This is a genomic window from Alteromonas sp. 009811495 (assembly GCF_028865455.1).
Classification (GTDB): Bacteria; Pseudomonadota; Gammaproteobacteria; order Enterobacterales; family Alteromonadaceae; genus Alteromonas.
In genome coordinates this window covers 3344009-3459351 of sequence record NZ_CP113972.1, presented here as the reverse complement: position 1 = coordinate 3459351, position 115343 = coordinate 3344009, and the positions used below count along the sequence as shown (strand labels likewise).

Genomic DNA, 115343 nt, shown 5'->3' with positions numbered 1-115343 from the left:
AAAGACAGATAACTTAACGCCAGCAATAATAGATAATGCTTGCCATGTTGCCCATTTAGTAAACCACTCAGGCAATGATGCCGAAAAGACGGTTACCGAAGTGGCTGAAAATACCTTAATCGCATCTGGCTTTTTGGAATCTGTTCCGCAATACCAAGGTGACATACCGTTTGATATGAGCCTGCTCAATATCAAAGGCCCCAAGTCGCGAATTCGCGACATCGAGAATGCGATTAAATGCGATGCGCCTATTCGTGTATTGCTCACCGGACCACCCGGTACAGGTAAAACCGCATTGGCTCATCATCTTGCCGACATGCACGACAAGTCTATTATCCGTGTTTCAGCATCGGATGTGCTTAGCAAATATGTTGGTGAAAGCGAGCAACAGGTATCTGAGCTGTTTTATCGTGCCCATCGCGAACAGGCAATCTTGTTGTTGGATGAGGTCGATAGTCTGTTAGCAAGCAGGCAGCAATTGACTGCCCAGCACGATGTACAACTGGTCAATGAATTACTGACGCAACTCGAGTGCAATACACAGCCCGTGTTTGCTGCGACCAACTATGCAGCCAAGCTGGACCGTGCGGTGCTCAGACGCTTTGATATCAAGCTTGAATGCACGTACTTATCAGTTAAACAGTTGCACAAGCTTTACAAGCAAACGCTTGGCATACGCGCTCTCACGCAGTCTGAGGCCTCTACACTCAGTCAACTTAAGCATATTACGCCAGGTGATTTGGCTATAGTTGCCAGACACATGCGTTTTAACCCCAAGACGGATCACCGCAAGCAAGCACTCTCACTGCTTGTTGAGGAAAACCGTCGCAAACAACCTAAAACCCCAATCGGCTTCATAGCCAACTAAACCAACCTAGAAGGTATACAACATGACTACATCAGTATTGAGTTCGCTCAAGGTTATCGCTCGTCCTAAAATCGAGCCAAAGCCACCAGTTCTTGGCAAACGTCTCAAGCTTATCGAAAAGCTGGAACAGCAAAAAGAAATGGCTGTCTGCATGATTGAGAACCGCCGTTTCGAAGCCTTTCGGGATAAGAAGGTCAAAAATCCCGAAACAGGCGAAGTGACCGTTCAACGTCGACCTACCACCGTTAGACCTTGGTACTACGACAGCGACCACCATTACTATCTGGAAGTCAAAGTGAACAACAAGCCTATCGATATACAAAAAGGCAAACCTGCTATCGATGTTGGTGAGAAGGTCAAACTGCCTGAGGTAATCGACACCATCATCAAAGCGACAGAGGCCGGAGAGCTGGATGAGTTCCTACTTAAACCTGCTGTGCCGAAGAAGGCTAAGCAATAAAGAGCAGAAAGCGGATAACAAAACGAGCCTTATCCGCTTCCACTCATCAAGCAAGTAAGACATTACCGCAAAGATAGCTGCGTGGCTTATCTGCATACCCATAAATTAGTGTTCTTCAAACAAATCTAGCGCCGAAAAGCGCACATCACATCCATTCTAAGTATTCGAGGTATTTTATGCGTATTCATTACGATGGACTGGCTTTGCCTGTCTCAACCAAATTAGTTCACCAGCTCCAAAACCTGCTAAATCAAAATCAAATAAAAAGTGAGTCCGTCACTTTAAACTTTCGAGATCCAACCTATTCTGCCAAGAGAGGAGGGTTTCACCCTGTCGAGATAAGGCTCGAACAACACGATAACATGTGGCACTTCTGCTACATCACCGATTTTGCCTATATCGGTAGTGGACCTTATGCGGAGCTGACAAAAGAGCTAGATTTTGATTTTCAATCAGGTGTCTTTCAAAACTTATTCGGTGTCTTTCCTATCGAACAGGCAACAGACATGTATCAGATATGGGAAGGCAATTTTTTGTATTACTACCTTGAGTTGGAGGCTTTCACGGTAAGTATTTCTGAGTAACGTCACTGCATTTTTAAAAACTGTAAATCCATAACAGGCGCAATAGTGCGCCTTGTTAAAAAGGAGAATACAGATAATGCCTCACGAATATAAAGGCCCATATTATGTTCTTGCCGTTGGCGCTCAGCCGGGTATTTACTCAAGTTATGAAGCCGCTTTTAAATACTTAGATGGTTACTCAAAAAATGACATCAAAAAGTATGACACGCTGGCGAAAGCTAAATCCGCATTCAGGAAAAGAACTCGCAATGACTACGATCCTAACAAGGAATTAACTTGGTCGTATTCGCGACCAATCAGACGACTTTAGTAATTGAACTAAAATCAAGACAACGCATAGACAAGGAGGTCTTTGCTTGTTTGTCTTTTATCCAAAGTCTATCTTTTCAATTTCAGATATGAGTTCCGACACCACGTCTTTATCTAAAGCATTGGCCCGTAGTGGTCCCAACCGATACCAGTTTTTATCATAGCGATAAAAATATTCGCCACCTTGCACATGAAAAGTAGGTGAGCCGTATGGTGCGCCTAGTTCATTTTCTTGGTATTCATAAAAGCCTTTGTCATATACCGGAACCCCTTCAATACTATCAAACGGTAACTTGAGTTCTTTAAAATATGTACCGAGATGTTCTTGGATAACAATGTCTCCAACCACAATAAATTTGGCTTTAATATGGTCATCTTTGACTGAATGGTGAACATATATTGTCGCCGTTATGTCGTCAGACTTCTCTTCAAAATGTCTTAAAGCATCTGCGACCCACTCATGATGTTGAAGCTGAGCATGTTTACTTTGGATATCCGAAACCTCGTCTTCAGAATAAGCAGCATAACGATACCGGATAGTAAAAGAGGAACTCCTGAAGTTCTGCAAATTTAAATTATCGACTGTATCCATACTCCATCCTCTAGGCTTTTTAATTAAGATTTCAATATTTATTAAGTCTATACCATCTAATAACATGATGTATCTCCTTTACAACCGTCTCAAAATAAACCACACTGAACTAAAGTATAGAAAAGTACACAGGGACGATGCTCGACTCCATTAGCTTTGCTCAAAAACAACGCCTTGCCTACATCGACTTTTGCCTGTTATTCAAAGGTGCGATTTATCGTCAGGACTTAATTAATCGTTTTCAGGTCGGCTTGTCGGCAGGTTCACGCGATTTCGGAATTTACAAAGAGCTTGCGCCCGATAACCTGTCTTACGATTCACGAGAAAAACGATACTTCCAGACGCCTCAGTTCAAGCCTGTTTTTGAACACGATGCAAGACGCACCTTAACTAAACTCGCCAACGATATCTCCGACGGGTTTGATGCAATAGGCGATATTCATTTCCCAGTAGAAGCACCGTCTAGTCTGAATGTACCGGACATCTTTATCGTTGCGCGCCTTGTTCAGGCCATTCTTAATAACAAGTCGGTTAGCGTTATCTACACGTCACTTTCTAGCGGTTCGAATGCTAGAGAACTCGTACCTCACTCCATAGTCGACAATGGCCTACGCTGGCACGTTCGTGCCTATGACCGTAAGAGTCAAAGTTTTCGAGACTTTGTATTAACGCGCATTAGCAAAGTAACAATAAAAGACACGCCTAATGAAGATGAAAGCGCCCAAGCAGATACCGAATGGCAGCGCCTAATTCCACTTCAGCTTGTGCCGCATCCCAAGAATGTTGAACATCCTACTGCGATAGAAATGGATTACGGCATGGAAAACAAACAACTGCTTATAGAGGTGCGAGCAGCAATGGCAGGCTATCTGTTGAGGCGGTGGAACGTGGACTGTACCGAGCGAGGCACACTAAAAGGAGCGGAATACCAACTTTGGCTACAGAATCGCTTTACCTTAAACAATGTGCAGAATTTAGCTATTGCGCCGGGGTATGAAGCTAAAGATAACGGAAGCGGGGGTGGTAATTGATCCTCCATTGCACCAAGAAGCTTTATGCCAAACTGCCTGAGAAGGTGAAAGCCACAGAACAACCTGCGACTGCCATAGGCATTCAGGCACAGTGGCTAAACTGGCATGCAAACCTCATCACTATTCAGCGAAGACAATGTGTTATCGCAGTGCATGACGCGACCCGCTTCACATTGTTCATTCCATACCTAACCAAGAAAGACTTTGCAAACCTCGATTGGCATTTTAACGACGTGTTTATTAACACCTTGTTGAAAAGTGATATGCCGCCTGAGTTCGTAAATGCCGCTGCGACGAACTACCAACCACTTACGTTCGATACAAACTGCAATCGCTCGGTTCAAGGTACGATGAATCAGGTCGCTCAGGAAATTGATTATGGGTTGTACTACAAGAGCACGGCGGTAGCAGATATCAGCCCGTACCGATACAGCGCAGATTTAAGCCATAGGCCTTGTGGCGTGAGAGGTCAGAAAGATTACATTTGGCCAGATAGAGAAATGGCCCAGCTTCTAAATAACTTAACGCAACAGTCATCGAATAAAGAATTAAAGCCCAACTAATAAAGTTGCAGGAAAGATGTAGCAAGGAATAAGAGACAATGGTTGAACAACATAAAAAAGCATTAGAAAAACAGCTCTGGAATATTGCCAACGCGCTTCGGGGCAATATGAGCGCCGATGAGTTTCGTGACTACATACTTGGTTTTATTTTCTATAAGTACTTATCTGAACGAATGGACATCTATGCCGATGAACTTCTTAAAGAGGATGGCATTAAATTTGATGAAATCGACGAGAATTCACAACAGGGTAAAGAGTATCTGGATGCCATTCACGAAGAAGCGATCGATCACTTAGGCTATTTCCTAAAGCCCAGTGAGCTTTTCCACGTGCTGGCTGAAAAAGGTAAAAATGGTGAATTCATTTTAGAGCAGCTTACTGAAGTGCTAAATCATATTGAGCAAAGCACTATGGGTACGGCGGCTGAGGATGATTTCAACGGCCTATTTGACGATCTCGACTTAACCTCAAACAAGCTAGGTAAAACAGAAAAAGCCAAAAATGAGCTGATCTCTAAGATACTGGTGCATCTCGATGATATCGACTTTCTGCATCATGAAACGGAAATTGATGTATTGGGCGATGCTTATGAATATCTGATTGGTCAGTTTGCATCAGGTGCAGGTAAAAAAGCGGGTGAGTTTTATACTCCGCCTATGGTGTCTAAACTATTGGCGAAGCTGGTGACCCAAGGTAAAGACAAGCTTCGGAGTGTTTACGATCCTACCTGTGGTTCAGGCTCTTTGCTTTTGCGAGTCGCAAAAGAAGTGAAAGACGTTGGTCACTTTTACGGACAGGAGCAAAACCCCAGTACCTATAACCTGGCTAGAATGAACATGATTTTGCACGGTGTGCACTATCGTCGATTTGATATTCAACAGGACGATACACTCGAGCAACCACATCACTTAGAACATAAGTTCGAAGCCGTAGTCGCTAACCCACCATTTTCAGCAAAATGGAGTGCTTCACAAGGTTTCTTAACCGATGAACGTTTTCAGGACTACGGTAAGCTTGCACCTTCATCAAAGGCCGACTTTGCTTTTGTACAGCATATGATCCATCAGTTAGATGATAACGGCACAATGGCAGTGGTATTGCCTCACGGTGTGCTCTTCCGAGGAGCCGCAGAAGGCCATATTCGTAAACATCTGATCAAAGAAAAGAATTATCTGGATGCGGTGATAGGCCTACCGGCAAACATCTTTTATGGCACATCCATTCCAACTTGTATTCTGGTGCTCAAAAAGAATCGTAAGCATAGAGACAACATCTTATTTATCGATGCAAGTCAGAGCTTTGGTAAGGCTACTAATCAGAACTACCTCCGAGATGAAGATTTAGAAACAATAATGGAAGCGGTCAACCGCCGTGAATTCAAAGATAAGTTTGCTTATGTTGCACCAGTAGATGAAATAGATGAAGAGCATGATTTCAACCTTAACATTCCAAGGTATGTCGATACTTTTGAAGCAGAAGTAGAAATTGATTTGGACGATGTACTCAGAAAACTGACGATTAATGCCTCAGAGCTTGAAGAGATACAATTAGAAATCAATTCATTTTCGGATGCGCTGGGTATAAAAGCATGCTGAAAAACAATAAACAGGAAGAAAAGCGTGCCCCAAAAATAATGTTCAATTCTATGAATTGTTTTTGGCAAGAAAAGTCGTTAGGGGCTCTTGCTACATTCAAATCCGGTAATACACCATCTAAGTCAATCGATAGTTACTGGAATGGGGACATACCATGGATTAGTGCGTCTTCAATGCATACAGATGCATTGTTCGATTCTGATTATCATATTTCAAAAGAAGCTGTTTTAAATGGCGCAAAAATGGCTCGGCCAAACAGCCTGCTGCTGCTTGTGAGAGGCAGTATGCTTTTCAATCGGGTACCTCTTGGGAAAGCAGTGACTGAGGTTGCTTTTAATCAGGACGTAAAGGCTATTAATAGTATCTCTGAAGTATCTAATGACTTCTTGTTTTATTGGCTGAAATCAAAGGAGCATTTTCTTCTTCATATGGTAACTGGCACCGGTATTGGTGCTGGAAAGCTTGATACCGATGCGTTGAAAGGACTCAGCGTATTTTACCCAGACACACAACAGCAACAAGCGATAGTTGAATTCCTTTCCGCAGTAGACAAGAAAATCAGCCTATTAAAGGAAAAGCATGCCTTGCTTGAGCAATACAAAAAAGGCGTGATGCAAAAGCTTTTCAAGCAGAAAATTCGTTTTAAAGATGATAGTGGAAACGAGTTTCCCGATTGGCAGAGTCGCAGGTTTGAAGAGGTTTTTGTAAGAATAACCCGCAAAAATAAAGAAGATAACCAAAATGTACTTACTATCTCTGCTCAAATGGGTTTGGTTAATCAAGAAAAGTACTTCAATAAATCAGTGTCGGCTAAAGACTTAACTGGTTACTACCTACTTGAGAGTGGTGACTTTGCTTACAATAAAAGTTATTCGAAAGGTTATCCGATGGGAGCAATTAAGCGCCTAAATAACTACGATAAAGGCGTTGTATCAACCCTGTATATTTGTTTCAGAGTTGTTGGAGAGCAAGAGCCATTGTTTTGGGAACAATTCTTTGAAGCTGGGCAACTCAATAGAGAGATAAATAAAATAGCTCAGGAGGGTGCCAGAAATCACGGACTGTTAAATGTGAGCGTTACTGAATTTTTCAGTGATATTGAAGTGCCTGTACCGTCTAGAGCAGAACAAAGAAAAATTGCTGATTTTCTCCGCGCTCTAGACCAGAAGCTTGATGCAGTAAAAGAGCAAGTAGAGCTCACTCAAACCTTTAAGAAGGGTTTGTTACAACAGATGTTCGTTTAGGATGACGGTGTACAAGGAGTAAATGTGGCCTATCAGTCGGAACAAGAATTAGAAAATAAGCTCGTTGCACAACTTGCGAAGCAAGGTTTTGAGCGTGTACAAATCACGGATACAAAATCATTAAGAGCAAACTTGAAAGCGCAGCTTTCCAAGCTTAACGGTTTTGATATCAGCGATACTGAGCTAAAGCAAATTCGCAATGCCTTAGTGAAAGGTAACGTGTTCGATAAGGCCAAGATTCTTCGTGACCGACTGCAAATCAATAAGGACGATGGCACCACTGGTTATATCCGTTTTCTGGATGAAGATGTTAAGCAAAATCACTTTCAGGTTACTCAGCAAGTTACCGTAGAAGGTCGTTACAAGAACCGATATGACGTAACTATACTGGTTAATGGCCTGCCTTTGGTGCAAATCGAACTTAAGCGCCGTGGACTCGAACTAAAAGAAGCTTTCAATCAGATAAACCGTTATCAGCGTCATTCTTATTGGGCAGAAGATGGCCTGTTTCAGTACGTGCAAGTATTCGTTATATCCAACGGAGCGAACACCAAGTATTACGCTAACAACCGTAAACAAAGTTTCAAGCAAACGTTCTTCTGGGCAGATGAGTTAAATACTAAACGTTACAGTGATCTGGCTGATTTCGCGCAGGTGTTTTTAACGCCCAATCATCTCACCGCCATGATCACGAAATACGTGGTATTAAATGAGACTGACCGTATTCTCATGGTGATGCGGCCGTACCAGATATATGCAACTGAAGCGATTATCGAACGCGTTGCCGAACGCCAGGCTTTAGTTGCAAGTGCACAATCAACCGATAAGATGAATGGGTATATCTGGCATACTACGGGCTCGGGTAAAACCTTAACCTCATTTAAAACGGCCCAGTTGCTTACAGGCGACAGTCAAGTTCACAAAGTAGTGTTTGTCGTTGACCGCAAGGATCTCGACTACCAAACCAGCAAAGAGTTTAATGGTTTTTCGAAAGGGTGTGTGGATAGTACGGACAATACAAAGTTACTTGTAGATCAGTTTACCGATGCGCCGGTTGCGGCTAACAAAATCAATGAGCAACGCAATACAAAGTTGATTGTTACCACCATTCAAAAGCTTAACAACGCCATTAGCCACAAGCGTTACTCTAAACGAATGGAGCCGGTTAAAGATAAAAATATTGTGTTTATTTTTGACGAGTGTCACCGAAGCCAGTTTGGTGATACCCACCAAAAAATCAGCCAGTTCTTCACAAAGCATCAAATGTTTGGTTTCACTGGTACGCCGATTTTTGTTGAAAACGCTGTTTCAAAATCGTCTCGCAAATACACAACAACGGACTTGTTTCATAAGCCACTGCACAAATACACCATTGTCGATGCGATTAAAGATGAGAATGTACTTAAGTTTAACGTTGAGTATGTCGGCAGGTACAAGAAGAAAGACAGTGCAAACGAGATAGACATTGAAGTTGAAGGTATCGACACCAAAGAGTTGATGGAATCAGAGATTCGGCTAGAAAAAATTGTCGATTACATCATTGCTCAACATAACCGTAAGACTCATAGCAGAGAATTTACGGCGATGTTTTGCGTATCAAGCGTTCCTGCGTTGATAAAGTACTACGAACTGTTTGCCAAAAAGAAAGCGGAAGGAAAACATAACTTACGAGTGGCGACCATCTTTTCTTATGCAGCCAATGAAGAAGATCCCGATGCCGATGGACTAGACGATAACGACTTGGATAAGGTGGCGGAACCTCAAGCTGTATATAGTCACAGCCGCGATAAATTAGAGCAGTTTATCGGTGATTATAACGAAATGTTCAGTTGCAGTTACACCACTAAAGACAGCGAGTCTTTCTATAACTACTACAACGATATTTCAAAGAAGGTTCGCCAGCGTAAGGTAGACATACTGTTGGTAGTAAACATGTTCCTTACAGGCTTTGACAGCAAAACCTTGAACACGCTGTTTGTCGATAAGAATCTCAAATATCATGGTTTGATACAGGCATATTCTCGCACCAACCGAATTCTCAACGAGCAGAAGTCACAAGGTAATATTGTGTGCTTCCGCAACCTCAAAAAGCGCACAGATGAAGCTCTGGCTCTGTTTTCAAATAAAGACGCTAAAGACACTGTCATAATGCCGCCGTATGACGAGTTTGTGAAGCTCTTCAACAAAGCCTTTGGCAATCTTTTAGCAATCGCCCCAGATCCTGAAAGTGTCGACAGTTTGGAAGATGAAAATCAGGAACTGGAATACATAAAAGCGTTTCGCGAGTTAATGCGCTTGAAGAACATTATGGAAAGCTTTGCAGATTTTAGTTATGACGACGTGCGAATAGGTGAGCAAGAGTTCGAAGACTATAAGAGTAAGTACCTCGACTTACACGACAAAGTGAAGACGAATAATGCCAAAGAGAAGGTGTCTGTTCTGGAAGAGGTCGACTTTGAACTCGAACTCTTGGCGATGGATGAGATAAACGTTGCCTACATACTTAAACTCCTTAGTAAGTTAAAAGAAACCGAGTCGGAGGAAGAATACCAGTATCAGTACAAGGCACTGATGCAAGCGGTGAATGGTGATCCTAACCTAAGAAGTAAACAGGAGCTCATCGATAAATTTATTAAAGAGAACCTACCTAATGTTAAGTCTGCCGAAGAAGTAGACGACGCATTTGCAGCGTATTGGGAAGTCGAGAAAGAAAAGGCTACAAAGCAAATTGCAGAAGAAGAGCAACTCGTTCCAGAACGCATGAAAGATATTGTCGAACGAATGATTTACAACAACCAAGAACCGTTACGTGAAGAAGTGGCAGGACTCATGGAGAAACCACCAAGCATTCTTCAGCGCAAGAAAGTCATACCGCGCCTTACAGAAAAGCTGAAAGACTTTGTGAATACGTTCTATGGTGGCGTCTAGTCGATGAAAAATTGGTCAACGGAACCCAGTTCAGGGAATACTTATGTCATCTGAAATAAAGCGATTGAAAAAACGTTCAGAAACTAAGAAAGAGCTAGAAAGACTCGTCGAAAGAGCTGAACATGTTTTCCTGATACATTACTCCTGCGAGTCTTTCTATGATATCAAGGACGGCAGGACTCCTCGTGTCACTTCAATAGCCTTAAGAAATCTAAAGACAGCTCAAACTGAGAGCTTTTCTATTCACAAAATAGCGGAACGTCGAGGCATAGAAATTGCGGATATCCCGACGCAATATGACCAGCTAGAAAAGGAGATGCTGGCAGATTTTTATGAATATCTTAAATATCGCCAAACCTTTAACTTTATTCACTGGAACATGCGTGACGGTAATTATGGCTTTTCTGCCATTGAACATCGATTTCAGGTTTTGGGCGGCGAGCCTTTTGTCGTGCCCGATGACAAGAAGTTTGATTTGGCAAGAGCTTTGGTGGGGTTATATGGTCGTCAATATGTTGGGCATGGTGAAGCAGGTCGATTTCATGAGCTAATAAAGCTCAATCATATGACAGACACTGGTGCCTTGACCGGTAAAGAAGAAGCCGCTGCTTTTGATAATGGTGAGTACGTTAAGCTACACCAGTCAACGCTAAGGAAGGTTGATTGTATCTCAAATATTGTAGAACGATTAGCAGATGGCTCTCTCGAAACTAATGCTTCATGGATGGATAAATACGGCGCTCATCCAAAAGCAATAATCGAATACATAAAGGAACATTGGATCTGGTCCTTGTTTGTTATGCTGGCAGTAATATCGGGGGTGATAGCCAGAGTGCTTGGGGTTTTTTAAATGCAAATTAAAGAGAGTGATTTACGAGATTACATTTACGATAGGCACCGAACAGATCTGTATAAATGTATCTCTCCAGTTAAGAAATCATTCTATGAAAATTCTTTGGCGGGAAATGTTCAAAAGAAAGTTGAAGAAAGAATATTTGCGATGATTTCTTCACTGAAGGAATTGGAGATACAGGCGAGAGAACTTAGGCTAAATAAAAAAAATGCTTTCCCAATTAGAGTCGACTTATTTGGATTATACGAATCAGGAGGAATAGCGATAATTGAACTTAAGGTAGGTAGAAATGCAGAAAGGCAAAGCTTTACAGAGCTCTTGGCCTACACTAGTTACTTTTCTTATCTGTTTCCTGACCTCAATAAAGAACTGATTGATTGCATCTTGATAGCTCCGATGCAAAGTAGGACTATACGAGATGCTTACGCACAAGAGGTGATTTTTCATCAAAGAAATATTCTTGTGTTAATTCCTGATTTCGACGGAAATAACCTTACTTTAACTCCTTACCTTCCAGAACAGCATTACTATGAATTTTATACCAATGATTTGTTCATAGATGAGAACATGCTTTCAGTGGCTATTGAATTTCCCATAATTGACGGATGGATAGATAATGATTTAGACAACGGAGGTGACCTCCCCAGGTACACGATTGACGCACTTAACGCCATATCTTCACATATTGCGCAGCGGTTGGAGACGAAAGGTTACCACGCATTAGTTTATGCCACACAGAAATGGGGAGAACTCTCTAAGGTTTTTCCCAACCCCAACGCAATATACGTAGCAGTTCTCGATCCGCTGGCTGAAAACATTTACGAAACGCAAGTCAGGGATGCTTTAGTACATGAACTTACGTCTCAAATGGCAGGAAGCAATTTAGATTTCTGGGTTCAAAACTTGAGTACAAAATTTACAGACAACCTTTTACGAGAGGTAAGAGAAGCTTTCAATGAAGCGACTCAGAACAGTGTTGGCCTTAGTTTCAATGCCCGGTTGTCCATGCCTCTATGGCATGTGGTAAAACATCAGTTTACTGATTCAGTAACGGTGCACCTGCTAAAAAGTTATCTCACAGGCTTCTTAAACGAAATGTACCAAATAGCGTTGAGTGAAAAATATGCTTCAAATAATGAAGAAGAAGTTGAATTACCGGGGATGGCCTATGAAGCGAATAGCTTTCCACTTTTCATATGGAGCATACTAGCCCAGATTGGAAATGAGTAACTAGAAATCACGCACAAAAAAACCGACTCAAAGGTCGGTTTAATGTGTGCAAAGAATAGATGGATGGTACCAGAGGCCGGACTTGAACCGGCACACCCTCGCGGGCGGCGGATTTTGAATCCGCTGCGTCTACCAATTCCGCCACTCTGGCTTTGGTATCCATGCCTTGCAAAGCACAACTTCCGTCGCGATTCTTTGCAAATCTTTGCAAGCTATCTTTGGCTTGTTATAGTCAAAAGGCGCTTTACCTTTCAATGACTTGCCATATCGTGATTGTTAGACGCGATTAGTTTTGAATCCGCTGCGTCTACCAATTCCGCCACTCTGGCTTCGATAGATGTGCTATCAATGTGGGATGCATTATAGCGATGTCGTTAAAGGGTACAAGCTTTTTTTACCCAAAAAGGGCAGTATTCATGCTGACTGAATAATTCTTAATCACCTGATTCACTTATGATTGCTTGTAGATTAACGCTAATGTGGCAAACTACGCGTCAATGAAGTTATAAAACGGGTTATTCATGGCCAGAGACAGAAAAAAGAAAGCAGCACGTGCTGTTCAAGCCAATGACAACGAAGTTCAAACGCAAAATACTGAGCAAATGGAGCGGGCAGGGTTTGTGCGTCGCCTGTTGGCAATGATTTACGATACGCTAGTGGCAACTGCCGTGGGGATGTGCGCTGCCATGGTGATGATCGTAACGCTGGTGGTTATGCTGAAAAATGGTGCGCTTGACCTGCAAGGTTATGCTGAGCCCGCTGATCTTATTCAAGCGTCATTTGGCTATAAACTGCTTATTCAAACATGGGTAGGCGTGTGGATAGTGGGCTTTTTCTTGTGGTTCTGGCGCCGAGGCGGTCAAACCCTAGGCATGCGAGCATGGCGTTTGCGAATTTATAGCACGGTTGAAGAGCCAATGACGTGGCCGCGCTTGTTCATACGCTTAATAGCATCGTTGGGCGGTTTGGGTACATTGCTTGTTTTATTCGATTTTAAAAACAAACAATCACTGCAAGACCGTCTTGCGAAGACCGAGGTGTTAAAGCTCACCAAAGAAGCCAACGACCACAAAAGTTGGTAAATAGCGTAAGGCGCGAATCAGCGCCTTAACATTATTCCTGCGATAGCAGCAAAAAGTAAGCTAGGGAGTAAGGCACCTAAGAAAGGCGGAAGTTGATACACCAAGCTTACCGGCCCAAATACTTCGTTTAGAATAAAGAATCCAAAACCTGTTAGTACGCCCATGATCACGCGTGCACCCATAGTAACACTTCGCAATGGGCCAAAGATAAATGACAACGCCATTAACAGCATAACGCCAACCGATATGGGCTGAAAAATCTTCCGCCAAAGCGCCAATTCGTAACGAGCAGGGTCTTGCTGGTTATTCTCAAGGTAGTTTACGTAATCTAATAAGCCAGTTATCGACAATGCCTCTGGCTTAACTGCAACTATACCCAACTTATCTGGAGTGAGTGTGGAGTTCCAACGCATACTCTCGCTGGCCTCAAGCGTTACTTGAGTATCGCTGAATTGCGTTACCTCGACATCGCTTAGCCACCAACCATCGCCATCGAACTCACTGTTTTTGGCATAGGTAATACTTTGCAGTGATAAATCATCATTAAAATTAAAGATACTAATATCTTTTAACGAGTCTTGGCTAAGCACCTGACCTATGCTTACAAATCGCTCGCCATCCTTAGCCCACACTAATTTGTCAGATGAAAATAAGCTACCGCCAGAAATGGCCTCGGTACGAATTTGCTTGGCTTTGGTTTCACTGTAAGGAGTAACCCATTCGCCCACAGCCATTACCAGTAATATCATGACCAATGTCGATTTCATGGCAGAATTAATGATATTCCAGCGGCTGAGTCCCGCCGCTTGCATCACTACTAACTCGCTGTTGCTCGCCAGCACGCCCATACCAATCAGGCCGCCAAGCAAGGTTGCCATCGGGAAAAACTGTTCTAAGTCGCGTGGTAAACTCAGTAAAACATAGAGAAAAGCAACCATCATGTCATAGTCACCTTCGCCTATTTTTCTTAGCTGCTCAACAAACTTAATCAGTGCACTTAAACCGATAAGGACACTTAGCGTGACCGTTATTGTGCCTAATAGTGTGCGCGCAATATAGAGATCGAGGATCTTAAACATTTACTTTTTCCCCAATATCCACGCACGAAATTGCGTGCCGGTTTTTCTATCTCGAGCAATCAAGGTAATACCAATTATCAGCATGATTGTGTGCACCCACCAAAGCCCCAATTGAGGTGGCATTTTGCCATCTTCGAGTACGCGTCTACTTGCAAGTAATAACAAGAAATACCCTAAGTACAACAGTATTGCGGGGAACATTTTACCAAAGCGTCCCTGACGAGGATCTACCGCACTCAGCGGTACCGCGATTAGGACCAAAAATGGAATAGATAATGGAATGGCAATACGCCATTGAAGCTCAGCACGTGCCTCAATACTGTCGTCTTCCCATAGTTCTGATGTGGGTAATACGCTCACTTTTTTACGGGTTTCATCAGCGGGTTTATCTGCAATCTGAATTTGGTATTCATCAAACTCAACTTTGCGATAAGCCTTTTCAGATTGATTGCCTTCATACTGCACACCTTGTTTAAGTACAAGGTTTCGCGTGCCGTCTGGGTTGTTGGCTACTTCGCCCGTTTGTGCATACACTACCCGCACTTCGCCATCATTACCTTCGGTCTGATTTTGCGACAAGAATACGCGAAGTAACTGGTCTTGATTGTCACTATTGCTATCAACGTCGTGAACAAAAATAACGGCTTTTTCATTGCCAGTTTGCTGGAATCGTCCAGGCATAAGCGCAGAAATTCCTGCCTCACTGCGAGCTTTCTCGCGTAATTGGTATTCATTTTCCGCCGCCAGTGGTGCGAAATATAACGTAATAGCCCCCGTGACTATCATTATCAGCACAGATAAAAACAACATAACCCGCGTGACGTACCATTCGCTGATACCACAGGCACGCATGACGGTCATTTCACTGTCTACATACAATCGGCCATGGGCCAACATAATGCCCAAGTACGCACTAATGGGTAACACGAGTGATGAGAGTATTGGGGCATATAAACCTAAAAAGCCTAAAACAAGGCCTGCAGGGATATCACCGTCAGAAGCGTCGCCTAAAACGCGCACAAACCTCAAGGTGACAAAAATTGCCATTAAGATGAAGAAAATCGCTAACTGAGATTTCAGCGTTTCCTTAAGTAAATAGCGGAATATCAGCATCTCAGTCCTTCCGGAAAATTAGGAATTTTAGTGAAAGAATGCACAATTTTGTTTAAACTTACCGTTTTTACAAGTTTTGCCTGCAATCATAAACCGTTTGCATGGTGTTTTGACGCAAAAATAGCCTATATTTCATAGGGCGTTTTGCGTGATTTGCAGCGTACTAAATAGTTATGCTGTGTATTAAAACATAAAGCAGCGCGAAACGTTACGTGATTTTAGTCATCGTGCAAACCATAAACGACGAAAAGCGAGGTGATATCGTGGAGTTTAGTGTAAAAAGTGGCAGTCCAGAAAAACAACGCAGTGCATGTATTGTTGTGGGTGTCTTTGAGCCGCGCCGCCTAACGGCAGTGGCTGAACAGCTAGACGAAATCAGTGAAGGTTACATCAGCAACTTGCTACGCCGCGGCGATTTAGAAGGCAAGGCAGGTCAAATGTTGCTTTTACACAATGTGCCAAATGTACTGAGCGAGCGAGTCCTTCTTGTCGGTTGTGGTAAAGAGCGTGAACTAGACGAGCGCCAGTACAAAAACATCATTGCCAAAACGATTCAAACGCTGAACGAAACGGGTTCAATGGAAGCAGTGTGCTTCTTAACTGAATTACACGTTAAAGGCCGCGACACGTATTGGAAAGTGCGCCAAGCAGTAGAAGCGACTGAAGATACGCTGTATACCTTCATGCAGCTTAAAACTAAAAAAGGCGAGCCTCGTCGTCCTCTGCGTAAAATCGTATTTAATGTACCTACTCGCCGTGAACTAACGGTAGGAGAGCGTGCTGTTGAGCACGGTCTTGCAGTATCTCGCGGCGCTAAAGTAACCAAAGATGTGGCTAACATGCCGCCAAATATCTGTAATCCAGAATATCTGTGGCAACAAGCACAAGAATTGGCAAGCCAATACGACAGTGTTACTGCGGAAGTGGTTGATGAAACCCAAATGGCTGAGCTAGGCATGCAGGCCTATCTTGCGGTTGGTCGTGGTTCTGACAACGAAAGCATGATGAGTATTATGCACCATCGTGGTGGCCCTGCTGATCAGGCGCCTATCGTGCTTGTAGGTAAAGGTCTTACGTTCGATTCAGGTGGTATTTCAATTAAGCCTGGCGAAGCGATGGATGAAATGAAATACGACATGGGTGGTGCAGCAGGGGTACTAGGTACCATGCATACCATTGCGGCGCTGAATTTGCCGATTAACGTTATTGGTGTACTTGCTGGCTGTGAAAACATGCCAGACGGCAAATCGTATCGTCCGGGCGATATTTTAACGACAATGTCGGGCCAAACGGTTGAAGTGTTAAACACGGATGCCGAAGGTCGTTTAGTGCTTTGTGATGCGCTAACTTACGTTGAGCGTTTTGAGCCAGAGTTGGTAATCGATGTAGCTACCCTTACGGGGGCGGCCATTATCGCGCTTGGTCACCATGCAACAGCGGTAATGAGCACACACAACCCGCTAGCACACGAACTACTTAATGCATCTGAGCAAAGTTCAGATCGCGCGTGGCGTCTACCGCTATGGGACGATTATCAAGAGCAGCTTGAAAGTCCGTTTGCGGACATGACAAATCTAGGCGGTCGTCCTGCTGGTTCAATTACCGCTGGCTGTTTCTTGTCGCGCTTCACTAAAAAATACAACTGGGCGCACCTTGATATTGCCGGTACAGCATGGCGCAGTGGTAAGAACAAAGGCGCAACGGGTCGTCCAGTGCCTATGCTGTCTCAGTTCTTAATGAACCGCGCAGACATCAAGTTAGAGGACTAATTATTCATGCCACAGGTTATTTTTTATCAACTTACCAGTAGCGACAATGGTGTGGCAGGCCGCGCCAGTGAAGTGATTGCATCGGCATACGCTAATAAACAAAAGATTAGCGTATTGTGCGACACTCAGGCGCAGGCTGAGCAGGTTGATGAATTGTTGTGGCAGCTACCGTCAGATCGTTTTGTTCCTCACAACCTTCACGGTGAAGGTCCACAAACGGGTACGCCGGTAGAAATTTGTTGGCAACCGCAACAGGTAGCCAGGCGACAAATGGTGGTAAACGTGGGCTCTGGCATGGTGCCTTCGCCCAACCAACATCGCCAAATTATTGATTTTGTACCCGTGGATGAAAACGCTAAGCAAGCGGCACGGGTAAGATATAAAAACTATCAGCAAGCTGGTTGCAATATGCAGTTTAAATCTGCATAAGTTTTTCGCATCTAGCTTCAATTTGAGAGTAAGTAATGGATAAAACCTTTGAACCGCAGTCCATCGAGCAGCAATGCTATAAGTCATGGGAAGATGCGGGTTTATTTAAAGCTTCAGGCAGTGGCGACCCATATTGTATTTTGCTTCCGCCACCCAACGTAACGGGTAGCCTTCATATGGGCCATGGTTTCCAACAAACCATTATGGATGCCCTTACTCGTTACCACCGCATGAAAGGTGACAACACGCTTTGGCAGGTGGGTACAGACCACGCGGGTATCGCAACACAAATGGTCGTTGAGCGTCAGCTTAACGCACAGGGTAAGACTCGCCACGATTTAGGTCGCGAAGACTTCATTAAAAAAGTGTGGGAATGGAAAGAGCACAGCGGCGGTACTATTACCGGCCAAATGCGTCGTTTGGGTACGTCACCTGACTGGTCGCGCGAAGTGTTTACCATGGACGAAGACCTGTCTAAAGCTGTGACAGAAGTATTCGTGAAATTGCACGAAGAAGGCCTTATTTATCGCGGTAAGCGATTGGTAAACTGGGACCCAGTGCTTCACACTGCAGTATCAGACCTAGAAGTACTGAACGAAGAAGAAGACGGCCACATGTGGCACATGCGCTATCCGCTAGCGGATGGCAGCGGTGAGCTAGTAGTAGCGACTACCCGCCCTGAGACTATGCTAGGTGATACAGCGGTTGCAGTGCACCCAGATGACGAGCGCTATCAAGACTTTATCGGCAAAGAAATTAAGCTGCCTATTACTGGTCGTTTAATTCCTGTGATTGCCGATGACTATGTTGACCAAGAATTTGGTACAGGCTGCGTTAAAATTACGCCAGCTCATGACTTCAACGACTACGATATGGGTAAGCGTCACAACCTACCTATGATCAATATTCTTACCGACGATGCGAAAATTAACGATGATGCGCCAGAAGCATACCGTGGTTTAGATCGCTTCGACGCGCGTAAGCAAATTGTTGCAGACCTAGAAGCACAAGGTTCACTGGTTAAGATTGAACCACATAAGCTAAAAGTGCCGCGCGGTGACAGAACCGGTGCCGTCATTGAGCCATACCTAACTGACCAATGGTATGTTGCCGTTGAGTCTCTTGCAAAGCCTGCTATTGAAGCAGTAGAAAGTGGCGAAATTCGCTTTGTGCCAGAGAACTGGAACAAAACGTATTACCAGTGGATGCACAATATTCAAGATTGGTGTATTTCACGTCAGCTGTGGTGGGGACACCGTATCCCTGCGTGGTACGACGAAAATGGTAATGTTTTTGTTGGCCGCACTGAAGAAGAAGTGCGTGAAAAGCATGGACTTGGTAGTGATGTTTCCCTTTCACAAGATGACGACGTTCTTGATACTTGGTTCTCAAGTGCGCTTTGGCCATTCGCAACCATGGGCTGGCCTGAAGAAACACCAGATCTTGAAACGTTTGTTCCGTCTTCAGTATTGGTAACGGGTTTTGACATTATCTTCTTCTGGGTTGCCAGAATGATCATGATGACCAAGAAATTTACTGGCAAGATCCCGTTTAAAGACATTTATATTACCGGCCTTATCCGCGATGAGAACGGCGACAAAATGTCAAAGTCGAAGGGCAACGTGCTTGACCCAATTGATTTGATCGACGGGATTGATATCGAGTCGCTCGTGACTAAGCGCACCGCGGGTATGATGCAGCCGCAGCTTGCTGAAAAAATTGCTAAGCGTACTCGCAAGCAATTTCCTGATGGTATTCAAGCTTACGGTACTGACGCATTACGCTTTACCTTTGCAGCGATGGCGTCAACCAGCCGCGATATCAATTTTGATATGGCCCGTGTTGAAGGCTACCGTAACTTCTGTAACAAAATTTGGAACGCATCGCGTTTTGTATTAATGAACACAGAAGAGCACGATACAGGTCGTGACGGCGGCGAGATGGTGCTTAGTATGGCCGATCGCTGGATTTGGGCGAAGTTCCAACAAACGCTGGTTGAGTTTGAAAAGGCCCTTGAAGACTACCGTTTCGACATTGCTGCGCAAACCGTTTACGAGTTCACCTGGAACCAGTTCTGTGACTGGTATCTAGAGCTGACTAAACCTGTGCTTAACAATGACGCTAGCACAGAAGCTGAAAAGCGCGGTACGCGTCATACGCTTATTAACGTACTTGAAAGCCTGCTTCGCTTGTTGCACCCGCTAATGCCATTTATTACCGATACTATTTGGCAGCGCGTTGTTCCACTAAGTGCGCTTAAAGTAGAAGAAGGCGCTAGCATTATGGTTCAGGCATTCCCTGAAGTTGATGCTGCGAAGCAAGACGATAAAGTGCTTGCCGACATTGAGTGGGTGAAGAAGTTTATCGTAGGTATTCGTAATATCCGCGGTGAAATGGATATCTCTCCAAACAAACCACTTAATGCGCTACTTAAGAACGTAAGCGATGAAGATGCACGCCGTCTTGATGCCGCTAAAGCGTTCCTTGATAAGCTTTCTAAACTTGAAACCGTAACCGTATTGAAAGACGGTGAAGAAGCGCCAGCAAGTGCAGCAGCGCTTGTGGGTGAGATGGAAATTCTTATCCCAATGGCGGGGCTTATCGACAAAGACGCAGAGCTTGCTCGTATTACCAAGGCCATGGAGAAAATCGAGAAAGACGTATCTCGCACTCGCGGTAAATTGGGTAACGAAAAGTTCGTAAGCAATGCACCAGAAGCCGTTATCGAAAAAGAGCGTGCTAAGTTGGACGAGGGCGAAAAAGCACTTGCGAAACTTAAAGAGCAGTTCGAGACAATTCAGGCACTGTAACGTTTAGCAACTATGCTATTTGAGAAAAGGGCTGTCTTATAGACAGCCCTTTCTTTATGTCATTGCCCTGATTTTAATACAATCCACACGTTACGCTCGGTGTTGGCCACTTTGTTTCGTCAAGTAACGCATTAAAAGTGCTACCAGAGACTTTTGTTTTATAGGTTTGGTCAGGTAGTCGTCCATACCTGCTTCTATTGCGCTCTGTTTATCTTCTTTCATTGCGTTAGCTGACAGGCCAATGATAGGGATATGTTTGTACCCTTTTTCTCTTAATGAGATGGTGGCTTCGTAACCATCCATCACGGGCATTTGAACATCCATGAGAATAAGGTCGTACTCCGGGGAGTTTTCGACTTTTCGGACCGCCTGTTTACCGTCTTCAGCAATATCAAACGTAAGCCCCAGGTTAGTTAGCATTTCTCCTGTGACCAATTGGTTGATGTTGTTGTCTTCGACAAGTAAAACATGGCCTTCAAGACTAACTGCTTGGTTGTCATCCTCAAAATCCATCGCGGCTTCATCGTCATTGTTAATCATTTGATTAACGAAGCGCTCGAACTGTGCCGGTGTGAATGGGTGCATAATAAATGGCCCTTTCCACAATGAGGCGTATTTTGACTGCAACGCACTGCCAGCACTTTCCATGATCAAGCCAATGGATTTCCCTTGTTCCAGTAGCTGATTTAACCACGCAATATTGAGCCTGAATACACTAAACTCTGGAATGTCGACGAGGATGTGAGAGGGTAATGATTCAGCCTGCTTAGCCTCTTCAACTGACATTATCGCGCTGCTATTTACATTAATTTGTTTGCAATAACTGCGGGGCAAAAGCTTTTCTTTGGTGATATAAACGCAATCGCTCGGTAACTCGGGCACGCGCTCTAATACACCACTTTGATTCTTAAATGCTTTAAGTGGTAATGAAACCTCGAACATGCTGCCTTTGCCCAGTACAGAAGTGGCGTGCAGCTGGCCGTGCATAAGTTCAGTAAGTTGACTTACAATAGCTAAACCTAAACCCGTACCCCCGTACTTCCGGTTGGTAGAGCCGTCGGCTTGTGTAAAAGGGTTAAAAATTCTGGCAAGCTGCGATTTACTCATTCCTATACCAGAATCAGTAATACGCATTGTCAGTGACAAGACGTTACCGCTCGCATTTAGTTCACCGTCAAACTCAATATCAATTCTTCCTTGCTCGGTGAACTTAACGGCATTATTACCAATATTCATAATGATTTGAGCAATACGTAACGGGTCGCCTATCACTTGGGGTGGAATTTTGGGGTTAACAGTAAAATGAACAGACAAGTTCTTTTCTTTCGCTCGAAGTGCGATTACAGCAATAAGATTGTCAAACAAAGAATGAAGAGAAAAGCTCACTTCTTCTATTTTTAGTTTGCCCGCCTCTATCTTCGAAAAGTCGAGAATGTCGTTAATAACACTCAACAATATTTGCCCTGAGTACGCGGCTTTATCAAGGTAGCCTTTAACTGTTGGGTTTAAATCCTGTTGTTGTGCTAGTTCTATCAAGCCTATGATCCCATTCATCGGCGTGCGAATTTCATGGCTCATATTGGCAAGAAAGATACTTTTAGAGGCCGTAGCTTGTTCAGCCTTAATTTTTGAGTCAGTTAGCGCTTTATTAAGATTCTCAAGCTGGGCATTCATATTTTGTGTGTCTTCCAGCAGCTTTTCCGTTTGGCGATTTTTATCACTGAACACCAACGCTGCCCTAGCCAGTTTCCCAATTTCATCTTTACGTGTGCTGCCGGGAATATGAGAGATTTGTATGCCGCGCGAAAGTTTGTTGAATACTTCGGTAATGGAGCGAATGGGACCCAAAATGCGAAGCGTAGAGAATAGTGCAGCAATCAATGCCAATAAAATGGCAAAAAGGGAAAATAGCTCACCATTTTGCTGCGTGTTTTTGGCAAGCGCGTACGTACGTTTGGTTATAATTTCTGAGTCAGACGTTACTTTGCTTGCTAGCTCTCCACTTAAATACAAAAATTCGTTGGCAGACCCTGCCATTACGACATTGACTAAAAATAGATTGCCTTGGGTTATTTGAGTGAGCTTGAAAAAGTCGGCCTTTGCTTTTTCCGTCAGTCTGACAATGCGGCCTTGAACTGCTTCGTCGTTTGACAATGGTAAAGATTGAAAAGCATTAATGGCATCGTTAAAGTGCTTAGTATAGTTAATGTCAGGTTTAGACAAATACTTAAGCATGGCGTTTTCCGCACGCAAAAGTAGTGACAGCGCACTGTCAATCGACGCTTCGTTCAATGCACCTTTATCTAATGCATCTTGAAGTGTTCGCTCTAGCGTTGTGATATCAGACAGCGTGCCATAGGCGACTAAATTATCGCGTTCTGAACGTGCATCAACCACTTGGTTAAAATTCTCTTGATACGCCGTAAGGTGCTCACGCATACGCGTTAAAATGTAATCGTCAGCGGCCCGCACATCAGGTGAGTCGGCTTTGGCTAACTGGTCGAGCTTGGAGTTTATCGTAACCATCAATCTGCCAAAACGAGTGATGGCTGACTGACTGGCATTTTCTTTAAAAATGAGCACGTTGCGTTGTAAGTCTACGACATCGCGTTCAAGCTCTTTTACTAACCCCACATCTATAACTGCTTTGGCAGCCGAAGACACGCCACTATTGAGAATGGCTTGGTTTTCTCTGGCAATAAACCCCTGCGCCAAAATGAGTGCCACAAGAGCGACTAAAACGGCAATCAGTTGTATTCGAATTGATGATAACATGATGGTAGTGAGGTCCTATCTCATGAGCACAAAGACAAGAAAGGGCTATGACGTAATAAACTCATACCACTTTTGCAGGCTATATTCGTAAGTCGGCATAACTGTATTCCATACTGCCACGTTGCTAAACCGTTCTTCGTAGCTACCGCCATTCCTCTGCGCTCCTTTTTCGACACTTATCATGCCATCGGTACCTTTTAGTGGCGCCGTCGCCACTTGCCCCTTGTACCAGTAATTCCACTCTGCCTCAGATAGATATTCTGCAGACCGCTGTGGGTTCGATATGTAATAGCCTTGGCGGGCAATAAATGCACCGGGCCACCCCGACAACCACCAATTCATGTATTCATAAGCAACATCTTTGCTTCTTCCGTGGGTTGCAGATGACAAGCACATTACCCCATGCCAGCCGCGATAGCCTTCCTTGGGGGCGGCGAACGTCACTGGGATATCTTGACCATTTAGCGCAGATACCGCAGGTGAAAACATACTCTCAATCGCAACTCTGCCGCTTTTCATGAATTGTACAGATTCGGGAACTGAAGTCCAAAAACCGCTAAAGTGATTTAACTGTGTGAGTTCTATTAGTACGCTGAAAAGACTGTCTAGTTCAACTTCGGTCATTGCACCAATATCATCAAATTGAACAAAGCCTTTCGCTTGGGCGGCGAGTGCTAAGTCAAAAAGGCCAATGGTGGGGTCATTAACAATCGCTACTTTACCGGAATAACGACTATCCAGTAGCCACCCCCAGCTTTCGGCTTCACCTTGAAGTTCTTGGGGTAACAAGCGCCTGTCGTAACCAAAGGAGTCTACATTGTGTACGTAAGGCAAAAAGCTGATAGTATCAGTATGACGTTCACCTAGCGTTCCGTTGCCTTGCACATTGATAATTTTGTGTGGTGCGTCGCCTGCTCCCATTCTTGCGTTTGCAGTGAGCTTGCCCGTTTTCGACAGATCATTAATCTCTTCCCAATACGCAATTCGCTTTTTCTCAATAGGCTGAATTGCTTTTGCACGCCATAATACGTTAATGCTGTTTGACCACTGTTCGTAGAGATCAAACGATGTTGGGTTCATTGATGCTTTTTGAAGTACAGCCGCACTGCCGCCGGGTTCAAAAACAATGTTTATTCCCAAGTCTTGCATGGCACGTTGCCGAAGCTCTTCCTGTAATGTGACATGTGTGCCTAACACCCTAAGTGTCGGTTTTGCTTGACCAATGGCAAAGGGAGTAACTCCAGCAGTAATACCCAGAGCTGCGCCGCCTTTGAGAAGCGTGCGACGGGCAGGGGAGTGAGGCGTATTGGGTTTTATCTTATGCGGCATTGACGCAATTCCATGACCATTATGCAATACATAATATTCTGGCATCTATTTCAGAGAGTTACCAAAATAATAGTCGTGGCGTGAAATTGCGTCAATCAACAACATCTAGAGCCTCATGCGGCTTTACTCGTCGCTAATTTGGAATAACCAAACCACGCAACTCGTTCATTGCCTGATACTCGCTTGGAATGAACAAAAAGTGTACCGCAAAGGTCAACACGCTCTAGACTATGACTTCCATAAACGCCTAGCGCTTGCTATTAATCCCAAGGCAAATAATGACAAGAACGTAGTACTGCCCCCGTGCTCTTCTACAATGACTACTGTTTCTTCAACGACGTATTCATTGTTCTCGCTTTCAAGCGGTAAGTAGGCGAAGTCGGCGTTATCATAGCTATCTGAATAAGCTACCAATGTTTCTGTATCGGCATCGTAAAGTTCTAGCAGTACATCGTAGTCACTGGTAGGAAAGCCGGAAACCAATGTACTTTCTATTGTAAAACTATCTGTAGAGTCTTCGCCATAGATGTAAAATTCAGAAGAAACGTGAATGGCATCGTAGCGGTCATTTTTACCCACATACAATACGGCATAAACAGGCGCACTGGTGAAAATGGTGTCTGCATCGAATTCTACTGAAAAGGTTGAGTGATAACCGTCGTAATCGATATCGTTATCAAGCGTTACCCAAGTATCATAAATCCAAAATTCGTTAATACTGTTTACAACAATATCACTTGAGGATTTGCTTGAGCCAATATACTTCTGGGTACGCGCTGTTTTGTCAGCATTGATTACAGCTTGGCTTTTTGTTGGTGTATCGGCGGTCTTTTGCGAATTGTTTGAAGCAACAGCCAACGGCTCGTTTGATTGCACGTAAGGCTTATCATAGCGAAATTCTTTTGAAGCCACTTTTATTGGGGCTGATGTGTCGGCAGCTTGCGCTGTTGTCGGTACTAGCACGTGCAACAGCGCAAATGCTGATAATGTTGCTAAAGAAATCTGAGATGTTTTCATTTGTGCATCCTTTTCCAATCGTTAATGACAGTGTCATTGTTGATGGAAAAAGATGAACAAAAGCTGAAGACTACCTTAACGCTTTAGTGGTCGCCCTGTAAGTCCGCGCTAGTCGTCGTAGAAATTACTGTCATCGTCGTCAAATTCGCCGTCTTCACGAGGCTCAAAATAGGTGCCCCAGCCGTCGTAAGTGACATCGTGCTTATCTGCAATCTTGAGCAAGGTGTCGATATCTTTATTTAGCTTTTCAATGTCAAGCCCGCGCTCAACAATAGCATCGAAACAAAAGACAGTGTCACCGTCGTCTAACACCAACTCTTCGGCATCTGTTACTTCAAAGCCTGCTTTGAAGGCGTCAACGGCTGCTTTTTCAAGAACGTCAAAGTCCGTACTGGCAAAGTGGTGCTCGATAGTATAGTCGGCATCTGCTTGGCTGCCGTCTTCTAGAAGGGCATCAATAGTTTCTTGGTTAAACTCGTACCACTCTTCTCTTTCGTCAAACTGGTTCATGATAGACACTCAATGGAAATTTTGACGCAAGTTTACCTGCTTTTTTCCAGTTCATCGACCTGAGTATTTATTTGTTCGAATTTTTGTTTCATTTGGTCGTTAAAATGTACCATCCATTCTTTTATTGAGTGATCTTCGGTTAATGCTTCAGGCGCAGCAATATCAATAAGTACAATGCCGTTATCCCATCGGTTCCATTTTACTTTCTTGTGCAAATTGCTGGCTGTTACCATTACAACAGGTTCATTCGTTGATTTAGCAAGCCTAAATGCGCCTTGCTTAAAAGGAAGGATACCGCGGCCGTAGCTTCTTGTTCCCTCCGGAAAAAGCCAGACAGAGGTTTTCTTGTTAGCAATTTTATTTGCCGCTATATCTAGCGTGTTGCGCGCACGGCCAGAGTTTTTTCTGTCTATAAGAATGTTGCCCGACAACCAGTAAATTTGGCCGAAGATCGGGATCCATTTAAGGCTTTTTTTTCCTATAGTGACAACACCCGGCAGTGCTGCTTTACATATGGTAATGACATCAAAGCTATTTTGATGATTTGCAATGTAGACATAGGGTTCATTTATCTTCACCGCAGGGTCTTTTTGTATCACTATCTTTAGGCCCACCACTCTGGCCATTAACGAATAAAGCTGTCCAGCAATATGAACATTATTTTTGTGGAAAGGGCGAGCAATACACACCACAAGCAAAACGATGTTGATAAGTAAAAAAGCAATGAATAGTGCTGGAACGCGGAATAAAGCTAACAAAACAACTCCTAGAGATAAATGACGCGCGCAGTATAGTTGAAGTTTCAGCGTACACTTGTCCGATGAGTTTTTACAGCGCTTCTAGGTGTAATGCCAGTATCAGCGCGCCGTATGGCTATAAAATCAGCAAAAAACTATGGAACAAAATACTTTTTGCGTGGTTTCCTACTTTTCTGTGCTTTAGTATAAGGAAATTAAGCCGATACCCGTTTACAATAAAAATAAATTAAAGCGCAATTTAACCACGGTAATTTGTATGCAGACATTCACTCCTGACGACCTAGAAGAAGATATTCTTACTGACCTAATGGAGGAAATTAACGAGCTCTATGAAGCAAGTGAGCAGACGTTGATTGAGCTAGAGCTTCGTCCTGAGGACAACGAATTGCAGCGTGCGCTTTTCCGTTCTATCCATACAATCAAAGGCGACTTAGGGTTAGTTAATTTCTCGCCGATGATCCCGCTACTGCAACACGTTGAAGATTTGCTCGACTATTTGCGTAAAGGGCAAGTCGCCTATACCAGTACAATGAGCGACTTGGTTTTACTTACCATGGACAGGGTAAAGGCCTTTGTCGAGTTAGTCATGGCGAAAGGGAGTGCTGAGTATGACGATAATCTGCATAATCAGCTTGTACTAGCGATTAGCCGTATTACGCCTGACAACGCTCCAGAGCATGAAAAGCGACTTACCGAAGCCGTGCTATTACTCAACCCGACACTTGATGTCATCGCTGACGATGATAACCCTGACAAAGTGCAAATTAAGCCGCCAGCTCTGTCGTCTACAGGTATTCCAAAAGATATCAGTAGTGAGAAAAAGCAAGATATCTTATTTTTCCGTGATTTGATGCAAACCATTGAACGTCGTTCCGATTACTGGTCTGGGCGAGGTGACCGGATTGCGAAGTTGGCAAAATATATCAATGACGTAGCAGGCAACCCTATTGATGAAGATCAGCTTGCTGTAGCCAGTTACGTTCATGATTTTGGCATGGCATTTATGCCGCTTAAATTATTGCACAAAGGCGACGCGCTAAGTGAAATAGAATTCAATTTAATGCGTTCACATGTGTATAAAAGTGCGCGATTGTTAGAGCATCTTGACCAATGGGATATGGCGCGCAAAATCGTGATGCAGCATCACGAGCGAACCGATGGTACGGGGTATCCGTTAGGCATAAAAGAGGACGATATTTGTGACGGTGCAAAGCTTTTAGCCATTGTGGATACATACGATGCTATGACTCACCCACGGGCACACAATCAAGATAATGTACTTTCAAAGAAAGATGCCGTTATTGCCATTAACCGTAGCGCAAAAGGGCAATTTAGTATGAAGTGGGTGCGTGCTTTCAATAAGGCAATGACCCAACTATTAACTAAAGGCCATTGAATGTAGCGGGTTGTTAAACGCGAATAAACTAAAAAAGGCACGCTATTGTGCCTTTTTTAATTTTTGTCTTTCTCTTTTTAAATGGCGCTAATTGACCCCGAGCTCTTTGAGTTTTCTGGTAAGTGTATTGCGCCCCCAGCCCAAACGCTTTGCTGCATCTTGTTTATGCCCGTGCGTGTGAGCAAGTGCTCGTTCTAGCATTACACGCTCAAACGTTAGCATGGCATCGTTTAAAATGTTGTACTGACCATCTCTAAGTTGCTTATCGGTCCATGATGCGAGCAGATCAGGCCAATCCGCCGATTCAGATAAAGGTTTATCTACGCTGCTATCTGCATGGATCTCTGGTGGAAGGTCGCTCGGTAACACTTCTTGGCCACTTGCCATCACCGTAAGCCAACGACACACGTTTTCAAGCTGTCTCACATTACCCGGCCAAGGTAACTGCGACATAACGCGCTCGGCTTCTTTTGAAATACTTTTGGCCTCAACATCAAGTTCTTTTGCGGCGCGTCGTAAGAAATGTCTAGTCAACAGAGGAATATCTTCACGGCGCTCAGCAAGAGAGGGGAGGTGTACTCTGATCACATTCAAACGATGGAACAAGTCTTCACGAAATTTCCCTTCAGCTACGCGCTGCTCTAGATTTTGGTGCGTTGCAGCGATGATCCTAACATCTACACTGACCGATTGATGGCCGCCTACTCGATAAAACTGCCCGTCTGCCAAAACGCGAAGTAAACGCGTTTGTACATCAAGAGGCATATCGCCAATTTCATCTAAGAACAATGTACCACCATCGGCCTGTTCAAAACGACCTTGTCTAGCGGCTTGAGCACCAGTAAATGCGCCTTTCTCATGGCCAAATAGTTCTGACTCAACGAGGTCAGCGGGGATCGCTGCCATGTTCAGTGCAATAAAGGGTTTACTTGCTCGAGGGCTGTGACGATGCAAAGCATGGGCGACCAATTCTTTACCAGTACCGGATTGACCGTTTATCAATACACTAATAGAAGAGCGAGATAAACGACCTATGGCGCGAAAGACCTCCTGCATTGCAGGCGCTTCACCAATAATTTCTGTTACCACATCATCTTGCTGTACATTACTAACAGTAGATTGCTCTCTCGCGTGAGCAAGTGCTCGCTGCGTAAGTGTTACTGCTTCATCGATATCAAAAGGCTTGGGTAGATATTCGAATGCACCTTTTTGATAAGCGTTCACAGCACTGTCTAAATCACTGTGCGCTGTCATGATAATGACGGGCAGCATGGGGTGAGATGCGTGAACTTCGTTAAGCAGTGCCATCCCGTCCATTTGTGGCATTCTGATATCTGAAATGATGACTTCTGGCGCCTGACCACTTTGAAGCTGAAGCAACAGGTCTTCAGGGTTTTCAAAGCTTAAACAGCTAATATTGGCTGTTTGTAAGGCCTTTTGCAGTACCCAACGAATTGAACTGTCATCATCGACAATCCATACTGACTCATTCGTCATCGTCTGTCTCCTTACGATCTATTGGAATGTAAATTACAAATTCGGTATGGCCCGGGTAGCTATCGACGTCGATTTTGCCACCGTGATGGTTGATAAGCGTTTGGGAAATTGACAGCCCGAGGCCAGATCCATTTTGTTTACTGGTTACCATGGGGTAAAACAGTGTGTCTTTTATTTCTGGTGGGATCCCAGGACCGTTATCAATAATCTTGATCTTCGCAACCAAGGCGTGGCGCTTGGTTTGAATGGTCATTTGACGTTCAATACGTGTAACGATACGAATCTGAGGGTGTTCAGTCTTGCTCTCGATTAGCGCCTGAACGCTATTTCGTATGATATTAAGCACCGCTTGCTGAATCATGTCAGGGTCAAGCATTAAAGGGGGAATACTCGGGTCGTAATCGCGCACTATGGTTATCGGATTTTCGGAATCAACACGCATTAGGCTGCGCACTTTCTCTAGTGCTTGATGTACATTGCTCCACTCAAAGCGCGGTAGAGAGTTAGGTCCGAGTAAACGGTCAACTAAGTTGCGCAGCCGATCAGATTGCTCGATGATCATTTGCGTGAACTCTTTGTGTTCCTCACTAAGTTCTTTTTCAAGAAGCTGTGCGGCGCCACGAATGCCGCCTAGCGGATTCTTAATTTCGTGAGCGAGCCCCCGCACTAACTCGCGAGCTGCAAAGTGTTGTGCATTTTGTAAATTTTCTCTGGAAATACGTTTTTGCTGATCGATTTTTTTTACTTCAAACAGCAAGCGAGGGCCATCTTCAAGATGAAGGTTGGTTACCGTTAAGTCGGCTGAAACGTAGCGATTATCGCGAAATGCTAACTTAATTTCGTTTTCAGTGAAGTCTTCACCTTTTCTAATGGCGGCTTTTAATCGCGTGGTCTCAATTGTACCGGGCAGAAAAAAGTCTTGCAGAGGATGGCCAAGCAATTGCTTTTTACCCGTCTCAAACAATGCTTCCCCGGCATGGTTGGCGTAAACGATAGTTAGCTTGCTGTCTACCATCACCAGTGCGGTATTGAGGCTATTTATTAGCTGCTGTGTCTCTAACTCGGTTGTTTGCATCCGAGCTCGTCTCCTTTGCACCATTATTGTGCATTGTAGCGTGCTAATGTGCCAAGTGCGATTTTTTATTCAGTGATGGATCTCAATGCTGAACCGCCTTGGTGCGCTTATTGCGCTTGCGTTGCACGCTATTAGTTATTAATTAACGCCGATGCCTGATGTAGGTAAAGGGTTTGTAAAGGAGACGATGCAAGAGTCTTGCCCGTATTATTAGTTAGCTCAACTTTAAATGTATGTGCCCCGCGATTGATACCTTCTAGCTTGAATATGCCTGAACTATTGCTTGCATATTGGGCATTATCAAAAATTAGTCGATAGAGAGGCGCTTTTGGTGCATTGGGTTGAGCTGCACGAATAGTCAGCTCACCCAAGTTGTTGCGGATAGTCGCTTCTGGTGCAGGCGTGAGAATCGACACCGCATAATTGGGTTTCTTTTTTTCAGGCGGTGGTGGCGGCAAAGTAGGGGGAGTGGCAGCGGTGACAACGTTTTGAGTTTTACCGTCAAATGACATGGGAGTGGCATTGGCTGAAGGTTTATCGGTAAAAGTCACGCTGCCATCGTCAGCGACTACTTTGTAAATTGTATTTGCTTTAGCGCCTTGATGGCTATCATTTAAAGTCGTCGTTGAATCGGTATCCTCAGCGCGTTGTTCAAGCGCGTCACTTGGTTGTGGCTGAGAGGTTTGACAAAACGCAGTAACGCTTTGCAGTGAAGCAAGTAACACTAGAACTGAAATGGCTGTAGACGTAATCTTCACGAGCACCGACCCTGATAAGCTTGATATCGTTATAGTAGTTAAACAATAGACATAAAAAAAGCCCGCAATGCGGGCTTTAGTATGATTCTAAATACTGCGTGAATTAAACGCTGTAGTACATGTCGAACTCAACTGGGTGAGTTGTCATGTTAAGTTTAGTGACTTCTTCAGACTTAAGGTCGATGTATGCATCAATCATGTCGTCAGTCATAACACCGCCAGCTTTAAGGAAGTCACGGTCGTTATCAAGAGCTTCAAGCGCCATTTCTAGCGAGCTTGCAACAGTTGGGATTTCAGCTGCTTCTTCTGCTGGTAGGTCATACAAGTCCTTATCCATCGCATCGCCAGGGTGGATCTTGTTCTTAATACCGTCGATACCCGCCATAAGCATAGCGGTGAACGCTAGGTATGGGTTAGCTGTTGGGTCAGGGAAACGCACTTCGATACGGCGCGCTTTATCGCTTGTTACGTGCGGAATACGAATAGATGCAGAACGGTTACGTGCAGAGTATGCAAGCATTACCGGTGCTTCGAATCCTGGAACTAGACGCTTGTATGAGTTAGTAGAAGCGTTCGCAAACGCGTTAATTGCACGCGCGTGCTTGATGATACCACCGATGTAGTAAAGTGCTTCTTCAGAAAGGCCTGCGTACTTGTCACCCGCGAAAATGTTCACACCATCTTTAGAGATAGACTGGTGGCAGTGCATACCTGAACCGTTATCACCAACTAGAGGCTTAGGCATAAAGGTAGCTGTTTGGCCGTATGCGTGCGCAACGTTGTGAACAACGTACTTGTAAACTTGGATTTCGTCAGCTTTCTTAACTAGCGTGTTGAATTGACAAGCAATTTCGTTTTGGCCAGCAGTTGCTACTTCGTGGTGGTGCGCTTCAATTACAAGGCCCATCTCTTCCATAACCAAACACATTGCCGCACGGATGTCGTGTGCAGAGTCTACTGGTGGTACTGGGAAGTAACCGCCTTTAACGCCTGGGCGGTGTGCCATGTTGCCGCCTTCAAACTCTTCACCAGAGTTCCATTTTGCTTCTGAAGAGTCGATCTTGTAGAAAGAACCCGCCATGTCAGTGTGGAAGCGAACGTCGTCGAAAAGGAAAAACTCTGGCTCTGGGCCAAAGAAACATGTGTCACCGATGCCAGTTGATTTTAGGAATTCTTCTGCACGACGAGCAACTGAGCGTGGGTCACGCTCATAACCTTCCATTGTAGAAGGCTCAACGATGTCACAACGAATGTTTACTTGTGTTTCTTCAGCAAAAGGATCTACTACGCAGCTTGTTGCGTCTGGAAGAAGAACCATGTCTGATTCATTGATGCCTTTCCAGCCAGCAATTGAAGAACCATCGAACATTTTACCTTCTTCGAAAAACTCTTCATCAACAACGCTCGCAGGAATAGATACGTGTTGTTCTTTACCTTTCGTATCGGTAAAACGTAAATCTACAAACTTCGCTTCACTTTCTTTAATCAGCTCTAATGCCTTTTCTACTGACATCGTGTCCTCCAGGTTTAATGTAAAAATGCGGAATGATCAGCTTCACCCCAACAGTGGAAAAAGTGAAAGCGATTATCATGCCATCTATATGTATGCCGTATTTTGTGGCATCGCACGAAAAGCATCACTTTCGAATTGAAATATTTGCACTAAGTTGGTGCAATATTGCACGGTTATGGTTCATGTTGTATGTTGCCGCCGTGATTTAGACTAGATTACTTTATGAACGCTTACCACCCAAAATGCTAAAATGGATGGGTAAAGCAGGAAATCTTTAGTGGAGTTAAGGTTTCGCATCTATTTTTAAAAAAAAGATGCGCAAACGTCGTGGTTTTTCTGTACAATCCGCGCAAATTTTTCTATCTGCATTTTTTTGCAACAAATCTACTGCATACTTTTTCATTTCGAAATAAGTCGGCATCGATTTACACAGGCTCTATATAAGCATGAATACCACTGATATTAGTAAATTGCGTAACATCGCAATCATCGCCCACGTTGACCACGGTAAAACAACCCTGGTAGACAAACTGTTACAGCAGTCTGGCACACTCGAGTCTCGAGGCGAGCAAGAAGAGCGCGTAATGGACTCGAACGACATCGAGAAAGAGCGTGGCATTACCATCCTTGCGAAGAACACCGCGATTAACTGGAATGACTACCGTATTAACATCGTAGATACTCCAGGACACGCCGACTTCGGTGGTGAAGTAGAGCGCGTTATGTCAATGGCCGACTCTGTACTTCTACTTGTAGATGCGCAAGAAGGTCCAATGCCACAAACGCGTTTCGTTACGCAAAAGGCATTTGCTCAAGGTCTTAAGCCTATTGTTGTTATCAACAAAATCGACAAGCCTGGTGCACGTCCTGATTGGGTAATGGACCAAGTATTCGACCTATTTGATAACTTAGGTGCAACAGATGAGCAGCTAGATTTCCAAGTTGTTTACGCTTCTGCACTTAACGGTTGGGCGTCATTGGATGCCGACACCAAAGAAGACGATATGACGGCGCTGTTCCAAACTATTGTTGACCAAGTATCTCCACCAGATGCTGATATCGACGGCGCGTTCCAGATGCAAATCTCTCAGCTTGACTACAACTCATATGTGGGTGTAATCGGTGTAGGTCGTGTTAAACGTGGTTCTGTTAAGCCTAACCAGCAAGTGACGGTTGTTACTGCTGACGGACAAAAGCGTAACGGTAAAGTTGGCCTTGTGTATGGCTATCTTGGTCTTGCTCGTCACGAAGTTGAATCTGCACACGCGGGTGACATTATTGCGATCACGGGTCTTGGCGAACTGAAAATTTCTGACACTATCTGTGACGTAAATACTGTTGAAGCACTTCCTCCGCTAACGGTTGATGAGCCGACAGTAACGATGACGTTCCAAGTAAACACTTCACCATTTGCGGGTAAAGAAGGTAAATACGTAACGTCGCGTAACATTCTAGAACGTTTGAAAGACGAACTAGTACATAACGTTGCATTGCGTGTAGAAGAAACACAAGACCCAGATAAATTCCGCGTATCTGGCCGCGGTGAGCTTCACCTAGGTATTCTTATCGAGAACATGCGTCGTGAAGGTTACGAGCTAGCGGTATCACGTCCGGAAGTAATTCTGAAAGAAGTTGACGGTGCAACGCAAGAACCTTACGAAACCTTGACTATCGACTGTGAAGAACAGCACCAAGGTTCAATCATGGAACAGCTTGGTCTGCGTAAAGCAGAAATGACTGATATGTCTCCAGATGGTAAGGGTCGCGTGCGTATCGACTTTATCATTCCAAGCCGTGGTCTAATCGGTTTCCAAACTGAGTTCATGACATTGACGTCAGGTTCTGGTTTGCTATACCACACATTCGATCACTATGGTCCGTACAAAGGCGGTATCATTGGTAAGCGTAAGAATGGTGTACTTATTGCGAACGCAAACGGTAAAGCATTGACTAACGCTCTATTTAACCTTCAAGAGCGTGGCCGCCTATTCATCGGTCACGGTGTTGAAGTTTACGAAGGTATGGTTATTGGTATTCACAGCCGTGACAACGACCTGACGGTTAACGCGCTTAAAGGTAAGCAGCTTACTAACGTTCGTGCTTCTGGTACTGACGAAGCGCAAACACTTGTTCCGCCAATCAGAATGTCTCTTGAGCAAGCGCTTGAGTTCATCGATGACGACGAGCTAGTAGAAGTTACACCTGAGTCTATTCGTATTCGTAAGAAGCTTCTTACTGAAAATGAGCGTAAACGCGCATCACGCGCACCTAAGTCGTAAGCGACTAACACGCCAATAGCTTTGAAAAATGCCAACATCGAGTTGGCATTTTTTTTGTCCTAATAAACGTATTTAAATAGATACTTTTACTACTACCAAATTCGACCAAAGGTTAGTAGCGATAAGCGACTTTACTGCCTATCCTAGTGATGTAGGGTTGCGTTTTTTTATCAGTGGCATGGGTTGCTGGTTGATGTAACGAGCTTTCAAACTTCATCAGAATAATAATTAAGGGGTAGTGAGTGCTTTCAGTTGCAGTGGTTGAAGACGATCAAATTACGCTGGATTTAATTGTTGAGGCGTTAGAAACACAATTAGACGCCACAGTACATCCGTTTAGTCGAAGCAAGTTTGCTCGTGACTTCATATTGCAGCAAACGAACGACACGCTGCAGTTAATCATCAGCGACCAAGTAATGCCCGATTACGATGGTTTGAGCCTGCTGAAAACCTGCCATGCAGCCAGATTAGATATCCCGTTTCTATTGATTACTGCTGACCCTAGTAAAGCGTTGGTGGTAGAAGCTAAAGCACTGCAGGTCGCGGGATTTCTTGCTAAGCCACTGGATATGACCGAACTTGTTTTCAAGTCCAAAGAAGCTCTAGCCAGAACAACATCCGCTATTTAAGTTCATTTTGGTATAGCAAATCGTCGACTGGTGCTAGTTTCTCATAGCTGAAACTTTTACACTGGAGCTATCTCAGTAAGTAGCAACAGGATGAACAGTGAGCGCGCTATTTGACAACACCCCTTCAAGAAAAGACACGTTTTCGTTTAAATGGCAAAAATACAAAGGTAAAGACGTTATTCCAGCGTGGGTAGCTGACACTGAGTTTCGCTGTGCCCAACCTATTTTGGACGCCATTAGCGCGCACGTTGAACACGGCAATATGGGTTACATTTTGCCTGCACATCATGAAGGTGCTATCAATGCAGTATGCCGCTGGTTGAACGACAAGCACAATTGGCAGATTGAACCTGAATGGTTAGTGTGGACACCTGGCGTAGTGCCTGCATTTAATGTGGCGATAAAAGCGACGTGTGAAGAAGGTGATAAGGTACTTATTCAAACACCTAATTATCCACCACTACTTGCTGCGCCCAAGATAAATGGGCTAGAGCGTGTTGATATTGGTACTGTGATAGAAACCACGCTTGATAGCAAGGGGGCAAAGGTTGAGCGCTATACGCTTGATTTCGAAGCGTTGGAACGAGAAGCGGCCGACCCCAAATGTAAGCTATTTATCTTATGCAACCCAATGAACCCTGTTGGTTCGGTATTAACGCAAAGTGAACTAGATCGTATTGCCGCTATTTGTAATCAACATAACGTCACGCTTTGCTCAGATGAAATTCACTGCGATCTGATTCTAGAGGAAGGAAAGTCGCATATTCCGGCGGGAAGAGAAGCGGCGTTATCACAAAATAGTATTACCTTAATGGCGGCAAGCAAAACCTTTAACATTGCAGGTTTAGGTACTTCGTTTGCCATTATACCAAACCGAAAGTTGCGATTAGCATTTACCCAAGCCGCTGCAGGCATTGTGCCTTGGGTAACTGTATTGGGTTTGGCCGCGACAGAAGCAGCATTTACGCTATGTGACGATTGGCATCAAGCACAAATTCAGTACTTACGTGAAAACCGCGATCGCGTTGTTGAGGTGATAAATAGTATTGATGGCCTAAGCATGCTTAAAGCCGATGCAACCTTTCTTGCGTGGGTTGATGCAAGTGGTTTGGGCGTGGAAAATGTACTTACGTGGGCTGAAGAAAAAGGCGTTGGCCCGTCGCCCGGTGTCGATTTTCATAAAGCGGATCACTTTAGAATTAACTTTGGCTGCAGCCGTGACATGCTAGACGCTATCTTAGCGCGCTTGTCGGGTTCTTGATTGACGGGCGTTCAATTGGTTAGGGCTCTAATGAAAGGTCAATTAAAACAGCGCTTCATCGATAACGCATCGTGAAGCGCTGTTTTTTGTATTAGCTAAAAACACCAATAAGCTTATAAGCGCCTAATGCTACCACAGTGCCTACTACTACAACGCCTGCTAAGTTACTTTTCCATGTATTTCTAAACTCGCCCAAAGCGTTACTTTTGTTCATCACCACCAACAGAAAAATGGCGATAATGGGCAACAATAAGGCATTAGTTGCTTGGGCAAACAATATGGCGGGCAATGGTTTAAAACCCAAAGCGGCAACGCCAACGCCGATTGCGATAATAACAAACCATACCGTTTTGAACCCTTTACTTTGCATATCATCTGACATACCTAATGCACCGGTAACTGCGTAAGCTGCAGCGAGTGGGGCGGTGATAGCACTTGTTAATCCGGCCGCAAATAAACCAAGCGCGAAGAACCACTGTGCTTTATCACCGAGCACTGGCTTTAGTTGTTCGCCCATATTGCTGGCGTCCATTGAGGCAGCTTGATTGAAAAATGCCATCATTGCCGTGGCCATAACGATCATGGTAATGAGGCCGCCCATACTGATGGCTCTCGCTGACTGTTGTCGACAGGCAGTTACTGCCGCAATTTTATCTTGCCCCCGAGATGATTTAGCCACTAAGCTGGCATGCAAAAAGAGGTTGTACGGTACTATGGTAGTGCCAATTAGCGCCAATACAGTGGTAATGGCGTCTGTATCAAGCCGAGGAGAGAGCATTTGTGAAAGCATAGCGCTAACATCAGGCTTGGCGACCAGTAGCGTTACAAGAAACACACCAGCCATAATAAACACCAAATACACTAATACCGTTTCTATCCACTGATAGCTTCCAGTCCACAAAAGTGCTATCGCAATTACGCCTAAAATACTTGCCCATGGGCCAATCCCAATATTAACAAATGCATCTAAGCCAATGGCGGCCCCTGTTAAATTACCCGATTCATACGCGGCATTACCAATACCAATAGCGGCGACAATAAGCACGATAAAAAAGTGTTTTAGCCAAGGCTTGTAGGCCATGTTTTTCATCGCGCTGGCCAGCCCTTCCTCACTGGCTACACCCAGTCTTGCGGCCATATCTTGAAGCACTATTGTGGCAAAAATAGAGAAAAGTAGGGCCCAGACAAGATGGAAGCCGAAGTTTGCACCTGCCAAGCTTGCTGTGGTTACTGTACCTGGGCCAATAAAGGCGGCCGCGATAATATATCCTGATTTATCTTTTGCCATTGCAACGACTCTTAGTTAAGTTTTGCTATCATGACAATAGGGCTGCGAGTACGCAACACTCTCGCTACATCAATTCAATTTGTTGAATTGATATTAACCCTATTGTCGCGTACCCAGCTCTGAGGTGGAGTAAAACAGCCAGTTGGCCATTGCTCTCAGAAAAATGGCTGCGCAGCCTAACGTTTCACAAAATAGAACGCAAATTAAAATGAGAATTAAACGGTGAGTGAAGAGTTTCCGATACATATCATTTCAAACACAATCGAGCACCCTTGCTTTAAGCAAGTACTTCCCTCTGTACCAAGGGTCGATGGAATGATTTTCGCAGTCGCCGCAGCGCCTGAAATTCCAATGCCAGAACAATGGATGCCTTGGGTTATCACCAATAGTGCGAGCCATCTAATAGACAAAGACGTCGATAAACTTGCTGAAACATTAATGGATGGGCTTCGTGCTCATTTGGGGTTTATGCGCAGTGATGCCATCCCGTTACCTGCTCATATGTTTGCGCCTGAGCAAACTGACGAGGGCGTAAGACCGACAACTGCGCTAGCCGATTGGCTCAATGGTTTATTGCAGGCGCACAAGCAGGTGGAACCCGTATGGCAAAGCGCATGGGAAGTTCATGCAAAGAAAAATGTTGTTAACACGGACGATAACGAGGCGCCTGAAGTACGTCTATCGCGGTGTCTCAAGCTCTTTTCAACCCTTGCCAATATTGATCTTGCGCTTCAATACCGCAATGAAGAGCAAGCGCAACAGCTAAATAACAATCTCGCACTGTTAATTAAACAGCTGCCTGCCATGTTAAAAGATTATACGCAGTTAGCCGGTGAGTTAGCAGAAGCTTTACCTAATCAGTTTGAAACCTTCGTCAAACCGCAGTAAATACTCACTATCGGTTAAGTGCGTTTAAGGTAGGGTATACCGTTTCAGTGTGGCGAAAGCACCGTGTATTCAGCGATTACGGTGTTGATGGTGACGTTGAACAAGGGAATGCTTTAGCGATGCAGTATAGCTATCAAGTTCAAGTTTTGCGCGTTCATATTGTTCGTGTAAAGGCAATGATGCAGGGTCGCGCATAAGTGCTTTAAATGCGATGTCTGTTTGCTTAAGAAGGTGCTTCAAGTGTTGGTTACTATCATCCATGTATTTGTATTCCGTCATCAACGAGTAAAGTAGCTGAGCAAAAGCACCCTGGCTCAGCAGCGGTTTAAAGATAACACTGGCTCCTTGAGTGTTATCTTTAATACTACAGTTTTTTTCCGCTAGCGCTAGCTTATATTTACAAAGGTTTAACAACTGCTAGGCAGACTATGGCAAGTATCAACAATACCGGCGCTTCGTTGATAATTCGATAAAAGCGTGGAGTATGCCGATTTTCGTCTCTTGCAAACTGCTTCATTAACTTAAACAAATAGAAGTGGTAGCCATAAAGTGCAAGTAAAAGCAGTAATTTTATGTGCAACCATCCCGACATTTTAAACCATGTTCCCCCGTAGCTGGCAATAAGCGCTACGCCGAATACCAGGGTTAATAGGGCGAATGGTGTAACGAAAAACCACAGGCGACGCTCCATGACTTTGAACTCGTCTTTGACGGCTTGAGAGGTTGTCGACGCGTGGTACACAAAAAGGCGAGGAAGGTAGAAAATTCCCGCCATCCAAGCAAGCATGAAAAAGATGTGTAATGCTTTAAACCATAAAATGTACATACTAGTATTGGGCCTTTTGTAAGAAACTTTGCAATATATTCCACGTAATAACGCCAATAATATCGTTTAGTTCCTGATCGTAAATATATACTGCGCCAGAACGCGAGTTTTTAAGATGTTCGTAAACTTCGTGAAGTGTTGACTGTGCGTTAATGCCTTCCATCTGGTAATAACTTAATGCGGTGGCATCGTGTTCTAAGCTTACGTTGTATTGGACCAGTTTATACTGCACATCTATTTCAAATTTTGATTTTTGAATAACAATGGTCGTCGGGTTTTTCTCAAGAAAATCCGTTAATGCCTTTTCTGGTGCGTCGTGAAACAGTTTGTAGTCGGTGTTCATCGCTGCAAGTACCCCGGTTTTTTCTAATGCTTCACGAATTGAAGAAATTGCATAGGGCAGGTTTTGATAATCAAGCTGTCTGATGAATATTGAGCGGTTGCCAAAAAATTGGGTAGACGTTACGTAGGCTGGCACAATGACAAGCATAGCGGGCAAGATAATTTGAGGGCTGTAAGAGAGCTCCATCACAGCAGACAGTGCCGCAAGAGGCGCGTGCAACACGGCTGTTAACATGCCTGCGATACCTAGTAGGGCAAAACTATTGGTGAACTCAGGAACATCAATAAAATAAGAAAGTGGTAGTAATAACACGGCGCCCGCCAACATGCCGATCACCATTACTGGGCCAATAATGCCGCCAGGTATACCGAGACCAATTGCAAAGACCGCCAATATAACTTTAAACACCAGTGTTGATACAAGTAATAGTGTGCTGGGCGAAGTGTCAAACAAGTGCTCTACATCAACAAAGTTTGCCCCTAGCGCTTCGGGGATAAACATGCCGATAGTACCAGTGATAACGGCGGCCAAAACTAGACGCCAAACCATCGAAACCGGTCTAAACAAGGCCATAACACGCATAAGTTGGCTATTGAACAAGACTGCCAGCATGCCTAACAAAATGCCAAGCAATACCAAGTAAAAATACATCCATTGACTGAACGCATTAAACGACAAGAAAGACAGTTCGTTAATTTCGCCAAATACAATGCGCGTCAGCACTGAACCGCATGCCGCAGCTAGCATTACTGGAACAAAAATATGAATTTTGTACTCTCGTAACACAACTTCCATCACAAAAATGACCGCGGCGAATGGGGTATTAAATGACGCTGAAATACCGGCGGCAATGCCACAGCCCGCCAGAATACGAATACTGTTGTAAGGTAAACGAAGCCACTGTCCTAGAAAGCTGCTTCCCGATGCGCCCATGTGAACACTCGGGCCCTCGCGGCCAACAACAAAACCACCCGCGAGTGCTAGCATGCCGCCAAAGAATTGATTTATTGTCGTTCTAAAAGGAATGTGGCCGTAAAAGTATTTAACGCGATGTATGACAAAGGGAATGCCGAGGCGGTAATGCTTGAACCCGGTTAAAAAGGCAATAAACAAGATAAGCGCAACGCTTATCAACGGCATAAGGAGCCACACTAGCCAGTCGTGCTTTAAGTACGATTGCAATGTAGTAATGCCAGTGGCTTGCAACCATTCTACGCAAAGTCGAAATAGGATAATAATGAGCGCTGCACTTGTGCCCCCAACAATGCCAAGCACGCACAACTGCACTGATGTACGTGGGTGAGCTACTTCCTCTCTTAAAGCCTGCAAGCGCATGATGTGATACAGTAGATTCGACGTAACTGGAAGCTTACCATAAACACTTAAATTTCATAATGTTTTAGGCTTTATGTCGAGTTCGCCTATTCGTGCGAGTATTACTAATATTGGGTGACGTATAAAACTACCGCCAAGCCGTGTTTTAACGTGCGCTGTGTATTGAAGGTGCGTAGTTGGAAAATTGTAATAATGACAACCGATCAATTAAAACAAATCGTAGGTAACTACAAATGGACTTTCATCGTCGCTATTGCGCTATTTGCGATGGTGATATTTGGTTATCAGCTAGCACGCGTTGTTGACCAAGGCGATAGCAAAAAAGTGGCGGCACAAAATGAAACTATTGCCATTTTGTCAAATGAAAACAACACGCTGACTACACGAGTCAATCAACTTGAAGTAGCGCTAGAACTAGCAAAGCGCGAAACAGATTCAATGACTAAAAAAGTGAGTGAGCAAAAAAAAGAACTTGAAGCACAGCAAGAGTTGCTGACGTTTTATGAGCGCGTTATGGCGCCTGAAAAATCTGAAGCCATGCTGGCCATTGAAGGCGTTGAAGTATTTAGAATTGATAAGAATCGCTTTCAACTTCGTATGGTGCTATTGCAATCTCGTCAACAAAAAACAGTGATTAACGGCAACTTGAGAGTGAGTTTGCAAGGTACGAAAGAGGGCCGTGAACTTAGGCTTATTTCAGGCGAAACCCCCTTCTTGTCTGAGGATATTAAGTACCGTTTTCGTTTTTTCCAAGCAATTAATGTAGAAATAGCGCTACCTGAGGGCTTTGAGCCCGACACCATTTTGTTTTCATCATCGGTGTATCAATACAAAACGCGCAAAGAAACATTTGAATTAAGTGTCCCGTGGGAGCAAGCGCTCGCCGTCGAGCTAGAATGATCGTATCGCTGTTTTTTACCTATAAAAGAACAATACGCTCTGATAGGTAAGGAAACGACGATGGCAGAAACGCGAATAGAAAAAGACAGTATGGGCGAGTTGGCTGTGCCGGTGGACGCTCTGTACGGTGCGCAAACCCAACGTGCAATTGAGAACTTCCCTATAAGCGGGCAGGCCATGCCAGAAGCGTTTGTTCGTGCGCTTATTACCATTAAAAAGGCTGCCGCTCGCGCTAACCAGAAATTGGGTGTGTTAGACGATACACGCGCACAAGCAATAATTAATGGGTGTGACAACCTTTTAAGTGACGCTAACATCATGAAACACTTCCCGATAGATGTGTTTCAAACAGGCTCGGGTACGAGCTCTAACATGAATGCTAATGAAGTTATCGCGTATTTGGCGAGTAAACAATCTGATAGCAATGTACACCCCAATGACCACGTTAATTTAGGGCAAAGTTCAAACGACGTTATTCCTACCGCTATTCATGTGAGTGCTGCAATAGAGGTAAGCAATGAATTAGTGCCAGCCCTAGATATACTCATAAAGATAATAGAAGACAAAGCCCAAACCCTTAGTGCTTATTGTAAGACGGGGCGCACCCATCTTATGGATGCTATGCCAGTTAGAATGGATCAGAGTATTACGGCGTGGGCATCGCAGTTAAAGCAACATCGCTGGCATCTAAAGACCTTGCAAGCTCCCTTACATACGTTAGCCCAAGGCGGTACTGCGGTAGGAACAGGGGTGAACTCCCATCCTGAGTTTGCGACGACTTTTTGTGATGTACTAACGCAGATAACCGGGCTTGAGTTTATGCCTTCACAAGATTGCTTTGCCTTAATAAGCGCACAAGACACGGCGGTAGCCCTGTCGGGAGTGCTCAAAGGAATTGCGGTTACATTAATGAAGATAGCTAATGACCTGCGGTGGATGAATTCAGGGCCATTGGCGGGCTTAGGTGAAATTACACTACCAGCGCTTCAACCAGGCTCATCCATTATGCCAGGAAAAGTAAATCCAGTAATTCCAGAAGCGGTCGCGATGGCCGCCGCGCAAGTGATGGGCAATGACACTACAATTTCGATAGCAGGTCAGTCAGGAAACTTCGAGTTAAACGTTATGCTTCCCTTGATAGCTAATAATCTTCTGACAAGTTTGTCGCTAATCACCAACAGTGCAGTTGCCTTGGGCGAGAAAGCAATTCGCGACTTTTCTGTGAATCAAGACAACTTAGCGTCGTCCTTATATAAAAATCCAGTATTAGTAACGGCGTTAAACCCTATCATTGGCTATGCAAAAGCCGCAGAGATTGCCAAAGCCGCCTATAAAGAGAAAAAGCCAGTGGTAGAGGTGGCTGCACGCATGACTGATATCCCAAAAGACGAGCTTGAGGCGTTGCTAGACCCAACAAAATTAACGTCAAAACAGCCCCTAGATTAATACCGTTTTATTTTGTTTATTTCAGCCTGCTAGCAATTAGTAGGATGGGGTTGGTTATTATGTGACCGGTTGTTGGCACGTTCTTCGCTTATTCATGCTTTCTCGCTGCTTAACAGTTGCCGTAGAAAGGATTTTTGATACAGTGACGTCATAAACAGGCTTGGCCTTTAATGTATGTAAAGGTTGTGAGGTTACAGAGCCTTTTCGGGAAGAACAAATGACAGAAACGTGCTTTCGCATGAAAGGCACAACGCTAACCAGCATTGTGCTAGAAGTAGTAGATTTTGAACCAGATGTTTTTGAATCGCAGTTAAGCCAAAAAGTGGCAAGTGCGCCTCAATTTTTTACCCGCTCATCACTCATACTGCACATAGTGAAGCCGCTATCGGCAACAGAGTTTGAACTACTGGTTGCGCTATGTAGACGCTTGCAGTTGCAACCGATGGCAGTAAAAGGTGAGGTCGGGGAGTTAAAACCCATTATCAATGACTTGGGCTTAGCAGATGTTAGCCAAAGCAAATTTACTGATTCTGCGCTTAAGGCGCAGCGAGTAGACGTTGCAACTCAAGACGACACCAAGAAAAATAGTCAAGAAACGAGTGACAAGATAGCACCGCAAGTTGCTAAACCACAAGTTGCACTATTTAAGCCAGCAAAAGTAGTGGCTCGTCCAGTGCGTTCTGGGCAACAAGTGTATGCAGAGGGAAGTGATTTAATTGTAACTGCGTCGGTGAGTGAAGGCGCTGAATTGCTTGCTGATGGCAATATACACGTGTATGGCACACTACGAGGAAGAGCGCTCGCAGGTGTTAAAGGTAATACACAAGCTCGCGTGTATTGTCAGGCGCTCGATGCAGAGCTTATTTCAATTGCTGGGCAGTTTATTATGCATGAATCGGTGAAAGGTGACTGCTGGAAAAAGCCTGCTCAAGTGTATTTAGAAGAAGAAACATTACGCATAGTGCCTTTGGCATAAAAACGTTAAAACAATCGCGCTAAAAATGTGCTGTGTGAAAAATAGGAATTAATAGATGGCAAAAATAATCGTAGTAACATCGGGTAAAGGTGGCGTTGGTAAAACAACATCAAGCGCAGCAATTAGTACTGGCCTTGCGTTAGCTGGACACAAAACCGTTGTCATTGATTTCGATGTAGGCCTTCGAAACTTAGACCTAATCATGGGCTGTGAACGCCGAGTTGTGTACGACTTCGTTAATGTAATTAATAAAGAAGCTACGCTGAAACAAGCGCTTATTAAAGACAAGCGCACTGACAACTTATTTATTTTGCCTGCATCTCAAACGCGAGATAAAGACGCACTGACCATTGAAGGTGTGCAAGCGGTGCTAGATGAGCTTAAAAATGACTTTGATTTCATTATTTGTGACTCACCTGCAGGTATTGAACAAGGCGCACAAATGGCTCTTTACTTTGCGGATGAAGCCATTGTAGTAACAAACCCAGAAGTATCATCGGTACGAGATTCAGACCGTATTCTTGGTATTTTACAGAGCAAATCGTTGCGCGCAGAAAAAGGTGAGTCGGTTAAAGAACATTTGCTATTGACGCGCTACAACCCAACACGCGTAGAAAGTGCAGAAATGCTTAGTGTTGCCGATGTAGAAGAAATCCTTGCTATTCCGCTTCTAGGTGTTATCCCAGAATCAGAAGCGGTACTTAAAGCGTCTAACCAAGGCCAGCCGGTCATTTTAGATTCTGAAGCTAACGCGGGGCAGGCATACTCTGACGCGGTCAAGCGTTTGTTGGGCGAGAGTGTGGAGCATCGTTTCCTTGAAGCCGAGAAGAAAGGATTCTTTAAACGCTTATTGGGAGGGAAGTAATGGGCATTTTTGATCTGCTGAAGAAAAAGCAAAAACCAAGTACAGCCGCAGTGGCGAAAGAGCGTTTACAAATTATTGTTGCACACGAACGCAAAAAGCGCAGCGAGCCTGATTACCTTCCTATGATGCAACAAGAGATCATTCAAGTGATCAGGAAATACGTGACTATCGCGGATGACCAAGTTTCGGTTCAACTTGATAACAACGATGATTGCAGTGTCTTAGAGTTAAATGTGACGCTGCCTGACTCACAGTAGCGAGCAATTTGATACTTCATTTATAAAAGCGACCTAGCCTGTCTGGCTAGGTCGCTTTTTTTATTTGAAATATAAAAAACTATTCTTTTTTCAAAGACTTTATACGTTTGGCTTATGTACAAAGTGTGTTTCTAATCTAAACTGAAAAAACACGTAACGCATCAGTGGTCATTGTTTTCATAGGAAGTCGATATGCAACGGAGTTTAGAGCAAGAAGTTGCGCACCTCAAAAGGCGGCTAGAGCGCGAGAAAAAAGCGCGTGAGTCTGCTGAACAATTACTCGACGATTATGCAAAAAAGACCTTTATTGCTAACGAAAAGCTTCGAGACGCCGTTGCTGAAGTTGAGCATAAACAACAAGAAATAGAGTTCTTTGTAAAATCAACAACTGAATCAACCAGCGCAGAGAGTAATCAAACCTTGGTAGAGTCTTTACTTGGGCTCTGCGCCACGTTTACTGACGCGAAATTTGCGGCGAGCTTTTATATCAATAATGGTATGCAATGCGAATCTCCAAGGGTTATTCGAAATAGCTTTAATACCACGCAAATAACGGATATCGAGCAATTAATCCCGTTTGACACTGAAGGTCTTCTTCCTTATTGGTGCATTCAAGAGCTAACATCGCCTGAAGCCGATAATTTATCTACGTGGCTGGTTTATTCCAATTTTCATTATGTCGATGGTGTTGATGGGTGGCTTGCCATGCTCATAGATTCAGCAGCTATTGATGAGGAAAAGCTTTACGTGCTTGACGCACATATCGCCCAGCTTCGACATAGCTTGGAAAAACTGAATGATAAAAGTGATACAGAGCAAATAGATGGCCTCAAAGTTGAGCTATCAGACGCGCGTAAGCAGCTTACTATTGCAGATAGAATGTCGTCTCTTGGCTTATTGGCCAGTGGTGTTGCCCACGAAATCAATAACCCTCTTGCGTTTATATCGGCAAATAACCGCTATTTAAAGCAAGCATTGTTACCGGCTATTAATGGCTTGAAGCAAATTGCCGAGCAGTATGAGGGCACTGAGGCCGGTTATGCCATTCAAAATAACAATTTGGTACGCCTTGAAGAAACGATTGCTGAAGTCTTGCAAGACAACATGGATGGAATAGACAGACTTAGCAAGATAAGTGATAGTTTGCGAAAATTTGTTCATACCGGAGCAGATGAACTTTCTGCTGTGAATGTAAATGATGTTGTGAGTAACGTGGTTAAGATGGCATCGTTTAGTAAACAGAACAGCCAGCGTATTGATGTCGATTACGCAAATGGTAACGCAAACGTAAATGCTAATCTTGGCGAGCTAGAGCAGGTGCTTTTAAATATAACGATAAATGCACTTCATGCTACTGAAACCAGTGGCAGTGTAACTATTAATGTTAACGAGCAAGATGATAGTGTGTGTATTCACGTTAAAGACAATGGCGTCGGTATAAGCAAAGAAAATATGGCTAAAATTTTCTCACCTTTTTTTACCACTAAAGAGGTGGGTAAAGGCACGGGGCTGGGGCTGGCTATTTCAAAAAGCATTGTAGAGGCCCATGGAGGCTCACTTGAGGTTGAGTCTGAGTTGGGGCAGGGGACATGCTTCACAATAGCGCTGCCCAAGGCAATGACAGCAGTAAATGCAGAGGCGATGGAATGACAGATAAATTAGATATCTTATTGGTTGATGACGAAGTAGCTGTCCAGCGCGCGCTTAAACGTACCTTAGAGTGCCTAATACCCACCAATATTGATACGGCGAGTAGCGGAGAAGCTGGGCTTGAAGCGTGTCAAAACAAAACTTATGACATAGTTATAAGCGATTTATCTATGCCTGGTATGAGTGGTACCGAGTTTCTTAAGCAGCTTTCTCATTCAGCACCTGAGACAATTCGCATAATGCTAACGGCGCACAGCGAGGCTGAACATGTTTTAGATGCCGTGAACGAAGCTAATGTATGGAGCTATCTTAAAAAACCATGGGACGATACGCGGCTTGAGCTTGTTATTGGTCAAGCGGTGAAAATGCGCAAGACACTAATTGAGCGCAGCATGTTGCGTACAGCACTGGTTAAGGCGGAGTCACGAAGAAAACGCGCCGTTGAAGGTTTTATTGGCGAGTCAAAAGCGCTCAAAAATGTGTATTCGATTATTGAAAAGGCAGCACCAAGTTCAGCTTCGGTATTTATCACCGGTGAAAGTGGTGTGGGGAAAGAGGTCGCAGCCTCTGCTATACATAACCTAAGTAAGCGCAAACACGACAATTTTGTAGCGCTTAACTGCGCCGCTATACCCTCTGAGTTGATGGAGTCGGAAATTTTTGGTCATGTAAAAGGTGCATTTTCTGGGGCAGTTTCAAATCGTGATGGTGCAGCAACGCAGGCTGATAATGGTACGCTGTTTTTAGATGAACTCGGCGAAATGGACATGGGATTGCAAGCAAAAATTCTGCGCTTTATTCAAACAGGTGCATTTCAACGAGTGGGTTCGGGCAAGCTGGAAAAAGTGAACGTGCGCTTTATAGCCGCGACCAATCGGCATCCCCTTGAGGCAATAAAAGATGGTCATCTGCGAGAAGATCTCTTTTACAGGTTAAATGTGATAGCCCTTCATTTGCCACCATTGCGGGAACGTGGTGATGATGTGTTGCTGTTAGCAAATCATTTTATGCGTTGCTATATGTCAGAAGAAAGTAAAATGTTCTCTGGTTTTTCTGAAGATGCAAAAGCTCTGCTGCGCAAGTTTTCTTGGCCTGGCAACGTACGCCAGCTTCAAAATTTAATCCACAGTTGTGTGGTAATGAACGACGGTCCATTGCTGACAGCAAGCATGTTAGCGTCTCAGCTTCCTGTAGAGCAAGCGCGTATCCAAACGGTAGCTGAACAGGAGCGCGGATCAATAGATGCAGCGTCTCATGAAACTGCGATTGCCGAGGAACCTTTTGAGTCTTCTGCTTCACTGTCCAGTGAAGAGATGCCTACACTGAACGAAAGTGATATCCACACGCTTGCGGATATTGAACGCAAAGCAATTCAGGATGCAATTGCTTATTACGAAGACAATGTCGTTAAAGCAGCCAACGCGCTTGGTGTTAGCCCCTCGACACTATATCGCAAAATTCAGCAGTGGTAGGACGTTTAATCAATACGTGTTGCTAAATACTTGCCTATTTACCTAAGCGCAAAAGGGGGGGCGTATGTCAAAAAGTAGTGAGCAATCACACCCAATGCACGACCCTACAGTGAAAAGTCTTATGCAGCGCATGGAACCGCATATTGCACAAAGTTTCACTGTAGAGCAGCAGTTGGCACTTGCGCGCGTTGTGGGCCTGCGTGGTGGTCGTGTGCATAGCATTGATATGCGCGCTACGGTCAAATTCCCGTTTTTGCCGTGGAGTTTTTATCTTGTCTTTCTGGCAGGGAAAAACAGACGCCCACTTACGGCGAAAGAAAAGGCCATTGCAGCAGCGTCACTTTTTCTTATTGCCACACTAACTGTCATGATATTGAGTCTGTTAGGCCTCGTTGCGCTCTACATCATAAAATCACTTTTGGGTATCAATCTATTTGAAAGTTTCTCGCTTGGACTTTTCGACTGGTTAAAATCATCCTGACACGCCTTTAAAGCAGTAACTTACTAAAAGGGCTAAAAGCCCTTTTTTTATTTTGAGAAAATGAAAACCTTTCTTTCTCGCAAAATGCCTATTCTTTTTCAGATTAAAAATCGCCCAGCGCCAAAATTTAGAGGGTAATATTTCTTTTTTATGTTAAGTGATTGATTTTGTGTGGTTTTGCAAGTTTGGCAAATGCTTTGCAGTGTTGAGGGTAACGAAGCGCGATTGCAAAGCAACAATAACGTACTTTGTAATCAACAGCAGTATTTTTCTTAGGCACACAGACAGTGTCTTAGTAGGAGAAAGATGATGAAAACGGTATCTACAAAGTTTAACCACAATGCGACCAATCATAAAGGGTTACCTATTGCAGCACAGAAGATAGTTGCTCTACTTGGATTAGTTGCCTTATCTCCGCTACTTATCATTGTCGCAACCCTAATAAAATTGGAAAGCCGCGGTCCGCTCATTTTTTCACAAACTCGAGTTGGTGAACAAGGCCGTCAATTTAAGTGTTTTAAATTTCGGTCAATGTATACGCCAGACTCTCCTCAATGGGAAGTGGCAGCAAAAATGAAAAGTGACAGAGAAGGCATTTGTCAGAAAATGTACAGTGACCCCCGTATTACCCGTGTTGGCCGTGTTATTAGAAAACTTTCTATCGACGAGCTTCCTCAGCTATTTAATGTGTTAACGGGTGATATGGTGTTGGTAGGACCGCGCCCGCATCTTACGTCTGAGTACGAACAATACGATACAGAAACACTTGTACGTCTTAACTGTAAACCAGGTTTAACCGGCTTATGGCAAGTGTCAGGCCGCGCTGATACAACGTTTGAAGAGCAGTTAATGCTTGATAAAACCTATATTGCGCAACAAAGCTGGTTTTTCGATGTAAAAATTTTATTGGCCACCGTTCCCGCTGTTGTTACTGCAAGAGGCGCTTACTAATCTCCTTGTGTGCGCTGGTTGCCCTAAGCAGCATGTTGTTTATCAGCATGCTGCTTTTTTTATTTTTCAGCGATTATCCGAGTTCTCACTTTCCTTCCAACCCATTCTGTATCGCCTAGTACTATTGAAAATATTTTGCCATTTGCGCTTTTGAATACCGCTCGTTAATCCCGTCCGTTGTTTTCCTTTTTTCTTTTCATTCGTTATTTCTATAGGCAGATCTGAAATCGAATGAGCGGCGCACTCTCTTCTGTATCCTGCTTTTCGAGCGTTTCTTGTGTTTTGCAAAATGCATAAAATTTTGCTGTGCAAAATGAGAAAATCACAACCTCGGCATAATGATTTGTGTGCTGGTTTGTGTTTAAGCTTTTGAAATATAAGTTTTTTTATGAATTGGCACTTCCTTTGCTGAATACCTTGTAAGTCAGTGTTCTCAGTAGGAAGTAATCAACATGAAAGCATTATCTGTTGTTATCACCATGTACAATCAAGTGCAAAACATAGAAAGAGCAATCAAAAGCGTTCAGCGTCAAGCGCTGAAAGTGAATGAGATTATTGTTGTCGATGATGGCTCGACAGATGGCAGCGTTGAGCTTGTTCGCAATTTGAATGTCGAAAATCTAAACGTGGTTGAACTTTCTGGTTGCGGTATTGCAACAATGCGAAACGAAGGTGCAATGGCTGCAAAGAGCAATTATGTGGCTTTTCTAGGTGCTGATGATGAATGGCTTCCCTTCTTTACGCATGAAATGAGCCAGCTTCAAGAGAAGTATCCTACCTCAGATGTTTTCGCTACTCGTTATCAGTGCATGAGCGATAATGGCACACTGAGAGACGCTGACATTTACTTAAACTCGGTAAATCCTAACGGCTATTTACTGACTGACTTTTTCAAAATGGCAACGCTAGGAGATTTGCCCTTTACCGTATCTTCTATGATGGTGAAAAGGAGCAATTTTTTGGCCCTTGGTGGGTTTGCAGTAAGTGAGCATACCCGTGTGCCCAAAGACTTTATTTTGCAAGCTGCGCTTGATGGCACTATTGCATATAGCCCAAACATTCATATGCACTGTCATACTCAGTGTCATAACCCAGGTGTAGAAGACTTGTTTCCCGTCGGTAATTATTCCTCAGCTGAGCGATTGTACTCAATGGTGATGGCAGGCAATTATTCTGCTCAAATGCTTAAAAGTGTTCAGCGATACTGTGCAGTGCAGGGGCTAAATGCAGCGAAAACGTTTATCAAAAACGGCAATAGTCATATGGCAAAGTCTGTTTTGACCATGCCCATGTGCCAACACTATACGCGCTATTACTTGGCAATGTTTACACTGGTAAAACTGCACGCGGCCAAATCGCTATTAAGCAACGCGGTCGCCGCTCTTCGCAAGGAGTCGCAGGCATGAAAATCAATGCAATCATGTTGATAAAAGATCACGTTGATATAGTGGAAGAAGCGCTGCTGTACGCGATGAAGTTCTGCCATAGAATTTATATTTACGATAATCACTCTACAGATGGTAGCTGGGAGTTGGTAAATGAAATGGCATCTCGTTTCAAAGAGCTCGTCATTTTCGGACAAACAGACGAGCCAAGTAACCGCGGATTGCTTAATCGTATTTATAACCGCTATCACAACGAGTATACAAACGAAGACTGGTGGTATGTGTTACACCCAGATGAGTTACTCAGTGAGTCACCACAGGGGGATTTAAAAAGCGCATTGTTGGCAAACAAGAACGCAATGAATGTGTGGGTGGCACGTTTTTACTTAACTAATCAAGAAGTCACTGAATTTGAGAGCGAAAATGTAAATGCCTCGATTGTGAAGCGCCGTAAATACTATTCAGTCAACAAAAGCGAACCGCGCTTTTTCACCAACGACCCTGTTCGCAAGTGGGAAGAGTCTTCATTATCACGTATTCCTGCATGGGCAACATCGGTGTCAAAGGATTTTGTTGTGTCGCGCAGTTACCCGATGAGAACGCCACAACAGGTAGAAAAACTGGCGAACAAACCCATGGCATTGAATGATTATCCCTGTGCTAGTTCACTCAACGAGTATCAAGGTGACGGTCACTTTATAGTGGGCAAGTCTGTGAAGCTGAGAGCGTTATTAGCGCGTATTCGAGGTGCCTTTTTAAAAAAACTTGGTATTCGTGTTAGCGCGACAGCAAACACGGTAAAGCACAACGTTACAACAACCAAACCAGTGTAGGAGTAAGTTATGCATAACCGCGCAAAAGCAAAAAAATACAGTGTGCTGATAGTGGAAGATGATGCATTGGCTCGCGCTACGCTTATTGGTATGTTGTGTAAAGAGTTTGACTGTAGCTATGTTGATGATGGCTTAGAAGCAATCCGATATTGCCAAAAGCATGAAACGCCGGATGTCATATTGATGGACTATCACATGCCTGAAGTAAACGGTGTAGATGCCTGCATTAAATTACGAGAGTGCAGTCGTTCTAAAGATATTCCGATAATATTTTTTACCGCAGACGAAGATTGTGAGTTACAAAAACAGTGTTGGACTGCTGGTGCATCAGACTTTGTTGCTAAACCAGTTAAAGCCGATGTCTTAAAAATGCGGATATTGCATCAAATTAGCGTTAAGGCAAAAGAGCGTCACCTAGAGTCTTTAGCATGTAAAGATCAACTAACGTCATTACCCAATCGTCAATTTCTTATGCAAAATGCACCGAGATTGATTAAACAGCTGAATCGCGAAAAAGCGAGTTTGTCGGTATTGATGGTTGATGTTGATAATTTCAAGAAGTACAACGATACCTATGGGCACCTTGACGGCGACAAAGTGCTTAAGGCCGTGGCAGGCGCGTTAAGTCAGTATGCCAGAAGGCCTCTTGACTGTGTAATGCGCTTTGGTGGCGAAGAGTTTTTGATTTTGCTGCCCAAAACCTCGTTAGAAGATGCAGAGTTTATTGGTCATCGCATGACGCAAGCTGTTGAAGATTTGCTCATTACCAACAAACACGCTAATCATGGTGTGGTAACGGTGAGTATAGGACTTGCATCAACGAAGCAGAAAGGAGCTATCAAGTTTGTCGATTTGATCAAACAAGCCGATAAAGCGCTGTACCATGCAAAGGCGACGGGTAAAAACCGAGTTTCGACAGGAGCAACAGCACGAGTTACTCCAGTCAAAAAGGCTACCTTACAACCTGTGTCGCCGTTAGTGGCTTATAGTTTTGGCTAATGGATTTACAGACGGAATTCATTTTAAATGGGCTCTGTTAACATTAAGCTGTTGAGAAGCAAGCTCAATAACCTTGTCATCCAGTGGTGGTGGTGTGATATCAACACCTTCACAGAGCATATCGACAATATAGCGCAATGCATCCACCCTGGCTTGCCACTTGTGTTCGCCGTTAATAATATGCCATGGTGCATGGCTGGTGTGTGTTTGGACGAACATGTCATTAATAGCCTGAATGTAGTCTTTTCGCTTGCGTCTGTTGTGTAAATCTTCTTCTGTGAGTTTCCAGCGTTTAAAAGGGTTGTGAAGACGCTCTTCAAAGCGTTTTTTTTGCTCCTCTTCTGAGATATGCATGTAAAGTTTGATGACGCGAACTCCGCTATCACAAAGTGTACGTTCAAACTCGTTAATTTCTCTATACGCCCTTTGCCATTCACTTTGTGTGGCCAAACTATCCACGCGCTCAACGAGCACGCGTCCGTAGTGTGAGCGGTCAAATAACGTTAGTGAGCCCGGTGATGGAATTTGCTGCCAAAACCGATAGAGAAAGTGTTTGTCTTGTTCTTCTTTTGCTGGCTTAGCAACGGGAAATACATGTACACCCCGTGGGTCTAGTTTTTCAGTAATACGTCGAATTGTGCCTCCCTTACCTGACGCATCCCAGCCCTCAAAAATAATCAAGGCGCGACGCTTTTGATGAAAATAGGCCTGCTGGACGTGAAAAAGCGTTTCTTGGATAGACGCTAAGGCTTGCTTATAGTCTTCCTTGTCGCCGAATTGCGATTCAGGGAAGTCATCGAATAATACGGGGGGCGCACTTGCTGTACTAGATTCCATTGTTTGTTCATTATTAAGTAGAGCAGACGTTTAGAGTAAACATTTTTCAGCCCCGCGCCAACTAAGGGGAGTGCAATCCGTTGCCTTCACTCTTGATTCATTAAGTTTCGCCCCAATAGTTGATGAAATTAGTCAAGTATTAGATAATTGCGCATAGTGTTTGTGCGTTAGCACATTAAGTCCGGTTAAGAGGTGGGTATGTCTGTAGAAACGGCGTTGCCAATTGAGTTTTCTGATGCAGCGGCAGCAAAAGTGAAAACCCTTGTGACAGAAGAAGAAAATCCTGATTTGAAGCTACGTGTTTATGTAACAGGTGGTGGTTGTTCGGGGTTCCAATATGGCTTTACATTCGATGAAAAAGTCAATGAAGGTGATATGACCATCGAAAAAGACAGCGTAACCTTAGTGGTTGACCCTATGAGTCTTCAGTATCTTGTTGGTGGCGTTGTTGATTACGTCGATGGCCTTGAAGGCTCACGTTTTCTTGTTCAAAACCCTAATGCCACAACAACATGTGGTTGTGGTGCAAGCTTCAGCGTTTAGCATTTAAAACGCTTATACCTTTCTATGGCATGGTGATTTCTTGCGCCATGCCGACATGTTCTCACTTTCCTTTTTGTTTATTACTATCGTTGGCGCCTTGCTGACAATACTGCCTTACCGCTTTTGAACTTCTATTGGGTCAATTGACCTGTCTTGCCGATAAAGTGCATTGTCTTCACTCCTTAACTTGTCTAAGTTAACAATATAATTACAAGCATCAACATGCGACAACAGGCAAAAAGGAAAAAACATGAACAAAACCTTGTTCGTCAATGGGACCGAATACCCTATTGATGTCCCCGATAACATGCCACTATTGTGGTTTTTACGCGATAGATTGGAATTTACTGGCACCAAGTTTGGTTGTGGAAAAGGTTTGTGCGGTGCCTGTACAGTTCACGTTGATGGCCAAGCTACGCGCGCCTGTGTAATGCCTGTTAGCGCACTGGCAGGGCGCAAAATAACCACCATTGAAGGATTGTCTGAAGATGCTTCTCATCCGCTTCAAAAAGCCTGGGTTGAAGTAGGCGTCCCCCAATGTGGTTACTGTCAAGCTGGCCAAATAATGAATGCGGCAAGCCTGTTGTCTAACAACGCCACGCCAAGTGAGCAGGACATTGATAATGCGATGCAAGGCAATATTTGTCGTTGCGGCACTTATCAGCGTATTAAGAAGGCGATAAACATCGCGGCAAGTGAGTTGGCAAATTATGATTTGGCCAAGGAGGTGTCGTGATGCGTGCAGATATCGAAAGTTTGCTTATTACCCAGCGCGAAAAACAAGCGCAGTCATATACCGTAAAGCCATTATCGTTAAATCGCCGTCAGTTTTTGAAGGCAAGTGCGATTGGGGGCTGTGGGCTCATGGTCGGTGTTTCGCTTAATGTTAACGCGAGTAAGATGGAAGCGGCAGAATTTAGTCCCAATGCGTTTATTCATTTGCAACAAGATGGCAGTGTGCTTATTTACTGCGGTCGTTGTGAAATGGGACAGGGGATCAGTACTGCTTTACCGTCGGTAGTGGCCGATGAAATGGAAGCTGATTGGTCGAAAGTCACTGTCGAGCAGGCTGAAGGCAACCAAGACAAATACGGTAGCCAAGCGACGGGAGGCTCTGCCAGTATTCGAACCATGTATGAACCCATGCGCAAAGCTGGTGCTGTAGCTAGGGAAATGCTGGTGGCTGCGGCAGCCAAGGCATTCAATACAAGTCCTGACAATTGCTATGCTCAAAATCATTTTGTTATTAACAAGAGCACAAATCAGAAATTAAGTTATGGCGAGTTGGCAAGTGTTGCTGCAACAATGCCAACACCTGAAAATCCAACACTGAAGTCAAAGGCTGATTTTCGCTATATCGGCTCCCACTTGCCTCGCCATGATGTATCAAAAGTCGTACAAGGTAAGCGCGTTTACGGTGTAGATACCAAAGTTGCAGGAATGCAATATGCCGCCATTGTGCATTGTCCCGTGATGGGCGGCACATTGAAGTCGGTAGACAAAACTGAAGCCATGAAAGTGCAAGGTGTTACCGCGGTGGTCGAGATTGCGCCTATGAAAGTGCCATTTGGTTCGCTTGGTGGCGTTGCTGTGGTCGCAAATAACTCATGGTCTGCACAACAAGGCGTTGAAAAATTAAAAGTAGAGTGGGATAGAGGCGTACACGGCAGTTACGACACCACCTCCTACATGAAGACGTTAGTTGAAAACGTTGAAAAGCCCGCGAATAAAATTGCTGAGCGAGGGGATGTAGAATCGGCCTTTGAAAATGCTGACCAAACCCTATCGGCGACATTTACCGAAGGGCATTTAGTCCATGCTCCGATGGAGCCGAATGCCAGTGTTGTGTCGGTAGGCGATGTTGCTTGTGAGGTATGGGCATCCACACAAAGTCCTGACGATATTCAATCAGTACTTTCACAGTTTTTAGGTATCGATAAGAAAGCGGTAAAGGTTAATGTCATGATTAGTGGCGGTGCATTTGGACGGAAGTTCAAGTGTGACTACGTGCAAGAGGCCGCGGCTATATCAAAGGCGGTGGGAACACCCATACAGCTAACATGGACGAGAGAAGAAGACACGCGAACCGGCTTTTACCATTCAAACAGTGCTCAACATATTAAAGCGGCGCTAGATAAGGATGGCAATGTCACAGGTTGGCTGCATCGTGCCGCTTTCCCTTCAATAAACACGTTATTTGACCCTTCAGTGCAATTTGCACCCGCGAATGCCATGAGTGAAATAGAGAACCACCCTTATGGTATTGCCAATTTACGCAGCGAGTCTGGTTTAGCGCCAGCACACACCCGTATTGGCTGGTACAGAGCAGTTTATGCTATTTTTTGGGGCTTTGCTTATGGCGTATTCACTGATGAGCTGGCTGAGAAAGCCGGTATAGATACCGCGACAATGTTGCATCGTTTATACGATAGTAATACTAACCCAGAACAGGCTGAACAAGTAAAACGCTCTAAAGGTGTACTTGACTTAGTCATTGAAAAGTCAGGCTATGGAAAGACGTTGCCTGAGGGAGAGGGGATCGGTATAGCGGTGCATTATAGTTTTCAGACATACATAGCCATGGCGGTGCATGTGCGTATGAAAGGAGATGACTTTGAAGTGCTTCGTGTGGATTCTGCTGTAGACTGCGGACAAGTGCTAAACAAAGACGGTGCTGCGGCGCAACAAGAGGGCGCAGTGGCGATGGGGATCTCATTGGCTAAGTACTGTGAAGTGTCGTTTAAAGACGGTGCAGTGGTAAACAGCAACTTTCACGACTACCCCGTTATGCGTATTAGTGACATGCCTGAAGTTCATGTGCATTTTGTCGACTCAGATACAAAGCCCACAGGACTTGGTGAGCCCGGTATGGCACCGTTTGCGCCAGCGCTAAGTAATGCCATCTATCATGCTTCAGGTACGCGTCATAGAAATCTACCAATCCAGCCAATGCGCACCTAAATGGTGTGTATTGGTTTATTCGATAATGAGCAGGTAACGTTATGAAACTGTACGGTTCTACCACATCACCATACGTGCGTCGTATACGCATTATCTTGGCGTCAACAGAGCATGAATTTCTTAATTTGCAGATTTTTTCTGGGGAAGATCGTGCGCTGTTGGCATCCCGCAATCCCACGTTAAAAGTGCCGTGTTTAGAAGACAACGGGCAGATGATTTTTGATTCGCGCGTCATTTATAATTATCTGGCTGATAAACTCGATTTAGATGGCCTTACGTGGGAAGAAGAGAATCAGCTAACGCTTATTGATGCGGCAAATGATTCTTTTGTTCAAATGATGCTGCTCAAGCGTTCAGACTTCGATATCAGCCAAGACAAAATGTACTTTACGCTTCAGCGAGAACGCATTGAGGCGGTGCTTGAAAGTCTCTGTGAGCAGCTTGATGCTGGCGGGTTTAGTACGTGGACCTACCCTGAAATATGTTTGTACTCTATGGTCGATTGGGTGCTTTTTCGAGAGCTTCACGATATGAAAAACTACCCCCAATTGCTCGAGTTTCATGAAAAGCACCACCACCGTATTGAAGTAACCGCTACCGACCCTCGCGGATAATAAATGCGCCTACAAGCGGGTTAATAACCTTTATCAAAGTCGAACTGATAAAGTAATGGCTCGCTTGCTAGGTAGCGAAAGGCATTTTCTAGAAAGACACTGGCGACATCCGATGGCTGAGATTCAGCTGCGGTGTGGGCAGTAATCGTTATTTTTGGATGTATCCAAAATGCATGGTCTTTTGGTAAGGGTTCTTGTTTAAAGACATCTAATACCGCGTGTTTTAAATCTCCTGCATTTAAACACTTAATCAAGGCTTCATCATCTACTGCATTTCCGCGCCCTGCGTTAATGAAAACGCTGTGTGATTTTAGCGCCTTTAAAATGTCATCGGATATGAAGTTTTGAGTTTGTGGCGTATCAGGCATAAGGTTCACAAGATGATCAGCTTGGCCTGCAAACTCCACTGCTGATTCTTGCGTGTACATGGCGTGTACACCATCAACAGCAGCTCCACTTCTACTTAACCCTACAACACGCATTCCAAAGGCGTGTGCTACAGGGATAAGTGCTTTGCCAATACTGCCAAGTCCAAGGATCCCCAAGGTTTGTCCGTGCAATGGTATACGTGGCGAGGCTTCCCACTTCGGTGGTTGCGCCTGTTGATTTTGGCGAAACATGGATGTGTTTCTGGCGTGTTCCAACAAATAAGCAAATACATATTCGCGCATTAGTTTACCAAAAATACCTTTTAGGCCGGTAAGGGTGTAGTCGGTTTTACTCGCACGCAGCAAAGGTGCATTACCTGCCCATGTCGACTGACACCATTTGATATTATGACATTGCTCAATTATCTCAGCTGCTAAATCGGGATCTGCAAGCAAGATATTTACGGCTTCAGGTTCAATTTCCTTAGGTGAGATAGCAATTTTTTCAATATGAATTTTTGTATTCTTGCCCATTGCCAGGCTGTGGGATGTCGCGTTGCTTTCACTTAACTGCGTTGAAATTGCAGTTGCAATATCGTGGGCTTCATCACTTAAAATGGTGACTGATAAGCATGCATCAGCGCCTGAATTCATTCGCTTTTTTCTCCCAGAGTAAACTTTTCTTTCCTAATTAGTCAGCGCTTTTCGTGCGCAAGGTTGTTCTAATAATGTGATTTAAGTTTTACATTTTTGTAAATGAATTGATGTGTAATACATCGAGTTGGTATCAATATTAACGGAATAACTATGCAGTCTACTACGCAGTCTTCAATAAACGTTGCACACGCTAAAGTGCTATCACCAAAACGTAACACTACTGTTGCCGAAACTACAGAGGCACTGGTGGCCGAACAGCTTTCTCATTTTGGTATCGATGCATCAAGTGATTACGGCAAAGCGCTTGCTAATACCGCACACCATTTGTACGGCGCACAATCAAGTGTGATGCAATTGTGGGACATTACCAACAATACACTGCAAGAACTCGATAAAGAGGACAGAGTAGCTTATTTTAACGCCAAAAAGTTCCTTTCTTTCCAAATAGCGAAAATATTAGACACACTGCAAAACCCCTTTAGAGCAACCTATCAGAGTTTATCTGGTGGCAACGGTTCGCAAGGTCATTACCCGCTGTTTGATAACGTTACTGCATTGTTTTCAGCAACCCCTGTTGTGGTGCGCACGGCGACTTACGTGTATGCCTGTACCGAATGGGTAGATGACGCTTTTCAGGGTAAAGAGTTTACTCACCAAATTTATTCGCGTCTTCTCAACCCAACAAATATCTCTTTGGCAAACGCGATTGTTGATATGGAAGCAGGCCCTTATGCTGCAGAGTATTTAGCGTGGAACTTTAACTCAGGCATGGCTGCAATTGATGCGTGTTTGTCGAACGTATTGAGTCATGGTGATGTATTGATTGTATCGCGTAATGTGTATGGTGGTGTCTATCAATTACTGCATGATTATTTTGCTCGTAGTAATCGAATGGATATTCAAATCGCGTGGTTTGATGGTTACGACAAAGAAAGCTTTGCCGAATTTATGCAAGAAACCAAAAAGAAACATGCTGCGCGTTTGGACAACGGCGCTCGTATGCATGTGTATCTAGAGTCGCCATGTAACCCACATGGCTACGTACTCGATGTGCCAGGTATTTGTGAGCTTGCGCACGCTGAAGGCTCGCTGGTTATGCTCGATTCGACGCTAGCGACGCCTGTGCTGCATCAGCCTCTTCAGCACAAAAACAAAGCAGCAAGACCCGATTATGTTATGCACAGCTACACCAAAGACTTATGTGGTAGCGGCGCGACTACTGCTGGTGTTGTTATCGGCGAAGGCCACAGAATGTTCCAGCCCAAAGGCAGTAACATGAATGGGGTAGATTGGTCTGAAACCATGTTCTGGGATGTGTACTACATCAAGGGCGCATTCTTAGATTCAGAAAAAGCCTTTGATGTGCTTAACGGTATGAAGACGCTAGAACAGCGCATGATGACAAAGGTCATCAATACCGAGGTGTTTACTTCTTTCCTTAATGCGCACGAACAAATTCGCGTTAACTGTCATGCATTGCCACAGCACAGCAACGCGGGCCTGCGTGAAAAACAGCATACACACGGTTGGCCTTGCACGCTATTCACAGTTGACATGGCACCAGCGAATTTACCTCGAGATGTGTTTACGCGTTTCTTTGATGCGTTAGAGCCCGCCTTTAGTCACCAAGTGAGTATTGGACAGAACAACACCATCATACTTTGCCCTGCCTTAACGTCGCATTCTGAATTAAGTACAGAAGAGCAAAAAAAAGCGGGTATCGAGCTTACAACCATGCGTATTGCGATGGGTACGGACAACGTTAAACAGCTTATTGCGCATTTCATGTTGGCGGCGAAACACTTTATCGAACCTCATGCCCCCGGTTTCTGTAACAAGTTTATGGCCATGGATGACATCGACACCTTATATCTGAGCGTTAGTGAGCGCGTGTGTGCCCAGCATTTTGGTAGTAAGCCAAGTATGGCATCACTGATGAAAGGACATGACTAAGTCGAATCTCACTTAATACTCGCTGCTGTACTTATACTCAAGTAATTAAAGCGGTAGTCGATAATTACAATGAGGATGTACTCCTTCTCCCGGGCCTTTCCTTACGCGGGCTCGGGATTTTTTTTGCTCACGGTTATTAAGGCAGCGCTATGCACCAGTTTAAAATAGATGTCACATTAGATGCATCATTACCCTTTGTTTTTGCGGCATTTCATGAACCTGAATATTTATCAGAATGGTTTGCGCCAGGCGATTGCGTTGTGACACAAATCATGAGTGATTTTAAAGAAGGGGGGCGTTACCGCATTAAGCTGATGGAGCCTAGCGGTGTGGAAATGTCATTAACAGGGGAATACACGACGATTTTGGCCAATGAGCAATTGACCTTTTCGTGGGCGTGGGAAGATGACTTAGAAGACTCTGTGATGACGTCGGTAGACATTCATTTTGAAAAGACTGAAGAAGGATATGTAAGGCTGGTGCTAGTGCAAAGTGGCTTTGCTAACAAAGAAGAGTGTGAGCAGCACAATCATGCCTGGATGTCGTGTCTTGAAAAACTGGCGGTGTTAGCCAATCAGAAAACAGGGTTTAACTGATTTACTCAGTCAGTCAATCAATTAAGGTGGAGCAAGGCCCCACCTTTTTTAACTAATGCACTTAACTTAATGCTTCAAGTGCATCTTTGCCAGTTTCTTCTTTATAAGTAGTGAAATCATTGTAGCCTTCTACGCTATTTCCATACCAGCTAGCAGGATCATCGAAAGCGGTTAATGGGTAATCGTTTGCAAAACGAGTAGGCAAATCTGGGTTAGTTATCCACGGTCGGCCAAAGGCCACCATATCACCGTCACCATCACTAATGCGTTTTTCCGCGTCTTCTTTTGTATAGCCACAGTTACCAATTAGCATGCCATCAAAAAGCGCTCTGAACTCGGCCAATGTCATTGGTTCACCGCGTTCGTGAAAACCAAAGGCAAGTCCGTCCATAACGTGTAAATATCCCACCTTGAGCGCATTAAGTTGTTGTGCAACGTAGGTGAAGGTTTCTCTGAAGTCATCAGCGCCCATGTCGTTAAATACGCCATTTGGTGATAGACGCACACCAACCTGTTCTGCCGGCCATACACTTAGCACCGCATCCATAACTTCAGACAAAAAGCGGTATCTGTTCTCAAGTGAGCCACCATAATTGTCATCTCGTTGATTACTTCGGCTGTCAAGGAACTGATTGATTAGATAGCCATTTGCAGCATGCACTTCAACGCCGTCAAAACCTGCAGCTTTCGCATTAATAGCTGCTTTTTTGTAGTCTGCGACTGTGCGCTTAATGTCATCCAGTGTCATGGCTCTTGGGACTTCGTACTCTTTTTTACCTTTTGGGGTGTGAATTTCATCGCCCTCAATTTTTATTGCAGACGCCGATAAAGGTAAATCGCCATTATGGAAGTCACTGTGCGATGCACGCCCCGTATGCCATAACTGCAATACCATTTTTCCGCCCGCTTCGTGAACGCGGCTTACAACCGAGCGCCAACCTTCGACCATGGCATCGGTATAAATTCCTGGCGATTCAACCCAACCATTCCCTTCTTCAGAGATAGATGTTGCTTCTGAAATAATAAGGCCTGCTTCAGCACGCTGAACATAGTGATCGCCGATAATCTTGTTTGGTACACGGTCAGGTCCAGCGCGACCTCGTGTTAGTGGGGCAAGCACCATTCGATTTTTCAATGTTTGGCCAGCCCAATCGAAAGGCTTAAAAAGTACTGAGTCTGTCATTAGTTGTCCTATATCTTTGTTAGTCAAAGTTAATGTGATTACAGAGATAGACACTAATTGGATTGATTCAAGCGCTGCTTTTAGCGCGTTTTGATATAAAAAAGGTCAGCATGCTCTAATGACGGGGCTTGAAACGAAAAACTACTTTTTAAACAGTGCACCGAGCACCGCTGGACGCGATGCGCCCGTGACCTCTGTTACATTTCCGGGGATGTTGTGTAGATACGCATGGGCAAGCCACGCAAAGGCAGCACCTTCTACGTGCTGTGGATGTATGCCAAGAAAGAAACTATCACTGACCTGAAATGGCGCTAGCTGTTGTTTAAGCATGCACATCAGTGCATTGTTGAATGCTCCGCCACCGCATATTATCACTTCACTTTGCTCATTTGCGCCGTTTTGCTCAGGTAAATGCGCTTTTATATCATTAACGATAGTTTTAACCGTGAACGCGAGTAACGTAGCTTGTACGTCAACAGGTTGCATATTTCCACCAACACAGGGGAGTGAATTCGATGGTGCGGATTCAAAAAAATTGCCTAAGCTGTTACTCAGCCAGTCAATGTTAAAATACTCTCTGCCCGTGCTTTTAGGGGCAGGTAAAGTGAAATAGTTATCAGATAAAAGTGTATCGAGTAACGCTGTACTTGCGTTGCCAGAGGCTGCCCATTGCCCATCTTTGTCAAAATTATGGTTTAAATGAAGCGAAATCCATCTGTCCATCAGCGTATTGCCTGGTCCTGTGTCGAAACCACGAACTGGTTCTGACGAATATTTGGGAGGTAATAACGACACATTGGCAATTCCCCCTATGTTTACCAGTGCGCGGTACTTGGTATCATGGGAAAATATGGCATTGTGATAAGCGGGTACTAGAGGCGCACCTTGGCCCCCTAAAGCAATGTCTTTGCGCCTGAAATCGGCAATTACGTCGATGTTGGTAAGCGCGGCAATCGTATTTGGGTCACCTATTTGGCAGGTGAAGCCGCGTAAGGCCTCAGTACTAAAATGGGCAGATATCACCTTACCTTTAGGTTGGTGGCGCACGGTTTGTCCGTGTGAGCCAATAGCCGTAATATCGTTTGCAGATAGATTTGTTTTATTAAGCAGCCCTAATACTGCCTGAGCGAAAGTTTCTGCCACAAGCCTATCAGCAATGGCTAAAGTGTTTAGCTCGTCTGGCCCTTCGCTACAAAGGGCATTAAGTGCAAGTAATAATTCTTGAGGGTACTCGACAGTATGAGCCGCAAGGGTTGTGCAGGTGGAGGGCGATATTTCGCATAGGACGGCATCAACACCGTCCATGCTTGTACCTGACATCAGGCCAATATATTTAGCCATTACACGCTATTTCATAGCAAGCATAATACGCTTGTTGTTATCGAGTTGCTCTTGTCGAAGGTTGGCAATTTCCATAAAGCGCTCGCGCTCTTCTTTGGCAATAGGCAGTGCCTTGGGCAACTCTACAGTACGAGGGTTGCGGTGCACACCGTCAACCAAAAATTCATAATGCAAATGGGCACCGGTAACCATTCCTGTGCTACCTAAATAGCCAATGGTTTGACCTTGCTTTACGGTATCACCAACTTTCACTGCACGCTTCTTAAAATGAAGATACTTGGTCGTATATTTTTCACCGTGCTGAATAAACACGTGATGACCATTGTATTTGTCGTATGCGGCTTTAATTACCTTACCGTCACCAGCAGCCATAACCGGTGTGCCCACTGCGGCCACATAGTCAGCACCGCGATGCGCTTTCCAGCGTTTCTGCACAGGGTGGAAGCGCGCTTTCGTGAAGTTTGAACTCACATATCTAAAATTAACAGGGGCGCGCAAAAAGCTCTTGCGCATACTGCGACCATCAGGCGTATAGTAGGTGCCATCTTCATGCAAAATAGCGCTGAATTGCTCGCCTTGGTTGGTAAATTCCGCCGCTACAATATCACCATAGCCAACAAATTCACCATCGATGTACTGCTCCTCGAATACCACATTGAAGGTATCGCCAGAACGGATTTCCATAGCAAAATCGATATCCCAGCCAAAAATACCAGCGAGGTTCATAATTTGATTGCTAGTAAGGCCAGCATCGACCGCTGCATTCCAGAAACTTGAATTAATTTCGCCTTGAGCGAAGTTATATCGAATATCAACGTCGCGTTTCTCTAGCTCAGCGGTTAACGTTTTGCCGTTTTCCTCAGTGCTTGGGCGAACAAAAAGGGTTTCAGTAGACGAAAGCTTATATTTAAGTTCACCAAAACCACCGTCACTGTTAGCTTTAAATGACAGCTCATCACCAGGAAGTAAAGTAACAAGTGTTTTGGCTAGTTCTCCCGCTTGGGTAACGTTATAAACGTCTCGTGCAGTAAACCCTGCACGTTTAAATAGTTTAGCCAACGTATCGCCACTGCGTACCTTGTACGTTTGCCAACTAGACTCTTCTTCGCCACTAAACACATCTGTAGAAGGCGTAATATGCAGCTCTACCGGATAGCGTACACCCGCATCAAGAATATGTGCTTCTTGATGACGGCTTGCTTCGACCGATTCCGACGGCAAAAGAATAAGTCCGCCTAGAAATAAACTAGCCACTGCTAACCCAGTTCTATGCTGCTTTGGTAATTTTTTGAATAGATTTAGCGCCTTAGAGGCGTCTACTGTCTTTCTCATACTACTGCCCACCTGAGAAATGTTACGTGCACAACACTATTTCACATACGTTGCTTAAAAATGCAACTTTTCTCGTTATAAATATTCGCGAAACGCTCGAGGCTGAATCAGCCTGCTTTGATTGGGGAGGGAAGGGCTTCCACAAACACGCCGTGAACCCATCCATGGGGGCTCCGCCACCGCATCCATGCGGTGGAGGGTTTGTTCCAGCCCTTCCCACCCCAATCTTCCAGTCCTGACCGCAGTCAAGGCTGAATAAGAGTAGTCAATTCGCCTAAATAGAACTTCATTCTATCACATGACGCATTGTAATCCGGTTTTTGACGTCAAAACCTTTTAATGGTTCCGTTGTACGCGTAAAATGCCGGCCAAAATTGAATTTAGTCTTATCAAAGAGTGTGACTTACAAATGAAAGATTGGCAAACAGCGTTGGCTGAGATTAAACGGGGTGTTGATGAAATACTCCCCGAAGAGGATTTAATTGAAAAACTAAAATCCGGCAAAACCCTGACGATTAAGGCGGGTTTTGATCCAACAGCACCTGATCTGCATCTTGGTCACACAGTTTTGATCAATAAGTTGCGCACTTTCCAGCAACTGGGCCACAAGGTCGTTTTTCTTATTGGTGATTTTACCGGCCTTATTGGCGATCCTACAGGTAAAAATGTAACGCGCAAGCCTTTAAGCAAAGAACAAGTATTAGAGAACGCTAAAACGTATCAGGAACAAGTGTTCAAAATTCTTGATCAAGATAAAACAGAAATTCGTTTTAACTCTGAATGGATGGACCAGCTCGGCGCTGCGGGAATGATCAAGCTTGCTGCCAGTCAAACCGTTGCGCGTATGCTTGAACGTGATGACTTTAAAAAGCGCTATAACAATGGCCAGCCTATTGCTATTCACGAGTTCTTGTATCCACTTGTTCAAGGATGGGACTCAGTTGCACTTAAAGCAGACGTTGAGCTTGGTGGTACTGATCAGCGCTTTAACTTGCTAATGGGTCGTGAGTTACAAAAAGAGCAAGGTCTAACGCAGCAGTCAATTGTAATGGTACCGCTATTAGAAGGTCTTGATGGCGTTCAGAAAATGTCAAAATCACTGAACAATTATATTGGTATTACTGATGCGCCAAACGATATGTTCGGTAAAGTAATGTCAATTTCTGATGATTTGATGTGGCGTTATTACGATTTATTGAGTTTCCGTCCGTTAGAAGAAATTGCTGACCTTAAAACGCGTGTTGCCAATGGCGAAAATCCACGTGATATTAAGATCATGTTGGCCAAAGAAATTATTGCGCGCTTCCACGACGACGCTGCCGCTGAAGGCGCCCATCAGGACTTTATTCAACGCTTCCAAAAAAATGCAATTCCAGACGATATGCCGGAAGTGGAAATTGCGCTGGGCGATGAAGGTATTGCCATTGGAAACCTGTTAAAAGAAGCAAAGTTGGTAGGCTCTACTTCTGATGCAATGCGCATGATTAAGCAAGGCGCAGTAAAAATTAATGGCGATAAAGTGGAAGACACTCGCTTAGTGATTACTGAAAAAGGCGAGAATGTTTACCAAGTAGGTAAACGTAAATTCGCACGTATTACACTGGCCTAAGCATTTGCAAAAACGCTCAAAAATACGGCCCATCTTAACGATGGGCTTTTTTTATGGCTTCTTACTTACTTGAATCAACGAACTAGATTTCTAGCAATATCTCGAAGCCACCATAGATAAGCCGCTTTCCGTCAAATGGCATGGGGTTCTCATCGTTTTGCATTCGCGGGTCTTCCATCACCTTTTTCCATGCTTCATCTCTAACGGCTTTTGACGGCCAAAAAGCAATTGAAAATACTACCGTTTCGCCTTCTTTTGCTTGTACCGCCTTTAAAAACGAGGTTACCTCTCCGTCAGGAACATCATCTCCCCACGCCTCAATAATCTTTAATGCTCCATATTCCTTAAAAATACCACCCGCTAGTGTGGCATGCTCCAGATACAACGCTTTATTCTCATTAGGTACTGCGACCGCAAATCCATCTATATAAGACATGGCAAAACTCCTTGTTTTCAATGACGAGGAAGGTGAATTTGAATTGCTGTTTAATAAGATAGCTTAAAAAGTGAGCGTGCGGCTAGCGATAGTACGTTTTTAACGCTCGGCAATTTTGGCCCATTGATAAAGACCTCTTAATGCCACTCTTCGGAAGGTAGCAAATGGAAAAGTGGGAAGCGGCGATTGATATAAAGGAAGTGATAAATCAATATCTTCATTGCCCAGCATGCGCTGAGCTAAGCGCATCCCTGAAAACGCAGCAAACGATACCCCTGAGCCACAATAGCCCATGGCATAACCAAGCGAGTCATTGTTCTTTGTATCAATGAATATTCTTGGCATATCATCAAGTGACACGCTCACCCAACCACTCCAAAAGTGCGTCATTGCAACCCTTTCAAGGGCCGGAAAGCTCTTAATCATTGCTCTATACAAGCGGGCCTTTTCACTGGGATGCTCGCTGTGCTTGCCTAATACTGCACCGCGCCCGCCAAAGAGTAGCCGCCCGTCAGGTAATACGCGATAGTAATATTTCATCATACGCGTATCCATAAAGCTCATTGGAGTACTTAAACCAGTTTCCGCTTGTTGTTTTTGGGTCAGTGGTGCAGTAACAAAAATACTCGATTGTACAGGAAACTGTTTGTTATCTACTGCGTTATGAAACTGTTTGGGTGTATAGGCGTTGCTTGCAATTAAGACATTGTTTGAGCGAATGTTCCCCGATGGTGTTTTCACCAAATAAGTAGAACCCGCTTTACGGATGTCGAGGGCCGGGGTGTTGTAGTAGAGTTGGGCGCCTAAGCCTTGTGCTGTTTTGGCATATTCGTCTGCAAGTTTTAAAGGGTGTAGGCATGCTCCCTCTACTTTTACACCGCCATAGGTGCTATTTATTGAAAACCGACGTTCAACGTCGTTTTGACTAAGCAATGTACTTTTTGCACCAAATTTTGTTGCCTGTACTGATGCTGCATGGTGCAGTCGCTTTGCGTGTTTTGCAGAGTGGGCAAGTTTGAAATATGGGCCTTCGCACAAATCAACTTGCATATTATGACGTGCAATACGTTTATGCAGTAACTCAACAGCGCCCTCGAACTCCTGCTGCATGCCCTTTGCCGTACTTTCTCCCCATTTGTCTTCAATTGCGCTTAGCGATAAACGTCCGCTACCGGATAGAATAAATCCGCCGTTGCGACCGGCACAACCAAAGCCTACGGAGTGTGCATCAATAAGTACAACATGTTTTCCCGCTTCTGCCAGCGTGATTGCCGCTGACAAGCCTGTATAGCCTCCGCCAATAATCAGGTATTCAGTATTGATATCGCGGGCGAGTGCTTCATAGTGCACGCAATTATGGGTACTGTGCCAATAAGTAGTAGGTGCAGGCAACGAGGGCTGCACATGTTTGGAAACGAGGGGGTCGTATTGCATATTGCTTTGGGCACCAAACAACTAAAAACGCAGCAGCATTTCAGCACCTTCACATTCACAGTAGCCGTCACAAACTGGACAATCGTAACCTTCGTGAATAGAGATATAGCGCCACTTGTTAGGGTGCTTTTTAATAAGCTCGCCGCCATTTTTTGAAAAATACTTAAACGCGCTATTTCCGGGGCTGGCAAGCCAAATATGCGCTAAACCAGCTTGTGCACCTTGTGCCTTTGCGCGCTCAATCGATTTCTTTAACAAGGCGCTGCCAATGCCAGTACCTTGCATATCAGGTGATACGGTGTTGCACTTAAAATAACACACCTTATCTGCATCAAGTTGCCACAGTGAGGGAGTGCACCAGTTATCCACTTGCCATTGGCTATGTGCGAAGGTCAATCTAAAACCTACCACCTTGTGATTGTGCAACGCTACCCAGCTAGCATTGATCTCATTGTGAAAGCTTTTGTTGTAGTAGTCGTTAATGAGTTCATCGGTGAGATAGTTGTCTCCATGAACAGCGTTACCTAACTCAATAACACCGTCGAAGTGTGAATTGGCCAACGGGGCATATTCAATGTGTGTCTTGTTTTGCATATGTCTTGTTTTGGATAATCTTGCGTGTTGTAGGGTTGAATTGTAACAAAGGGGTTATTGTATATGTTCTACGCGTTTCTTATCTGAGGTTACTGCGCTTTTACCCGATTTATGAGCATGCTTCATGCCATCAAGGTGTACGTCTAGTGCTTCGACAGAAATAAGAATTTCACGCACAGACATCCAAAGTGAATAAAGCAATGATACCAAGCTTGCTGCAAATACCCAGTTACCCACTTGTTGGTAAGTGAGGTAAATAGCAAGCATTGATACTACACATAAAAAGAAGCTTCCAACCCCTGCGATTTGCATGCGTTTGATCAACTGAATACGCAAGCGAAGGTTTTTAATTTGTGCCAGTGTATTGTCGTCGCGCTCTTCTTTTGAGAAGTTTCTGATGATTGTTGCTAAAGTCAAAAAGCGATTTGTGTAAGCTAAAAGCAACAAGGAAATTGCTGGAAACAGCATAGCTGGTGTAGCGATATCTATTTTCATCACAGTTCACAAAATGAGAGAAGGTCAAAAAGTGTATCACAGCCAAAACTAATGCACACAACCATGTAGAGAGAATCTACATGCGGTCGACTGACATACCTGCTGCGCTCCAACCTAACATGTCGCCTTCAAGGTGCATAACTTCAGAGAAGTCGAGTTCTTCAAGTACTTTCATAGCAAGTTTAGCTCGACGCCCAGAGCGGCAATAAATAATAATGGGTTTGTCTTTATGGTCTTTCAAATCATTAACGTAGTCATTAATGTTTTCATGAGGCATGTTTATGGCGCCCGGAATATGTCCTTCGGCAAATTCTTGAGGTGAACGTACATCAATCAGTAACCAATCATTATTAGCGACGCGTTCTATGAGGTAGGGAGATGCTGCAACTGAAGCTTGGGACGATGCTTTTGCGGTGCACTGAAGCGACACAAAAAGTGCCACACTTGCCACAATAAGAAAGCCTGCAACCACAAATTTCATTACGTTTCCATTTTCACCTATACGCTAAGACTCGACTTTAGTATAGCGCTTATGCGTTTTCGTTTATACCTTTGCACAGTATTTTTAGTTCATTAATTATACGAAGTGAGAAGCGGCTCGTAACATCCGGGTTTACTACAATAAGTGGGGCTGAAAGGTGTTCGCGATGAGGGTGCCAGAATATTTCCAATACATCTTTTGATGATTTACTTGCTGCAACCAGTACCTTGGGTTGCCTAATGAGGACATCTTTGACGGAAACTTGCGGATAATCGACAGGACTATCAATAAAGGTGGTTTGCGCACCGCAGACTTTAAGCAATTGATTTGCCCACGCATCTGAACCAATTGACATTAGCGGTGCGGTCCACGAGTAATAAAAAACCGATGTGGGCGCAGTCGAATTATACCGTATTCGTAGTTCGTCAAGCGTAGTATTGAAATGCGCGGTTAGCTCCTTTGCCTTTGACTGAGTGTGTGTCAGGTTAGCAAGACGAGTTATTTCCGCTGGAATATCGTCAATAGTGGTAATTTTGCTTTTAAAAACATTGAGCCCCAGTGCAACAAGTTTGTTCATATCCTGAGGCTTATTACCGCCATCCCAAGCAAGAACTAAATTGGGCTGTAGTGCAACTATGCTTGCTATATCTGCACCTTGATAATCAGCCACGCGAGGAAGGAGCGTTGCTTCCTTTGGAAAGTCACTGTAATCACTTACTGCAACTAAATGCTTATCGAGCCCTAAACTGTATACCCACTCGGTAAGGTGGGGAGCAAGGCTCACTATTTTATAGTCTTCGGGTAACGGTGATTGAGTGTGTTTCGCTGCGTTGTCGATATTAGTCGTGGCGGCATTGTTTGCAGCATCAAAGGCTTCGCGATGAATATCAGTCGCTGCGCTAGATGTATTCACTATGCATAAAAAAAAGAATTGAACAACGAATAGCGTTAGTTGCGAAATCACAAAAGTTTCCCTAATTTAAGCCTTGAATGAAAGCGTATCATGCCGCCCATTACGGTATTTTAACCAATACAATAAGAGACAAAGAGGCCAGTGCGCCAAATGCAATCATGGCGTACACAACCGTATTACGTGCTAACAGCATGTGTGAATATCTCACGTCTTGGCTGCCGCCAACTCTTGGATATCGGTACTTTTTATTTGCATAAATAGCAGGGCCTCCCAGCTTGATATTAAGGGCCCCACCGAAAAGCGCTAAAAGGAGCGATGTTTTATCTCTTGCCGTGGCAGTTTTTATGGCGTTAACACAACGTATAGGATTGCTAACGAGCAAGGTTGTTAGTGCTCCGCATAGTGCTGGAGGGAGCACCAAAATTGCCACTAGCTTTCTTACGGGAAGCGCAAAATATTTCATTGCATTGTCGCGATAATGCCATTGCCAAGAGGTTAGCAATAGCAATCGATAAATTAATGCGCCAATTGGCCCTGCCACTACAAAATAGAATATAACTCCACAGTACAGATAGAGAAACTTAAGCCATAGAGACTCAATAGCCGCTTTTGCAATGCCGATGTCTGTTAGACGGTCGCATTCTCTTGCCGTAATTGTGGCAACCATTTCGCGCGCCAAAGACTTTTTATTTCGCCCAACATTGGCTAGTACTTTTTTGTACTGTTGTCGCTGATACCCGAAGTCGAGAATGACAACCATGATCACCGCTTCAAAGAAAATGGGATACTGGGCCATATAGACGAGTATTGCCAAGCACACAATTAACGGCGTAAGTAAAACAAGTGCAGCGAGGGCGCCCGAAATATAGTGTTGAGTAGGACCAAAATCCGATGACGGGAGCACTTTATGCCCCATTTGACGAACAAGGTAGCGCATAAAAGTAAGTGGGTGGGTACGCTCGGGCCATTGCCAGACTGCGTCAATGGCAATGGCGAGCCATAAAATAAGTAGCGACTGATAGTGAATGCCGCTAATTAAGTCACTCATTTATTTGGCAAGTTGTTTAATCATTGCCATCACAAGCTGTGCAGAGTGTTTGGCTGCAGTGTCGAGGTATTCTTTAAAGCTTACCGATGATGTTTTACCCGCAATATCAGATAAAGATCGAATGACTAAGAATGGGGTGTTTAGCATATGACAGGTTTGTCCAATTGCTGCACCTTCCATTTCCACCGCTTTCATGTCAGGGAAGTTAGCGCGAAGTTCTGCTACGGCTTCATCGCTACCAATGAAAGCGTCACCAGTACAAATTAGGCCTGTGGTAGATTGAAGATTCTCAATATCCGCCGCAGCACGGCCAGCGGCAGTCATTAGTTGCTCGTCGCAGCGATAGTCTTCAGGCATGCCTGCACATTGACCAAGTTTATACCCAAAGTGGGTAAGATCGGCATCATGGTGAATAACGTGACTAGCAATAACTAAGTCGCCAATATTCAAATTTTTATCAAAACCGCCTGCAGAGCCAGTATTAACTACAGCATCAGGAGCGTACTGCTCAATAAGAACCGCAGTCGCTATAGCTGCAGCTACCTTGCCGATGCCGCACTTGACCAACACAACATCCATTCCACTTAAGCGTCCCTCATAAAATGTAAGGTGTTTCCATTGTGTTTCTTTGAGGTTATCCAATGAGGCTTTTAGCAATGCAACTTCTTCGTCCATTGCGCCTAAAATACCAATTTTATTCATAATGCTACCGATAGGTTTTAGGAATACGTTTTACGCGAGTGCGTTAATTGTATAAGGAATAAAACGAAACTGACAGAAAAATGCCTTTGTTACCGTTATTTGAGAGTAAGAAAATAACAAAGCAACAAAGGCTAGGGGAAGCGTTACATCGTATTTAAGCAGCAGCTGGGCGACTAGAGCGAATAGGGCGCGTCGGACGTTTGGGCGGCTCAGGATTGTGTGTAGGTAGCTGAGCCATTTTTTGTTGTATGCGGCGATAAGGAATAAGCTTGTTCTCTAGGCATTCTCTGATGTCATCCACACTATAACCAGATTTTACCTTTATTCGTGCGTGGGGAAGGCCCGCGGCATCAAGTGCCCCCGTTACAAACCAATCTTTTTGCGTTTTATAACCGTCTTTACCTTGATTGTGAACTAGGTCAATAGCAAGAACAGGGCTCATGTCGTTCTTGTCGACCAAAACAAAATCCAACTGTCTGCTAGAAGCACGACTTAGTGCTTGGCTTGCAGTCTTTTTGTTCGTTGTTTGACGAACCGCAACAAGATCATTTAAACGAACGCGACAAATAATTCTGAATTCTCTGCCCATGGCTTGCTCAATCAAATTTAAAAAAGAATGTTCGACAGGTGTGAACAACTGAGGCTTTCTTCTAAAAGGGAAAGATACTCCGCCATCTGACAATTTAATGGCGCCTAGGGCGACGACAATAAGTAACATCATTAAAATAATTGCCAATTCCATCATAATCCTCGCAAATATCAGTCAAAAATGGCGTCATAAAAATGACGCTATGATTAAACCAAGGGGTTCTGTAGATGAATTTGCAAGGCAGATGCCAGTTTTATATGTGCACTAAGATCTAATTAGAGTGTTTGGCGTACCGCGAGTTAGTTTGATGTTTAAATTATTGATTTTATTGTGTGTTAGTTTTTGGTGTAACAAGTATGTCGACTTGTGCACCAGTATTATCTGGTGAAATAACAATGCGAGTATAGTTGTTTTCTGAGGTAAGAAGGGTGCGCTGATTTACTGGCGCGTGAACGGTTAACGCCGACATATTTGCTTGGTAAAAAGCGACAACGTCGTTTGGCTGTTGCTTGGTGTGATATACCATTGCAGCAGGGACTTGTGTTTCAAACTGCTGGCACTGCGTAGCGTCATCGGTAATGGTAACGTCGTGAAATGCTGCAGGGCAAGACACCGTATCTGGTTGTGTTAACGATACAGACGTTTTTGCTGTAGGCGCAACTTCGTTACTTTCAACTGACAGTGTATCTGCCGTTACCGATGACAGAGAAAGCACATAAAAAGCCAACGCTGAAGCGAACGCAGGGCGTGAAATAGATGATGCAGTTTGGCGGTAATTCATGGCGCTTTCTCGTTTTTTACTAGTGAAATAGTGTTACAAAAATAGTAGAGCCGAATGCCAATCAGTTCAACTACCTTACTAGGTAAATCGACCGCAAATTAACCTATTTTAGGTATGCGGTTTTCACTCAAGGTATTAGGTATAAATGCTGTTTTTCCCCTCACGCTTTAGGCAGTAGTATGACAAATGTCGTAAGCTACGACGCTATCAATATCTCTTGTATTAGGATTAAGAGCGTGTTTTACACGTCAGTTAGCAGAGCCTTTCCATACCCTAACAATTTACACTCGTTACCTTTATATAACGCAACAGTTTAGGCAAGTAACAGACTAACCTGATGCTTGCGCAGGTTTCTTAAGGACTGACATGAACTACATTTTCAAACTTGAACGATACAACCGATACCTATTTTGTTCTATCGCGCTTTCGTTTTTATTTTTTCCTCAGGCTAATGCATTCGACGCTGAGTCCTACGCGCTTATTTACTCGTCGTTTGAGGGAAAGAAGCGTGAAATTTATACTATTGATTTAGTTGAAAAAAAGAAAACTAAACTTACCAGTTATACGTTAGCAGATGGTTATCCCGTTATATCACCTGATGGAACTCAAATCGCTTTCTATGGGAAATATGATAGTTACAAAACCTGGTCTATTCACTCAGCTAATGTTGACGGTAGCCACGTTGTTAGGTTAACCACAGACGCAAACGTGTGGGATGCGGCTCCTTCGTGGTCGCCAGATGGCCAACATATTTTGTTTTCCAGAAACAAGAAAAACGAAGATGGAAGCACCAACGAAGAAATCTGGAGCATGAATGCTGATGGCTCTGAACAAAAACAAATTCAGGGACTAAGTGGTGGCGGTGCCTCATTTATGCCTGATGGGAGAATTGTTTTTCATTCTAAGACAGGAGCAAGTGAAATATCCATCGCAAATCGTGATGGCAGCAACATAATAACGTTGACTGATAATGATGCAGAGGATTGGCATCCGGAAGTTTCTCCAGATGGTAAGTACGTTGCTTATATGTCGGATAGAGATGGCAATTGGGAAATATATGTAATGGATATTAATGGGGAAAATGAAAGGCGTTTGACCAATAACGAACTGTCTGACTGGGATCCTGTCTGGTCTCCTGATGGATCACGAATTGCTTTTGTCTCTGATAATGTTGAGGGGTTGTATGATATCCATATCATCAATGTTGATGGGTCTGAATTATATCGAATTGTCAAAAATGCCTCGCAACCTTCTTGGATTGAGCTCAAATGATATCAAGTTGCTGACGTAAGTCTTACCTAGTTTAACGTCAGCATATCATATAGTGAATTGTTAAAATTTTGTGGTAGGATGGTTAAAAATTGCCCAGGTGAGGCGCTGGTATGCACTTGAAGTCATTTGTTGGTGAATATGGATTGTTCCCTTTTTTTGAGCAACTATCTACCACTCAGTGTTGGTCAGACGCAAAACTTATCATTGAGAAGCATTTAGCTGGGTATCCCTCTCTAGCGCTTCAAAGTCAAAAGCGAAACGAAATACTATCACTAGCGAAGTCGTTGCCATTCTGGCAAGCACAGTTGAATGATATAGAAACCTTCGAGCAAATTCCGCTGACGTATAAGTCAGATTACGTCACTGGCTTTCCCGAGCAGAATGTACTTCCTCACCGTAAAGAAGAGCATCAAACCCTAGCGTCAGGCGGTACAAGTGAAAGAATGACAGTTGTTACTGATTTTGCAAAGCGGGATCGTTTGCGCGCTCTAGAAAATGTCAATATAGCGTTAAGTCATCAAACCTTTTGGGCAAGAAAAACACTTGATATACCACCATCTGCATGCAACGTAACGTGTGGGCTAATTGATAAGGGGCCCGAGGCTATCTGGCCTTTTTTGCGCTGGGCGACACTCACAAGACAGTGGAGCCATGAAGATACGATGAGTAACTTGAGAGGGAGAATCGAGCGACAGTGGCTTATGCAAAGAACTACTGTGAGCCCAATAACAGCAGGCGATTGGTCGCATATCTGTAAACAGATTGATCCCATCTTAGCGTTGTTGGCTAAAAGTCGCACTGAAATACTTCGCGGCTACCCCTTGTTCATCTACTGGATTGCGTTGCGTGCAGCAGAGTTGAATACTGTTTTACCGGCTTTGTCTACGGTTATTCCATACGGAGGACTGGCTGCTGAAAACATGGTGAACACCATCAAACAGTCGTTAAAGGTAAACTTTGTGAACCTGTATGGCACTGGTGAAGTGGGCAGTATTGGCGCAAGTCCTGTGGACCAGCATGCCGTATCTATTTATCAAGACGACATTTATGTGGAATTGCTTGATGACAACGAACGTCTCATTGTTGAGCCAGGTATTCTAGGGCGCGTTGTCGTTACTGACTTAAACAATAGGGTAATGCCGATTATACGATACGCGATTGGTGATACAGCGCAATGGCAAAACCTAGCAAACGGTCGCAAAGCGCTGCTGGTTCAAGGACGAGTTGTAGAAAATATTGTAACGGTGCATGGCAATATAATGACGGCTAGAATGCTACAAAACTTTGTGCTCTCTAACCCTAATGTTGTTAATTTTGTTTTGGTACAGAACAAGGTAAATCAGTTCACACTAAAAATAGTCAAAAGAGGCGAGGTCAGCAACTCTAGCTTCACAGCACTGCATGAAGCTTTAGGCGGGAAAAGTGTTCAATTGAGCATAATTGAAGAGCCATTCTTGACGCCCAAAAGCAGTGGGAAGTATTTAGCAAGCGAACCACTTAAAAATACGCCAGAGTTGCACGCCGAAGACGTTGTAGAGTTTGTGCCGTTAGAGTCGACAAAATGTTCTTTGGTTGAGCATTTTTCCTTACGAGATGTGCGTTCCCCGATGGGGAAAAAAGTATGCTATTTGGATAATGCAGCAACTACACCTAAACCTAATGTTGTTGTGAATGAAGTTGCGCGGGTACTATCTAAAGCGACAGGAAATGTGCATAGAGGTGCTCACTTTCTCGGCGATGCAATCACCGAACAATTTGAGCAGGCACGCGCTGATATAGCCCGTTTTATCGGCGCAACTCCAGCTAACATTGTATTACTGAGAAATACAACAGAGTGTTTAAACCTTATCGCGCAACAATTATGCTTTGCAAATGTCATTACCAGTGCTGCTGAACATCACGCTAACTTCTTACCTTGGAAGCAGAAGTCGGTTATCAACTTAAATGATGCACTTCATATAGATTTCTTTGCGTTAGAAAAAGAGATGCAACGAGCACCACATAGCTTGGTAACGCTAGCGCATATCTCCAACGTAACAGGCAATTTACTGGATGTTGACAGGGTTGTGGAGTTAGCCCGGAAATACCACTGCAAAGTATTATTAGATGCAGCGCAGTCAGTACCGCATATGCCTATTGATGTGAATAAACTCTCAGTGGATTTCCTCGTCTTCAGTGGACACAAAATGGGAGGGCCCAGCGGGGTTGGCGTACTTTGGGGGCGAACAGAGGCATTAGAGCAGCTAAGTCCAGTTCAGTGGGGGGGGTCGATGGTGGAAAAAGTGAGCTCGCAGCAGAATATCTTAAAGCCCATACCTTGGCGCTTTGAAGCAGGTACTCCTGCAATGGAGAATGTGGTCGGTTTGGCCGCTGCTGCTCGATTTCTAATGGATATTGGAATGGACAATGTGCAGCAACATGTAGATAGCCTAACTCAGAAACTAAGGCGAGCACTTAAAGCATCTTATCCTGCACTAGTATTAGGAGACATTGATGCTCCTGGTCCTGTGTCGTTAAATCCAACGTCGATGTCGGCTCAATTTATTGCAAATATTTTAAGTGAAAGGGATGGGATTTGTGTTCGCGCTGGGTTTCATTGTGCACAACCTCTTCATGAACAGATAAATAGTCAAGGTACGCTAAGAATTAGCCCTTGGCTTATGAATACCGATGAAGACATTGATAAATGCATTGATGCAGTAAGGCGTGTGTTAGCCTCTGACGCAGAAGCGCATAAGGTCATTGCGTAACGCATAAAAAAGCCCAGTAACAGGTTACTGGGCTTAACATTGACGTGCTTCAGACTCACTTCAAGTCAAAGCAGGTGTTTATGAATGGAATACATCAAACACCGATGTAATCCATGATCCCTTCTGCTGCTTTACGGCCTTCATCGATAGCGGTAACCACCAGGTCACTACCACGCACCATATCGCCACCGGCAAATACTTGCGGATGTGAGGTCTGGTAAGCAAACTTACCAGCAGCAGGTGCGCGTACACGACCCTTTTCGTCAAGCATAATACCAAATTCAGCAAACCATGGGGCAGGACTTGGCTGGAAACCAAATGCGATAATTACGGCATCTGCTTCAAGTATGTGCTCTGAGCCTTCAACTTCAACAGGGCGTCGACGACCATTTGCATCAGGCGGTCCCATCTCAGTTTTTACCAGTTTAACGCCACAGGCTTTACCGTTTTCATCTACCGCAATGTCTAACGGTTGGAGGTTAAACTTAAACTCAACGCCCTCTTCCTTGGCGTTTACAACTTCGCGGCGAGAGCCTGGCATACTTTCTTCATCACGGCGGTACGCACAGGTAACTTGCGCAGCGCCCTGGCGTATAGACGTTCGCACACAGTCCATGGTGGTATCACCACCCCCGAGCACTACTACGCGCTTGCCTTTCATATCAATGTAATCGGCAGGGTCTTTTTCAAGGCCCATTACACGATTGGTGTTAGCAATAAGGAAAGGTAGTGCTTCGTGTACGCCCTCTACTTGCTCGTTATCAAAACCACCTTGCATAGACTTATATGTGCCCATGCCAAGGAAAACTGCATCGTATTTATCGAGCAAGTCTTGGAATTGAATGTCTTTGCCAATTTCGGTGTTAAGCACAAACTCAACGCCCATTTCAGTAAAAATTTGGCGGCGAAGCTTGATTACGTCTTTCTCCAATTTGAAAGACGGAATACCAAATGTAAGTAGGCCACCGATTTCTTCGTATTTGTCGTAAACAACAGGTTTTACGCCGTTACGAACCAGAATATCAGCACATGCAAGACCAGCAGGGCCAGCACCTACAATCGCCACTTTCTTATCGGTCCAAACTACGTCCGACATATCAGGGCGCCAGCCCATTTTAAATGCAGTATCGGTAATGTACTTTTCAATACTGCCGATAGTGACTGCACCAAAGTCGTCATTTAGCGTACATGCACCTTCACATAGTCTGTCTTGTGGACAAACACGACCACAGACTTCTGGTAAGCTGTTGGTTTTATGCGAAAGTTCAGCCGCCTCTAAAATGCGCCCTTCATTCGCCAAGCTCAACCACTGCGGAATGTAGTTGTGAACTGGACATTTCCACTCACAATACGGGTTACCGCAGTCCAAGCAGCGATCTGCTTGGCCTTCGGTTTGAGACTGGCTTAACGGTTGATAAATTTCCGCGAACTCTTGTTTACGCACCATGATCGGCTTTTTCGGCGGATCGATACGTTCAACATCGACAAATTGATATACGTTCTTTGCCATAAACTAAATCCTCCTACTGAGCCTGAATGCGTAATTCAGCACTTGAACGACTGATGTGACCAAGCAAGTTTTTCACATCGCTGGTTTTGGGTTTAATCAGTTTGAAGCGTTTAAGCGTGTCAGCAAAGTCTGTCAGTAGCGACAATGAATGCTCACTGCCCGTTTCTTCATAATGTTGATTAATCAAACCACGTAAGTGTTCAGCAAGAATGGCTTTATCTTCTATCGACATAATATCAACAAGCTCAGCGTTAACACGGTTATCAAGGTCGTCGTTATCATCCATTAAATACGCGAAACCACCTGTCATACCTGCGCCAAAGTTAACGCCAACCGGGCCAAGTACTGCAACAATGCCGCCTGTCATATATTCACAGCCGTTATCACCAATGCCTTCGACTACTGCAATAGCACCAGAGTTACGTACACCAAAACGTTCGCCTGCACGGCCCGCTGCAAATAGCTTACCGCCAGTAGCACCGTATAGACATGTGTTACCCATAATGGCGCTGTCGTGCGCGTCAAAGCTAATATTGCGTGGCGGGTGAATCACTAGCTTACCGCCGGTCATACCTTTACCCACATAGTCATTTGCATCACCTTCAAGGTGCATATGCAAACCACCTGCATTCCACACACCAAAGCTTTGGCCGGCAGTGCCGGTAAGCTCTACTTTTATCGGCGTATCTTCAAAGTCGTGGTTACCGTGGTGCTTAGCAATTTCGCCTGACAACAGAGCGCCAACCGAACGGTCAGTATTGCGTATTGGGTATTTAAGCGTAGTCGATTTACCATCGATAACGGCTTGTTGCCCGTCTTTAAGCATCTGCGCATTCAACTCGCCCTTATCTACAGGCGCGTTAGTCGTTTCTGAACAGAATAACCGCGTGTGCTCACCTGCTTGCGGCTGCACTAATAACGGTGATAAATCTAAACGGTTTTGCTTCGCGGTAATGCCGTCTAATACGCTAAGTAGTTCAGTGCGACCAACAAGGTCGTCAAATTTAGCAATACCTATCGACGCCATAATTTCTCGTACTTCCTGTGCGATAAACTTAAAGTAGTTCATCACCATCTCAGGAAGACCGATAAAGTGGTCGTCACGCAGTTTCTGATCTTGCGTTGCAACACCGGTCGCACAGTTGTTCAAATGGCAAATTCGTAGGTACTTACAGCCTAACGCTACCATTGGGCCAGTACCAAAACCGAAGCTTTCTGCACCTAAAATACCCGCTTTCACTACGTCTAAGCCCGTTTTTAAACCACCGTCGGTTTGAACGCGTACTTTGTGGCGTAAGCCGTTTTCGATTAGGGCTTGCTGAGTTTCAGATAAGCCTAGTTCAAAAGGACTACCCGCATATTTAACTGACGTTAGTGGGCTTGCACCTGTACCGCCGTCGTAACCTGAAATGGTAATCAGGTCGGCATAGGCCTTTGCAACACCAGTAGCAATAGTGCCTACACCTGGTTCAGATACCAATTTCACAGAGATAAGTGCAGTTGGGTTGACCTGTTTTAAATCGAAAATTAGCTGGGCTAAATCTTCAATCGAATAGATATCATGGTGTGGCGGTGGAGAGATAAGGGTTACGCCAGGTACAGAGAAACGCAGCTGCGCAATGTACTTGTTCACCTTATCGCCCGGTAACTGACCGCCCTCACCAGGTTTTGCACCTTGCGCTACTTTAATTTGAATAACGCTGGCATTAACTAGGTAGTGTGGTGTTACGCCAAAGCGACCAGATGCCACTTGCTTAATTTTTGAGTTTTTCTCAGTTCCAAAGCGAGAAGGGTGTTCACCACCTTCACCAGAGTTAGACTGACCACCCAAACGGTTCATGGCAATGGCCAACGCTTCATGTGCTTCTGGACTTAGTGCACCAATAGACATGGCCGCCGTGTCGAAACGAGGGAACAAGTTTTCCGCCGCTTCTACTTCGCTAACATCAATTGGGTCACAGTCAGGGTTTAACGCCAGCAAATCACGAATATGTGCAGGAGCGCGTTCGTTAACAAGTTTTGCATAAACCTGATAGTCGTCATAGTTACCTGACACAACCGCTTTTTGAAGTGTGCTTACTACGTCTGGGTTATAAGCGTGATATTCACCACCGTGGACGTATTTAAGAAGACCGCCGTGGTCTACTGATTTACGTTTAAGCCAAGCGACGCGATTTAAGTTAATTAAATCTTGTTGGAAATCATCGAAGCCGGCGCCTTGAATACGTGAAGTAACGCCATTAAAGCAAAGTTGCATTACTTCGTTATTAATACCAATGGCCTCAAACAGCTTAGAGCTTCTGTAGCTAGCAACGGTACTAATGCCCATTTTCGACATAATCTTGTACAGACCTTTGTTGATACCTTTACGGTAATTCAACGTGGCCTGCATGGGCGTAATATCAAGTTCGCCTTTCTCGCAAAGTTGCTCAATAGTTTCATAAGCAAGGAAAGGATAAATCGCTGTTGCACCTAAACCTATAAGCACCGCAAAGTGATGCGGATCTCGTGCACTAGCGGTTTCAACAACTATGTTGGCATCGCAGCGTAGTGACTTCTCAACTAAGCGACGCTGTACGGCACCAACGGCCATTGCCGCAGGGATAACTAAACGGTTTTGCTTGATATTTCTATCTGACAAAATAACGAACGCAGCACGTTTGTTTTTCACCAGCATTTCGACTTCATTACATACACGTTCAATAGCTTTCTTTAAGCCTTCTTGTGGCGCATATTGAAGCTCTACTACTTCGGAGTAATAGTTGTCCGGATTAAATTCACGTAGCTGTTTCAGGTCGGTATACATCAATATTGGCGAGTCAAACAATACGCGGTCTGCGTAGCCTGAGGTTTCGCTAAATACGTTTTGTTCACGACCAATACAGGTTGCTAACGACATAACGTGGTTTTCACGCAGTGGGTCAATTGGTGGGTTAGTTACCTGAGCAAATTGCTGACGGAAGTAGTCATACACTGTGCGCTGACGCGATGACATCACCGCCATTGGCGTGTCGTCACCCATAGAGCCCACGGCTTCTTGGCCGTCTTTTGCCAGTACCTTAACAACCTGTTGAATTTCTTCGTAGCTATACGCGTGAAGCTTGTGATACACCGCCATGGCGTCGTCATCGAACACACGCTTACCAATAAGCGATGCATCGAGTTGTTCAATCGGCGTTAAACGACGAATGTGCTTTTCTAGCCACTCTTTATAAGGATGACGTTCTTTTAAGTCATCATCAATTTCGTTTGAGCGCCAGATTTTACCGGTGTAAGTATCAACGGCAAGCATTTCACCAGGACCAACGCGGCCCTTTTCAATAACGTCGGCTTGCTCGTAATCCCAAATGCCCACTTCTGAGGCAAGGGTAATAAAACCATTTTTGGTAATGACGTAGCGAGCAGGGCGTAAACCATTTCTATCGAGGTTACACGCAACATGGCGGCCATTAGTCAATACGATACCGGCTGGACCATCCCACGGCTCCATGTGCATAGAGTTGAACTCATAAAATGCACGAAGGTCGTCATCCATGGTTTTGTTGTTTTGATATGCTGGTGGCACAAGCAAACGCATAGCACGGAATAAGTCCATACCGCCTGCCAAGAACAGCTCTAGCATATTATCAAGAGACGACGAGTCTGAGCCTTCAGTGTTTACAAAAGGTGCTGCGTCTTTCAAATCTGGGATAAGCGGTGTAGCGAATTTTGCAGCACGTGCCATTGCCCAGTCGCGGTTTCCTTTAATGGTGTTAATTTCACCATTGTGCGCAAGGAAACGGAAGGGTTGTGCTAATGGCCAGCGTGGCAATGTGTTAGTAGAAAAGCGCTGGTGGAATACACATATTGCGCTTTGCATGCGCTCATCGGCAAGATCGTGATAAAAGGCAGGTAGATCTTTCGGCATTACCAAGCCTTTATAGATTGTTACAAGGCCTGACAAGCAAGCAACGTAAAAATCTGGATCGGCTTCAAGGCGCTTTTCTGCTCTACGGCGGATCATATAAAGGCGACGCTCTAGGTCGCGTTTACGCCAACCCGCAGGGGCATTCACAAATACTTGTTCGATTTGCGGTACGCCTGTGAGTGCGAGTTCGCCGAGTACTGAGCGGTCGACAGGCACTTCGCGCCAGCCCACTACTGATAGCGTTTCTCTTTCTAGTTCTTCATTTAGTATCTCACGCGCAGTTTGCGCAAGTACTGGGTCCTGACTTAAAAAAATCATGCCCACGCCGTATTTTTTGCTGAGTTTCCAGCCATTTTCTTCGGCGATTGCATGGAAGAACGCATCCGGTTTTTGCAGTAGTAAACCACAGCCATCACCGGTTTTCCCGTCTGCGGCGATACCGCCACGATGCTGCATACGGTCTAGGCCGTGAATTGCAGTTGTTACCAATTCATGACTGGCTTCCCCGTGGGTGTGGGCGATTAAGCCAAACCCGCAGTTGTCCCGGGAATCATTGGGATTATATAAACTCATCTCTTAACTCCTTCAACCTTTTGACTGGGCAAGGTATGCGTTGCGTGTAGATGCGCCTAGGTTTGCGTATCACAACATGGTTAGACGTCTTTTGTGCTCACACGCGTTATTGCGTGCGGCCTGCGCCTTTCTTGTCGTTTATTTATTATTAGAGGATTCCAGTCTTTCCGCATTTTTATGCATTATTGCGATGCGGGCCGTACAAAATACCCACATTAAAATCTAAAATCAAACGTAAAAAGTGTCACTGATATAGTGAATTAGTATAACTCGCTGAAAATCTATATTTTTCAATGTTATACATTTAAAAAATATGGGTTGTAACGGATTTGTTATAATTTTATTAACGTCTTGGTTAGTGTATCTTCAAATGATAACGGCTCTCATTTAAAAAGTGGTTATGAATAATTATGCTTTGATTTTATTGTTTTATGTTGTCAATGGGCTAAAGAATGTATTTTTATGTAGATGTAAACATCAAGTTCCACTTGAAATTGATGTTTGCTATATTGGTTAAAAAGTGAGCTAATGTAAAGTGTGGTGATCTTAATCAAGCCAATAAATATGCACTGAATAGATGTACGCAGTGCTACTGCAAACATCTACTTAAAGGGATTTTTATGCCGACTTCATCTTTCGTACCATCAAGTACCCTCGTGATGAAATCCCATTTACTCAATGGTCCAAATGTCAGTTTCTCCCCATCGCCTAATTCTTCTGGCAGTTTTGATGAAGATTTGCCTGACACTATTGTCATTCATTTCACAGCTGGAAGTAGCTTAGCCTCTTCTGTAGATGTGATGACGAATCCTGATAGCCAAGTTTCCGCCCACTTTGCGATTGGCAGAAATGGTGACATTGTCCAAATGCTGCCGACCAATAAGATTGCATGGCATGCGGGTAAAAGTAGTTACAAAGGCAGAACAAATCTCAATCGGTATTCAATAGGCATTGAGTTAGATAATGCAGGACAGTTAACGCAAAATAGTCGAGGCGAGTTTAAAACGTGGTTCGGAAAAACATGTCACCAAGATGATGTTGTTGAAGCTGTACATCGAAACCAAACGGCAAAAACCTACTGGCACAAGTTTACCGATGAGCAAATCGCGAGAACGTATGCTTTGTGTAAAGCGTTGTGTCAGCGTTATCACATAAAGGTGATTGTTGGCCACGAAGAAATCGCACCAGTAAGAAAGATTGACCCGGGTCCTGCGTTTCCCCTTGATGAACTGCGAGCGAGGTTGCTGAACATAAAAATAGAGCCTGCGAGAGAAACAAAAATATCAGCGCAAAGTGCTTTTAACAGCGCTGAACGGGAAGTTGTGAGCAAAAAGCGGGCTAGTGTGAATGCAAGCACACTAAATGTCCGCTTGGGCCCGGGTACAGACTTCGAGAAAATACAAGGTGAGGTCAACAAAGGCGATATGCTTACCATTATCGAAAAGCAGGGAGAGTGGGCCAGAGTGTCTTACACAGCTACGGGTTGGGTAAACACGCGATACATCAATGAAGTTAGTGAAAAGTTACCAAGTAAATGACGGCAATTACGTTGTACATTCCCGAAGCGCACAAAGCCTGCTAGGATAGGGGCAAAATAAGCTTAGATTAGACGTACATGCATTCAGATTCACCAAACGATTCTTGGGCAATTCGGTTTGCTCAATTTGTTCAACGTTTTGGCACATTGAAACTCAGCATTCTCTTCGTAGTGCTGTCGTTGGTGTTCACGTTGGGAGGTTCATATGTTATCCGCGTGAGTATGGGAAGCCAAGTTCAGCCCGATGATTTCATAAGCGCAGTTGTGCTCACCATGCTATCCGCTCCATGGGTGCTGTATTTTTTCAGCGAGCTTATTAAGCAGCTGGAAAATTCACGCACAAATTTGAAAGAAGTGGTAAGCCAACTTGAAAGTCTTCGCGAAGAAGACGTGTTCTTGAATCGAGAGCTTCAAAGCAATATTCGCCAACTTAACCATGAAATAGAGCAGCGTAAGCAAGCACAAGAAGAACGCGAAGCCCTGTTTAAAGACTTGGAAAAAGAAATACAAGACAAATCTGAACAGGAAGCACAAGCCAGACGTTTATCAACACTCTTGCGGTCAATTATCGATGCGTCACCGGATCTCATCTACTATCGCAATGAAGAAGGTCGCTTTGCAGGTTGTAATCGTATTGCCGAGTTGATGACAGGCAAAACGGAACAAGAGCTTCTTGGGCTAACGCCAAAAGATGTGTATGAAGAAGAACTCGCTCGTCAAATCGTTGCTAGTGACCATGAAGTCTTAGAGACAAATGCAAGCATCACTGAAGAGTTGTGGTTGCGCTTTGCCGATGGGCGTCGTCGCTACTTCGAAATGAAGCGTGTGCCGTTTTTCGATAAAGAAGGTAACCGCTTAGGTTTGTTATCGTTTGGTCGAGACATGACAGAGCGCAAGCAAGCAGAAAATGCAGCAGCGAAAGCGAGTACCGACAAAACGCGTTTTATTGCAACGATTAGCCATGAGTTGCGTACGCCGCTTAACGGTATCGTTGGGCTTAGTCGTATGTTACGTGACACTGATTTAAGCGATGAGCAGTTCAGTTGGGTAAGTACAATTTATGCCAGTGCAATTACGTTAGGTAATATTTTTAACGACATTATCGACCTAGATAAACTCGACAGAGATAAATTAGAACTTAGCCTTAAAACGGTTTCGCTTAAAGATTTCACGGAAGAGCTAAGTAGTATTATTCGCTTACTTGCTGCGGATAAACAGTTAGAACTGAAAACGACAATCAACGAGCCGTTGCCACGTTTGGTTGAAATTGACGGTACACGCTTACGCCAAATTTTGTGGAATATTTTGTTCAATGCAGTCAAGTTCACGCAAAAGGGGCACGTAAGTTTGTCGGTGTCATCGACGAAACCTGACGGTGATAAGGCGTATGTTACCTTCATTATTGAAGATACCGGAGTGGGTATTCCAGAGAGCGAAATAGAGAAGATTTTCGCCATGTATTACCAAGTCGATCATCCAGATCATCAGTCAGCTACAGGTACCGGCATTGGACTTGCTATTTGTAAGCAAATGGTCGACTTGATGAAAGGCGAAATTCACGTTTCAAGCCAAGTGGGCAAGGGAACTCGATTTGAAATTGTACTGCCCGTGCAAATTTCAAATAGCCCGATGAAAGTCGCGCAGCTAGAAGTGACTGGTCTTAATATCCTACTGGTAGAAGATATCGAGCTTAACGTTATGGTAGCGAAGGCCTTGCTTGAAAAGCTTGGTCAAAAAGTAGATGTCGCTATGACGGGGCAAGAAGCCATTGATAAAGCACGCGCCAATCAATATGACTTGATCCTTCTTGATATTCAGTTGCCTGATATGACAGGTTTTGACGTTGCCAGTACGCTCATTGAGGAAGACTTGGTCATGCAAACTCCCATTGTGGCGTTAACCGCAAATGTCATTAAAAAGCGTGATGAGTATTTAGAAAACGGTATGGATGATGTCATCGCCAAGCCTATCAAAAAGTCTCGTGTGATCGAGGTGTTTAATGAACTGTTTCATGCGCCACCGGCGCCTCTTGAAGTTGACGGTGAAGTAGAACGTCCTGAGCCGAACAAAACATTAAGTAACATTTTAGATATGGACTTACTACAGATGTTGGTTGATACCATAGGCGACGAAATGGTGCGTGCTAGCGTGAAAGTATTCCAAGAGAAAATGCCAGAGTATATGGAAATTCTGCAGTTGAGCTTAAGTGCTGATGAAAAATCAGAAGTATGCTCTCAGGCACATAAAATAAAAGGTGCAGCAGGCTCTGTAGGTTTGGCACGTGTGCAGCGTATAGCAAACCAAATTCAGCAAGGCGATCACCCTACATGGTGGGAGAACGTGCATGACTGGGTTGAAGAGCTTCAGATGGCGGTTCAACACGATATGAAAGCACTTCACGACTGGTTGAATGAACAACAAGTTGACGATTAAAACAGGCCTATAACTAAAATAACGAGACTATTCGTTCATTTAAAAAGGGGCTTTTGCCCCTTTTTTAGTGGAAGCGAAAAAGCAAAAGGAAGATGAGTATGATGAACCAAGTAGATTTGCAGCCTGATAATGTTCAATTTTCAAATCAGCAAGTGCGTTACGATGAGTTACCACATTTAGACGCGCTAGTGCTCGAGCCTATTAGCCCCAAGTATCGAATGCTTAACCTCGTGTTTGTAACACTCTTAGCACTTATTTTGATTGGGGTTGTGTCTGTTTTACGGTTTAACCCCTTTTTCGATTTGCCTGAAGATTTAGTCTACGCCTACCCCTTTATTGTTGGAGTTATTAGCACATTGGGACTTGTTTGGTTTACCTATCACTGGTTTGCCGACACCAAAATTATGTACGCCGTGCGAGAACAAGATATTAGCAAACAGTCTGGTTTAGTGTTCAGAGGGCTTTCTTGTCAGCCAATTTTACGAGTACAGCATGTTGAAGTAAAAAGAGGTCCATTCGATAGATGGGCGGGGCTGGCGAAACTGCAAGTTTTCTCTGCAGGTGGCGAAATGCATACCTTCGAAATACCGGGTCTTCCCCTTGAGCGCGCACAACGAATTCGCCAATATATCCTCGATCATAAAGATGTGAGTGCACGCTAATGTCAGAGCAAACCACGTCTATGCCACAAGAGGCGACACCGACAAAAGTTGAAACCGGTGATGATTGGAGAAGGCTGTCACCCATTGCCATTGTTTACTTTACGGTGCGCAATATTATCAATACTGCACAAGGACTGGTCTATGCCATCCCTGCAATTGCGGTGAGTCTCAATATCTTCGAAAACCTCAACTCACCGGAAGCCTATATCGGTATTGCCGCTGTCATTATTCTTACCACATTAAGCGGCGTTGTAAGTTTCTTGATGTATAAGTTTAGGGTTCATAATCAGCATGTAGAAATTCATACAGGAGTGTTTCAACGCCGTTATACCAACTTGCCGCTATGGCGCATTCAGAACGTTAAAATAGAGTTGCCCTTTTATTATCGGCCATTTGGATATGCGTTAGTTGTGTTAGATACGGCAGGTAGCGGAAAAGAGGAAGCTAAAATTGTCGCAGTGCCGTTAGACTATGCCCATGCACTCAAAAAACGCGTGTTATTTGAGAAAGCCCACCGCGATGATTCCGCCAATACTTCATCGACGGATATGAATGATACCGTGGATGAGACAGCGACTTCGCAGCAAGACGCCTCTGAAGAAATTCTTAATACTCGCTCAGTAGGTGACATTGTGATCCACGGCATCACCAACAACAGAGTGTGGATCATATTGGGAGCGGCAGCGCCGTTTTACGATGACGTTATAGGATTTGTATCTGAGTGGCTTGCTGAAAAAGGGCTGCAACTCAACCAGTTAGTAGGTGAACAAGCGATAGCGTGGTGGCAGTTTAGTTTGTACGCATTTGTCATTATTATGATGGTGATGGCTGCAATGGCTTTACTTAGCGTAGGCGGGGCACTATTTACGTTTTATGGGTATACACTCTCTCGGGCTGGCGACAGGTATATTCGAAGAAGCGGACTCCTTAATAAGCTAGAAGTCAGCATGCGTGCGTCGCGTATTCAAATGATAACTGCAAAACAGGACTGGCTAGATAAAGTCCTCAAGCGGGTAAATTTGTACTTCGAGCAAAACACAACGGCAAGCCAACAAGTGCAAGAGTTAATGTCGCCTAACAAGCTTATTGTGCCTTCTGTAACCGAGTCGGAAGCCTTAGCCTTAAGTCGTGAAGTTATGCCAGGGTGTGATCTTCATCATCAAACTTATCAAACCATTAGCAAGCGCTTTATACTCCATTGGTTAGCGGTTGCCTGGACGGTACCTTTCTTATTCGCACTTTGTGTGGGCATTATTAGTGATCATCTAGATATTATCTTGTTGTCTTTAAGTGGGTTTACTGCCGTTGGTCTACTATTGACTCTACGCTGGTGGCGCTGGGGTATTGCGTTTGATAAAAACTACGTTTACGTCAGACGCGGCCGAATAGGAGTAGACTATTTGTGTTTTGAGCCCTACAAAGTGCAACAAGTTATGGTAAAACAAAGTGTATTTATGAAGCGCAGAGGGCTCGCTACGTTAAAAGTTGTCCTCGCTTCCGGTGCAGTGACCGTCCCTTTTCTACCAGAACAGTATGTGCATGAACTTGCAGATAGTATTTTACATGAGGTGGAATCGACTAGGCGTTCGTGGATGTAGAAAAGCATCAATGCGCAGGGCTAGTTCGTTAGGCCTGCGCTTTTGTTTCATCCCGGGTGACAATACGATCCTTACCACTGTGCTTAGCCTGATAAAGTCGTGCATCTGCAACGTCCAGTTGCGATTCAAGACAATCGAACTCTTCTGCACACACGCCAATACTACATGTAATATTAAATTTATGATTGGTAAACTGTGTGGTACGAACCGCATTCATAAATTGCGATAGCGCTGCTAAATAGGCTTTCGGCGGTCTTAAAGAAACAACCGTGAATTCCTCTCCACCATAGCGCACAATAAGGTCATCTGGGAAATATTCTTGCAATAATGCAGCGAACTCCTGTAGCAACATATCACCGGTTTTGTGGCCCAGGGTATCGTTTACGTTTTTGAAGTTGTCAGCATCTATCATCGACACAATAACCTGATTGCGCGACGCTTTGTTGGCATACAATTCTTCAGCAACTTCGTAAAGGTAGCGGCGGTTGTAGACTTTTGTAAGCGGATCTAAATTGGCAGAATCTCTAATGGTTTGGATCATTTCTTGAGACTCTAAGTTTTGCATTACACGGCAATAAAACTCTTCGTGATAAAACGGCTTCGAAAGGAAATCGTTTGCTCCGCTTTTTATAAATTTTGAGGTGAGCACGCTGTCGCCAGTCGCAGAAAGCCCGATGAAAACTAAGTCTTGCATGCGCTTTTCGTGACGAATAGCCTTAACAAGTTCATATCCGTCCATGTTGGGCATTCTATGATCGGAAATTACCATCTTTATATCGCGATGTTGTTCAAGTACTCCAAGTGCTTCTATACCATCAGAGGCTTCGTGGACTTGGAATTTAAATTTCTTCAATAACGAACAGATGTGGTTGCGACTGGTTTTCGAGTCTTCAACCACTAACACGCGAGTTGTGAGGTTCTTACGTAAGCGATCGATAAGCTTCGATACTTGTAAATAAGAGTACCGAGATTCTTTAGTGATATAGTCTAATACGCCCTGATCAAGCAGTTGGGCACGAGTAAATTCATCAAAATTACCAGTAAGTACAATGGTAGGGAGGTTGTATGACAGCGCCAACTCTACACTTTCGCCATTCGGTGCATCGGGCAAATTCAAGTCGACTATCGCTGCAAGGTAATCTGAATTGTTAGCAAGCGCAGTGCTGGCCTCAGCTAAATCTTCACAAAGATCGCAAGTAAAATGAGGGTTATCCTCAATAAGTTTATTAACGATCTTTCGGACAGTCGCGCTATCCTCAACAACAAGAACTTTGTACATGTGAACCACTCGTAACGCTTATGCAATTATCATAACCAATAAATTTAAAAAAAGCCCTTCAAATAAGAGCTTTTCATACGAATGTCTATGGGATTGCATACGTAAAAGTGTTGTTCTGTGATCAGCTTTGTTCCTCTGGAACACGAACAAACCCTTCCATTAGTACACGGGCGCTGCGGCTCATAACTGCCTGATCAATAGACCACTTATCGTCATTGAAAGACGCCTTAGCACCCACTCGCAATGTGCCAGAAGGGTGTCCAAATGTCACAGAATCCCTATCTTCGCCACCTGCCGCTAAGTTCACTAAGGTTCCCGGAATAGCTGCTGCCGCAGCAATGGCAACAGCAGCCGTACCCATCATGGCGTGATGCAGTTTGCCCATAGACAATGCACGTACTAATACATCAATATCAGACCCCAGCACATCTTTGCCACTTGATGCTTTATACGCTTTAGGGGGAGCAACAAACGCTACCTTGGGAGTATGTTGACGACTAGCAGCTTCACCAATATCTTTAATCAATCCCATTTGCACTGCACCATGGGCACGAATGGCTTCAAATTTATTAAGCGCCTCGTTATCCCCATTGATGTCATCTTGAAGCTCTGTTCCCACATACCCAATATCTTCAGCGTTAATAAATATAGTAGGAATACCAGCATTTATCATTGTGGCTTGCAGCGAGCCTACACCTGGGACATCAAGGGTATCGACTAAACGTCCTGTGGGGAAAATAGCGCCTTCGCCATCTGCAGGGTCAACAAAAGCGACTTCGACTTCCGCGGCAGGGAAGGTAACGCCGTCTAGTTCAAAATCGCCGGTTTCCTGCACTTCGCCATTTGTGATGGGCACTTTAGCGATAATGGCTTTATTGATATTGGCTTGCCAAATATTCACTGTAGCAATGCCGTTTTCGGGTATTTTAGCCTTGTCGACAAGACCATTACTGATAGCAAACGCGCCAACGGCGGCTGTTAAATTACCGCAGTTACCGCTCCAGTCGACAAAGGGCTTATCGATAGCGACTTGACCAAACAAATAATCTACGTCGTAGCCTTCACGTTCACTTTTACTCAGTATAACTGTTTTACTGGTACTAGAGGTTGCACCGCCCATACCGTCGGTTTGTTTTCCGTATGGATCGGGGCTACCAATTACGCGTAACAGCAATGCATCTCGCGCCGGACCGGGCTTCTGCGCAGCCTCTGGCAAATCAGTTAAGTTAAAAAACACACCCTTACTGGTACCGCCACGCATGTAGGTAGCCGGTACTCGAAGTTGTGGCGCATACTTTGTCATGTTTTTTCCTTTCTTCAATAAGAGAGCGTTGAGGCTCCGTTAAAACACGCCGTGAATACTTCCTTGTAGGCTCTCGGGGCGCGTCCATGCGCCCCGAAGGTTTCAACGTAGCCTCAACACCCTCTTAAATTAAAAACCATTTTATCTGGAGAGAAGTAAGGTTGTTCGTGATTTGAAACACGCTGTGAACACATCCATGTGAGCTCCCCAGCCGCATCCTTGCGGCTGGAGGGATTCAAATCACAAACAGCTTCCACCCAAAAGTAATAAACTCTTTCGAGAGGGGAGGTCTATGCCCCGAAGGTTTCAACTTAGCCTCAACGCCCTCTTCAATTAAAAAACATTTTATCTGGAGAGAAGTAAGGTTGTTCGTGATTTGAAACACGCTGTGAACACATCCATGTGCGCTCCCCAGCCGCATCCTTGCGGCTGGAGGATTTCAAATCACAAACAGCTTCCACCCAAAAGTAATAAACTCTTTCGAGAGGGGAGGTCTAAGCCCCGAAGGTTGTAACCGTGCCTCAACACTCTCTTCAATTAAAAACCATTTTATCTGGAGAGAAGTAAGGTTGTTCGCGATTTGAAACACGCTGTGAACACGTTCGTGTGCGCTCCCCAGCCGAATCCTCGCGGTTAGAAGGTTTCAAATCGCAACCCACTTCCACTCAAAGGTAATCAACTTTTTAGAGAGGAGAGGTTTACGCTCCGAAGTTTTTAATCGCAACCAACTTCCTTCCAAAAGTACCAAACACTTCTAGGAGAGTGGGAGCATACGCCTCGGAGGTTTCAAAAGAGTCTCTAAACTCTCTCTAAACTAAAAAGCTAAACGAGCTGACACTTCCTCCGTCCAACAGCTAGATAGCAAAGGAAGTGCTGAGTCGGTTTCGGGACCCTCAATTCGCATGGATGCGAATTGGGAGCCTACATGGAAGTATTTACGGCGTGTCCCGTAAACGGCTCAGTTCTTCCTAGCTAAGCTAACGGAATCAGCTAGCTTCAGCTTCCAAGAAGTCCTTGGCGAAGCGCTGTAATACACCGCCTGCGCTGTAAATAGAGACTTCTTCTGCAGTATCTAAACGACAGGTTACAGGCACTTCTAGCTGCTCACCGTTTTGACGGTTAACTACGAGTGTCAATGTTGCACCTGGTGAAGGTTCGCCGCTAACGTCGTACGTTTCTGTGCCATCTAGCTCAAGGGTTTTACGCGTTGTGCCAGGTTTAAACTCAAGCGGTAGCACGCCCATACCAATAAGGTTGGTGCGGTGAATACGCTCAAAGCCTTCTGCCACAATGACTTCAACACCAGCAAGACGTACGCCTTTAGCTGCCCAGTCGCGAGACGAGCCCTGACCGTAGTCGGCGCCAGCAACAATGATTAGCGGTTGTCTGCGGTTCATGTAGGTTTCAATCGCTTCCCACATGCGCATCACTTGGCCCTCTGGCTCAACGCGGGCAAGAGAGCCTTGCTTCACTTCACCGTTCTCTAGCACCATCTCGTTGAACACTTTCGGGTTAGCAAGGGTAGCGCGTTGTGCGGTTAAGTGATCACCACGGTGTGTGGCGTACGAGTTAAAGTCTTCTTCAGGCAAGCCCATTTTGTGAAGGTATTCACCCGCTGCACTGCTGGCTAGAATAGCGTTTGAAGGCGATAGGTGATCGGTAGTAATGTTGTCACCTAAAATAGCCAGCGGACGCATTCCTTTCATGGTGCGCTCTGCATCCATTGCGCCTTCCCAATAGGGTGGACGGCGAATGTAGGTGCTCATTTCACGCCAGTCATAAAGTGGGTTAATGTCTTTGCCGTAATCAACGCTTAAGTCGAACATTGGCTCGTACACTTTTCTAAAGTGCTCTGGCTTCACTGACTTCGCTACAATGGCATCAATTTCTTCGTCGCTTGGCCAAATGTCTTTAAGCGTGACTGGGTTGCCGTCTTTGTCGGTACCTAAAACGTCTTTTTCAATATCAAAGCGAATGGTACCGGCAATAGCGTACGCTACTACTAGTGGCGGCGATGCCAAGAATGCTTGTTTAGCATACGGGTGAATACGGCCGTCGAAGTTACGGTTACCCGACAACACTGCTGTTGAGTAAAGGTCGCGGTCGATGATTTCTTGCTGAATTTTCGAGTCTAACGCACCGCTCATGCCGTTACAGGTAGTACAGGCAAATGCTACAACGCCAAAGCCTAAATCTTCCAGCTCGCTCATTAGGTTAGCTTCTTCAAGGTAAAGCTTAACGGCTTTAGAGCCTGGTGCTAATGAGCTTTTTACCCATGGTTTACGGGTTAAACCGCGCTGGTTTGCGTTGCGTGCAAGCAGACCTGCCGCAATAACATTGCGCGGGTTAGATGTATTGGTACAGCTGGTGATAGCCGCGATAATAACCGCGCCATCAGGCATTTTGCCTTCTTCTTCATCCCATTTGGCAGCAATGCCGCGGCTTTCTAAGTCGCTGGTAGGTAAGCGAGCGTGAGGGTTAGAAGGGCCTGCCATGTTACGACCAACGGCAGAAAGGTCGAACGTAAGCACGCGTTCGTATTCTGCTGTTGCTAAGTCATCTGCCCACAAACCAGTGTGCTTGGCATATTGTTCAACCAATGCAATTTGCTTTTCTTCACGCCCAGTCAGGCGTAAGTAATCAATGGTTTGCTGGTCAATGTAGAACATAGCGGCAGTGGCGCCGTATTCCGGTGTCATGTTCGAAATAGTAGCGCGGTCGCCTAGCGTAAGATGCGATGCACCTTCGCCGAAGAATTCCAAATACGCTGATACCACACGCTCTTTACGCAAGAACTCTGTTAATGCTAATACAATGTCGGTTGCAGTAATGCCTGGCTGTGGTTTGCCCGTTAGCTCAACACCTACAATGTCTGGCAGACGCATGTAAGACGCACGGCCTAGCATAACGCTTTCCGCTTCAAGGCCACCAACGCCTACGGCAATTACACCAAGTGCATCAACATGCGGCGTGTGGCTGTCGGTACCTACCAATGTGTCAGGGAAAGCAACGCCATCGCGAGCTTGAATAACCGGTGACATACGCTCCAAGTTGATTTGGTGCATGATGCCGTTACCCGGAGGGATAACATCTACGTTTTTAAACGCGGTTTTTGTCCAGTTGATAAAATGAAAACGATCGTCGTTACGTCTGTCTTCAATAGCGCGGTTCTTTTCAAACGCGTCTTTTTCAAAGCCAGCGTGCTCTACCGCTAGCGAGTGATCCACTATCAGCTGCGTTGGTACTACTGGGTTAACCTTGGCCGGATCGCCGCCTTTTGCTGCAATAGCATCGCGAAGGCCTGCTAAGTCTACAAGTGCCGTTTGCCCTAAGATATCATGGCACACCACGCGAGCAGGAAACCACGGAAAGTCTAAGTCGCGCTTGCGATAAATAAGCTGTTTAAGCGAGTTGGTGAGCATCTCAGGTGCGCATTTGCGCACCAAGTTTTCAGCCAGTACACGCGATGTATAAGGTAGCTTGGCATAGGCGCCTGGTTCAATAGCATCTACCGCTTCACGGGTATCGAAAAAATCGATACCTGCGTTTGGAAGCGGTTTACGGTAATCAATATTCATAAAACCCCAACCTTAATCTTAGGCGCGTTCGCTAATAGCTGGCACTGGGCGTAGTTCTTCGCCTGTGTATTCTGCTGATGGACGAATAATACGGTTGTCAGCGCGCTGTTCCATAACATGTGCCGCCCAACCTGTTAGACGAGACATTACGAAGATTGGAGTAAATAGCGGTGTAGGAATACCCATAAAGTTGTACGCAGACGCGTGGAAGAAATCGGCGTTACAGAATAGCTTCTTCTCGCGCCACATCACTTCTTCACAGCGAACTGACACAGGGTAAAGCACGTCGTCGCCCACATCGGCAGCTAGCTTTTCAGACCATTGTTTAATGATTTCATTACGCGGGTCAGACTCAGAGTAAATTGCGTGACCAAAGCCCATGATCTTCTCTTTGCGCTCAAGCATGCCCATCATTTTTTCTTCAGCATCATCAGGTGAAGTGAAGCCTTCAATCATTTCCATAGCGGCTTCGTTAGCGCCACCGTGAAGTGGACCACGCAGTGAACCGATAGCACCGGTTACACAAGAATGCATATCAGATAAGGTTGAAGCACAAACACGTGCAGTGAAGGTCGACGCATTAAATTCATGCTCTGCATACAGAATTAGCGATACATGCATGACTTGCTCATGCAGTTCACGTGGTTTTTCGCCGTGAAGCATGTGAAGGAAGTGGCCACCAATTGAGTCGTCATCGGTTTCAACGTCTACGCGCACGCCGTCGTGCGAAAAGCGGTACCAGTAACAAATGATGCTTGGGAAACATGCCAACATACGATCGGTTACGTCTTGCTGCTCATCGAAGCTGGTTTCCATTTCAAGGTTACCTAGCATTGAACAACCTGTGCGAAGTACGTCCATTGGGTGGGCATTTTTCGGAATACGTTCTAATACTTCTTTCAGTGCTGTTGGAAGACCACGCATGCCGCGAAGTTTAGTTTTATAAGCGTCTAGTTCAGACTGGTTAGGTAGCTTGCCCTTTAAAATAAGGTACGCTACTTCTTCAAATTGACAGTTTTGCGCTAAGTCTTTTACGTCGTAACCGCGATACGTTAAACCAGAACCTGATTTACCTACGGTTGATAATGCTGTTTTACCTGCAACTTGGCCGCGTAAACCCGCGCCACTTAACTGTTTAGCCATCTTGTTGTCTCCGGTCTTGTGTAATTTGTAAGGTACTTAAAAACTCTATTTAAAATAAAAAGCGAAATACTCAGCTTTGAGTGGGGTGCGAGACACCGAGAGAGTGGGGGCGGTGCGTAGGGCGTTACCCCTCCGAGGCATGGATGCCGAGGCGGAGCCCCCATGGATGGGTTCACGGCGTGGTAACGCCCTACGTATCGCTCCCGGTCCAATGGTGCCTCGCACCCCACTCGTTCACAGCTGGGTCGTATTGGTTCTAATTTTTGCCTTGTGCGAATAGGGCATCTAACTTTTGCTCGTATTCGTGGTAGCCAAGATAATCGTACAATTCCATACGTGTTTGCATGCTGTCGACAACGGCTTTTTGGTCACCGTTTTCAAGTATAGATTTGTACACCATTTCTGCTGCTTTATTCATGGCGCGGAATGCACTTAATGGGTAAAGCACCATGTCTGCTCCCCATTCGCCAAGCTCTTCTTTGTTCCATAGTTCGGTTTTGCCGAACTCAGTAATGTTGGCAAGGATAGGTACGTCTAATGCTTCTGAGAATGCGCGGTAGTGCTCTTCAGTTTGAACTGCTTCTGCAAATATGCCGTCAGCACCTGCTGCTACGTAGGCTTTTGCGCGCTCAATGGCTTTGTCTAAACCTTCTTGTGCGAATGCGTCAGTGCGGGCCATGATGAAAAAGTCTGGGTCAGTTCTGGCGTCAACTGCGGCTTTAATGCGGTCCACCATTTCTTCTGTACTAACAATTTCTTTGTTTGGGCGGTGACCACAGCGTTTTTGAGCAACCTGGTCTTCCATATGAACTGCCGCCGCGCCTGCTTTTTCCATGTCGCGAATGGTTTTAGCAATGTTAAATGCGCCGCCCCAACCCGTGTCGATGTCTACCATAAGTGGAAGGTCACACGCGCTTGTTATGCGCTGTACGTCTGCAATTACATCGTTAAGTGACGTCATGCCCAAATCGGGTAGGCCGTATGACGCATTGGCTACGCCGCCACCCGAAAGGTAGATAGCTTGGTGGCCAATGGCCTTTGCCATCATGGCGGTGTAGGCATTAATTGTACCTACAATTTGTAGAGGTTTATTGTTCTCTAAGGCGGTTCTGAATTTCTTTCCTGCACTCATGATTGTCACTCACTTATTTGAAAGTAGGGTAGAGGTGAATTGGATACAAAGAAGCCTTTAAGGTGTTAGTCATGATTGAGCTTCTTCTCGATATTATTTTTTGAATAAAGAATATGGCGTCGCATTAACATTTCCGCCAGTTCTTCGTCGCGATTGGCAATGGCGTTAACAATGTGTCTGTGCTCGTCAAACGCGGTGCTGACTCGAGGGCCTGCCATACCTAGCTGCACGCGATACATGCGCACAAGATGATAGAGTCCGTCGATAAGCACACTTATTAGATGATCGTTCTTACTACCCTTCACAATACGGTAGTGAAAGTCTACGTCGCCAGCTTCTTGGTAATAGCTATGACTGTCTTTTACCTTGTCAAAATGACTATCCAGCAACGACTGCATATCCGCAATTTCTTCGTCAGTCATATATCTAGCGGCTAATCGCGCAGCCATGCCTTCTAATGCTTCGCGCACTTGATATAGCTGAATAAGACCTTCGGGAGATAGCGCCACCACGCGGGCACCCACGTTAGCTTTACGCTCAACAAGATGACAGGTAGCAAGGCGATTAATAGCTTCACGGATGACAGCACGACTGACTTCGTACTTTGTCGACAATTCTGTTTCACTGAGTTTACTGCCAGCAGCAATAACACCCTCAACAATATCCTTTCTCAATTTGAAGAAGGTTTTGTCTGCATTCGTTATTGCTTGTTCGGTAATTTTGATCACGGTTTTAAATTTTCTTGCTGGAATGTCGACAATATAGCCTCTTAAAACTCAATTTTCAATGTTTGAGGGTTTTATTGTCGACAAAGTGTGGCGTGGGCAGTTTATGTGATAAGCAGTTGCCTCGTTAAACTTGCTTAGCTTCAATTTATCTAGAATGAATAAAAAATTGGGTCGAAAAGGTCAGCATGCTCTACTATTTGCAGTTGTAGATACGAGTAAATAGGTGTCGTAATTTTGCCCAATTGGTCAGTATTAAAGCGCTGAGTGATATTAGAGAGGTTGATACCGATTTTTTTTGTATCATTATGAAAGATATAGGTTTATTTTATTTTTGTGAGTGTTGTTAGTGAAATGTAAAATTTAACCAATTAGTCTAATTTTGAAAGAATAGTTTAGTGAAAATGTAATATTTCACTTTCCAATATAGAAACATGTCGGTATCATACCGTTCCAGTCTTCAAGCCTAAACTCTTTCACTGAGATATTGAGGGCTGGTAAAGGTAACTTCCACTTTTAAAGCGAAGTATTATTGAAAGTAAGTCTGTAATTTTTCATTGCAACTTACTTTTTTATTGCCTGAAATCAGCATTAAGCACTTTGCTGCTCCTCTTACTATCCCCTCGAGTTTGGGTTGCAAAAGTTCCACAGAAGAACTTGAAGCAATTGATAAATAGATTAAATACCTAACACTCAAGCAAAGGGGTTACACCATGAAAACCAATACTGACGTGTCTAAGACACTCGCCAGTAAGCTTTCGCCTGTCGCACTTGCAGTAGCGATGACCGTTCCAGCTCTTACGAATGTTGCCGTAGCGCAAGAAGCAGAAGCGACAGAAGAGCAAAAGTTCGAAGCCATTACCGTTACCGCTACTAAGCGTCCCCAAGTTATTTATGAAGTACCGATTGCCTTGAGTGCATTCGACGGTGACAAATTAGCTGAACAAGGCATCACTGATCTAACAGACGTAGGTAAGTTCGTACCAAACCTAAACGTAACCGGTTTCTCTGCTGGTCACACGTCGTCAGTTAACCCGTTTATTCGTGGTATCGGTCTTCAAGACCACCTTATTACCACTGATCCAGGTGTAAGTGTTTATGTTGATGGTGTTTACCTAGGTCGCCAAGTTGGTCAAAACTGGAGCCTTAACAACATCGAGCGTATCGAAGTACTTCGTGGTCCACAGGGCACACTATACGGTCGTAACTCTATCGGTGGTGCAATTAACATCATCACTAAAGAACCTGATCAAGGCGACGTAACTAAAATCAACACTGAGTTTGGTACTCGTGGTCGCGTAAAAGCTGATCTTTTTGTTAACCACGGTTTGTCAGATGAGTTAGCGTTCAACATGAACCTGTCATTTAACAAGCGCGACGGCCTTGGTGAGTTCATCAATGTACCTAACGCTGAATACGATGTGGGTGAAACAGAAGATATTTCTGGTCGTGTGTCAGTTAAGTGGGAGCCTTCAAACGACTTCCGTATGGTACTAACTGCTGATGCAAACAATGGTGACGGCGGTCTTCGCCCGTACACTGTACTTATTGATGAAGTAGGCTCTGCGCGTTACTTCGGTGGTGGTAACGGTTTAGGTGTAGAACTTCGCAACTCTGACGTTATCCCAGAAGGTTATGACCGTTATGACAATGCAACAGGTACTGCTGCAGTAACGTCTGTATCAAATGAAGCTCGTGGCCTTTCACTTACTACTGAGTGGGATATCAACGAAGATTACACAGCGAAAGTTGTAGCAAGCCAACGTACCTCTAAGTACAAAGCGGGTCTTGATGATGACGGTACGGTTTTCTCGCTTGATCAATTCCCAGAGCGCGGAGAAGCAGATCAAACTTCTGTTGAACTTCAGCTTAACGGTTACATTAACGAGTACACTGACTTCGTAGCTGGTCTTTACTACTTCAACGAAGAAGGTAGCAACCGTCAAGGTGACGACTCAAACTTCGACGGTGGTCCAAACCTTTTAGCACTCGACCAAGAAACAACATCGAAAGCCGCTTATGTTAACGTTCGTCATGACATTAACGACGAGTTGAGCATCTCTGGTGGTCTTCGTTATACCAAAGATGAGAAAGACGCGTCAGCAAACGTATTTGGCCCACTAGGTACTATTTTCGATTCAAACGATTGGGACGAAGTAACGTGGGAACTTGCCACAAACTACACGTTTGAGAATGGCATGACTGGTTATGCAACGATTCAGTCTGGCTATCAATCAGGTCAATACCCTGCGCGCCCTTACTGCCTAATTGGTCAGTTCTTTGGTGCTGGTGGTTTTGATGATATCGAAGGCGCTCAAGCGGCGGTTCGTGCAAACAACTGTTTTACAGCATCAGATAACATTACTGCGACTAACTACGAAGTGGGTATTAAAGGTCGTGTAAACGAATATTTCGATATGAGTATCGCGGTATTCAACACTGAGTTTGAAGACCTACCTTATCAGGTAAGCCGTGTAAGTGAAGGTGGTTTTGATACTGCTAACCTAGTTGTAGAACAAACTTCTCGTGGTATTGAAGCTGACGCTACGTTTAGCTACGGCAACTTTAGCGTGATGACCAGCATTGGTTATATGGACGTAGACGTTGAAGAGCAGGCTGGTTTTAGCCCGGTTGCCCCACTTACGCCAGACCTAACACTTGCCATTGGTCCTCAATACACCTTTGAACTTGATGGCGGCGACTCAATTCGCGTGCGCGCTGACTACTCTTATCGTTCAGAAATGTACGGTGAGCCAACATCTGCGCCAGAGCGTATGACCGAGCTTGATAGCCGTGAACTTGTTAACTTTGATATCGCGTACACGCCAGCAAACGATGCATACACCGTAGCGCTTTACGGCCGTAACATCTTTGATGAGCGTTATGACAATGCGCGTTTGAATACAGGTGATTACATCCTTCAAATTCTAAGCAACGATGCAAGTGAATTTGGTGTGAGATTCTCTACTGAGTTCTAAGAGATAGATAATTGAGAAAAAGCCGGTTTTAAACCGGCTTTTTTTTGCTTGTTTTCTAGCACTATTTAGCATAGTTTTAAATTCCTAGAAGATTAATTCAGGGAGTGAGTATGCGCGTAATAGCAGGGTTACTATTGACAATAGGACTGGTTGGCTGCACGCATACTGACCAGTCGAACACCGCGCGACAAACGGTCGAAAGAACTGAATTTGGTAGCGTATGCCGCTTTAGTGGAAGCGGAGAGCATGGCTCATGCCCGTTGGCAGGCAGCGACATGGTAGGAGCGTCGTGCTCATGCCCATCTCCGTTTGGCCAAATGATGGGTACGGTGTCGAAAAACTAATATGGAGCAGTAACATGGGACTGTTGACGGGTTTCAAAAAATCGAGCCTTGAAAAAAAGTTTAGAAAAAGTGATTGGGTGATTATCCAGTCGATCCCTTTTGCGCAATTTGAACAGCTTATCGTTGATTACGTCGACAGTGGGTGGGAAATTGAAGACGATTATGTTCGTCTACAAGAAGATACACCGAAATGGGAGTGTATACTAAAAAAAGGGACGAGCATTCTGACATGCATTTGGACAATGAAAGCGCATGGTCAGGTATACGGTCCATCCAGAGTATTAAATGGACTGGCTGAAAAACTTAATATGAAACCTACAACCACTATTTCACAGCCTTGGTTTTAGTACCTTATAGCCGCAAGTGTCCTATCTAAACGTGTATTACAGCCATCCTTTCTGTTTGGCAATGCGCGCTGCATCTACGCGATTAGTTGCGTCTAGTTTCGAGATAGCTTCCGATAAATAATTACGCACAGTACCTTCTGAGAGAAAAAGCTGCTGTGCGATTGCCCGTGTTTTTAGGCCGTCTGAAGCAAGTTTAAGGGCTGACATTTCTTTTGGCGAAAGTGGGTTTTTGTCATCGAGGGCCATAATAGCGAGCTCTGGCGAGATGACCTTTTCCCCTCTTGTTACTTTGTGTATTGCGTCGATTAGGTAGTCACTATCAGACTCTTTTAAAATAAACCCTTTTACGCCAGAAGCGAGTGCTCGCTTAATGTAACCAGGTTTGGCAAAGGTCGTCATCAATACAACGCAGGTATTTATCGCCTTACTTGCCACATGATTTGCGACATCTAGCCCTGTTACTTGAGGCATTTCTATATCGCTCAGTATAACGTTTGGTGTTTCATGGTGCTCTAGGTAAGTGATTGCTTCCTGTCCATTGCTGCATTTACCCACCACATCAAACCCTTCTTCTAACGAAAGTAACATAGCAATTGCGTCACGTACCAGTGACTGATCTTCAACAACGAGAATAGTGGTCATACAGCGCAATCCTTTTTAGTCGCTTACTAGTTTGTGAGGCAATATAAGCTCGCAGTGAAATGCACAGTCTGGTGAGGTGCTAAATACAACCTCGGCACCAATTGTGTTTGCGCGTTCGCGTATGCCCGTTAATCCATTGCCTTCGATAACCGAAAGTTGAGCGTTTTCTCTACCATAGTCAAAATACTTAAGGATGATTGCAGTTTCAAAGTACTCTAGTATTAACGACACGCTTTTACCTTTCGAGTGACGAAGCGTATTCGTGGTAAGTTCTTTAATAATGAGCGAAAGTTGCGACTCTTCCATTGATGTAAGCGTATTTGCTAGCTGTTTTGCCACATCGAAACTAGTTTCAAACCCATTTTCCTCCAGCAAAGCGATATTTTTGGCAATTTCGTCACTAAGCGATAAGTGTTTAATATCAGAAACTGCATAACGAATATCACTGAGCAGAGATTGCGATAGCGTCGCTAGCGCCTTTACTTCCTGCTGCGCTAAGGTGAGCTCGTTTTTACTAAGTAGCTTATCGGCCAATTGTGCTTTTAGTGCTATGGAGCTAAGTGCGTGGCCTGCCACGTCGTGAAGGTCCCTCCCAATACGTTCTCGTTCAGCAATGGCTGATAGTGTCTTCATTGATTCTGCGTGCTTCGCCTCTTTCATTTGAAATTCAGTTTCTTTCCTTTCCATCGCTCCAAAACCAAAAAGAACCACACTGTTGATCGTTGCCGCCAGCAGATACCAGCCTTGCTCCTTAAAAATATAAAGCTGAAGTAGTGCAAGTGAGAGAGCAATTAGGGAAATAAAGGCAATGCCTTTTTGCAACGTGTAGTAGTAGCCAATAATAAAGCCGACAAACCCGAAAATTATTGCACCGCCAGGGTTTTGAAAGCTGACAGCGTAACCAAGTAGGAGTAAAAAGGATAAAAAATAGGGCAGAACCTGAGGCGGCGAGTTTATAGCACGAATATATATCGCGACAAAAAGGCCATAGCCGCCCAGTTGCAAAAGCCACACCGAACTTGGGAGTGGCATAGAGAGAACGAGAGGCACAAAATAGAATAGTGAAAAAAATAAGCTGCTGTATGACCAACGTTTTTTGCGACCACTGGCTAAGAGTGGCATTACGCTTTCACGGTGTGCAGAGGATGCATTGTTTAACACAAGTATTTCGTCCTTACTGAAATACAACAGCAGATTTACTGGTGATCAATAATGTGCCCGAGATAATTAATATAATACCCAGCACGGCATAGATGTCGAATGTTTGTTTCCAAAATACCACGGAGGCTGCTGTAATTAGTGCTATACCCATGCCGGACCAAATGGCATAGGCGATTCCGACCCCCATATTCTTAAGAACGAAGGCGAACAACATGCCGGATACTGCGTAGAAAAAGATAGCACTATAACCAAATGCCCATTTTTCCCAGCCGTTTGAGGCTTTGAGCAGCATGGTTGCTGTCACCTCAGTTACAATGGCAATAGCGAGAATAAGATAAGTCATGTTTGTTCCCCTCTACGTTAAAGTTTGCGATAGCGCCGTTCTAATGCGTACAAAGAAATAATGTAGATAATGACAATAACGGTACTAATTGCTTCAACGCGGGCTTCAGGGAAGAGATACCAAACGGCAACAATAGAGATGGTGCGAGCAATGGTGTGGAAGTAGCCTACCCAATGTTGAATGGCCCATGAAAGAGGCATCCACATTAAACCGGCTAGAATGCCCAATGAAAGTGGTACTGTGGTGTGGTCGATAGCAGCAACGGGTAAGGCAATGCCAAATACCATTAAGCTCATTATCAACCCCACAAAAAACAGACGGTCAAAGCTTGTTGTCACTTTATCTTTGGCAAAGAAGCGTTCTCCCGTAATGTAAGACAGTCCCGCACCAAGGTAGAAAATCGCTCCTGTTCCGATGTAAAGAAGCCACGTCATAACAAATTCAGATACAAAAGGCGCGGTGAGCCCAAGCATTGCCCATACGATAGTGCCTGCCAACGGCATAGCTATGAATCGGTTTTGTTTAAATAACGTTCGTTCTTGTTCTAACGTTAATGTGGTTTGTGAGGATGTTTGAGTGGTGGGTGAAATGCGAATGGCGTCTATCATTGTCTTTTCCTATTATGCTAATTAAGCGTAGGAAAAAGTATGAAGGGTTTGGTTTTAAGAAAGTATTCACAAAGGTCATCAAAAAGACATGACAAAAGTCACTTAATTTGGATTGTTATGCCACTTGCTTTTTCGCCTTGCGTTTATTCAGTACGCTATCTCCATCTTCTTTTGACAACAGCAAGCTGTCAGCAATGCTGACAAACGCAACACATGCCATAAATAACATAGCCAGAACAAAGGTGTCTAAGTTTGGTGAAGACGGCGTTTGATCAAGGATAAACGTCGCAACGGCAATGGCAAGTGCTGAAAGTGTGATACCAAGACCTCTGTTCATTTGCATTAAAATTGCGCCCAACGTATTGGCGTCGCGCATCTTATTAGTGGGGACATCAGCAAACGCAATCGTATTTAGCAGGGTTAGATGCATTGAACGTGTCATCCCGTTGATAAACAAGATGACGCCTATGGTAGTTGATGCCGTTGTATGGGTGATACAGGCAAGGGCGATAAAACCTAACGAAATCAGTATGCCATTAGTAATCAAAACGCGCTTAAAGCCAAACGAATTCATTATCCATGTCGTGGCGGGTTTGATAGCAAGGTTTCCAGCAAACAGCCATAACAGTAAGGTCCCCGCTTCGACCGGCGTGTAGCCAAGCCCTAGCTGTAGCATTAGCGGCACAAGAAATGGCGCACTTCCAAGAGCAACGCGTACCACAGACCCACCATATACTGATAAACGGAATGTTCTATGTGCCATTGCTTCAAATGAAAACAGAGGAAATGCTGCTCGTTTTACATGCCTAATGGCAAGCAACATGAGCGTTAAACCCGTCAGAATAATACCGATTGCAACAAACAAAGCATCTGTCGCACTGGCCAGGTACTCAATTCCGGCCATAAAAAGTGCAAAACCAACGCCGGTAAGTAAGAAACCTTTAAGGTCGAAACGGCCCACATTGGCTTTCGTGTTTTTCAACAAATACATTGAGGCAATTATTGCGAGAATACCCAGTGGAATGTTCATGTAAAAAATCCACTGCCAGCTAAGGTGGGTAGCAATATAGCCGCCTAGAACGGGTCCTAAAATAGGTGCACTAAGTGCAGGCCATGTAATAATAGCGACGGTCTTAACGAGCTTTTCTTTGGGTAAGTCGCGAAGTACCACCAAACGCCCAACGGGGACCATCATTGCACCACCCACACCCTGAAGTATGCGCGCTAGCGTGAATTCAACAAGGCTTGTGCTCAGTCCGCATAATATCGAGGCGAGAGTAAATACAGCAATTGCGGCAAGAAATATTGTTCGTGCACCAAAACGATCGGCGACATAACCACTTAAGGGAATAAATAGGGTAACGGCTACTAAATATGCAGAAACGCCGATTGAAAGATGGGCTGCCGGAATGTTGAAGTCGGCAGCGATCACAGGAAGCGCAGTAGTAATTACTGTGGCATCTAAAATTTCCATAAAGAGCGCCCCTGCAACAAGAAGCGCAGTGGCAAACTCTTTATTGAATAATTTCAAAGGCGCGTACCACGCGAGCAACACCAGTGACATTGCGTGCAATGTCCACCGCTGTCGTAGACTCCAAATTGGTTAATCTGCCCATTAAGAAGACCTCAGAGTCTTGTACAACGACTTTCACTTGCAAGGCTGGCACACGTTCATCAGCAACAATTTTGGCTCTTACTTTTGAAGCTAACCAGATATCATTCGCTTGAGTGCCTGCGCCAATAGGCTCAGCCAGTCGAATTTGGTTGTGAATTTTTTTTAGGTAAGACACTTCTTGCGCGCGACGCACTGCTTCGTCGACTAGCGCTTGATTGGGCGCCTGACCAGTGAGCAAAGCCACACCGTTATATACATCAACTTGTAGATTAGTTTGCTCTTTTAGTGCTTGGCTTTTAGACCATTGGTACGCCACTGAACTGTCGGCATTTTGGTCATCTAGCTGAGTACCTACTGTTCGCCTGTCGTTTGCTACTTTTGCTGCCATTGCGCCAGCGGCACCAACGGCAACAACACAGCCTTGCAGATTAACAAGTAGGGCTGCACATAGCCCTAATGTTCCGATTTTTTTAGCGCTTATCATAATTTTTTTTAATTCTTACTCATCACCGTGATCAGCAGGGAATAGGCTATCATCAATGCACTCACACAAATTGTGGATCACCAACAAGTGAACTTCTTGAATACGCGCAGTACGATTTGACGGGACGCGAATTTCAACGTCGTGTTCGCTCAAAAAGCCTGCCATTTCACCACCGTCTTTACCGGTAAGCGCCACAATAGTCATATCACGAGAAAGAGCAGCTTCCATCGCTGCAATGACGTTGCGTGAATTACCGCTAGTTGAGATGGCAAGAAGAATATCGCCAGGCTGACCTAGTGCACGAACCTGCTTTGCAAAAATTTCATCGTAACTGTAGTCGTTAGCAATTGAAGTAAGTGTCGAGGTGTCTGTGCTAAGTGCAATCGCGGGTAGGCTAGGGCGATCTCGCTCATAACGGTTAAGCATTTCAGAAGAAAAGTGCTGCGCATCACCCGCTGAACCACCATTACCACAGCTTAACACCTTATTACCGCGAATAAGCGCTTCAACCATCATGTTCGCTGCTTTTTCAATAGACTCAGGCAGTATTTCAGAAGCTGCAATTTTGGTTTGAATGCTCTCTGTAAAATTCGCTTTAATTTGTTCAATCATACTTCACTTTCTCTTATAAAAGGCTCACGGCTGACGACACATCTGTCGTTGTGGCAGGGCGGAGGCCTTCATCGCACCTGTGCGCGGGGAAACTTTTCCTCGTACACAGCAATAAAGACTCCGCCTTTACACAAACTACGATAAGGCTTGCAGAGCTTGGTGGGGGAATACCGTAGAAAACCCTCCGCTGCATGGATGCAGCGGCGGAGCGCCCATGGATGGGTTCACCGCGTGTTTTCGGAGGTATTCCCCCACCTAGTTCCATGCAAGCCTTGCTCAGCCGATATTTTTTAGCCACTGAAGGTTGCTTCCATCAATGGCGATAACGTCTATGCGCAAAGGGGTAGACGTTGAGTTTAGGTTATTATCTAACAAATAGAATTCAAACGCAGCCCGAATTCTGTGTAGTTTCTTGGCTGTGACAAACTCAATGGCACTGCCAAAGCGTTGTTGCTTGCGATATTTCACTTCAATGCAGACTATCGTGTTACCGTCTTGCATAACTAAATCAAGTTCACCGCGTCTTGTTCGGTAGTTACGACAACGTAGCGACAGTCCTTGTTCCACTAAAAATTCGCACGCTTTGTCTTCGGCTGCATTCCCTTGCAGTAATGACATGAATTTCTTACTCCATCAGCATTTGTACCGCTTCATTGCGAATAATAGCTTGAGGTTGCTTTCTTACGACCTCACCTTTTGTATTCACTGATAGCGTACCTGTTAATCCTTCGTGGGTTAAGTAGTTGAGGGTGTTTAACATACCAAGTTCAGGCAATAACTGGTAAGCATCATAGCCAAACGCAAACAAACGTTTTTGCATGGTGTTTTGATTTTCCCATGCGTTGGCTACCTCACTTTCAAGCACTTTCCAATTATGCTCGGGCATTAGCCAAGGCATGTCGATAAAGTGCACATTCTGTAAATCGCGCCATTGGTTCTTACCACTGTCGTAATCCATGGAGCGCGATGTCGCATAAACGGGCACTTGCTTTCCATCATAAGGATTTAAACTGGCTTCAATAATCGGATTTAGCAATTCGGTATCTTGAGGAGAAGCGAACGCAACAATGGCATCAATATCTCTGCGGCTACGCGGCATGTTGTACACTTCATCGTTGGTCATGTATTCGATTTGATTTATCCGCGCATTACTTTGCGCCACGTCCAATGCTTGGGTAATACCTTCACGCAGTGAGCCACTGTCGTTGAAAGAAACCGAGGTAATGTTTGCCCGCTGCTTGTTTTCTTGTTTGTGCAATTCACGCCAGTGCGTTTTAAATGTATCGTCCATACGCTGATAAAGGCTGCTTTGCGCTGCAATAACGATAGGCGCTCGATAGCCTTTATTAAAAATAAACTCCGCTAATTGCTTAGCTTCATCTTCCGGTGCCAAACTGAAAAAGTTCAACGAAGTAGGTAGCGCAATAGACGATAATTCATTGCTTGCGTTGAGTTCACTTTCACTATCAATTAAGGCATTTGTCGTGGTAACGCTATCAATGTCGTCTGGGCGATTGAGGGCAAGTACGTTTACGCCCATAGGAAGTGCGGGTATCAGGCTTTCAACGGTTTCTTTTAGCAGTGGACCAATGACAAACTTGGTTTCACCGAGTTGAGCCAACAAACTAGCGGTATCTGCATTGTTTGTATCGATAAATCGAAGGCGAGGCAACTCTCTTTCATGTTGGCGCTTCTCTACATCGCTGTAGTAGGCGCTGATAATACCGTTTTTAACAACATCTCCGGTTCTGGCCAGTCTGCCCGACAAAGGCAGCAAAACGGCAATATCGTTAGCTCCCGTTTCTTGCAGTTGGGTGGCTTCAATAATTTCTTGAGGAAGGGCATTGGCTAATACATGGCCACGATACACTTGTTTAAATTGAGAGAGGTTAGCATCGAGTTGGCGCGGCGTTGCGGCATATTGCTCTGTAAGCTTTCGCAGCGAGATAAAAGGCGCAAGATCGGGGTATTGCTTATTTATTGTTGTTAAATTCTCCGCTGATACTGTCGTTACCCAACGCCATATGCGCGCCACTTTGTCTTCGTCTGACAAGTCCGTTTTGAGCATACTATTAGCGGCGGCTGCGCCGTTGCCTTGTTGAGAATAGAGCTGTGTTTGTAAGCGCGCTTTTTCCACGCGCGTATCTTCTGAGTCTTCAACATTGTCGAGCAAGGCAAGCAGTTCATCGACAGGAGCATTCGATGTGCTTGCATAGGCTTTTGCCATCAGTAGAGAATAGTACGAGGAAAGACTGCTTGGTACACCGTCTTGTTTTACTTCAAACAAGACCTGCTGAGCAAGCACTGGCTTATCGTCATTTAAGTAAAGTTCGGCAGCTTGAAGTAGTAAAAGGTCTCTTTGGTTTTTATTGCGTGATTGAGCCCATACTTTTTTTGCTTCAAGGAGTTTGTGCTCTGGGGTGAGAATCTCTTCAACTTTTTGCACAGCGGGTTTCGGTGTGACCACACTCGGCGCTTTTGTTTGTTTTGGTGTGCTGCCACAGCCACCAAGCAACAACAATGACGTGATTGCAGAGAGCGTAAAATATTTTCCAGCTTGTCCAATATGAGGCACAGTCTCATTCCTTTTACATCAATATGGGTCAAGTTTATCTTAACCAGTGTGAAAATCTACGCTTGCCAGCATAAACTGGACCAATGGCGTGTTACACTTATCGCAACCCTTTCAAACTTGATCATGTTTAACAACTTTTATGACTGACACAGCAACGCTATATATTGTTCCCACGCCAATAGGTAACTTAAATGACATGAGTACGCGAGCAATCGAGGTGCTTCGCGAGGTAAGTTGGATAGCTGCTGAGGATACCCGTCATAGTGCTAGACTATTGCAACACTTTAACATTGACACCAAAACGCTGTCATTACACGAGCACAACGAAGATAAACGCGCTGCAATGTTGTGTGAGCGGTTAAAAGGCGGAGAAGCCGTTGCACTTATTAGTGACGCAGGTACGCCGCTCATTAGTGATCCGGGTTTTGTACTCGTGCGCCGTTGTCGTGAGCAAGGAATACCAGTGAGTGCATTACCTGGCCCGTGCGCAGCTATTACGGCGTTAAGTGCTTCAGGACTTCCCACTGATACCTTTATTTTTGAAGGCTTTTTACCTGTTAAGAGTCAGGCTAAAGAAACTGCACTGTCGGCTTTGAAAGATAGAACATTTACAACGGTGTTTTACGAAGCGCCTAGACGTATTCTTGATACGGTATGCGCCATTCAAAAAGTGTTAGGTGAAAGGCAGGTGGTGGTTGCAAAAGAGCTGACGAAAACATTCGAGACCTACGTAAGTGGCACGCCACAAGACGTGATTGATTATTTAGAGTCTGATGCAGCACACCAAAAAGGTGAGTTTGTCGTGATGATTGCGCCTGCGCAACTTGATGAACAAGACATACCGAGTGAAGCGATGTCGTTGTTAATGACATTGTGCGAGCATATTCCGCTTAAGAAGGCGGCGGGGATAGTGGCAAGTCATTACAATTTAAAAAAGAATGCGCTATATCAGGCAGGCCTTGATGCTAAAGCGTAATCAATAATGTCGAAATAGAGTAAAAGAAAACCCGCTTTAGCGGGTTTTCTTTTTGTCGAAGTTTTTCGCAGACGTTTCTTTTGGCCTACGATAAGCGACCCTTGAAATCTTCGTAAGAAAATTCTCTGACGAGTTCAAAGTCACCGTTTGAACGTAAAATGCCGATGGCAGGGTGCTCAACACCATTGAAGAAAGTTGTCTTTACCATGGTGTAGTGCATCATGTCTTCAAACTGAAGACGGTCTCCAGCTTTTAGCGGTTTGTCGAATGAATAGGTATCTATGACGTCACCGGCAAGGCATGAATTCCCGCCTAACTTAACGTTAAAGGCTTTTTCATCAGGCATACCTGCGCCCAAAATGGTAGGGCGATAGGGCATTTCCAACACATCTGGCATGTGAGCTGTCGCTGAAATATCCAAAATAGCGATATCACCGTCGTTATTTACAACGTCAACCACTTCACTGATTAACGGGCCTGTTTGCCACGCCACAGCAGAGCCAGGTTCTAAAATAACGTCTAAATGTGGGTAGCGAGCCTTAAAGTCTTTAAGTGTGTTGATAAGATGTTCAACGTCGTAGCCTTCTCGTGTCATAAGGTGACCACCACCTAGATTTAACCACTTAAGATCACCCAACCACTTACCGAAGCGTTTCTCGATAGCTTGAAGAGTTCGCGCTGTGGCAAACGAATCGCACTCACACAAGTTGTGACAATGAAACCCTTCAATACCACTAAGGTCAACGCCTTCAAGCTCACTTGCTCTTATGCCTAAACGCGAACCTGGTGCCGCTGGGTCATAAAGCGGAGTATCTGCTTCTTGATGTTCTGGGTTAATACGCAAGCCTAGTGATACATTTGCCAGTGTCTCTTTGTGGGCTTGCCATTGGGCCAAGCTATTAAACGATAGGTGATTGACCAATGAAGCTAGCGCTTTGGCATCATTTGCTTTGTAAGCGGGTGAGTATGCGTGAACTTCTTTACCCATTTCAGCGGCTAACTTCGCTTCCCACACAGAACTTGCCGTTGCGCCGTGCAGATACTGTTTAATAATGTCGAAGCACGACCACATTGAAAAGCCCTTAAGCGCAAGAATGATGCGAGCACCAGACTCGTCTTGAACTCGCTTCATTAATTCAAGGTTACGAATAAGCTTAGCTTCTTCTAGGACATAACAAGGAGAAGGAATGTCAGTGCGTTGCGTTAAATCGGTCAATGGGGTCAAACTCCATAAATTTTGCAATAGTATTGGTGTTGCGTAATATCGCGAAACAGTCAAACAAAAGGGCGCCTTGGCGCCCCTTATTGGTATTACTTAGTGAAAGGGCTGCTTTCACACTCGATCACGTGCCATGGTAGACCGTGTTCGTTTAGCATGTCCATGAATGGGTCTGGATCGAATTGTTCCATATTCCATACACCGGCTTCTTTCCAAGTGCCATTTAGCATCAGTGCAGCACCAATCATAGCGGGAACACCTGTTGTGTAAGATACCGCCTGTGCGCCCACTTCTTCATTACATTTGGCGTGATCACAGTTGTTGTAAATAAAGATAGTT

At 44.6% G+C, this 115343-nt stretch carries 99 protein-coding genes and 1 tRNA gene (2 of these 100 running past the window's edge); 49 read left to right on the top strand and 51 right to left on the bottom strand.

Annotated features, from left to right (window positions below):
* From OZ660_RS15685 to OZ660_RS15670, 4 genes are all read left to right on the top strand, one after another.
* A protein-coding gene (locus OZ660_RS15685) for an AAA family ATPase (protein WP_274741549.1) crosses the window boundary here: on the top strand, positions 1–868 show its 3' end. The gene continues 1145 nt to the left of window position 1, outside the view; 868 of the gene's 2013 nt are visible here — the last part of the coding sequence; its start codon lies off the left edge, out of view; the stop codon is at positions 866–868.
* Between the two features lie 22 nt (positions 869–890).
* Positions 891–1328 (top strand): DUF6641 family protein, encoded by a 438-nt coding sequence (locus OZ660_RS15680; protein ID WP_274741548.1) that lies wholly within the window; start codon positions 891–893, stop codon positions 1326–1328.
* Positions 1329–1504: 176 nt separating this feature from the next.
* Entirely contained in the window at positions 1505–1912 is a 408-nt protein-coding gene (locus OZ660_RS15675; protein ID WP_274741547.1) for a DUF2787 family protein, read from the top strand.
* A 76-nt stretch (positions 1913–1988) separates the two neighbouring features.
* Positions 1989–2222: an RNase H1/viroplasmin domain-containing protein gene (locus OZ660_RS15670; protein ID WP_274741546.1), complete on the top strand. Its 234-nt coding sequence runs from the start codon at positions 1989–1991 to the stop codon at positions 2220–2222.
* A gap of 57 nt (positions 2223–2279) precedes the next feature.
* Here the strand turns inward: OZ660_RS15670 and OZ660_RS15665 are convergent, their stop codons facing one another.
* Complete coding sequence (locus tag OZ660_RS15665; RefSeq protein ID WP_274741544.1) at positions 2280–2879, bottom strand: hypothetical protein; 600 nt, start codon at positions 2877–2879, stop codon at positions 2280–2282.
* Positions 2880–2950: 71 nt separating this feature from the next.
* Between OZ660_RS15665 and OZ660_RS15660 the strand changes: the two genes are divergently transcribed.
* The 7 genes from OZ660_RS15660 to OZ660_RS15630 are packed head-to-tail and all read left to right on the top strand — an operon-like array spanning position 2951 to position 12257.
* Positions 2951–3844, top strand: coding sequence for a WYL domain-containing protein (locus OZ660_RS15660; RefSeq protein WP_274741543.1), 894 nt, complete (start codon positions 2951–2953; stop codon positions 3842–3844).
* The gene (locus OZ660_RS15655) at positions 3841–4407 is read left to right on the top strand and encodes a DUF6933 domain-containing protein (RefSeq protein WP_274741541.1); all 567 of its coding nucleotides are present in this window, start codon (positions 3841–3843) and stop codon (positions 4405–4407) included. The genes OZ660_RS15660 and OZ660_RS15655 overlap by 4 nt, the downstream gene beginning before the upstream one ends.
* A gap of 38 nt (positions 4408–4445) precedes the next feature.
* Entirely contained in the window at positions 4446–6002 is a 1557-nt protein-coding gene (locus OZ660_RS15650) for a type I restriction-modification system subunit M (protein ID WP_274741540.1), read from the top strand.
* A complete protein-coding gene (locus tag OZ660_RS15645) occupies positions 5996–7246 on the top strand; it encodes a restriction endonuclease subunit S (RefSeq protein ID WP_274741539.1) in 1251 nt (416 codons plus the stop codon). The genes OZ660_RS15650 and OZ660_RS15645 overlap by 7 nt, the downstream gene beginning before the upstream one ends.
* Positions 7247–7270: 24 nt before the next feature.
* Positions 7271–10174 carry a type I restriction endonuclease subunit R gene (locus OZ660_RS15640; RefSeq protein WP_274741538.1) on the top strand — a complete coding sequence of 968 codons (2904 nt, stop codon included), beginning with the start codon at positions 7271–7273 and terminating at the stop codon, positions 10172–10174.
* A 43-nt stretch (positions 10175–10217) separates the two neighbouring features.
* Positions 10218–11024: a hypothetical protein gene (locus OZ660_RS15635; protein WP_100656998.1), complete on the top strand. Its 807-nt coding sequence runs from the start codon at positions 10218–10220 to the stop codon at positions 11022–11024.
* Positions 11025–12257, top strand: coding sequence for a hypothetical protein (locus OZ660_RS15630; RefSeq protein ID WP_274741537.1), 1233 nt, complete (start codon positions 11025–11027; stop codon positions 12255–12257).
* Positions 12258–12321: 64 nt separating this feature from the next.
* Here the strand turns inward: OZ660_RS15630 and OZ660_RS15625 are convergent.
* Positions 12322–12408 (bottom strand) — tRNA-Leu (locus tag OZ660_RS15625).
* A 451-nt stretch (positions 12409–12859) separates the two neighbouring features.
* On the opposite strand from OZ660_RS15625, the gene OZ660_RS15620 reads away from it, so the two are divergent.
* A complete protein-coding gene (locus tag OZ660_RS15620) occupies positions 12860–13339 on the top strand; it encodes an RDD family protein (protein WP_232369776.1) in 480 nt (159 codons plus the stop codon).
* 17 nt (positions 13340–13356) lie between these two features.
* Here the strand turns inward: OZ660_RS15620 and lptG are convergent, their stop codons facing one another.
* Positions 13357–14418 (bottom strand): LPS export ABC transporter permease LptG, encoded by a 1062-nt coding sequence (gene lptG / locus OZ660_RS15615; protein WP_202262375.1) that lies wholly within the window; start codon positions 14416–14418, stop codon positions 13357–13359.
* Positions 14419–15531 (bottom strand): LPS export ABC transporter permease LptF, encoded by a 1113-nt coding sequence (lptF, locus tag OZ660_RS15610; RefSeq protein WP_274741536.1) that lies wholly within the window; start codon positions 15529–15531, stop codon positions 14419–14421. It lies immediately after the preceding gene.
* 263 nt (positions 15532–15794) lie between these two features.
* Here lptF and pepA point away from each other — a divergent pair, with 263 nt between their 5' ends.
* From pepA to OZ660_RS15595, 3 genes are read left to right on the top strand one after another with little or no spacing between them, the layout of a single operon-like run.
* Positions 15795–17300 (top strand): leucyl aminopeptidase, encoded by a 1506-nt coding sequence (pepA, locus tag OZ660_RS15605; protein ID WP_159626508.1) that lies wholly within the window; start codon positions 15795–15797, stop codon positions 17298–17300.
* A gap of 6 nt (positions 17301–17306) precedes the next feature.
* The gene (locus OZ660_RS15600) at positions 17307–17729 is read left to right on the top strand and encodes a DNA polymerase III subunit chi (protein WP_202262374.1); all 423 of its coding nucleotides are present in this window, start codon (positions 17307–17309) and stop codon (positions 17727–17729) included.
* 35 nt (positions 17730–17764) lie between these two features.
* Positions 17765–20539, top strand: a complete 2775-nt coding sequence (locus OZ660_RS15595; RefSeq protein ID WP_274741535.1) for a valine--tRNA ligase — start codon at positions 17765–17767, stop codon at positions 20537–20539.
* 90 nt (positions 20540–20629) lie between these two features.
* Here the strand turns inward: OZ660_RS15595 and OZ660_RS15590 are convergent, their stop codons facing one another.
* The 5 genes from OZ660_RS15590 to OZ660_RS15570 form a co-directional block, all read right to left on the bottom strand.
* Positions 20630–23314: a hybrid sensor histidine kinase/response regulator gene (locus OZ660_RS15590; protein ID WP_274741534.1), complete on the bottom strand. Its 2685-nt coding sequence runs from the start codon at positions 23312–23314 to the stop codon at positions 20630–20632.
* 45 nt (positions 23315–23359) lie between these two features.
* The gene (locus OZ660_RS15585) at positions 23360–24643 is read right to left on the bottom strand and encodes an ABC transporter substrate-binding protein (RefSeq protein WP_274741533.1); all 1284 of its coding nucleotides are present in this window, start codon (positions 24641–24643) and stop codon (positions 23360–23362) included.
* Positions 24644–24871: 228 nt separating this feature from the next.
* Positions 24872–25660: a choice-of-anchor H family protein gene (locus OZ660_RS15580; RefSeq protein ID WP_202262369.1), complete on the bottom strand. Its 789-nt coding sequence runs from the start codon at positions 25658–25660 to the stop codon at positions 24872–24874.
* Between the two features lie 108 nt (positions 25661–25768).
* Complete coding sequence (gene rraB, locus OZ660_RS15575; RefSeq protein ID WP_159626512.1) at positions 25769–26170, bottom strand: ribonuclease E inhibitor RraB; 402 nt, start codon at positions 26168–26170, stop codon at positions 25769–25771.
* Between the two features lie 32 nt (positions 26171–26202).
* Positions 26203–26928 (bottom strand): 1-acylglycerol-3-phosphate O-acyltransferase, encoded by a 726-nt coding sequence (locus tag OZ660_RS15570; protein ID WP_274741532.1) that lies wholly within the window; start codon positions 26926–26928, stop codon positions 26203–26205.
* 256 nt (positions 26929–27184) lie between these two features.
* On the opposite strand from OZ660_RS15570, the gene OZ660_RS15565 reads away from it, so the two are divergent.
* The gene (locus tag OZ660_RS15565; RefSeq protein ID WP_274741531.1) at positions 27185–28324 is read left to right on the top strand and encodes an HD-GYP domain-containing protein; all 1140 of its coding nucleotides are present in this window, start codon (positions 27185–27187) and stop codon (positions 28322–28324) included.
* 87 nt (positions 28325–28411) lie between these two features.
* On the opposite strand, the gene glnG is transcribed toward OZ660_RS15565, so the two are convergent.
* The 4 genes from glnG to glnA form a co-directional block, all read right to left on the bottom strand.
* Positions 28412–29821, bottom strand: a complete 1410-nt coding sequence (gene glnG / locus OZ660_RS15560) for a nitrogen regulation protein NR(I) (RefSeq protein WP_202262365.1) — start codon at positions 29819–29821, stop codon at positions 28412–28414.
* Positions 29811–30896 carry a nitrogen regulation protein NR(II) gene (glnL, locus tag OZ660_RS15555; protein ID WP_202262364.1) on the bottom strand — a complete coding sequence of 362 codons (1086 nt, stop codon included), beginning with the start codon at positions 30894–30896 and terminating at the stop codon, positions 29811–29813. The genes glnG and glnL overlap by 11 nt, the downstream gene beginning before the upstream one ends.
* Before the next feature lie 131 nt (positions 30897–31027).
* Positions 31028–31654, bottom strand: coding sequence for a DUF4124 domain-containing protein (locus OZ660_RS15550; RefSeq protein ID WP_232369597.1), 627 nt, complete (start codon positions 31652–31654; stop codon positions 31028–31030).
* Between the two features lie 103 nt (positions 31655–31757).
* Positions 31758–33167 carry a glutamate--ammonia ligase gene (gene glnA / locus OZ660_RS15545; protein ID WP_202262363.1) on the bottom strand — a complete coding sequence of 470 codons (1410 nt, stop codon included), beginning with the start codon at positions 33165–33167 and terminating at the stop codon, positions 31758–31760.
* Between the two features lie 446 nt (positions 33168–33613).
* Here glnA and typA point away from each other — a divergent pair, with 446 nt between their 5' ends.
* From typA to OZ660_RS15530, 3 genes are all read left to right on the top strand, one after another.
* Entirely contained in the window at positions 33614–35446 is a 1833-nt protein-coding gene (typA, locus tag OZ660_RS15540) for a translational GTPase TypA (protein ID WP_202262362.1), read from the top strand.
* Between the two features lie 242 nt (positions 35447–35688).
* Positions 35689–36075, top strand: coding sequence for a response regulator (locus OZ660_RS15535; RefSeq protein WP_274741530.1), 387 nt, complete (start codon positions 35689–35691; stop codon positions 36073–36075).
* A gap of 97 nt (positions 36076–36172) precedes the next feature.
* Positions 36173–37336 (top strand): MalY/PatB family protein, encoded by a 1164-nt coding sequence (locus OZ660_RS15530; protein ID WP_274741529.1) that lies wholly within the window; start codon positions 36173–36175, stop codon positions 37334–37336.
* Between the two features lie 91 nt (positions 37337–37427).
* Here the strand turns inward: OZ660_RS15530 and OZ660_RS15525 are convergent, their stop codons facing one another.
* On the bottom strand, positions 37428–38624 hold the full coding sequence (locus OZ660_RS15525) for an Nramp family divalent metal transporter (protein ID WP_274741528.1): 1197 nt from the start codon (positions 38622–38624) through the stop codon (positions 37428–37430).
* 222 nt (positions 38625–38846) lie between these two features.
* On the opposite strand from OZ660_RS15525, the gene OZ660_RS15520 reads away from it, so the two are divergent.
* A complete protein-coding gene (locus tag OZ660_RS15520; protein WP_342455326.1) occupies positions 38847–39512 on the top strand; it encodes a UPF0149 family protein in 666 nt (221 codons plus the stop codon).
* 69 nt (positions 39513–39581) lie between these two features.
* Here the strand turns inward: OZ660_RS15520 and OZ660_RS15515 are convergent, their stop codons facing one another.
* From OZ660_RS15515 to OZ660_RS15505, 3 genes are all read right to left on the bottom strand, one after another.
* The gene (locus tag OZ660_RS15515; RefSeq protein WP_202262357.1) at positions 39582–39773 is read right to left on the bottom strand and encodes a hypothetical protein; all 192 of its coding nucleotides are present in this window, start codon (positions 39771–39773) and stop codon (positions 39582–39584) included.
* Positions 39774–39909: 136 nt separating this feature from the next.
* The gene (locus tag OZ660_RS15510) at positions 39910–40338 is read right to left on the bottom strand and encodes a CopD family protein (protein ID WP_274741527.1); all 429 of its coding nucleotides are present in this window, start codon (positions 40336–40338) and stop codon (positions 39910–39912) included.
* 1 nt (position 40339) lies between these two features.
* Entirely contained in the window at positions 40340–42016 is a 1677-nt protein-coding gene (locus OZ660_RS15505; protein WP_274741526.1) for a chloride channel protein, read from the bottom strand.
* Positions 42017–42208: 192 nt separating this feature from the next.
* On the opposite strand from OZ660_RS15505, the gene OZ660_RS15500 reads away from it, so the two are divergent.
* The 12 genes from OZ660_RS15500 to OZ660_RS15445 all read left to right on the top strand — a co-directional run bounded on the left by OZ660_RS15500 (position 42209) and on the right by OZ660_RS15445 (position 54231).
* Positions 42209–42916 carry a DUF6776 family protein gene (locus tag OZ660_RS15500; protein WP_274741525.1) on the top strand — a complete coding sequence of 236 codons (708 nt, stop codon included), beginning with the start codon at positions 42209–42211 and terminating at the stop codon, positions 42914–42916.
* A gap of 60 nt (positions 42917–42976) precedes the next feature.
* Positions 42977–44362, top strand: a complete 1386-nt coding sequence (locus OZ660_RS15495; RefSeq protein WP_274741524.1) for a class II fumarate hydratase — start codon at positions 42977–42979, stop codon at positions 44360–44362.
* Between the two features lie 217 nt (positions 44363–44579).
* A complete protein-coding gene (gene minC, locus OZ660_RS15490) occupies positions 44580–45338 on the top strand; it encodes a septum site-determining protein MinC (RefSeq protein ID WP_274741523.1) in 759 nt (252 codons plus the stop codon).
* A 55-nt stretch (positions 45339–45393) separates the two neighbouring features.
* On the top strand, positions 45394–46203 hold the full coding sequence (gene minD / locus OZ660_RS15485) for a septum site-determining protein MinD (protein WP_159626547.1): 810 nt from the start codon (positions 45394–45396) through the stop codon (positions 46201–46203).
* Complete coding sequence (gene minE / locus OZ660_RS15480; RefSeq protein WP_159626548.1) at positions 46203–46460, top strand: cell division topological specificity factor MinE; 258 nt, start codon at positions 46203–46205, stop codon at positions 46458–46460. Before minD ends, minE begins: the two co-directional genes overlap by 1 nt.
* Before the next feature lie 192 nt (positions 46461–46652).
* Positions 46653–48110, top strand: a complete 1458-nt coding sequence (locus OZ660_RS15475; RefSeq protein WP_274741522.1) for a sensor histidine kinase — start codon at positions 46653–46655, stop codon at positions 48108–48110.
* On the top strand, positions 48107–49582 hold the full coding sequence (locus OZ660_RS15470) for a sigma-54-dependent transcriptional regulator (RefSeq protein WP_274741521.1): 1476 nt from the start codon (positions 48107–48109) through the stop codon (positions 49580–49582). The genes OZ660_RS15475 and OZ660_RS15470 overlap by 4 nt, the downstream gene beginning before the upstream one ends.
* A 64-nt stretch (positions 49583–49646) precedes the next feature.
* Positions 49647–50063 carry a hypothetical protein gene (locus OZ660_RS15465; protein WP_226432222.1) on the top strand — a complete coding sequence of 139 codons (417 nt, stop codon included), beginning with the start codon at positions 49647–49649 and terminating at the stop codon, positions 50061–50063.
* Positions 50064–50369: 306 nt separating this feature from the next.
* The gene (locus OZ660_RS15460; RefSeq protein ID WP_202262349.1) at positions 50370–51014 is read left to right on the top strand and encodes a sugar transferase; all 645 of its coding nucleotides are present in this window, start codon (positions 50370–50372) and stop codon (positions 51012–51014) included.
* 452 nt (positions 51015–51466) lie between these two features.
* The gene (locus OZ660_RS15455) at positions 51467–52420 is read left to right on the top strand and encodes a glycosyltransferase family 2 protein (protein ID WP_202262348.1); all 954 of its coding nucleotides are present in this window, start codon (positions 51467–51469) and stop codon (positions 52418–52420) included.
* On the top strand, positions 52417–53232 hold the full coding sequence (locus tag OZ660_RS15450) for a glycosyltransferase family 2 protein (RefSeq protein WP_202262347.1): 816 nt from the start codon (positions 52417–52419) through the stop codon (positions 53230–53232). Before OZ660_RS15455 ends, OZ660_RS15450 begins: the two co-directional genes overlap by 4 nt.
* 9 nt (positions 53233–53241) lie before the next feature.
* Positions 53242–54231: a GGDEF domain-containing response regulator gene (locus OZ660_RS15445; RefSeq protein ID WP_274741520.1), complete on the top strand. Its 990-nt coding sequence runs from the start codon at positions 53242–53244 to the stop codon at positions 54229–54231.
* An 18-nt stretch (positions 54232–54249) separates the two neighbouring features.
* Here OZ660_RS15445 and OZ660_RS15440 read toward each other — a convergent pair whose 3' ends face one another.
* Positions 54250–55068, bottom strand: coding sequence for a polyphosphate kinase 2 family protein (locus OZ660_RS15440; RefSeq protein ID WP_274741519.1), 819 nt, complete (start codon positions 55066–55068; stop codon positions 54250–54252).
* A 198-nt stretch (positions 55069–55266) separates the two neighbouring features.
* Here OZ660_RS15440 and erpA point away from each other — a divergent pair, with 198 nt between their 5' ends.
* The 4 genes from erpA to OZ660_RS15420 all read left to right on the top strand — a co-directional run bounded on the left by erpA (position 55267) and on the right by OZ660_RS15420 (position 59186).
* Positions 55267–55611: an iron-sulfur cluster insertion protein ErpA gene (erpA, locus tag OZ660_RS15435; RefSeq protein WP_159626566.1), complete on the top strand. Its 345-nt coding sequence runs from the start codon at positions 55267–55269 to the stop codon at positions 55609–55611.
* 250 nt (positions 55612–55861) lie between these two features.
* Positions 55862–56347, top strand: a complete 486-nt coding sequence (locus OZ660_RS15430) for a (2Fe-2S)-binding protein (protein ID WP_202262344.1) — start codon at positions 55862–55864, stop codon at positions 56345–56347.
* A complete protein-coding gene (locus tag OZ660_RS15425; protein WP_274741518.1) occupies positions 56347–58572 on the top strand; it encodes a xanthine dehydrogenase family protein molybdopterin-binding subunit in 2226 nt (741 codons plus the stop codon). Before OZ660_RS15430 ends, OZ660_RS15425 begins: the two co-directional genes overlap by 1 nt.
* A gap of 41 nt (positions 58573–58613) precedes the next feature.
* Positions 58614–59186 carry a glutathione S-transferase family protein gene (locus OZ660_RS15420; protein ID WP_202262342.1) on the top strand — a complete coding sequence of 191 codons (573 nt, stop codon included), beginning with the start codon at positions 58614–58616 and terminating at the stop codon, positions 59184–59186.
* A 20-nt stretch (positions 59187–59206) separates the two neighbouring features.
* Here the strand turns inward: OZ660_RS15420 and OZ660_RS15415 are convergent, their stop codons facing one another.
* A complete protein-coding gene (locus OZ660_RS15415; protein WP_274741517.1) occupies positions 59207–60208 on the bottom strand; it encodes a D-2-hydroxyacid dehydrogenase in 1002 nt (333 codons plus the stop codon).
* 153 nt (positions 60209–60361) lie between these two features.
* Between OZ660_RS15415 and OZ660_RS15410 the strand changes: the two genes are divergently transcribed.
* Both OZ660_RS15410 and OZ660_RS15405 read left to right on the top strand, forming a co-directional pair.
* The gene (locus tag OZ660_RS15410) at positions 60362–62164 is read left to right on the top strand and encodes a trans-sulfuration enzyme family protein (protein ID WP_274741516.1); all 1803 of its coding nucleotides are present in this window, start codon (positions 60362–60364) and stop codon (positions 62162–62164) included.
* A gap of 149 nt (positions 62165–62313) precedes the next feature.
* Entirely contained in the window at positions 62314–62760 is a 447-nt protein-coding gene (locus OZ660_RS15405) for an SRPBCC family protein (RefSeq protein ID WP_274741515.1), read from the top strand.
* A 61-nt stretch (positions 62761–62821) separates the two neighbouring features.
* On the opposite strand, the gene OZ660_RS15400 is transcribed toward OZ660_RS15405, so the two are convergent.
* From OZ660_RS15400 to OZ660_RS15390, 3 genes are all read right to left on the bottom strand, one after another.
* Entirely contained in the window at positions 62822–63943 is a 1122-nt protein-coding gene (locus OZ660_RS15400; RefSeq protein ID WP_274741514.1) for an alkene reductase, read from the bottom strand.
* A gap of 141 nt (positions 63944–64084) precedes the next feature.
* Positions 64085–65284 carry an anhydro-N-acetylmuramic acid kinase gene (locus OZ660_RS15395; protein ID WP_274741513.1) on the bottom strand — a complete coding sequence of 400 codons (1200 nt, stop codon included), beginning with the start codon at positions 65282–65284 and terminating at the stop codon, positions 64085–64087.
* 6 nt (positions 65285–65290) lie between these two features.
* Positions 65291–66616, bottom strand: a complete 1326-nt coding sequence (locus OZ660_RS15390; protein WP_226432210.1) for an OapA family protein — start codon at positions 66614–66616, stop codon at positions 65291–65293.
* 409 nt (positions 66617–67025) lie between these two features.
* On the opposite strand from OZ660_RS15390, the gene tyrS reads away from it, so the two are divergent.
* Positions 67026–68225 carry a tyrosine--tRNA ligase gene (gene tyrS, locus OZ660_RS15385; RefSeq protein WP_274741512.1) on the top strand — a complete coding sequence of 400 codons (1200 nt, stop codon included), beginning with the start codon at positions 67026–67028 and terminating at the stop codon, positions 68223–68225.
* Positions 68226–68307: 82 nt separating this feature from the next.
* Here the strand turns inward: tyrS and OZ660_RS15380 are convergent, their stop codons facing one another.
* The 10 genes from OZ660_RS15380 to OZ660_RS15335 form a co-directional block, all read right to left on the bottom strand.
* Positions 68308–68661 carry a DUF1428 domain-containing protein gene (locus OZ660_RS15380; RefSeq protein ID WP_159626587.1) on the bottom strand — a complete coding sequence of 118 codons (354 nt, stop codon included), beginning with the start codon at positions 68659–68661 and terminating at the stop codon, positions 68308–68310.
* A 99-nt stretch (positions 68662–68760) separates the two neighbouring features.
* Entirely contained in the window at positions 68761–70095 is a 1335-nt protein-coding gene (locus OZ660_RS15375; RefSeq protein ID WP_274741511.1) for an NAD(P)/FAD-dependent oxidoreductase, read from the bottom strand.
* 21 nt (positions 70096–70116) lie between these two features.
* Positions 70117–70689 carry a GNAT family N-acetyltransferase gene (locus tag OZ660_RS15370; protein ID WP_274741510.1) on the bottom strand — a complete coding sequence of 191 codons (573 nt, stop codon included), beginning with the start codon at positions 70687–70689 and terminating at the stop codon, positions 70117–70119.
* 54 nt (positions 70690–70743) lie between these two features.
* The gene (locus OZ660_RS15365; RefSeq protein ID WP_159626593.1) at positions 70744–71184 is read right to left on the bottom strand and encodes a DUF2721 domain-containing protein; all 441 of its coding nucleotides are present in this window, start codon (positions 71182–71184) and stop codon (positions 70744–70746) included.
* Between the two features lie 76 nt (positions 71185–71260).
* The gene (locus OZ660_RS15360; RefSeq protein WP_159626595.1) at positions 71261–71665 is read right to left on the bottom strand and encodes a rhodanese-like domain-containing protein; all 405 of its coding nucleotides are present in this window, start codon (positions 71663–71665) and stop codon (positions 71261–71263) included.
* Between the two features lie 49 nt (positions 71666–71714).
* Positions 71715–72629, bottom strand: coding sequence for a cobalamin-binding protein (locus tag OZ660_RS15355; protein WP_274741509.1), 915 nt, complete (start codon positions 72627–72629; stop codon positions 71715–71717).
* A gap of 49 nt (positions 72630–72678) precedes the next feature.
* Entirely contained in the window at positions 72679–73626 is a 948-nt protein-coding gene (locus OZ660_RS15350) for a cobalamin biosynthesis protein CobD/CbiB (RefSeq protein WP_274741508.1), read from the bottom strand.
* The gene (locus tag OZ660_RS15345) at positions 73627–74328 is read right to left on the bottom strand and encodes a 5'-methylthioadenosine/adenosylhomocysteine nucleosidase (RefSeq protein WP_274741507.1); all 702 of its coding nucleotides are present in this window, start codon (positions 74326–74328) and stop codon (positions 73627–73629) included.
* A gap of 154 nt (positions 74329–74482) precedes the next feature.
* The gene (locus OZ660_RS15340) at positions 74483–75070 is read right to left on the bottom strand and encodes a DUF2726 domain-containing protein (RefSeq protein ID WP_159626600.1); all 588 of its coding nucleotides are present in this window, start codon (positions 75068–75070) and stop codon (positions 74483–74485) included.
* A 172-nt stretch (positions 75071–75242) separates the two neighbouring features.
* Positions 75243–75698 (bottom strand): hypothetical protein, encoded by a 456-nt coding sequence (locus tag OZ660_RS15335; protein ID WP_202262329.1) that lies wholly within the window; start codon positions 75696–75698, stop codon positions 75243–75245.
* 366 nt (positions 75699–76064) lie between these two features.
* Here OZ660_RS15335 and OZ660_RS15330 point away from each other — a divergent pair, with 366 nt between their 5' ends.
* Positions 76065–76970, top strand: a complete 906-nt coding sequence (locus OZ660_RS15330; RefSeq protein WP_274741506.1) for a TolB family protein — start codon at positions 76065–76067, stop codon at positions 76968–76970.
* 110 nt (positions 76971–77080) lie between these two features.
* Entirely contained in the window at positions 77081–79720 is a 2640-nt protein-coding gene (locus OZ660_RS15325) for an aminotransferase class V-fold PLP-dependent enzyme (protein ID WP_274741505.1), read from the top strand.
* Positions 79721–79814: 94 nt separating this feature from the next.
* Here the strand turns inward: OZ660_RS15325 and OZ660_RS15320 are convergent, their stop codons facing one another.
* Together OZ660_RS15320 and gltB are read right to left on the bottom strand one after the other, a co-directional pair.
* Positions 79815–81230: an FAD-dependent oxidoreductase gene (locus OZ660_RS15320; RefSeq protein ID WP_202262326.1), complete on the bottom strand. Its 1416-nt coding sequence runs from the start codon at positions 81228–81230 to the stop codon at positions 79815–79817.
* 13 nt (positions 81231–81243) lie between these two features.
* Positions 81244–85710: a glutamate synthase large subunit gene (gene gltB / locus OZ660_RS15315; RefSeq protein WP_274741504.1), complete on the bottom strand. Its 4467-nt coding sequence runs from the start codon at positions 85708–85710 to the stop codon at positions 81244–81246.
* A 620-nt stretch (positions 85711–86330) separates the two neighbouring features.
* On the opposite strand from gltB, the gene OZ660_RS15310 reads away from it, so the two are divergent.
* The 4 genes from OZ660_RS15310 to OZ660_RS15295 all read left to right on the top strand — a co-directional run bounded on the left by OZ660_RS15310 (position 86331) and on the right by OZ660_RS15295 (position 91940).
* A complete protein-coding gene (locus OZ660_RS15310) occupies positions 86331–87248 on the top strand; it encodes an N-acetylmuramoyl-L-alanine amidase (RefSeq protein ID WP_274741503.1) in 918 nt (305 codons plus the stop codon).
* Between the two features lie 77 nt (positions 87249–87325).
* Positions 87326–89680: an aerobic respiration two-component sensor histidine kinase ArcB gene (gene arcB, locus OZ660_RS15305; protein WP_226432197.1), complete on the top strand. Its 2355-nt coding sequence runs from the start codon at positions 87326–87328 to the stop codon at positions 89678–89680.
* A gap of 98 nt (positions 89681–89778) precedes the next feature.
* A complete protein-coding gene (locus OZ660_RS15300) occupies positions 89779–90342 on the top strand; it encodes a PH domain-containing protein (RefSeq protein WP_274741502.1) in 564 nt (187 codons plus the stop codon).
* Complete coding sequence (locus tag OZ660_RS15295) at positions 90342–91940, top strand: PH domain-containing protein (protein WP_274741500.1); 1599 nt, start codon at positions 90342–90344, stop codon at positions 91938–91940. The genes OZ660_RS15300 and OZ660_RS15295 overlap by 1 nt, the downstream gene beginning before the upstream one ends.
* A 28-nt stretch (positions 91941–91968) precedes the next feature.
* On the opposite strand, the gene OZ660_RS15290 is transcribed toward OZ660_RS15295, so the two are convergent.
* The 6 genes from OZ660_RS15290 to OZ660_RS15265 form a co-directional block, all read right to left on the bottom strand.
* The gene (locus tag OZ660_RS15290) at positions 91969–93219 is read right to left on the bottom strand and encodes a diguanylate cyclase (protein ID WP_202262321.1); all 1251 of its coding nucleotides are present in this window, start codon (positions 93217–93219) and stop codon (positions 91969–91971) included.
* A gap of 121 nt (positions 93220–93340) precedes the next feature.
* Positions 93341–94522 carry a 2-methylaconitate cis-trans isomerase PrpF gene (gene prpF, locus OZ660_RS15285; RefSeq protein ID WP_274741499.1) on the bottom strand — a complete coding sequence of 394 codons (1182 nt, stop codon included), beginning with the start codon at positions 94520–94522 and terminating at the stop codon, positions 93341–93343.
* 986 nt (positions 94523–95508) lie between these two features.
* On the bottom strand, positions 95509–98100 hold the full coding sequence (acnD, locus tag OZ660_RS15280; RefSeq protein ID WP_274741498.1) for a Fe/S-dependent 2-methylisocitrate dehydratase AcnD: 2592 nt from the start codon (positions 98098–98100) through the stop codon (positions 95509–95511).
* Between the two features lie 18 nt (positions 98101–98118).
* Positions 98119–99243, bottom strand: a complete 1125-nt coding sequence (gene prpC / locus OZ660_RS15275; RefSeq protein WP_071815806.1) for a bifunctional 2-methylcitrate synthase/citrate synthase — start codon at positions 99241–99243, stop codon at positions 98119–98121.
* 256 nt (positions 99244–99499) lie between these two features.
* On the bottom strand, positions 99500–100375 hold the full coding sequence (gene prpB / locus OZ660_RS15270) for a methylisocitrate lyase (protein ID WP_159626627.1): 876 nt from the start codon (positions 100373–100375) through the stop codon (positions 99500–99502).
* Positions 100376–100440: 65 nt separating this feature from the next.
* A complete protein-coding gene (locus tag OZ660_RS15265; protein WP_274741497.1) occupies positions 100441–101103 on the bottom strand; it encodes a GntR family transcriptional regulator in 663 nt (220 codons plus the stop codon).
* A 710-nt stretch (positions 101104–101813) separates the two neighbouring features.
* Here OZ660_RS15265 and OZ660_RS15260 point away from each other — a divergent pair.
* The 3 genes from OZ660_RS15260 (at position 101814) to OZ660_RS15250 (ending at position 104769) form a co-directional block, all read left to right on the top strand.
* Complete coding sequence (locus OZ660_RS15260) at positions 101814–104078, top strand: TonB-dependent receptor (protein WP_274741496.1); 2265 nt, start codon at positions 101814–101816, stop codon at positions 104076–104078.
* 110 nt (positions 104079–104188) lie between these two features.
* Complete coding sequence (locus tag OZ660_RS15255) at positions 104189–104422, top strand: hypothetical protein (RefSeq protein WP_274741495.1); 234 nt, start codon at positions 104189–104191, stop codon at positions 104420–104422.
* A 14-nt stretch (positions 104423–104436) separates the two neighbouring features.
* Entirely contained in the window at positions 104437–104769 is a 333-nt protein-coding gene (locus tag OZ660_RS15250) for a hypothetical protein (protein ID WP_159626635.1), read from the top strand.
* Positions 104770–104805: 36 nt separating this feature from the next.
* On the opposite strand, the gene OZ660_RS15245 is transcribed toward OZ660_RS15250, so the two are convergent.
* From OZ660_RS15245 to OZ660_RS15205, 9 genes are all read right to left on the bottom strand, one after another.
* Complete coding sequence (locus OZ660_RS15245) at positions 104806–105411, bottom strand: response regulator transcription factor (RefSeq protein ID WP_274741494.1); 606 nt, start codon at positions 105409–105411, stop codon at positions 104806–104808.
* A gap of 15 nt (positions 105412–105426) precedes the next feature.
* Positions 105427–106572: a sensor histidine kinase gene (locus OZ660_RS15240; RefSeq protein ID WP_274741493.1), complete on the bottom strand. Its 1146-nt coding sequence runs from the start codon at positions 106570–106572 to the stop codon at positions 105427–105429.
* Positions 106573–106585: 13 nt separating this feature from the next.
* On the bottom strand, positions 106586–106915 hold the full coding sequence (locus OZ660_RS15235) for a DMT family transporter (protein WP_274741492.1): 330 nt from the start codon (positions 106913–106915) through the stop codon (positions 106586–106588).
* Positions 106916–106932: 17 nt separating this feature from the next.
* Positions 106933–107523, bottom strand: a complete 591-nt coding sequence (locus OZ660_RS15230) for a DUF7010 family protein (RefSeq protein ID WP_274741491.1) — start codon at positions 107521–107523, stop codon at positions 106933–106935.
* A 115-nt stretch (positions 107524–107638) separates the two neighbouring features.
* Positions 107639–109054 carry an MFS transporter gene (locus OZ660_RS15225; RefSeq protein ID WP_274741490.1) on the bottom strand — a complete coding sequence of 472 codons (1416 nt, stop codon included), beginning with the start codon at positions 109052–109054 and terminating at the stop codon, positions 107639–107641.
* Positions 109038–109622, bottom strand: coding sequence for a BON domain-containing protein (locus OZ660_RS15220; RefSeq protein ID WP_274741489.1), 585 nt, complete (start codon positions 109620–109622; stop codon positions 109038–109040). Before OZ660_RS15220 ends, OZ660_RS15225 begins: the two co-directional genes overlap by 17 nt.
* Positions 109623–109637: 15 nt before the next feature.
* Positions 109638–110234, bottom strand: a complete 597-nt coding sequence (locus tag OZ660_RS15215) for a phosphoheptose isomerase (protein ID WP_105929513.1) — start codon at positions 110232–110234, stop codon at positions 109638–109640.
* Between the two features lie 276 nt (positions 110235–110510).
* On the bottom strand, positions 110511–110852 hold the full coding sequence (locus OZ660_RS15210; RefSeq protein ID WP_202262311.1) for a YraN family protein: 342 nt from the start codon (positions 110850–110852) through the stop codon (positions 110511–110513).
* A 7-nt stretch (positions 110853–110859) separates the two neighbouring features.
* Positions 110860–112809, bottom strand: coding sequence for a penicillin-binding protein activator (locus tag OZ660_RS15205; RefSeq protein WP_274741488.1), 1950 nt, complete (start codon positions 112807–112809; stop codon positions 110860–110862).
* 139 nt (positions 112810–112948) lie between these two features.
* On the opposite strand from OZ660_RS15205, the gene rsmI reads away from it, so the two are divergent.
* Positions 112949–113785, top strand: a complete 837-nt coding sequence (gene rsmI, locus OZ660_RS15200) for a 16S rRNA (cytidine(1402)-2'-O)-methyltransferase (RefSeq protein ID WP_226432180.1) — start codon at positions 112949–112951, stop codon at positions 113783–113785.
* Positions 113786–113870: 85 nt separating this feature from the next.
* Here rsmI and nspC read toward each other — a convergent pair whose 3' ends face one another.
* A complete protein-coding gene (gene nspC, locus OZ660_RS15195; protein ID WP_274741487.1) occupies positions 113871–115001 on the bottom strand; it encodes a carboxynorspermidine decarboxylase in 1131 nt (376 codons plus the stop codon).
* 95 nt (positions 115002–115096) lie between these two features.
* Positions 115097–115343, bottom strand: the 3' portion of a protein-coding gene (locus tag OZ660_RS15190; RefSeq protein WP_159626669.1) for a saccharopine dehydrogenase family protein. 956 nt of this gene lie beyond the right edge of the window; 247 of the gene's 1203 nt are visible here — the last part of the coding sequence; its start codon lies off the right edge, out of view; it ends in the stop codon at positions 115097–115099.

Bases quoted from the DNA above. Each gene is read 5' to 3' on its own strand.
- OZ660_RS15510 (WP_274741527.1), bottom strand. From the start codon at position 40,338: ATGTACATTTTATGGTTTAAAGCATTACACATCTTTTTCATGCTTGCT.
- OZ660_RS15620 (WP_232369776.1), top strand. From the start codon at position 12,860: ATGGAGCGGGCAGGGTTTGTGCGTCGCCTGTTGGCAATGATTTACGAT.
- OZ660_RS15395 (WP_274741513.1), bottom strand. From the start codon at position 65,284: ATGGCTAAATATATTGGCCTGATGTCAGGTACAAGCATGGACGGTGTT.
- OZ660_RS15320 (WP_202262326.1), bottom strand. From the start codon at position 81,230: ATGGCAAAGAACGTATATCAATTTGTCGATGTTGAACGTATCGATCCG.
- OZ660_RS15450 (WP_202262347.1), top strand. From the start codon at position 52,417: ATGAAAATCAATGCAATCATGTTGATAAAAGATCACGTTGATATAGTG.
- OZ660_RS15345 (WP_274741507.1), bottom strand. From the start codon at position 74,328: ATGAATAAAATTGGTATTTTAGGCGCAATGGACGAAGAAGTTGCATTG.
- acnD (WP_274741498.1), bottom strand. From the start codon at position 98,100: ATGAATATTGATTACCGTAAACCGCTTCCAAACGCAGGTATCGATTTT.
- OZ660_RS15580 (WP_202262369.1), bottom strand. From the start codon at position 25,660: ATGAAAACATCTCAGATTTCTTTAGCAACATTATCAGCATTTGCGCTG.
- OZ660_RS15505 (WP_274741526.1), bottom strand. From the start codon at position 42,016: ATGCGCTTGCAGGCTTTAAGAGAGGAAGTAGCTCACCCACGTACATCA.
- OZ660_RS15565 (WP_274741531.1), top strand. From the start codon at position 27,185: ATGCAGACATTCACTCCTGACGACCTAGAAGAAGATATTCTTACTGAC.
- OZ660_RS15600 (WP_202262374.1), top strand. From the start codon at position 17,307: ATGCCACAGGTTATTTTTTATCAACTTACCAGTAGCGACAATGGTGTG.
- OZ660_RS15325 (WP_274741505.1), top strand. From the start codon at position 77,081: ATGCACTTGAAGTCATTTGTTGGTGAATATGGATTGTTCCCTTTTTTT.
- OZ660_RS15515 (WP_202262357.1), bottom strand. From the start codon at position 39,773: ATGGATGATAGTAACCAACACTTGAAGCACCTTCTTAAGCAAACAGAC.
- OZ660_RS15290 (WP_202262321.1), bottom strand. From the start codon at position 93,219: ATGTACAAAGTTCTTGTTGTTGAGGATAGCGCGACTGTCCGAAAGATC.
- glnG (WP_202262365.1), bottom strand. From the start codon at position 29,821: ATGACGAATGAGTCAGTATGGATTGTCGATGATGACAGTTCAATTCGT.
- OZ660_RS15495 (WP_274741524.1), top strand. From the start codon at position 42,977: ATGGCAGAAACGCGAATAGAAAAAGACAGTATGGGCGAGTTGGCTGTG.
- OZ660_RS15230 (WP_274741491.1), bottom strand. From the start codon at position 107,523: ATGATAGACGCCATTCGCATTTCACCCACCACTCAAACATCCTCACAA.
- lptG (WP_202262375.1), bottom strand. From the start codon at position 14,418: ATGTTTAAGATCCTCGATCTCTATATTGCGCGCACACTATTAGGCACA.
- prpC (WP_071815806.1), bottom strand. From the start codon at position 99,243: ATGGCTAAACAGTTAAGTGGCGCGGGTTTACGCGGCCAAGTTGCAGGT.
- gltB (WP_274741504.1), bottom strand. From the start codon at position 85,710: ATGAGTTTATATAATCCCAATGATTCCCGGGACAACTGCGGGTTTGGC.
- OZ660_RS15455 (WP_202262348.1), top strand. From the start codon at position 51,467: ATGAAAGCATTATCTGTTGTTATCACCATGTACAATCAAGTGCAAAAC.
- OZ660_RS15430 (WP_202262344.1), top strand. From the start codon at position 55,862: ATGAACAAAACCTTGTTCGTCAATGGGACCGAATACCCTATTGATGTC.
- tyrS (WP_274741512.1), top strand. From the start codon at position 67,026: ATGAAAGATTGGCAAACAGCGTTGGCTGAGATTAAACGGGGTGTTGAT.
- OZ660_RS15380 (WP_159626587.1), bottom strand. From the start codon at position 68,661: ATGTCTTATATAGATGGATTTGCGGTCGCAGTACCTAATGAGAATAAA.
- OZ660_RS15595 (WP_274741535.1), top strand. From the start codon at position 17,765: ATGGATAAAACCTTTGAACCGCAGTCCATCGAGCAGCAATGCTATAAG.
- rsmI (WP_226432180.1), top strand. From the start codon at position 112,949: ATGACTGACACAGCAACGCTATATATTGTTCCCACGCCAATAGGTAAC.
- OZ660_RS15400 (WP_274741514.1), bottom strand. From the start codon at position 63,943: ATGACAGACTCAGTACTTTTTAAGCCTTTCGATTGGGCTGGCCAAACA.
- OZ660_RS15295 (WP_274741500.1), top strand. From the start codon at position 90,342: ATGTCAGAGCAAACCACGTCTATGCCACAAGAGGCGACACCGACAAAA.
- lptF (WP_274741536.1), bottom strand. From the start codon at position 15,531: ATGCTGATATTCCGCTATTTACTTAAGGAAACGCTGAAATCTCAGTTA.
- erpA (WP_159626566.1), top strand. From the start codon at position 55,267: ATGTCTGTAGAAACGGCGTTGCCAATTGAGTTTTCTGATGCAGCGGCA.
- OZ660_RS15440 (WP_274741519.1), bottom strand. From the start codon at position 55,068: ATGGAATCTAGTACAGCAAGTGCGCCCCCCGTATTATTCGATGACTTC.
- prpB (WP_159626627.1), bottom strand. From the start codon at position 100,375: ATGAGTGCAGGAAAGAAATTCAGAACCGCCTTAGAGAACAATAAACCT.
- OZ660_RS15375 (WP_274741511.1), bottom strand. From the start codon at position 70,095: ATGCAATACGACCCCCTCGTTTCCAAACATGTGCAGCCCTCGTTGCCT.
- rraB (WP_159626512.1), bottom strand. From the start codon at position 26,170: ATGAACCAGTTTGACGAAAGAGAAGAGTGGTACGAGTTTAACCAAGAA.
- OZ660_RS15255 (WP_274741495.1), top strand. From the start codon at position 104,189: ATGCGCGTAATAGCAGGGTTACTATTGACAATAGGACTGGTTGGCTGC.
- OZ660_RS15630 (WP_274741537.1), top strand. From the start codon at position 11,025: ATGCAAATTAAAGAGAGTGATTTACGAGATTACATTTACGATAGGCAC.
- OZ660_RS15680 (WP_274741548.1), top strand. From the start codon at position 891: ATGACTACATCAGTATTGAGTTCGCTCAAGGTTATCGCTCGTCCTAAA.
- OZ660_RS15215 (WP_105929513.1), bottom strand. From the start codon at position 110,234: ATGATTGAACAAATTAAAGCGAATTTTACAGAGAGCATTCAAACCAAA.
- OZ660_RS15235 (WP_274741492.1), bottom strand. From the start codon at position 106,915: ATGACTTATCTTATTCTCGCTATTGCCATTGTAACTGAGGTGACAGCA.
- OZ660_RS15340 (WP_159626600.1), bottom strand. From the start codon at position 75,070: ATGGAATTGGCAATTATTTTAATGATGTTACTTATTGTCGTCGCCCTA.
- OZ660_RS15465 (WP_226432222.1), top strand. From the start codon at position 49,647: ATGTCAAAAAGTAGTGAGCAATCACACCCAATGCACGACCCTACAGTG.
- OZ660_RS15460 (WP_202262349.1), top strand. From the start codon at position 50,370: ATGATGAAAACGGTATCTACAAAGTTTAACCACAATGCGACCAATCAT.
- OZ660_RS15425 (WP_274741518.1), top strand. From the start codon at position 56,347: ATGCGTGCAGATATCGAAAGTTTGCTTATTACCCAGCGCGAAAAACAA.
- OZ660_RS15250 (WP_159626635.1), top strand. From the start codon at position 104,437: ATGGGACTGTTGACGGGTTTCAAAAAATCGAGCCTTGAAAAAAAGTTT.
- OZ660_RS15585 (WP_274741533.1), bottom strand. From the start codon at position 24,643: ATGCCGCATAAGATAAAACCCAATACGCCTCACTCCCCTGCCCGTCGC.
- OZ660_RS15420 (WP_202262342.1), top strand. From the start codon at position 58,614: ATGAAACTGTACGGTTCTACCACATCACCATACGTGCGTCGTATACGC.
- OZ660_RS15445 (WP_274741520.1), top strand. From the start codon at position 53,242: ATGCATAACCGCGCAAAAGCAAAAAAATACAGTGTGCTGATAGTGGAA.
- OZ660_RS15365 (WP_159626593.1), bottom strand. From the start codon at position 71,184: ATGAAAATAGATATCGCTACACCAGCTATGCTGTTTCCAGCAATTTCC.
- OZ660_RS15675 (WP_274741547.1), top strand. From the start codon at position 1,505: ATGCGTATTCATTACGATGGACTGGCTTTGCCTGTCTCAACCAAATTA.
- OZ660_RS15300 (WP_274741502.1), top strand. From the start codon at position 89,779: ATGATGAACCAAGTAGATTTGCAGCCTGATAATGTTCAATTTTCAAAT.
- OZ660_RS15500 (WP_274741525.1), top strand. From the start codon at position 42,209: ATGACAACCGATCAATTAAAACAAATCGTAGGTAACTACAAATGGACT.
- OZ660_RS15415 (WP_274741517.1), bottom strand. From the start codon at position 60,208: ATGAATTCAGGCGCTGATGCATGCTTATCAGTCACCATTTTAAGTGAT.
- OZ660_RS15590 (WP_274741534.1), bottom strand. From the start codon at position 23,314: ATGTTATCATCAATTCGAATACAACTGATTGCCGTTTTAGTCGCTCTT.
- OZ660_RS15475 (WP_274741522.1), top strand. From the start codon at position 46,653: ATGCAACGGAGTTTAGAGCAAGAAGTTGCGCACCTCAAAAGGCGGCTA.
- OZ660_RS15310 (WP_274741503.1), top strand. From the start codon at position 86,331: ATGCCGACTTCATCTTTCGTACCATCAAGTACCCTCGTGATGAAATCC.
- glnL (WP_202262364.1), bottom strand. From the start codon at position 30,896: ATGCAAACAACCGAGTTAGAGACACAGCAGCTAATAAATAGCCTCAAT.
- OZ660_RS15350 (WP_274741508.1), bottom strand. From the start codon at position 73,626: ATGAGTGACTTAATTAGCGGCATTCACTATCAGTCGCTACTTATTTTA.
- prpF (WP_274741499.1), bottom strand. From the start codon at position 94,522: ATGACAAAGTATGCGCCACAACTTCGAGTACCGGCTACCTACATGCGT.
- OZ660_RS15210 (WP_202262311.1), bottom strand. From the start codon at position 110,852: ATGTCATTACTGCAAGGGAATGCAGCCGAAGACAAAGCGTGCGAATTT.
- OZ660_RS15525 (WP_274741528.1), bottom strand. From the start codon at position 38,624: ATGGCAAAAGATAAATCAGGATATATTATCGCGGCCGCCTTTATTGGC.
- OZ660_RS15260 (WP_274741496.1), top strand. From the start codon at position 101,814: ATGAAAACCAATACTGACGTGTCTAAGACACTCGCCAGTAAGCTTTCG.
- OZ660_RS15390 (WP_226432210.1), bottom strand. From the start codon at position 66,616: ATGAGAAAGACAGTAGACGCCTCTAAGGCGCTAAATCTATTCAAAAAA.
- OZ660_RS15660 (WP_274741543.1), top strand. From the start codon at position 2,951: ATGCTCGACTCCATTAGCTTTGCTCAAAAACAACGCCTTGCCTACATC.
- minC (WP_274741523.1), top strand. From the start codon at position 44,580: ATGACAGAAACGTGCTTTCGCATGAAAGGCACAACGCTAACCAGCATT.
- minE (WP_159626548.1), top strand. From the start codon at position 46,203: ATGGGCATTTTTGATCTGCTGAAGAAAAAGCAAAAACCAAGTACAGCC.
- minD (WP_159626547.1), top strand. From the start codon at position 45,394: ATGGCAAAAATAATCGTAGTAACATCGGGTAAAGGTGGCGTTGGTAAA.
- OZ660_RS15650 (WP_274741540.1), top strand. From the start codon at position 4,446: ATGGTTGAACAACATAAAAAAGCATTAGAAAAACAGCTCTGGAATATT.
- OZ660_RS15645 (WP_274741539.1), top strand. From the start codon at position 5,996: ATGCTGAAAAACAATAAACAGGAAGAAAAGCGTGCCCCAAAAATAATG.
- OZ660_RS15405 (WP_274741515.1), top strand. From the start codon at position 62,314: ATGCACCAGTTTAAAATAGATGTCACATTAGATGCATCATTACCCTTT.
- typA (WP_202262362.1), top strand. From the start codon at position 33,614: ATGAATACCACTGATATTAGTAAATTGCGTAACATCGCAATCATCGCC.
- OZ660_RS15665 (WP_274741544.1), bottom strand. From the start codon at position 2,879: ATGTTATTAGATGGTATAGACTTAATAAATATTGAAATCTTAATTAAA.
- glnA (WP_202262363.1), bottom strand. From the start codon at position 33,167: ATGTCAGTAGAAAAGGCATTAGAGCTGATTAAAGAAAGTGAAGCGAAG.
- OZ660_RS15670 (WP_274741546.1), top strand. From the start codon at position 1,989: ATGCCTCACGAATATAAAGGCCCATATTATGTTCTTGCCGTTGGCGCT.
- OZ660_RS15330 (WP_274741506.1), top strand. From the start codon at position 76,065: ATGAACTACATTTTCAAACTTGAACGATACAACCGATACCTATTTTGT.
- OZ660_RS15220 (WP_274741489.1), bottom strand. From the start codon at position 109,622: ATGATAAGCGCTAAAAAAATCGGAACATTAGGGCTATGTGCAGCCCTA.
- OZ660_RS15370 (WP_274741510.1), bottom strand. From the start codon at position 70,689: ATGCAAAACAAGACACACATTGAATATGCCCCGTTGGCCAATTCACAC.
- OZ660_RS15335 (WP_202262329.1), bottom strand. From the start codon at position 75,698: ATGAATTACCGCCAAACTGCATCATCTATTTCACGCCCTGCGTTCGCT.
- OZ660_RS15245 (WP_274741494.1), bottom strand. From the start codon at position 105,411: ATGACCACTATTCTCGTTGTTGAAGATCAGTCACTGGTACGTGACGCA.
- OZ660_RS15470 (WP_274741521.1), top strand. From the start codon at position 48,107: ATGACAGATAAATTAGATATCTTATTGGTTGATGACGAAGTAGCTGTC.
- OZ660_RS15410 (WP_274741516.1), top strand. From the start codon at position 60,362: ATGCAGTCTACTACGCAGTCTTCAATAAACGTTGCACACGCTAAAGTG.
- arcB (WP_226432197.1), top strand. From the start codon at position 87,326: ATGCATTCAGATTCACCAAACGATTCTTGGGCAATTCGGTTTGCTCAA.
- OZ660_RS15635 (WP_100656998.1), top strand. From the start codon at position 10,218: ATGTCATCTGAAATAAAGCGATTGAAAAAACGTTCAGAAACTAAGAAA.
- OZ660_RS15360 (WP_159626595.1), bottom strand. From the start codon at position 71,665: ATGAAATTTGTGGTTGCAGGCTTTCTTATTGTGGCAAGTGTGGCACTT.